This window comes from Cupriavidus sp. GW823-FHT07A04 (assembly GCF_058794615.1).
In genome coordinates, this window is record NZ_JBXAHA010000010.1 from 1 (window position 1) to 113,068 (window position 113,068).

Annotated in this window: 99 protein-coding genes (1 of these 99 cut by a window edge); 55 read left to right on the plus strand and 44 right to left on the minus strand. The window is 66.3% G+C overall.

Annotation, left to right across the window (positions count from 1 at the left end):
• Positions 1-256 precede the first annotated feature (256 nt).
• On the minus strand, positions 257-1,066 hold the full coding sequence (locus AC1Q7Q_RS18175; protein WP_492374035.1) for a glutamate racemase: 810 nt from the start codon (positions 1,064-1,066) through the stop codon (positions 257-259).
• Positions 1,067-1,155: 89 nt separating this feature from the next.
• Here AC1Q7Q_RS18175 and pdxR point away from each other — a divergent pair, with 89 nt between their 5' ends.
• Positions 1,156-2,661 carry a MocR-like pyridoxine biosynthesis transcription factor PdxR gene (gene pdxR, locus AC1Q7Q_RS18180; protein WP_492374034.1) on the plus strand — a complete coding sequence of 502 codons (1,506 nt, stop codon included), beginning with the start codon at positions 1,156-1,158 and terminating at the stop codon, positions 2,659-2,661.
• Here pdxR and AC1Q7Q_RS18185 read toward each other — a convergent pair.
• The 3 genes from AC1Q7Q_RS18185 to AC1Q7Q_RS18195 are packed head-to-tail and all read right to left on the minus strand — an operon-like array spanning position 2,604 to position 5,526.
• On the minus strand, positions 2,604-3,716 hold the full coding sequence (locus AC1Q7Q_RS18185; protein ID WP_492374033.1) for a 3,4-dihydroxy-2-butanone-4-phosphate synthase: 1,113 nt from the start codon (positions 3,714-3,716) through the stop codon (positions 2,604-2,606). The two genes, pdxR and AC1Q7Q_RS18185, sit on opposite strands and share 58 nt — an antisense overlap.
• On the minus strand, positions 3,713-4,660 hold the full coding sequence (locus tag AC1Q7Q_RS18190) for an alpha/beta hydrolase (protein WP_492374032.1): 948 nt from the start codon (positions 4,658-4,660) through the stop codon (positions 3,713-3,715). Before AC1Q7Q_RS18190 ends, AC1Q7Q_RS18185 begins: the two co-directional genes overlap by 4 nt.
• Before the next feature lie 56 nt (positions 4,661-4,716).
• Positions 4,717-5,526: an SDR family NAD(P)-dependent oxidoreductase gene (locus AC1Q7Q_RS18195; protein ID WP_492374031.1), complete on the minus strand. Its 810-nt coding sequence runs from the start codon at positions 5,524-5,526 to the stop codon at positions 4,717-4,719.
• A 373-nt stretch (positions 5,527-5,899) separates the two neighbouring features.
• On the opposite strand from AC1Q7Q_RS18195, the gene AC1Q7Q_RS18200 reads away from it, so the two are divergent.
• Complete coding sequence (locus tag AC1Q7Q_RS18200) at positions 5,900-7,087, plus strand: helix-turn-helix transcriptional regulator (RefSeq protein WP_492374030.1); 1,188 nt, start codon at positions 5,900-5,902, stop codon at positions 7,085-7,087.
• Positions 7,088-7,093: 6 nt separating this feature from the next.
• Here the strand turns inward: AC1Q7Q_RS18200 and AC1Q7Q_RS18205 are convergent, their stop codons facing one another.
• Positions 7,094-7,453, minus strand: coding sequence for a VOC family protein (locus AC1Q7Q_RS18205; protein WP_492387194.1), 360 nt, complete (start codon positions 7,451-7,453; stop codon positions 7,094-7,096).
• A 14-nt stretch (positions 7,454-7,467) separates the two neighbouring features.
• On the minus strand, positions 7,468-7,623 hold the full coding sequence (locus AC1Q7Q_RS18210; protein ID WP_492374028.1) for a hypothetical protein: 156 nt from the start codon (positions 7,621-7,623) through the stop codon (positions 7,468-7,470).
• Between the two features lie 223 nt (positions 7,624-7,846).
• On the opposite strand from AC1Q7Q_RS18210, the gene AC1Q7Q_RS18215 reads away from it, so the two are divergent.
• The 26 genes from AC1Q7Q_RS18215 (at position 7,847) to AC1Q7Q_RS18340 (ending at position 38,831) form a co-directional block, all read left to right on the plus strand.
• Entirely contained in the window at positions 7,847-8,998 is a 1,152-nt protein-coding gene (locus tag AC1Q7Q_RS18215; RefSeq protein ID WP_492374027.1) for an LLM class flavin-dependent oxidoreductase, read from the plus strand.
• 121 nt (positions 8,999-9,119) lie between these two features.
• Entirely contained in the window at positions 9,120-10,313 is a 1,194-nt protein-coding gene (locus tag AC1Q7Q_RS18220; RefSeq protein ID WP_492374037.1) for an acyl-CoA dehydrogenase family protein, read from the plus strand.
• A 19-nt stretch (positions 10,314-10,332) separates the two neighbouring features.
• Positions 10,333-12,075 (plus strand): FAD-dependent oxidoreductase, encoded by a 1,743-nt coding sequence (locus AC1Q7Q_RS18225; protein WP_492374026.1) that lies wholly within the window; start codon positions 10,333-10,335, stop codon positions 12,073-12,075.
• Between the two features lie 25 nt (positions 12,076-12,100).
• Positions 12,101-12,619 carry a flavin reductase family protein gene (locus tag AC1Q7Q_RS18230; RefSeq protein WP_045240863.1) on the plus strand — a complete coding sequence of 173 codons (519 nt, stop codon included), beginning with the start codon at positions 12,101-12,103 and terminating at the stop codon, positions 12,617-12,619.
• Between the two features lie 27 nt (positions 12,620-12,646).
• A complete protein-coding gene (locus tag AC1Q7Q_RS18235) occupies positions 12,647-14,428 on the plus strand; it encodes an FAD-binding protein (RefSeq protein ID WP_492374025.1) in 1,782 nt (593 codons plus the stop codon).
• Positions 14,412-15,179, plus strand: a complete 768-nt coding sequence (locus AC1Q7Q_RS18240; RefSeq protein WP_492374024.1) for an SDR family oxidoreductase — start codon at positions 14,412-14,414, stop codon at positions 15,177-15,179. The genes AC1Q7Q_RS18235 and AC1Q7Q_RS18240 overlap by 17 nt, the downstream gene beginning before the upstream one ends.
• Before the next feature lie 11 nt (positions 15,180-15,190).
• Positions 15,191-16,219: a 2Fe-2S iron-sulfur cluster-binding protein gene (locus AC1Q7Q_RS18245; protein WP_492374023.1), complete on the plus strand. Its 1,029-nt coding sequence runs from the start codon at positions 15,191-15,193 to the stop codon at positions 16,217-16,219.
• Between the two features lies 1 nt (position 16,220).
• A complete protein-coding gene (locus tag AC1Q7Q_RS18250) occupies positions 16,221-17,849 on the plus strand; it encodes a FadD3 family acyl-CoA ligase (protein WP_492374022.1) in 1,629 nt (542 codons plus the stop codon).
• A 1,001-nt stretch (positions 17,850-18,850) separates the two neighbouring features.
• Complete coding sequence (locus AC1Q7Q_RS18255; protein ID WP_492376420.1) at positions 18,851-19,747, plus strand: VOC family protein; 897 nt, start codon at positions 18,851-18,853, stop codon at positions 19,745-19,747.
• A 4-nt stretch (positions 19,748-19,751) separates the two neighbouring features.
• Complete coding sequence (locus tag AC1Q7Q_RS18260; protein WP_492376421.1) at positions 19,752-20,642, plus strand: CoA transferase subunit A; 891 nt, start codon at positions 19,752-19,754, stop codon at positions 20,640-20,642.
• A gap of 26 nt (positions 20,643-20,668) precedes the next feature.
• A complete protein-coding gene (locus AC1Q7Q_RS18265) occupies positions 20,669-21,472 on the plus strand; it encodes a CoA-transferase subunit beta (protein ID WP_492376422.1) in 804 nt (267 codons plus the stop codon).
• A gap of 8 nt (positions 21,473-21,480) precedes the next feature.
• Positions 21,481-22,371, plus strand: a complete 891-nt coding sequence (locus AC1Q7Q_RS18270; RefSeq protein WP_492376423.1) for an enoyl-CoA hydratase — start codon at positions 21,481-21,483, stop codon at positions 22,369-22,371.
• Positions 22,368-23,477 (plus strand): NAD(P)H-dependent flavin oxidoreductase, encoded by a 1,110-nt coding sequence (locus AC1Q7Q_RS18275; protein WP_492376424.1) that lies wholly within the window; start codon positions 22,368-22,370, stop codon positions 23,475-23,477. The genes AC1Q7Q_RS18270 and AC1Q7Q_RS18275 overlap by 4 nt, the downstream gene beginning before the upstream one ends.
• A gap of 19 nt (positions 23,478-23,496) precedes the next feature.
• Complete coding sequence (locus AC1Q7Q_RS18280; protein WP_492376425.1) at positions 23,497-24,315, plus strand: enoyl-CoA hydratase family protein; 819 nt, start codon at positions 23,497-23,499, stop codon at positions 24,313-24,315.
• A gap of 9 nt (positions 24,316-24,324) precedes the next feature.
• Positions 24,325-25,494: an acyl-CoA dehydrogenase family protein gene (locus AC1Q7Q_RS18285; protein WP_492376426.1), complete on the plus strand. Its 1,170-nt coding sequence runs from the start codon at positions 24,325-24,327 to the stop codon at positions 25,492-25,494.
• A gap of 52 nt (positions 25,495-25,546) precedes the next feature.
• Positions 25,547-26,647 (plus strand): acyl-CoA dehydrogenase family protein, encoded by a 1,101-nt coding sequence (locus AC1Q7Q_RS18290; protein ID WP_492376427.1) that lies wholly within the window; start codon positions 25,547-25,549, stop codon positions 26,645-26,647.
• Between the two features lie 14 nt (positions 26,648-26,661).
• Entirely contained in the window at positions 26,662-27,813 is a 1,152-nt protein-coding gene (locus AC1Q7Q_RS18295; protein ID WP_492376428.1) for an acetyl-CoA C-acetyltransferase, read from the plus strand.
• Positions 27,814-27,863: 50 nt separating this feature from the next.
• The gene (locus AC1Q7Q_RS18300) at positions 27,864-28,739 is read left to right on the plus strand and encodes an SDR family oxidoreductase (RefSeq protein WP_492376429.1); all 876 of its coding nucleotides are present in this window, start codon (positions 27,864-27,866) and stop codon (positions 28,737-28,739) included.
• Positions 28,740-28,783: 44 nt separating this feature from the next.
• Positions 28,784-29,962 carry an acyl-CoA dehydrogenase family protein gene (locus AC1Q7Q_RS18305; RefSeq protein ID WP_492376430.1) on the plus strand — a complete coding sequence of 393 codons (1,179 nt, stop codon included), beginning with the start codon at positions 28,784-28,786 and terminating at the stop codon, positions 29,960-29,962.
• 35 nt (positions 29,963-29,997) lie between these two features.
• Positions 29,998-31,212, plus strand: coding sequence for an acyl-CoA dehydrogenase family protein (locus AC1Q7Q_RS18310; RefSeq protein WP_492376431.1), 1,215 nt, complete (start codon positions 29,998-30,000; stop codon positions 31,210-31,212).
• A 5-nt stretch (positions 31,213-31,217) separates the two neighbouring features.
• Positions 31,218-32,036, plus strand: coding sequence for an SDR family oxidoreductase (locus AC1Q7Q_RS18315; protein WP_492376435.1), 819 nt, complete (start codon positions 31,218-31,220; stop codon positions 32,034-32,036).
• Between the two features lie 34 nt (positions 32,037-32,070).
• Complete coding sequence (locus AC1Q7Q_RS18320) at positions 32,071-32,526, plus strand: MaoC family dehydratase (protein WP_492376432.1); 456 nt, start codon at positions 32,071-32,073, stop codon at positions 32,524-32,526.
• A gap of 19 nt (positions 32,527-32,545) precedes the next feature.
• Positions 32,546-33,748: an acetyl-CoA C-acyltransferase gene (locus AC1Q7Q_RS18325; protein ID WP_492376433.1), complete on the plus strand. Its 1,203-nt coding sequence runs from the start codon at positions 32,546-32,548 to the stop codon at positions 33,746-33,748.
• Positions 33,749-33,819: 71 nt separating this feature from the next.
• The gene (locus AC1Q7Q_RS18330; RefSeq protein WP_492376434.1) at positions 33,820-34,800 is read left to right on the plus strand and encodes a WD40/YVTN/BNR-like repeat-containing protein; all 981 of its coding nucleotides are present in this window, start codon (positions 33,820-33,822) and stop codon (positions 34,798-34,800) included.
• Positions 34,801-34,863: 63 nt separating this feature from the next.
• A complete protein-coding gene (locus AC1Q7Q_RS18335) occupies positions 34,864-37,326 on the plus strand; it encodes an efflux RND transporter permease subunit (RefSeq protein ID WP_492387195.1) in 2,463 nt (820 codons plus the stop codon).
• Between the two features lie 254 nt (positions 37,327-37,580).
• Positions 37,581-38,831: an NADH:flavin oxidoreductase gene (locus AC1Q7Q_RS18340; RefSeq protein WP_492374309.1), complete on the plus strand. Its 1,251-nt coding sequence runs from the start codon at positions 37,581-37,583 to the stop codon at positions 38,829-38,831.
• 74 nt (positions 38,832-38,905) lie between these two features.
• On the opposite strand, the gene AC1Q7Q_RS18345 is transcribed toward AC1Q7Q_RS18340, so the two are convergent.
• Positions 38,906-40,036: a formylglycine-generating enzyme family protein gene (locus AC1Q7Q_RS18345; RefSeq protein ID WP_492374310.1), complete on the minus strand. Its 1,131-nt coding sequence runs from the start codon at positions 40,034-40,036 to the stop codon at positions 38,906-38,908.
• A 325-nt stretch (positions 40,037-40,361) separates the two neighbouring features.
• Here AC1Q7Q_RS18345 and AC1Q7Q_RS18350 point away from each other — a divergent pair, with 325 nt between their 5' ends.
• A complete protein-coding gene (locus tag AC1Q7Q_RS18350; protein ID WP_492374311.1) occupies positions 40,362-41,438 on the plus strand; it encodes a 3-ketosteroid-9-alpha-monooxygenase, oxygenase component in 1,077 nt (358 codons plus the stop codon).
• Between the two features lie 62 nt (positions 41,439-41,500).
• On the opposite strand, the gene AC1Q7Q_RS18355 is transcribed toward AC1Q7Q_RS18350, so the two are convergent.
• The 3 genes from AC1Q7Q_RS18355 to AC1Q7Q_RS18365 form a co-directional block, all read right to left on the minus strand.
• The gene (locus tag AC1Q7Q_RS18355) at positions 41,501-42,607 is read right to left on the minus strand and encodes a porin (RefSeq protein WP_492374312.1); all 1,107 of its coding nucleotides are present in this window, start codon (positions 42,605-42,607) and stop codon (positions 41,501-41,503) included.
• 166 nt (positions 42,608-42,773) lie between these two features.
• Positions 42,774-44,393, minus strand: coding sequence for a hypothetical protein (locus AC1Q7Q_RS18360; protein WP_492374313.1), 1,620 nt, complete (start codon positions 44,391-44,393; stop codon positions 42,774-42,776).
• A gap of 813 nt (positions 44,394-45,206) precedes the next feature.
• Positions 45,207-46,952 carry an FAD-binding protein gene (locus tag AC1Q7Q_RS18365; RefSeq protein ID WP_492374314.1) on the minus strand — a complete coding sequence of 582 codons (1,746 nt, stop codon included), beginning with the start codon at positions 46,950-46,952 and terminating at the stop codon, positions 45,207-45,209.
• A gap of 274 nt (positions 46,953-47,226) precedes the next feature.
• Between AC1Q7Q_RS18365 and AC1Q7Q_RS18370 the strand changes: the two genes are divergently transcribed.
• The 3 genes from AC1Q7Q_RS18370 (at position 47,227) to AC1Q7Q_RS18380 (ending at position 51,122) form a co-directional block, all read left to right on the plus strand.
• On the plus strand, positions 47,227-47,829 hold the full coding sequence (locus tag AC1Q7Q_RS18370) for a TetR/AcrR family transcriptional regulator (protein ID WP_492374315.1): 603 nt from the start codon (positions 47,227-47,229) through the stop codon (positions 47,827-47,829).
• 189 nt (positions 47,830-48,018) lie between these two features.
• Entirely contained in the window at positions 48,019-50,148 is a 2,130-nt protein-coding gene (locus AC1Q7Q_RS18375; protein ID WP_492374316.1) for an oxidoreductase, read from the plus strand.
• A gap of 179 nt (positions 50,149-50,327) precedes the next feature.
• The gene (locus AC1Q7Q_RS18380) at positions 50,328-51,122 is read left to right on the plus strand and encodes an SDR family oxidoreductase (protein ID WP_492374317.1); all 795 of its coding nucleotides are present in this window, start codon (positions 50,328-50,330) and stop codon (positions 51,120-51,122) included.
• 430 nt (positions 51,123-51,552) lie between these two features.
• Here the strand turns inward: AC1Q7Q_RS18380 and AC1Q7Q_RS18385 are convergent, their stop codons facing one another.
• Both AC1Q7Q_RS18385 and AC1Q7Q_RS18390 read right to left on the minus strand, forming a co-directional pair.
• Positions 51,553-52,371: a hypothetical protein gene (locus AC1Q7Q_RS18385; RefSeq protein WP_492374318.1), complete on the minus strand. Its 819-nt coding sequence runs from the start codon at positions 52,369-52,371 to the stop codon at positions 51,553-51,555.
• 493 nt (positions 52,372-52,864) lie between these two features.
• Positions 52,865-55,156, minus strand: coding sequence for an arylsulfatase (locus AC1Q7Q_RS18390; RefSeq protein ID WP_492374319.1), 2,292 nt, complete (start codon positions 55,154-55,156; stop codon positions 52,865-52,867).
• Positions 55,157-55,412: 256 nt separating this feature from the next.
• On the opposite strand from AC1Q7Q_RS18390, the gene AC1Q7Q_RS18395 reads away from it, so the two are divergent.
• Both AC1Q7Q_RS18395 and AC1Q7Q_RS18400 read left to right on the plus strand, forming a co-directional pair.
• Positions 55,413-56,183: an SDR family NAD(P)-dependent oxidoreductase gene (locus AC1Q7Q_RS18395; RefSeq protein WP_492374320.1), complete on the plus strand. Its 771-nt coding sequence runs from the start codon at positions 55,413-55,415 to the stop codon at positions 56,181-56,183.
• A gap of 139 nt (positions 56,184-56,322) precedes the next feature.
• Positions 56,323-56,979, plus strand: a complete 657-nt coding sequence (locus AC1Q7Q_RS18400) for a TetR/AcrR family transcriptional regulator (protein WP_492374321.1) — start codon at positions 56,323-56,325, stop codon at positions 56,977-56,979.
• Positions 56,980-57,214: 235 nt separating this feature from the next.
• Here AC1Q7Q_RS18400 and AC1Q7Q_RS18405 read toward each other — a convergent pair whose 3' ends face one another.
• From AC1Q7Q_RS18405 to AC1Q7Q_RS18435, 7 genes are all read right to left on the minus strand, one after another.
• Positions 57,215-57,610, minus strand: coding sequence for a type II toxin-antitoxin system VapC family toxin (locus AC1Q7Q_RS18405; RefSeq protein WP_150992284.1), 396 nt, complete (start codon positions 57,608-57,610; stop codon positions 57,215-57,217).
• Entirely contained in the window at positions 57,607-57,840 is a 234-nt protein-coding gene (locus tag AC1Q7Q_RS18410; RefSeq protein WP_150992282.1) for a type II toxin-antitoxin system Phd/YefM family antitoxin, read from the minus strand. The genes AC1Q7Q_RS18405 and AC1Q7Q_RS18410 overlap by 4 nt, the downstream gene beginning before the upstream one ends.
• Before the next feature lie 149 nt (positions 57,841-57,989).
• Positions 57,990-59,012, minus strand: coding sequence for a 4-hydroxy-2-oxovalerate aldolase (gene dmpG, locus AC1Q7Q_RS18415; RefSeq protein WP_416052985.1), 1,023 nt, complete (start codon positions 59,010-59,012; stop codon positions 57,990-57,992).
• A gap of 10 nt (positions 59,013-59,022) precedes the next feature.
• Positions 59,023-59,934, minus strand: coding sequence for an acetaldehyde dehydrogenase (acetylating) (locus tag AC1Q7Q_RS18420; protein WP_492374322.1), 912 nt, complete (start codon positions 59,932-59,934; stop codon positions 59,023-59,025).
• 35 nt (positions 59,935-59,969) lie between these two features.
• Positions 59,970-60,752: a 2-oxopent-4-enoate hydratase gene (gene dmpE / locus AC1Q7Q_RS18425; protein ID WP_492374323.1), complete on the minus strand. Its 783-nt coding sequence runs from the start codon at positions 60,750-60,752 to the stop codon at positions 59,970-59,972.
• 82 nt (positions 60,753-60,834) lie between these two features.
• Positions 60,835-62,205 (minus strand): DUF1329 domain-containing protein, encoded by a 1,371-nt coding sequence (locus AC1Q7Q_RS18430; protein ID WP_492374350.1) that lies wholly within the window; start codon positions 62,203-62,205, stop codon positions 60,835-60,837.
• Between the two features lie 55 nt (positions 62,206-62,260).
• Positions 62,261-63,823, minus strand: coding sequence for a DUF1302 domain-containing protein (locus AC1Q7Q_RS18435; protein WP_492374324.1), 1,563 nt, complete (start codon positions 63,821-63,823; stop codon positions 62,261-62,263).
• Positions 63,824-64,087: 264 nt separating this feature from the next.
• Here AC1Q7Q_RS18435 and AC1Q7Q_RS18440 point away from each other — a divergent pair, with 264 nt between their 5' ends.
• A complete protein-coding gene (locus AC1Q7Q_RS18440; RefSeq protein ID WP_492374325.1) occupies positions 64,088-64,954 on the plus strand; it encodes an SDR family NAD(P)-dependent oxidoreductase in 867 nt (288 codons plus the stop codon).
• 16 nt (positions 64,955-64,970) lie between these two features.
• Here the strand turns inward: AC1Q7Q_RS18440 and AC1Q7Q_RS18445 are convergent, their stop codons facing one another.
• Positions 64,971-65,747 carry an SDR family oxidoreductase gene (locus AC1Q7Q_RS18445; protein ID WP_492374326.1) on the minus strand — a complete coding sequence of 259 codons (777 nt, stop codon included), beginning with the start codon at positions 65,745-65,747 and terminating at the stop codon, positions 64,971-64,973.
• Between the two features lie 150 nt (positions 65,748-65,897).
• Here AC1Q7Q_RS18445 and AC1Q7Q_RS18450 point away from each other — a divergent pair, with 150 nt between their 5' ends.
• From AC1Q7Q_RS18450 to AC1Q7Q_RS18465, 4 genes are all read left to right on the plus strand, one after another.
• Complete coding sequence (locus tag AC1Q7Q_RS18450; protein WP_492374327.1) at positions 65,898-66,746, plus strand: alpha/beta fold hydrolase; 849 nt, start codon at positions 65,898-65,900, stop codon at positions 66,744-66,746.
• Between the two features lie 102 nt (positions 66,747-66,848).
• Positions 66,849-67,250, plus strand: a complete 402-nt coding sequence (locus tag AC1Q7Q_RS18455; protein ID WP_492374328.1) for a nuclear transport factor 2 family protein — start codon at positions 66,849-66,851, stop codon at positions 67,248-67,250.
• Between the two features lie 18 nt (positions 67,251-67,268).
• Positions 67,269-67,832, plus strand: a complete 564-nt coding sequence (locus AC1Q7Q_RS18460; RefSeq protein WP_492374329.1) for a TetR/AcrR family transcriptional regulator — start codon at positions 67,269-67,271, stop codon at positions 67,830-67,832.
• A gap of 184 nt (positions 67,833-68,016) precedes the next feature.
• Positions 68,017-68,262 (plus strand): hypothetical protein, encoded by a 246-nt coding sequence (locus tag AC1Q7Q_RS18465; RefSeq protein WP_492374330.1) that lies wholly within the window; start codon positions 68,017-68,019, stop codon positions 68,260-68,262.
• Between the two features lie 20 nt (positions 68,263-68,282).
• On the opposite strand, the gene AC1Q7Q_RS18470 is transcribed toward AC1Q7Q_RS18465, so the two are convergent.
• The 6 genes from AC1Q7Q_RS18470 to AC1Q7Q_RS18495 all read right to left on the minus strand — a co-directional run bounded on the left by AC1Q7Q_RS18470 (position 68,283) and on the right by AC1Q7Q_RS18495 (position 77,585).
• Complete coding sequence (locus tag AC1Q7Q_RS18470; RefSeq protein WP_492374331.1) at positions 68,283-71,075, minus strand: molybdopterin-dependent oxidoreductase; 2,793 nt, start codon at positions 71,073-71,075, stop codon at positions 68,283-68,285.
• A gap of 73 nt (positions 71,076-71,148) precedes the next feature.
• Positions 71,149-72,378 carry an NAD(P)/FAD-dependent oxidoreductase gene (locus tag AC1Q7Q_RS18475; RefSeq protein ID WP_492374332.1) on the minus strand — a complete coding sequence of 410 codons (1,230 nt, stop codon included), beginning with the start codon at positions 72,376-72,378 and terminating at the stop codon, positions 71,149-71,151.
• Positions 72,375-72,746 carry a nitrite reductase small subunit NirD gene (gene nirD, locus AC1Q7Q_RS18480; protein WP_492374333.1) on the minus strand — a complete coding sequence of 124 codons (372 nt, stop codon included), beginning with the start codon at positions 72,744-72,746 and terminating at the stop codon, positions 72,375-72,377. The genes AC1Q7Q_RS18475 and nirD overlap by 4 nt, the downstream gene beginning before the upstream one ends.
• Before the next feature lie 45 nt (positions 72,747-72,791).
• Entirely contained in the window at positions 72,792-75,341 is a 2,550-nt protein-coding gene (nirB, locus tag AC1Q7Q_RS18485; RefSeq protein ID WP_492374334.1) for a nitrite reductase large subunit NirB, read from the minus strand.
• Positions 75,342-75,408: 67 nt separating this feature from the next.
• On the minus strand, positions 75,409-76,725 hold the full coding sequence (locus AC1Q7Q_RS18490) for an MFS transporter (RefSeq protein ID WP_492374351.1): 1,317 nt from the start codon (positions 76,723-76,725) through the stop codon (positions 75,409-75,411).
• A gap of 461 nt (positions 76,726-77,186) precedes the next feature.
• Positions 77,187-77,585, minus strand: coding sequence for a VOC family protein (locus tag AC1Q7Q_RS18495; protein WP_492374335.1), 399 nt, complete (start codon positions 77,583-77,585; stop codon positions 77,187-77,189).
• A 465-nt stretch (positions 77,586-78,050) separates the two neighbouring features.
• Between AC1Q7Q_RS18495 and AC1Q7Q_RS18500 the strand changes: the two genes are divergently transcribed.
• Positions 78,051-78,539: a DUF4265 domain-containing protein gene (locus AC1Q7Q_RS18500; protein ID WP_492374336.1), complete on the plus strand. Its 489-nt coding sequence runs from the start codon at positions 78,051-78,053 to the stop codon at positions 78,537-78,539.
• 19 nt (positions 78,540-78,558) lie between these two features.
• Here the strand turns inward: AC1Q7Q_RS18500 and AC1Q7Q_RS18505 are convergent, their stop codons facing one another.
• Positions 78,559-79,062 (minus strand): winged helix-turn-helix transcriptional regulator, encoded by a 504-nt coding sequence (locus AC1Q7Q_RS18505; RefSeq protein ID WP_492374337.1) that lies wholly within the window; start codon positions 79,060-79,062, stop codon positions 78,559-78,561.
• An 88-nt stretch (positions 79,063-79,150) separates the two neighbouring features.
• On the opposite strand from AC1Q7Q_RS18505, the gene AC1Q7Q_RS18510 reads away from it, so the two are divergent.
• Positions 79,151-79,786 carry a GNAT family N-acetyltransferase gene (locus AC1Q7Q_RS18510; protein WP_492374338.1) on the plus strand — a complete coding sequence of 212 codons (636 nt, stop codon included), beginning with the start codon at positions 79,151-79,153 and terminating at the stop codon, positions 79,784-79,786.
• Here AC1Q7Q_RS18510 and AC1Q7Q_RS18515 read toward each other — a convergent pair.
• Positions 79,783-80,667, minus strand: coding sequence for an EamA family transporter (locus AC1Q7Q_RS18515; RefSeq protein WP_492374339.1), 885 nt, complete (start codon positions 80,665-80,667; stop codon positions 79,783-79,785). The two genes, AC1Q7Q_RS18510 and AC1Q7Q_RS18515, sit on opposite strands and share 4 nt — an antisense overlap.
• Before the next feature lie 57 nt (positions 80,668-80,724).
• A complete protein-coding gene (locus tag AC1Q7Q_RS18520; protein ID WP_492374340.1) occupies positions 80,725-81,261 on the minus strand; it encodes an NAD(P)H-dependent oxidoreductase in 537 nt (178 codons plus the stop codon).
• A gap of 110 nt (positions 81,262-81,371) precedes the next feature.
• Here AC1Q7Q_RS18520 and AC1Q7Q_RS18525 point away from each other — a divergent pair, with 110 nt between their 5' ends.
• Positions 81,372-82,268, plus strand: coding sequence for a LysR substrate-binding domain-containing protein (locus AC1Q7Q_RS18525; RefSeq protein ID WP_492374341.1), 897 nt, complete (start codon positions 81,372-81,374; stop codon positions 82,266-82,268).
• A 1-nt stretch (position 82,269) separates the two neighbouring features.
• On the opposite strand, the gene AC1Q7Q_RS18530 is transcribed toward AC1Q7Q_RS18525, so the two are convergent.
• A complete protein-coding gene (locus AC1Q7Q_RS18530) occupies positions 82,270-84,369 on the minus strand; it encodes a TonB-dependent siderophore receptor (protein WP_492374342.1) in 2,100 nt (699 codons plus the stop codon).
• 208 nt (positions 84,370-84,577) lie between these two features.
• Between AC1Q7Q_RS18530 and AC1Q7Q_RS18535 the strand changes: the two genes are divergently transcribed.
• Positions 84,578-85,294 carry an SDR family NAD(P)-dependent oxidoreductase gene (locus tag AC1Q7Q_RS18535; RefSeq protein WP_492374343.1) on the plus strand — a complete coding sequence of 239 codons (717 nt, stop codon included), beginning with the start codon at positions 84,578-84,580 and terminating at the stop codon, positions 85,292-85,294.
• 37 nt (positions 85,295-85,331) lie between these two features.
• Here AC1Q7Q_RS18535 and AC1Q7Q_RS18540 read toward each other — a convergent pair whose 3' ends face one another.
• The 4 genes from AC1Q7Q_RS18540 to AC1Q7Q_RS18555 form a co-directional block, all read right to left on the minus strand.
• Positions 85,332-86,636: a type II toxin-antitoxin system HipA family toxin gene (locus AC1Q7Q_RS18540; RefSeq protein ID WP_492374344.1), complete on the minus strand. Its 1,305-nt coding sequence runs from the start codon at positions 86,634-86,636 to the stop codon at positions 85,332-85,334.
• Complete coding sequence (locus AC1Q7Q_RS18545) at positions 86,633-86,926, minus strand: helix-turn-helix domain-containing protein (protein WP_150992224.1); 294 nt, start codon at positions 86,924-86,926, stop codon at positions 86,633-86,635. The genes AC1Q7Q_RS18540 and AC1Q7Q_RS18545 overlap by 4 nt, the downstream gene beginning before the upstream one ends.
• Positions 86,927-87,035: 109 nt before the next feature.
• A complete protein-coding gene (locus tag AC1Q7Q_RS18550) occupies positions 87,036-88,661 on the minus strand; it encodes a rhodanese-like domain-containing protein (protein ID WP_492374345.1) in 1,626 nt (541 codons plus the stop codon).
• Positions 88,662-88,710: 49 nt separating this feature from the next.
• Positions 88,711-89,352, minus strand: a complete 642-nt coding sequence (locus tag AC1Q7Q_RS18555) for a cysteine dioxygenase family protein (RefSeq protein WP_492374346.1) — start codon at positions 89,350-89,352, stop codon at positions 88,711-88,713.
• Between the two features lie 315 nt (positions 89,353-89,667).
• Between AC1Q7Q_RS18555 and dapC the strand changes: the two genes are divergently transcribed.
• Together dapC and AC1Q7Q_RS18565 are read left to right on the plus strand one after the other, a co-directional pair.
• Positions 89,668-90,894 (plus strand): succinyldiaminopimelate transaminase, encoded by a 1,227-nt coding sequence (gene dapC / locus AC1Q7Q_RS18560; protein ID WP_492374347.1) that lies wholly within the window; start codon positions 89,668-89,670, stop codon positions 90,892-90,894.
• A gap of 105 nt (positions 90,895-90,999) precedes the next feature.
• The gene (locus AC1Q7Q_RS18565) at positions 91,000-93,282 is read left to right on the plus strand and encodes a rhodanese-like domain-containing protein (protein WP_492374348.1); all 2,283 of its coding nucleotides are present in this window, start codon (positions 91,000-91,002) and stop codon (positions 93,280-93,282) included.
• A 490-nt stretch (positions 93,283-93,772) separates the two neighbouring features.
• On the opposite strand, the gene AC1Q7Q_RS18570 is transcribed toward AC1Q7Q_RS18565, so the two are convergent.
• Positions 93,773-94,777 (minus strand): tripartite tricarboxylate transporter substrate binding protein, encoded by a 1,005-nt coding sequence (locus tag AC1Q7Q_RS18570; protein ID WP_492373177.1) that lies wholly within the window; start codon positions 94,775-94,777, stop codon positions 93,773-93,775.
• A 226-nt stretch (positions 94,778-95,003) separates the two neighbouring features.
• Between AC1Q7Q_RS18570 and AC1Q7Q_RS18575 the strand changes: the two genes are divergently transcribed.
• Genes AC1Q7Q_RS18575 through metC form a run of 5 tightly spaced genes read left to right on the plus strand, consistent with a single transcriptional unit; the run spans position 95,004 to position 99,475 of the window.
• The gene (locus AC1Q7Q_RS18575; protein WP_492373176.1) at positions 95,004-95,852 is read left to right on the plus strand and encodes a transporter substrate-binding domain-containing protein; all 849 of its coding nucleotides are present in this window, start codon (positions 95,004-95,006) and stop codon (positions 95,850-95,852) included.
• Positions 95,852-96,598, plus strand: a complete 747-nt coding sequence (locus AC1Q7Q_RS18580; protein WP_492373175.1) for an amino acid ABC transporter permease — start codon at positions 95,852-95,854, stop codon at positions 96,596-96,598. Before AC1Q7Q_RS18575 ends, AC1Q7Q_RS18580 begins: the two co-directional genes overlap by 1 nt.
• Positions 96,585-97,388 carry an amino acid ABC transporter permease gene (locus tag AC1Q7Q_RS18585; RefSeq protein WP_492373174.1) on the plus strand — a complete coding sequence of 268 codons (804 nt, stop codon included), beginning with the start codon at positions 96,585-96,587 and terminating at the stop codon, positions 97,386-97,388. Before AC1Q7Q_RS18580 ends, AC1Q7Q_RS18585 begins: the two co-directional genes overlap by 14 nt.
• Positions 97,375-98,232, plus strand: coding sequence for an amino acid ABC transporter ATP-binding protein (locus tag AC1Q7Q_RS18590; protein WP_416052955.1), 858 nt, complete (start codon positions 97,375-97,377; stop codon positions 98,230-98,232). Before AC1Q7Q_RS18585 ends, AC1Q7Q_RS18590 begins: the two co-directional genes overlap by 14 nt.
• 34 nt (positions 98,233-98,266) lie before the next feature.
• Positions 98,267-99,475 carry a cystathionine beta-lyase gene (gene metC / locus AC1Q7Q_RS18595; RefSeq protein WP_492373173.1) on the plus strand — a complete coding sequence of 403 codons (1,209 nt, stop codon included), beginning with the start codon at positions 98,267-98,269 and terminating at the stop codon, positions 99,473-99,475.
• A gap of 205 nt (positions 99,476-99,680) precedes the next feature.
• On the opposite strand, the gene AC1Q7Q_RS18600 is transcribed toward metC, so the two are convergent.
• The gene (locus AC1Q7Q_RS18600; RefSeq protein WP_150991452.1) at positions 99,681-101,099 is read right to left on the minus strand and encodes an NCS2 family permease; all 1,419 of its coding nucleotides are present in this window, start codon (positions 101,097-101,099) and stop codon (positions 99,681-99,683) included.
• A gap of 524 nt (positions 101,100-101,623) precedes the next feature.
• Here AC1Q7Q_RS18600 and AC1Q7Q_RS18605 point away from each other — a divergent pair.
• Complete coding sequence (locus AC1Q7Q_RS18605; protein WP_458766229.1) at positions 101,624-102,337, plus strand: hypothetical protein; 714 nt, start codon at positions 101,624-101,626, stop codon at positions 102,335-102,337.
• On the opposite strand, the gene AC1Q7Q_RS18610 is transcribed toward AC1Q7Q_RS18605, so the two are convergent.
• The 4 genes from AC1Q7Q_RS18610 to AC1Q7Q_RS18625 form a co-directional block, all read right to left on the minus strand.
• Positions 102,328-103,434 carry a tetratricopeptide repeat protein gene (locus AC1Q7Q_RS18610; protein ID WP_492373172.1) on the minus strand — a complete coding sequence of 369 codons (1,107 nt, stop codon included), beginning with the start codon at positions 103,432-103,434 and terminating at the stop codon, positions 102,328-102,330. The two genes, AC1Q7Q_RS18605 and AC1Q7Q_RS18610, sit on opposite strands and share 10 nt — an antisense overlap.
• 120 nt (positions 103,435-103,554) lie before the next feature.
• Complete coding sequence (locus AC1Q7Q_RS18615) at positions 103,555-104,730, minus strand: CaiB/BaiF CoA transferase family protein (RefSeq protein ID WP_492373171.1); 1,176 nt, start codon at positions 104,728-104,730, stop codon at positions 103,555-103,557.
• Positions 104,731-104,792: 62 nt separating this feature from the next.
• On the minus strand, positions 104,793-105,770 hold the full coding sequence (locus AC1Q7Q_RS18620; protein ID WP_492373170.1) for a Bug family tripartite tricarboxylate transporter substrate binding protein: 978 nt from the start codon (positions 105,768-105,770) through the stop codon (positions 104,793-104,795).
• Between the two features lie 75 nt (positions 105,771-105,845).
• Complete coding sequence (locus tag AC1Q7Q_RS18625) at positions 105,846-106,610, minus strand: enoyl-CoA hydratase/isomerase family protein (protein WP_492373169.1); 765 nt, start codon at positions 106,608-106,610, stop codon at positions 105,846-105,848.
• 73 nt (positions 106,611-106,683) lie between these two features.
• Here AC1Q7Q_RS18625 and AC1Q7Q_RS18630 point away from each other — a divergent pair, with 73 nt between their 5' ends.
• The 4 genes from AC1Q7Q_RS18630 (at position 106,684) to AC1Q7Q_RS18645 (ending at position 109,562) form a co-directional block, all read left to right on the plus strand.
• Positions 106,684-107,367 (plus strand): GntR family transcriptional regulator, encoded by a 684-nt coding sequence (locus tag AC1Q7Q_RS18630; protein WP_492373168.1) that lies wholly within the window; start codon positions 106,684-106,686, stop codon positions 107,365-107,367.
• 151 nt (positions 107,368-107,518) lie between these two features.
• Entirely contained in the window at positions 107,519-108,139 is a 621-nt protein-coding gene (locus AC1Q7Q_RS18635; RefSeq protein ID WP_492373167.1) for a flavin reductase family protein, read from the plus strand.
• A gap of 188 nt (positions 108,140-108,327) precedes the next feature.
• Positions 108,328-108,807 carry a nuclear transport factor 2 family protein gene (locus tag AC1Q7Q_RS18640; protein ID WP_174425015.1) on the plus strand — a complete coding sequence of 160 codons (480 nt, stop codon included), beginning with the start codon at positions 108,328-108,330 and terminating at the stop codon, positions 108,805-108,807.
• A 194-nt stretch (positions 108,808-109,001) separates the two neighbouring features.
• Positions 109,002-109,562, plus strand: a complete 561-nt coding sequence (locus tag AC1Q7Q_RS18645; RefSeq protein ID WP_492373166.1) for a TetR/AcrR family transcriptional regulator — start codon at positions 109,002-109,004, stop codon at positions 109,560-109,562.
• Between the two features lie 33 nt (positions 109,563-109,595).
• On the opposite strand, the gene AC1Q7Q_RS18650 is transcribed toward AC1Q7Q_RS18645, so the two are convergent.
• The 4 genes from AC1Q7Q_RS18650 to AC1Q7Q_RS18665 all read right to left on the minus strand — a co-directional run.
• Positions 109,596-110,165 (minus strand): hypothetical protein, encoded by a 570-nt coding sequence (locus AC1Q7Q_RS18650; protein WP_492373183.1) that lies wholly within the window; start codon positions 110,163-110,165, stop codon positions 109,596-109,598.
• A 206-nt stretch (positions 110,166-110,371) separates the two neighbouring features.
• Positions 110,372-110,689, minus strand: a complete 318-nt coding sequence (locus AC1Q7Q_RS18655) for a DUF4148 domain-containing protein (RefSeq protein WP_492373165.1) — start codon at positions 110,687-110,689, stop codon at positions 110,372-110,374.
• A gap of 177 nt (positions 110,690-110,866) precedes the next feature.
• On the minus strand, positions 110,867-112,345 hold the full coding sequence (locus AC1Q7Q_RS18660; protein WP_492373164.1) for an efflux transporter outer membrane subunit: 1,479 nt from the start codon (positions 112,343-112,345) through the stop codon (positions 110,867-110,869).
• A gap of 7 nt (positions 112,346-112,352) precedes the next feature.
• A protein-coding gene (locus tag AC1Q7Q_RS18665) for an efflux RND transporter periplasmic adaptor subunit (RefSeq protein WP_492373163.1) crosses the window boundary here: on the minus strand, positions 112,353-113,068 show its 3' portion. Its footprint extends 547 nt past the window's final position; only the last 716 of its 1,263 coding nucleotides appear in the window; its start codon lies off the right edge, out of view; the stop codon is at positions 112,353-112,355.

A 113,068-nucleotide genomic window follows, 5' to 3' on the forward strand; every position in this document is an offset into this window, starting at 1 on the left:
GGCTTTCTTCTCGTTAGTCTTCTTTGCCGACGCAAAGAAGAGTGACCGGCAGCCCCCGCAGGGGGATGTCGTATGGCACTTGGGTGCAACAACCAACGCCGTACAAAGAAACAGCGACCAACCCAGCAGAGCAATGTCGTATGGCCCTTGGGTGCAAGAGCCAACGCCGCTCAAACAAACAGCGACCAACCCCGCAGGCAGATGTCGTACGGCCCTTGGGTCCAAAAACCAACGCCGTTCAAAGAAGCGACCACCCCTAAATCCCCTCCCCAACCACCACCACATCCAACTCAATCCCCATACCCGCCAACATCAAACGAAAATCCAACACCGTATGCACCCGGTTCTCCGTAACCGCACAAACAACCCGGCCAGTGCCGGTTGTCGATAGCGGCGCAAGCGCTTCCACCGAGGCGCGTACCGGATCGACGAAGGCCTTGCCGGGAAACAGCCGCTGGAAATAATCGCTGAGCCAGGGCAGGTGCGTGGACGACAAGGTAAAGACGTCGATCTCCGGGTGCGTGGCGAGGATAGCGCGCACAAATGCATCGACTTCGGCGCCGGTGCGCGCGGCATCGGTCAGGAACGCCCCCGACTCCACCAGCTCGACCAGCGCGGAGGCATTGAACGAGAACGCTTGCCCGCGCCCCCGGCTGGCCGCCGCGATATACGCGCCAAGCTCGGCGCTTTCCACCAACGATCGCACCCCCAGCACCCCGATTTGCCCGGACTTCGACAGCGCCAGGGCCTCGGCAACCGGCGGCACCACGCCAAATAGCGGCACGCTGGCGGTGCGGCGCAAATCCTCCAGCACGGTGACCGAGGGTGCGTTGGACGCCATCAGGATGGCGCTCGCCCCTAGCCCCTGCAGGCGTTGCACGGCTTGCGCGGTGGCGTCCAGCAAGGCCTGCCTGTCCTTGCCGCCATAGGGAAAGCTGGCGCGGTCGGCGAGATAGATCAGGTCCTGGTTCGGGAAGCGTTCCTGCAGGAGGCGGACGGCGGCATAGCTGCCGATGCCGGCATCGAAGACACCAATGGGTTGATGCAATGTGGCGAAGGGTTCCATGACGATTCAGTGAGTGGGTTCGCAAGGACTATCGCGCCAGATTGGTACAATTAAAAGTGCCGAATCAAGCAATTTTAATTGGGCCATTTATGCCGAAGATGCGGGACGCCGAAGTGCTGGACCTGGCTGTGCTGCCAAGGAGTGCGGGCGAAGCCAAGCAAGCGTGGGTGTATCGCAGCATCCGCCAGGCCATCCTTGGCGGCAGCCTGCCGCGCGGCGCGCGGCTTGCGTCGACCCGTACGCTGGCGGCGCGCTGGGCGGTGTCGCGGGGGATTGTCGAACTGGCGTTCGAGCAGTTGCGCCTGGAGGGCTATATATCGAGCCGGGTCGGCTCGGGCTCGCGCGTGAGCGCCAGGCTGCCTGAAGAGTTCTCGCTGCAGGAAATCAGCCACCCCGGGGCGCAGTCCATTGCTCCCCCGACAGCCGTGGCGCTGCCGACGCGCGTCGTGGCGGGCCTGCCGTTCGTGGCCCGCCTGGCCGATCCCGCCTTGTTTCCACTCGACGAATGGCGAAGCCATGTGAGCCGCGTACTGCGGTCGTTGTCCGCCCAACAACTAGGCGACGACGATCCCTGCGGCGACCTCGCACTGCGCGGGGAAATCGCCGCCTACCTGCGGGTGACCCGCGGCATTCGGTGCGACGCCGGGCAACTGATGATCGTGACCGGTATCCGGCAAGCCATCGACCTGGCTGCCCGCGTGGTGTTGCGCGAGCAGGGCCGCGTGCTGCTGGAGGATCCGGCCTATCTGTCGGCGGTACCGCTCTTCAGCTTGTCCTCGCCGCGCATTTCGCCGGTGCGGGTCGATGAGGAGGGCATCTCGATGGATGGCATCCGCCAGCATGCGGATGCTGCGCTGGTGTACGTCACGCCCGCTCACCAGGCGCCGCTGGGCCTGACGATGTCCGTGAGCCGGCGGCTGGCGTTGCTCGACTGGGCAAAGGCGCATGACGCCTGGGTCCTGGAGGACGACTACGACAGCGAGTTCAACTACAGCCGCGCGCCGCTGCCCGCGCTCAAGGCGCTGGATCATGCTGATCGCGTGATCCACTGCGGTAGTTTCAACAAGAGCCTCTATGCGTCGCTGCGCATTGGCTACGTGGTGATGCCGGACGCCTTGCGGCCCGCGCTGCGCCAGTTGCGTGCTACCACCGGGCGCTCCAACAGCCTGGTTGAGCAGCTGGCGCTGGCGTCCTTTATCCGCTCCGGTGCGCTGTCTCGCCACCTGCGCGTCTCCCGGAGCGTGTACCTGCGCCGCCGCGATATCGTGCTGGCGGAACTGCGCGCGGTGCTGGGCGAGCACCTGCGTGTCAGCGGCGAGCACGCCGGGTTTCACTTCGTGTTGTGGTTGCCGGAAGGCATCGGCGAGCACGATGTGGTGCAAGCCTGCGCCGGCGCGAAGCTGACGCTGCAGGGATTGGGCGAGTTCTGCCGGGAGCGGGCAATGCCGCCAGCGCTGGTGATCGGTTACGCCGCCGCGCAGGACGATGTGCTGCGCGACGCGGCGAGACGGCTGGCGCGGGAGATAGCCGCACTGGCTCAGGTCGGCGGCACGAACTCGGTGACCTCCAGCTCGAATCCCGCGATATTGCGATAGGGCACCGGCTGGCTCAGCAGCCGCAGCTTGCGCGCACCCTGGTCTCGCAGGATCTGCGCCCCCACGCCCAGCGCGCGCTGCGCGAACGATGGCGGCGCGGGCTGTCCCTTGTCTTGACCCAGGCGGGAGACCTGTTCGAGTAGCTGGTGAGGCGGCTCGCGTTCGGCCAGCAAGACCAGGATGCCGCAGCCCTCCGTGCCGATACGCGCCAGCGATCGTGCCAGGTTCCAGCCCGGCGCGAACCCTGCCTGGTTTTGCGCTGGCTCGAACGCGAGCACATCGCGTAAGGTCTCCACCGTCTGCACGCGCGTCAGCACCGGCTTGCCCAGCTCCGGCCGGCCCAGCACCAGCGCCAGGTGCACCGCGTCGAGGGGCGCGTCGTAGTACGCATGCACCGCGAACTCGCCGTAGGGCGTGGCCAGCCGGCCGCTCTGGCTGCGGCGCAGCGCGCCTTCCACCAGCAGGCGATGATGGATCAGGTCGCTGATCGCGCAGACCATCAGGCCGTGCTCGCGGGCGAAGGCCAGCAGCGCGGCGCCGCGCAACAACTCGCCGGCATCGTCCAGCAACACTGTGTAGGCGCCCGCGGCCTCGCGCCCGGCCAGCCTTGGCAGATCCGAACAGGCTTCGGCAAAGCCGGCGCGGCGCAGCACGCCGTCTGGTTGCGCCACGATGGGAAAGACGTGCCCTGGCTGGACCAGGTGGCCGGCACTCGCATGCGCGGCGCTGGCCACGCGCATCGTCAGCGCACGGTCGGCGGCGCAGATGCCGGTGGAGACGCCTTCCACCGCTTCGATCGACACGGTGAACGGCTCACGCTGTTTGCCTGCGCCCGCCATCATCGGCAAGCTCAACCGCCGCCGCCTGGATTCGGTGATGGCTAGGCAGACCAGGCCGCGCGCGTGCGCCGCCATGAAGTTGACGTCGGCCTCGCTGACCTGGTCCGCCGCAACCAGCACGCAGCCGCTGGCTTGCTCGGTGTCGTCCTCGATGACCACGACCCGCTGGCCGGTGGCGATGGCGCGCAGCACGTCGCCGATCGGTGTGGCGCTCATGCCGCCTCCCGCTCGTCGGCAAAGGCGGCGCGCAAGGCTGCCGCCGCCAGGTCGAGTGCCGCGTCGGCTGCCTCCAGCAAGCCCTGCATGCTCATGAAGCCGTGAATCTGCCCAGGCCAGCGATGGATGGCGGCAGCCACGCCGGCATGCTGCATGGCGGCGCCGTAGGCCTCGCCCTGGTCGCGCAGGGGGTCGAATTCGGCGGTGATGATGGTGGCCGGTGCCACGCCCGCCAGTTCGCGCTCGCGCAGCGGGCTGGCGCGTACATCGGCGGCATGGCGCGGGTCGGGTGGCTCGGGGAGATAGTGGCGGGCATACCAGCGCAACATGTCCTCGGTCAGGAAGCAGCCTTGCGCGAAGGTGCGCCAGCTGCCGGATTCATCCGCGCAATCCAGGTAGGGATAAAGCAGCAACTGGTGGCGCAGCGCCACGCTGCCACGCAATTGCTGGCACGCAACCGCGGCCAGATTGCCGCCCGCGCTGTCGCCGGCGGCAGCCAGCCTGTCCGGCAGCGCGCCCAGCTCAGCGGCGTGCGCCGCGCTCCAGCGCAGCGCCGCGCAGGCATCGTCGGCAGCCGCGGGAAAGCGTGCCTCCGGCGCCAGCCGGTAGCCGACCGACAGCACCAGGGTGCCCGCGCGGTTCGCCAGCGAGCGGCAGATATTGTGGTGTGTATCGATTCCGCAGGTGACGAAGCCGCCGCCGTGGAAGAACACCGTGAGCGGCCAGGGGCCATTGCCATGTGGGCGGTAGAGGCGGGCGGGCAAGGGGCCGGCGGCGCCGGCCACGCGCAGTTCGCGTTCTTCCGCGACCGCATCCCCCGGCGCGAACGCGGGGTGCGCGGCCAGCACGGCGCGGTAGGCGTCTGGCGTGATGGTGGTGAAGTCGAGTGGCGGGAACTGCGCCATGGCGTTGAGCAGGGCGCGTACTTGCGGGTCGAATTGCATTGGTTTTTCCTGATGCGGACGGGAGGAAGTGCAGGGGTGCGGGCCAGGCAGGCGCTTCAGAAGGCGAAGGCCGGCGCCCTGCCGCTGGCGATGCCGTTGGCGCGCGCTTGCGCGGCGGCGGCGGCTTCGGCGTGCGGCAGGATCCAGAAATCGCCAGCGGCCACGCCGTCGAGGATGTGCCGGGCCATGGTTGCCGCTGGCATGCCCTGCGCGATGCTCGCCTGCAGCGCCCGGTTCATGCCGCCGACGCCGCATTGCGCGCCGGCCGGCAGGTCGAGCGCAATGCCGGTGGCCACCGGGCCTGGGCATGCCACCGATACCTTGAGCGGCAGGCCCGCCGCCTGCAACTCCATCGCCAGCCCTTCGCTCAACGCCACCACGCCCTGCTTGGACACGGTATAGGGCGCAAGCCAGGGGCCCACGGCAAGACCCGCCATTGAGGCGATGTTAACGATATGCCCGCTGCCCTGCGCCGCCATGCGAGGCACGAAGACGCGCAAGCTGTGGATGACGCTCCACAGGTTGACGTTCAGCACGCGCTCGAACACGGCGGCATCCAGCTCCCAGCAGGCACCGGTCGCCAGCACGCCGGCATTGTTGAAGAGCAGGTCCACCCGGCCCAGCAGTGCGAAGCTGCGCGCGCAAAGCTGCTCGACCTGGGCAGCCTGCGCCACATCGGTTTGCAGCGTCCCTATCGTTTGCCGGTGGTGCGTCAGTTCGCCGTGCACGCGCCGCAACGCGTCGGCATCCTTGTCCGCCAGCACCAGTGCCACACCCTGCGCGGCGAGCGCGTGGGCCAGGGCCCGGCCTATGCCGCCGCCGGCGCCTGTGATCACTGCGGTCTTTCCGGTCTCGTTTGCCGCCATGGCAGGTCTCCTCGCGAAGTGGTTGGAAGGGATGGCGCGCTGGATTGCGTTTGCCCATTTCTACCGGCGCGGCCGGGCCTTCGCATCGTCTGTTTGAGTGAGGTGCCAGGCGCAAGGCAGGCTCAGGGATTGCCCTGAGGGGGGAGTCACCTAGTCCGTTTGCGGTATGTGAGCGCGCGGCAGGAGGGTAAGGTCTGGCCTATCCGCAAGCGGCGGCATCACATGGCGCGCGAATAGGTGCAAACCATGACGCACAATGCCGCCACCGGCGCAGTGGCGATCCATATAATCGGGAACCGCCGGGGCGCGCAGCGCCCCTGTCATGGCGAACGCCGGCCGCAGAGCCTGGCGTGGATAACGGGAGACAAGAGGTATGTTGATGGAGGCAAGCCACAGCCAGGAAGCGGCGCTTTGCTACGCGCCGGTGGCGCTCTCGCTGGCGGATCTCAGCACGCTGCTTGGCAAGATCTACCAGGGGGCCATGGAGCAGGTGCCATGGAGCAAGGCGCTGGAACTCATCCGCACCCACCTGCGTGCGAACTACGTCACGCTGATCCTGCGCTCGCCGGCAAGCGACCGCGCGGGCCTGATGGTGCATGCCAGCGAGGAGGGCGGCAACACCTTGCCCGGCGAGACCATGTACAACAACTACTACTACGCGATGGATCCCTTCGTCGACCTGCCCGCGGACCGGGTGGTGACGATCGACGAGCAGATTGGCACCAGCGCGTGGTGCAACAGCGACCTGTACCAGCAGTTCCTCAAGCCGCTAGGCGTGCGCTATATGATGGGCGCGGACATCCGCACCGACGATGGCGTGGAATGCCGACTCCGTGTCTGCCGCAACGTCGACGCGCCGGACTTCTCGGAAGCGGACAAAGCCATTTGCGCGGTGCTGCTGCCGCACCTGCGGCGCGCGGTCGATCTGCACTCGCGCATGGATGTGGTGGAGTCGGAGCGCACCCTGTACGCCAGCGCCATCGACCGCATGCTGGTCGGCATGGCGATACTCGACGAGACCGGCGCCATCATGCGGACCAATTCGGCCGCGGACGAAATCCTTGCCGACAAGGACGGCATCCGTATCGCCAGGGGCTCGCTGGATGTCGAGTACGCGCAGGAGAACCGCCAGTTCCAGCGCTTGCTGCGCCAAGCCATCATGGGCCATATCGGCACCGCGCCGGCGGTGATGGAGGCGATGTCGATCACGCGGCCTTCGGGCAACGCGAAGCTGGGCGTGCTGATCCGCACGATTCCGCTGAGCGAGTGGTCGGAAGACAATAAGCGCCGGCCTTCGTGCGTGATTTTCATTCGCGACCCGGAGCGCAAGTCGCAGGCTTCGCACGAGGTGGTGCGCAAGCTGTTCGATTTCACGCCGGCGGAAACCCAGCTTGCGCTGCAGCTGGCCAACGGCCTCGCGCTGGAAGAAGCAGCCGAGGAGCTCGGCATCAGCAAGAATACGGCGCGCGCGCACCTGCGCGCCATCTTCTCCAAGACCGGCGTGACCCGGCAGGCCACGCTGGTGCGCATGCTGCTCAGCAGCGTGGTGGCGCTCGGCTAAAGCGCGCTAGCCCGCCGGCCTGGCGGGCTTGGCGCTGACCACCAGCGGGAATCCCTGCGGCGTGGTCAGCACCGCGCGCAGCTCGTGCGGGCCGCTGGCGAGCGGCTGCGCGACGCGCGCGCCGCCCGCCAGCAGGCGCTCGATCGCCGCGGCGATATCCTCGCCCGCTTCCAGCCGGAATGCCAGTGCGGGCTGGGAGACCAGCCGCTCTTCGCCAGCCACCAGCGCTACCGTGATGGGGCCGGCGTCCAGCGCGCAATAGCGCCCGCCATCGCGGAACTTCACCGTCAGGCCCAGGCCCTGCTCGAAGAACGGCAGGGCGGCATCGATATCGTCCACCGGGTAAAGCAAGAGGTTCGATTGCATGCTTGCGCTCCTTGTCAGCCGGCGGACGCCGCCTGGCGGCACACGGCACGGATATTGAGCGATTGATCACCGTCGTCGCCGGACAGCAGGATGTCGGGCGCGTGAGCGTGCGCCGCGGTGCCTGTCGGCAGGGCGGCCAGCAACGTCTGGCGAAGCGGAGGAATCTTCATGAGGGCGTATCCGTGTGCATGTGGTGAGTGGTCCTGGACATGATAGGGACACGGCGCCGCTGCGCATAATCCAATCAGACGATGCCGCACTTTCCCCGGCCGCACACACTGCGGTTACGCAGGCCAGCAATGACGGTGCCGGCGATGGCGCCGCCCGCCACGACAACGCGGCGGCGCTTCCGGCCGATGGCCTGAAAACCAAATGCAAAGGAAGGGGACTGCAATGCGATTTTCGCTGATCTACGAAGCGCAGACTGTCGACGCGTCGCGCGCCGGCGACCACAAGGTGTTCGACGAAATCATGGAGCAGGTGGAGCTCGCCGAGGACATGGGCTTCGATGTCGTCTGGGCGGTGGAGCACACGGCGCTGACCAACTACGCGCACATGAGCGCGCCGGAGACCTTCCTGGCCTTTGTGGCCGGGCGCACGCGCCGCATCGGCATCGGTCACGGCGTGGTCTGCCTGCCGCCGGCGATGAACCATCCGGTCAAGGTAGCCGAGCGCGTGGCCACGCTCGACATTCTCTCCGGCGGGCGCGTGCATTTCGGCGTGGGTAAGGGCGGTACGCAGCAGGAGGCGGGCACCTTTGGCTACGACCTCGAAACCCTGCACCCGATGATCGACGAGGCGATGTACCTGATCCCGAAGATCCTGACCCAGGACGAGATCGAGCACGACGGTGAGTTCATCAAGATCCCGCGCCGCCCCATCCATCCCAAGCCACGCCAGGACCCGCACCCACTGATGTATCTGGCCTGTACCAACGCCGATACGCTCAAGCGCGCCGGCGCGCGCGGCATGGGCGCGCTGGTGCTCGGCTTTGGCGGCCCGGAAGACGTGGCGAAGAAGAATGCAATCTATCGCGAAGCCTACGAGACGCGCCAGGCGAAGGACCAGGTTGGTTTCCGTCCTCACCAGCATCTTGCCGCCCTGTGCCCGACCATCGTGCTGGAAGACGGTGTGGCGGCGCGCAAGATCGGCATCAAGGGGCAGCGCTACTTCATGGAGTCGCTGGCGTACTGGTATGCCGGCGGCGAGCGCCCCAATCCCGACGGCTGGGATGTGGACAACATCACCGACCAGGACGCGCAGGGCAAGGCCGTGATCAAGACCAGCTTCGCCTCGGAGAAGGTCACGGTGGATTTCAGCGATCCGTCGATGATGATGCTCAACCCCAACCATGCCTACGGCACGGTGGAGGACTGCATCGGCTATGTGCAGCGCCTGATCGACGCCGGGGCCGACGAGATCCTGTTCATCTGCCAGATGGGCACGGTGCCGCAATGGGCCCAGCTCGAAACCATCCGCAATATCGGCGAGCACGTGATCCCGCACTTCCGCGCCCAGGGCCGCAAGCTGCGCGCGCTCGCCTGAGCGAGCCATCGGACCATCGCTGCTGCGCGACTAGTCTCCCCGGACGATGGCGCGGGGCGGCGGCGATGCCAGCATGAAGGCACGACAAGACCGGCCCGGTGGCCGGCAAGAGGAGATGGCGGTGCATCGAGACAACTACCCCGAAGGACTGGCGGCCGAACTGATCGGCCGCGCGCACGAAATGATCCCGGTGCTGGCGCAGCGCGCTGGCCAGGCCGAGGCGCAATCGCGCATCCCGGCCGAAACCGTGGCCGACATGCAGGCCGCGGGCTTCTTCAAGGTCTTGCAGCCGCGCCGCTACGGCGGCTATGAACTGGACCCGCAGACCTTCTTCGACATCCAGATGGCCCTGGCCAAGGGCTGCATGTCCACCGCCTGGGTCTATGGCGTGGTGGGCGTGCACAACTGGCAGCTCGCCTTGTTCGACGGCAAGGCCCAGCAGGACGTCTGGGGCGCGGACAACGCCACCCTGATCGCCTCGACCTATATGCCGGTGGGCAAGGTGGTGCCGGTGGACGGCGGCTTCCGCTTCTCCGGGCACTGGAAGTTCTCCAGCGGCAGCGAACTGTGCGACTGGATCTTCCTCGGCGGCCTGGTGCCGCCGCAGCAGGCCGGCGCCGCGCCCGAGTACCGCACCTTCCTGCTGCCGCGCAGCGATTACACCATCGTGCGCAACTGGGATGTGCTGGGCCTGCGCGCCACCGGCAGCCACGATATCGTGGTGGACGACGTGTTCGTGCCGGCCTACCGCACCCATAGCGCCATCGACGGCGCCAAGGGCACCAGCCCGGGCTTGTCCCTCAACCAGGCACCGCTGTACCAGCTGCCGTTCGCCCAGATCTTCGTGCGTGCCGTCTGCACGGCCTGCATCGGCGCGCTGGAAGGCGGGCTCGACGATTTCATCGCCTATGCCGATGGCCGGGTCAGCGCCAACAGCGGCGGCAGGACGGCCGAGGACGGCGGCGCGCAACTCGCCTGCGCCAACGCGGCGGCCGGCATCGATGAGATGCGCACCATCCTGCACCGCAATTTCGACGAACTGATGGCAACGGCGCAGCGGGGCGAGCAGCTCGATACCGCGCGCCGCTTGCATTTCCGCTACCAGTCGTCACAGGTGGCCCAGCGGTGCGCGCAACTCGCCGACAGCCTGTTGCGCTACGCCGGCGGCAACGGTATCTACGTCACCAATCCGCTGGTACGCCGCTTCCTTGACCTGCATGCGGCGCGTGCCCACTACGCCAACAACCTGGATCGCTTCGGCCAGAACCTGGGCGGCGTGATGATGGGCCGCGCCAACACCGATTTCTTTATCTGAGGCCGGCGTGGAGCGGAACATGAACCAGGGCACAGGGCAGGCAGGCGGCACCGCGGTGTTTGATGTAGTGGTGGTCGGCTCAGGAGCGGGCGGCATGCTGGCCGCCTGCCGCGCGGCGGATCGCGGTCTGTCCGTGGTAGTGCTGGAGAAGAGCGGCCTGTATGGCGGTACCTCGGCGGTGTCCGGCGGCGGAATCTGGATCCCGCTCAACCACCATATCGAAGAAGCGGGCGGCAGCGACAGCTACAACGCCGCGCTCACCTATCTCGAGGCGTGCACCGAAGGCCGCTCCACGCCCGCCAAGCTGCGTGCTTACCTCGAGCACGGTCCGCGCATGCTTAGCTACCTGGAGCAGCGCACCGCGGTGCGTTACTACTCGTTGCCGCGCTACGCCGACTACTTCCAGCGCTTGCCGGGCGCGCTGCCCGGATATCGCGCGCTGGATCCGATGCCGTTCGACGGCGCGCAGCTGGGCGAGGAGTTCGCGCGGCTGCGGCCGCCTTCGCCGGGGACGCTGGTGGCGGGCCGGGTGGCGGTGACCTCCGCCGAGGCCCACGCCATGCTGAGCAAGAGCCGGGGCTGGCTGGGCGTGGCGGCCCGGCAGTTCGGGCGCTATTGGCTGGATCTCGGCTGGCGCCGCCGCACCGCGCGCGACCGCCGGCTCACGCTCGGCAACAGCCTGGTGGGCGGCTTGCGCCACGCCATGATGAAGCGCGGCATCCCGCTGTGGCTCGATACCGCGCTGGAAGACCTGCTGGTGGAGGAGCACGGCGGCGCGGCGCGCGCCACCGGCGTGCTGGCGCGGCGCAATGGCGCGCAGGTACGCATCGAAGCCCGGCGCGGCGTGATCCTGGCCGCGGGCGGCTTCGAGCGGAACCAGGCCATGCGCGAGCAATACCTGCCGCATCCCAGCCGGGCCGAGTGGAGCGCCACGCCGCCGCACAACACCGGCGACGGCATCCAGGCCGCGCAGCGCGCGGGCGCGGCGCTGGAGCTGATGTCGCATGTCTGGGGCGCGCCAACGGTGAAGGTCAGCGGCGAGGAAAAGCAGCGCGCGATCTTTGTCGAGCGCGCCTTGCCCGGCTGCATCGTGGTCAACGGGCAGGGCAGGCGCTTCGTCAACGAGGCCGCGCCGTACTCCGAGTTCGTGCCCGCGATGTACCGCGACCACGAGCGGACGGGCTGCAGCGTGCCGGCGTGGCTGGTGTTCGATGCCACCTTCCGCCGCAAGTATCCCTGCGGGCCGATCCTGCCCGGCTCGGTCATGCCGGACCGCCGCATCCCGGCCCCCTTCGCGGACGTCCTGCTGCGCGCCGATTCGCTCGACGCGCTGGCGCGGCTCGCCGGCATCGACCCGGGCGGCCTGGCGCACACCGTCGAGCGCATGAACGGCTTTGCGGCGAGAGGCGTGGATGAGGATTTCGGCAAGGGCGACAACGTCTTCGATACCTATTACGGCGACACCCAGGTCCGTCCCAACCCGTGCCTGGCGCCGATCGGCCGCGCGCCGTTCTACGCGGTGCGCATCGACGCTGGCGATATCGGCACCAAGGGCGGGCTGGCGACCGACGCCAGCGCCCGCGTGCTGCGCGAGGACGGCTCGCCCATCGACGGGCTGTTCGCCATCGGCAATACCAGCGCCTCGATGATGGGCGCCAGCTATCCGGGCGCGGGCTCCACCATCGGGCCGGCCATGACCTTCGGCCTGATCGCCGCCGATGTGCTGGCGGGCGGGGCGGCCGGGCAGGGCCAAGCGGACTAATACCATCACACAGGCAGGAGGCATGATGAACCAGACTATTTCCCCGTCGCTGCGCGACGATATGCTGATGGCAATGCGCCGCATGGCGCGCTCGGTTGCGGTGGTCAGTTGCCGCGAGGGCGAGCGCCGCTATTCGATGTCGGTCACCGCGGTCGATTCGCTGTCCGCGGACCCGCCTTCGCTGCTGATCTGCATCCATCGCAATGCCTCGATCTACCCGGCCCTCAATGCCGGGGTGGATTTCTGCGTCAACCTGCTGGCGGCCGATCATCGCGACATTGCTGTCGATTGCAGTGGCCGGCTCAAGGGCGAGGACCGCTTTACCACGGGCCAGTGGGAGGCCGACCCGCTGGGCGTGCCTTTCCTGCGGGATGCTCAGGCAAACCTGATCTGCGAGCAGGACGGCCGTTTCGACTATGGCACCCACGCCGTCTTTATCGGCCGCCTGCGCGAAGTCCGGCTGGCCGGGGAGGTGGCGCCGCTGGTCTATGTGGATGGCGCCTACTCCACCTCGGCGCCGCTGGCCAGCCTGCGGGCGGCGTAAGGTGAACCCAGTGCCGGAGCCTGCGCGATGACCGCCAACGCCTTCGTTCCCGATCCCGCTTCTGATCTCGCATCTGATCCCGCCTGCGGCGGCGTCAACGCGGTATTGCCGCCGCTGGTCGTCGCCGACCCGGACGCCTACCGTTGGGATGCGCGCTGCGACGTGGCCGTGATCGGCTTCGGCGCGGCCGGCGCCTGCGCGGCGCTGGAAGCTGCTCGGGGCGGGCTCGGCGTGATCGTGGCCGAGCGCTTCGAAGGCGGCGGCGCAAGCGCCAGGAGCGGCGGCGTCGTGTATGCCGGCGGTGGCACGCCTTACCAGCACGCCGCCGGCTACCGTGACACGCCCGAGGCCATGGCGGCTTACCTGCGCCAGGAGGTTGGCGATGCCGTGGGCAATGCCACGCTGCAGGCTTTCTGCGCGCACAGCGCGGGCATGATCGGCTGGCTGGAGCAGCTGGGTGCGCGCTTTGCCGCCACCGTGCCGCCACGCAAGACCTCGTATCCCGCGCAGGACTACTACCTCTACTACTCGGGCAACGAGGCCGTGGCGGAGTACGCGCGCCACGCGGAGCCTGCGCCGCGCGGCCATCGCTGCCAGGGCAGCGGCATGTCCGGTCACGTGCTGTACGGCGTGCTGCGGCGCGCGGTGCAGGCGCAGGCCGGGGTGGACGTGATGCGCCACGCGGCGGCGCGCCGCCTGATTGTCGATGGACGGGGCATCGTCATTGGCGTGGAACTCCGGCGCTTGCCGCCGGGCCGCCTGCAACGCCGGCATGCCCGCCTGGCGCGCTGGGCCGAGCGCCTGCACAACCTTTCCCCGGCGCTGGCCGATGCCTTGCGCCGGCGCGTGACGCAGCTGGAGGACGATTTCGCGCTGCCCTGTGCAGTGCGTGCCGGCGCCGTGGTGCTGGCCACCGGCGGCTTCATCTTCAACCCGGCCATGGTGGCCGCGCATGCGCCCAAGTACCGCCGCAACTGGCGCCTGGGCACGACCGGCTGCGATGGCAGCGGGATCCGCCTCGGCCTGTCGGTCGGGGCGGCGGCGCGCCACCTGGAGCGTGTTTCCGCGTGGCGCTTCATCAATCCGCCGTTCGACTGGGCGCGCGGCTGCGTGGTCGACGCGCAAGGCGCGCGCATCGGCAACGAGGAAGTCTACGGCGCGCGGCTGGGCCACGCCATCTGCGAGGAGCACGGGGGCCGCGCCTGGCTGATCCTGAACGCCGGGCTGGCGCGCGCGGCCCTGCGCGATTGCGTCACCGGACGCCTTTGGGCCTTCCAGCGCGTGCCCGCCATCATGCTGATGCTGTTCGGCGCCACGCGTGTGCCGGGTATCGCGTTGCTGGCCGACAAGCTGGGCATGCCGCGCGCGGCATTGCTGGCGACGCTGGCTGCGTATAACGCGGCGGCGCGCGGCGAGCTGCCCGACCCCACTGGGAAATCCGCGGCGATGTGCGCATCGCTGGAACGCGGGCCCTACCTGGCCATCGATATCTCCGCGCATAGCCGCGCTTTTCCCTGTCCCGCCATCACCCTCGGCGGCCTGCGCGTGGACGAGGCGTGCGGCCAGGTGCTGGCGGAAGGAGCCGGCGGCCAGGCGGCGCCGATCCCGGGCCTGTACGCGGTCGGCCGCACCGCGGTCGGCATCGCATCGAATCACTACGTGAGCGGCCTTTCGCTCGCCGACTGTATCTGGTCGGGGCGCAATGCCGGGCGCCATCTCGTTGCCCTGGCAGCCCTGGCGGACCAGCCGGGCCGCAATGAACACATCGACGAACACACCAAGGAGACAAGCCATGAGCAACCGAGTTGAAGGAAAGATCGCCATCGTCACCGGCGCCGCCAGCGGCGTCGGCAAGGAAGACGCCTTGCTGCTGGCGCGGGAGGGCGCGCGCGTGGTGCTGACCGACCTGAACGAGGCGGCCGGCCACGCCGTGGCGCGCGAAATCGGCGACGCCGCCATCTTCGTGCCCCACGATATCGCCAGCGAAGCCGGCTGGCAGCAGGTCATGCAGCGCACCCAGGAGCATTTCGGCGCGCCGGACGTGCTGATCAATAACGCCGCGGTGCTGGCACTGGGCTCGGTGGAGGACACCACGCTGGAGCAATGGCAGGGCATCATGCGCATCAATGCCGACGGCTATTTCCTGGGCTGCAAGTATGGCGTGGGCGCGATGAAGCAAAACGGCGGGGTCATCGTGAACATGTCTTCGGTGGCGGCGCTGGGCGGCATGAGCATGTTCTGCGCCTACAGCGCCAGCAAGGGTGCGGTCACCGCGCTCACCCGCAGCGTGGCGGCTTACTGCAAGCAGCGCGGCTACAAGATCCGCTGCAACTCCGTGCATCCGGACGGCATCCTGACGCCGATGACGGCTGCCCTGATGCAGGGCGCGGCCGACGCCCCGGCCACCCATGAGCAAGCGGGCGGCGATCCGATGCAACGCATGTGCCTGCCCGGCGACGTGGCAAACCTGGTGCTGTTCCTGGCCTCCGATGAGTCGCGCTACGTCAACGGCGCCGAGCTGCGCATCGACAATGCGCAGACCATCATGGGCATCGCCTGATCGCGGACATCATGGTGCAAGCGCAATTCCACCCGCTGCGCATCGCCCAGGTGGTGGCCGAGACCGACGAGGCAAGCTCGCTGGTGTTCGAACTGCCCGAAGGACTGCGCGATACCTTCGCCTATCGGCCAGGCCAGTTCCTGACGCTCAAGGTGCCGCTGGAGGGCGCCGCGCAGCAGCGCTGCTACTCGCTGTCCAGCAGCCCCCAGGTCGACAACGCGCTGCGGGTGACCATCAAGCGCGTGCGCGGCGGGCGCGTATCCAACTGGATCTGCGACCAGCTCGGCGCCGGCGACACGGTTGACGTGATGCCGCCCGCGGGCGTCTTCACGCCACGCAGCCTGGATGGCGACCTGCTGCTGTTCGCCGGTGGCAGCGGCATCACGCCGGTGCTGTCGATCGCCAAGGCTGCGCTGCGCCATGGCGGCGGCAACGTCACGCTGATCTACGCCAACCGCGATGAACGCAGCGTGATCTTCCGCGACGCGCTGCGCGACCTGGCCGCGCGCCACGCGCACAGGCTGCGCGTGATCCACTGGCTGGACAGCGTGCAAGGGCCGCCCTCGCAGGCCCAGCTCGAAGCGCTGGCCTCGCCGTGGGGCCATGCCGACTGCTTTATCTGCGGGCCGGGGCCGTTCATGGACGGTGCCCAGGCCGCCTTGCAGGCCCTTGGCGTGGCACGCGAGCGGATTCACGTGGAGCGCTTCGGCGCGCCGCCGCCCGCCGCAGGGCAGGCCGAAGAAGCGGCCCCGCCGGTTTCCGCTGCGGCTGCGCTGGAGGTGGAGCTGGATGGCGTACGCCACCGGCTCCACGCACAGGCCGGCGAGACCGTGCTCGACGCCATGCTGCGCGCTGGCATTGCGGCCCCGAACTCCTGCCGCACCGGCCTGTGCGGCGCCTGCATGTGCCAGGTGACGCACGGCGAGGCGACGCTGGGCGAAAACCATGTGCTCGACACCGCCGACCGCGAGGCCGGCTGGACCCTGGCCTGCCAGGCCCGCGCGGCCGGCAGCGAACTGCACCTGAAATTTCCCGACTGACATGATGACAACCGACACCATCGACACCGCCCAGGGGTTGGCCGACGCCGCCAGCGCGGGGCAGACCGTTCCCGCCACCATCCCGCAGCTGGTACGCACAGCTGCCGCGCGCCACGGCGCGCGCATCGCCATCCAGGAGGACGGGCTGCGGCTCAGCTTCACGGCGCTGGACGCGCTGCGCGCGCAGGCGGGGCGTGCCCTGCTCGCGCTCGGCGTGGTGCCTGGCGACCGGGTCGCCGTGTGGGCGCCCAACCTGTCGGAATGGATCGTCGCCGCCCTGGCCACGCACAGCGTCGGGGCGGCGCTGGTGCCCATCAATACCCGCATGAAGGGCATGGAGGCCGGCGCGATCCTGGCCGATAGCGGCGCGCGGGTGCTGTTCTGCATCGACGACTTCCTCGGCGAGAGCTATCCGGAAATGCTGGCGCCGCACCGGCCCGCCACACTGGAGCGCGTGGTGGTGCTGCGCGCGCGCGCGGGGCGGCAGATGGCGCCGGATGAGCTTGCATGGGCAGATTTCCTGGCCCTGGCACCGCGGACCAGCGAGGCGGAGTTCCGTGCGCGCGAGCGTGCCGTAACCGGCGACACCCTGATGGACATCATGTTCACCTCGGGCACCACCGGCCGCCCGAAAGGCGTGATGACCGCGCATGCGCAGAACCTGCAGGCCATCCACGGCTGGGCCTCGATCACCGGCGTGGAAGCTGGCGACCGCTACCTGATCGTCAATCCCTTTTTCCACACCTTTGGCTACAAGGCCGGGTGGCTGGCGGCGCTGGTCAGCGGCGCCACCATCCTGCCGCACCTGGTGTTCGATGCCGAGGCGGTGATGACCCGCGTCGAGAACGAGCGCATCACGGTGCTGCCCGGCCCGCCGACGCTCTACCAGACTCTGCTGAACAATCCGCGCTTGCGGGAATTCGACCTGTCCTCGCTGCGCGTCGCGGTGACTGGCGCGTCGGCGATCCCGCCCGTGCTGATCCAGCGCATGCAGCGCGAACTGGGCTTTCGCGAAATCTTCACCGGCTATGGCCTGACGGAATCGTGTGGGTTCGCCACGCTGACCCGCGCCGGAGACGATGCCGATCTCGTGGCGCTGACCTCGGGCCGCGCCATGCCCGGTATCGAGCTGCGCTGCCTGGATAGCGACGGCCTGCCGGTGCCGGCAGGCGAGCCCGGGGAGGTGGCGGTGCGCGGCTACAACGTGATGCGGGGCTACTTCCAGCTGCCGGAAGCCACTGCCGAAGCGATCGATGCGGGTGGCTGGCTGCGCACGGGCGATGTCGGTACGCTGGACGTGCGTGGCAACCTGCGGATCACCGACCGTATCAAGGACATGTTTATCGTCGGGGGCTTCAATTGCTATCCGGCTGAGATCGAGAAGCTGCTGGTGTCGCATCCGGCGATTGCGCAGGTGGCGGTGGTGGGCGTTGCGCACGAGCGCCTCGGCGAGGCAGGCAAGGCTTTTGTGGTGTTGCGGCATGGCAGCAAGGTTGGTGCCGATGAGTTGATTGACTGGGCGCGCCGGCATATGGCTAATTACAAGGTGCCGCGGGAGGTGGTGTTTGTGCAGACGTTGCCGACTAGCGCGGCGGGCAAGATTCTCAAGTACAGGTTGCGGGAGGGGTGATGGGACATGGGGCTGGGTTGAGGCTTCTAGCTGCTGGCGCAGACGAGCGTGGGTGGGCGGGGTTTTATTGCTTCTAGCTGCTGTCGCGGCTGTACGGGGTTGGCTGTTTTAGAACGTGTGAGATGTCACTTCTCTTTACTCGTAAAGAGAAGTAACCAAGAGAAAGCGATCCTTGCAGGAGGCTGGCTTATTGGGGTTGCGCAGCCCAATGGTTTCGTCGTCAGGCCCTGGGTTCTAATGAACTCGTGTCGTTACCGCTTTAGAGCACCACGACCCAGCCAATGCCCAGGGTTTCGTGGTGGTCCCCCCGGTAGCGGCCACTACGAATTTCAAGCCGTCTGTCGCTCGCGGGGTGACGGGCCACGAAGTTGCAAGCGTTCCGTTTCCGTCGTGGGCGCGGTGGCACCGCCGGAACAGTTCTGAGGGATTCACCACCGCGCCCACCCCACCACGAAACCATCATGGCATGATATATCGTGGGACGTTGCGCCGGTATCGGCAGATGCATGAATGAGCAGAGATGCCGCTACCGAGCAGCCTCACCACGAAACCAGCGTCATTTGCTGGAGCGTGGTGCTCTAAACCGGTAACGACACGAGTTCATTAGAACCCAGGGCCTGACGACGAAACCACCGGGCTACGTAATCCCAATAAGCCAGCCTCCTGCAAGGATCGCTTTCTTTTGGTTACTTCTCTTTACGAGTAAAGAAAAGTGACATCTCACACGTTCTAAAACGGCCAACCCCGTACAGCCGCGACAGCAGCTAGAAGCCCCAAAACACCGCCCACTCACGCTAATCTGCATCAGCAGCTAGAAGCAGGAAAACCCCACCCCAAAAACGCCAAAACCCGCGCCAGTGGAGCTAGAAACAGCAAACCAATCCCACAAGGCTAGTCCCAACAGACGATGTACACATCCCGCATCCGCTGAACAATGGCTTCACCAACCTGCCGCACCCAACCCGGCAGCAAATGAATTCCAAGAACAGCGAGGAGGCAGCATGATGGACATCCGAGCACTCGGCTATATCGTCGTCGAGTCCACCGACACCGAACGCTGGCGCCACTACGGCGAGCAAGTGCTCGGCATGGCGTGCACCAACGCCCCCCATGGCGCGCTCTACCTCAAGATGGACGAGCGCGACTACCGCTACCTGATCGTACCCGGCAAGCAGGACCGCTACCTGGCATCGGGCTGGGAGCTGGCCGGCGAGGCGGCTTTCGACCACGCGCTTGCAACGTTGCGCGCGGCCAACGTGGAAGTCACCCATGCCAGCGAGACCGAGCGCATCCAGCGGCGCACCCAGGCCATGGCGTGGTTCACCGATCCTTCCGGCAACCGGCACGAGATTTTCTGGGGCATGCGTTCGGACTTCCTGCGCTTTGTCTCGCCCATCGGCGTGTCGTGCTTCGTCACCGATCCGCTGGGCGCGGGGCACTCCGTGCTGCCGGCCCCCGTCTTCGACGAAACCTATGCCTTCCTGCGCGATGTGATGGGCTTCGGCCTGTCGGATATCTTCCGCGCGCGCTTCACCACGGATCCGGCCGAGCCGGAGAAGCGCATCCACTTCCTGCATTGCGGCAACGGGCGGCACCACAGCCTGGCCATCTTCGAGGCGAGCGCGCCCAGCGGCTGCATCCATGTGATGGCCGAGGTGCAGGACATGACGGAGGTGGGCCGCGCGCTCGACCGCGCGCAGCAGCATGGCGTGGCGCTCTCGGCCACGCTGGGCCAGCACTGCAACGATCGCGTTGTTTCCTTCTACATGAAGACGCCCGGCGGCTTCGACCTCGAGTACGGCTACGGCGGGCTGGTGGTCGACTGGAGCCAGCACGCCGCCTACGAGGCCACCCGGGTCAGCCTGTGGGGCCACGATTTCAGCATCGGATATCGCTAGAACTATGCTCAAGACACTGGACAAGACCATGACCGCGGCCGAAGTGGCCGCCCGCCTCGCCGATGGCATGACCATCGGCATCGGTGGATGGGGGCCCCGCCGCAAGCCGATGGCGCTGGTGCGGGAAATCCTGCGCTCGCCGCTGAAGGATCTCACCGTGGTGGCCTACGGCGGCCCGGAAGTCGGCATGCTGTGCGCTGCCGGCAAGGTGCGCAAGGTGGTGTTCGGCTTCGTCTCGCTCGACGTGATCCCGCTGGAGCCGCATTTTCGAGGGGCGCGCGAGCGGGGGGAAATCGACGTCTGGGAACTCGACGAGGGCATGTTGCAGCTCGGCCTGCGCGCCGCCGCCGCGCGCCTGCCGTTCCTGCCGACGCGCGCCGGGCTCGGGACCGACGTGCTGGCCCACAACCCCCAGCTCAAGACCGTCCGCTCGCCCTACGCCGATGGCGAAGTCCTGCTGGCGATGCCGGCCATCGCGCTGGACGCCGCGCTGCTGCACGTCAACGAAAGCGATGTGCTGGGCAATACCCGCATCGACGGCCCGGATCCCTTCTTCGACGAATGGTTCGCGCGGGCGGCCGGCCAGTGCTATGTGAGCTGCGAGGTCCTGCACGGCCGCCTGGAGGACGAAGACCTGGCGCGGGCGCGCAACAACCCGTTCGAGCGCGCGCTCGTCAGCGGCGTGGTGCACGCACCGGGCGGTGCGCATCCCACTTCCTGCGGGCCTGCCTATGGTTTTGACCTGCCGCAGTTGAAGGCTTACTGCGCCAGCGCCGAGCAAGCGGCGGGCTTCGCCACCTACCGCAAGGACGTGATCGGCGACACCGAAGCCGGCTACCTGGACAAGATCGGTGGCATGGGCCACGTGCTGGACCTGCCGTTGCCGGTCCTTTGAACCCGTCACAAGGAGAAGGAGCCATCGTGAGCGCCACTCAACAATTCACTCTCGCCGAACTGATGATCGCCGCCGCGGCCCGCGCCTGGCGCGACGACGGCGAGGTCATGGCCACCGGCATCGGCACCGGCCCGCGCATCGCGGCCGGGCTGGCGCGGTTGCTGCACAACCCCGGCCTGATGCTGACCGACGGCGAAGCCTACCTGGTGGAAGAGCCGGTGCCGCTGGGGCGCCGCGAGGCGGGCTTCAAGGTGCGCGCCAGCGGCTGGATGGGCTATGCGCGCGTGTTCGACTGCCTGTGGGGCGGGCGCCGGCATGCGCTGGTGATGCCCACCCAGATCGACCGCTTCGGCCAGGCCAATATCTCCATGCTCGGCGGCACGCATGCGCGGCCAAAGAAGCAGCTGCTCGGCGCACGCGGCTTTCCCGGCAACAGCATCCACCACGCCAACTCCTTCTTTGTGCCGGCGCATAGCCCGCGCGCCTTTGTCGCCGGCGAGGTCGATATGGTGTGCAGCGTGGGCTATAACCCGGCGCGCCGGATCGAAGGCATGCGCAGCTTTGTCGACCTGCGGGTCATCGTGACCGACCTGTGCGTGATGGATTTCACCGGTCCCGATCACGCCATCCGCGTGTGTTCGCTGCATCCCGGCGTCAGCCTGGAGCAGGTGCGGGCAGCCACAGGCTTCGCACTGGCCAACGCATCCGGAGAAATACTGCCGGAAACGGCCGCGCCCACTGCGGAGGAGCTGGCCGTCATCGTCCGGCTCGATCCGCACAACCTGCGTGCCACCATCGTGCGCGACAACCCGGCCGTTCGCGGCGCGTGAGGAACACCATGTCATCGCAAGCCACCGAATCCCTCGGGCTGGGCCCCAACGCCGAGGTGCTCTATGCAGCGGCCGACGGCGTGGCCACCGTCACCATGAACCGGCCGCAGTACCACAACGCGCAGAACTCCAAGATGACCTACGCGCTGGACGAGGCCTTCCGGCGCGCGGCTGCGGACGACGCGGTCAAGGTCGTGATCCTGCGCGGCGCCGGCAAGCACTTCTCGGCCGGTCACGATATCGGCACGCCGGGGCGCGACATTGGCGAGTCGTTCGAGCGCGTCTCGCTCTGGCCCGACCATGTGGGCAAGCCCGGCGGCGAGATGCTTTACACCCGCGAGCAGGAGGTCTACCTCGGCATGTGCCGGCGCTGGCGCGACCTGCCCAAGCCGACCATCGCGATGGTGCACGGTGCCTGCATTGCCGGGGGCCTGATGCTGGCCTGGGTGTGCGACCTGATCGTCGCGTCGGACGATGCCTTCTTCGCCGATCCGGTGGTGCGCATGGGCATTCCGGGCGTCGAGTATTTCGCGCACGCCTACGAGCTCAACCCGCGCATCGCCAAGGAATTCCTCTTCATGGGCGAGCGCATGGATGCCCAGCGCGCCTACCAGATGGGCATGGTCAACCGCGTGGTGCCGCGCGAGGCGCTGGATGCCGCTGCGCAGGGCATGGCGGCCAAGATCGCGCAGATGCCACGGCTGGGCTTGAGCCTCACCAAGCAGGCCATCAATCACGTGGAAGAACTGCAGGGCAAGCGCGCCGCCATGGATGCCGCCTTTGCCTGGCACCACTTCGCCCACGCCCACAACGAGCTGGTCAGCGGCGACAAGCTGGGCGGCTTTGATGCACGCGCCATGGCGGCATCGCAACGCACCGGCGAGGAGAAGGCGGCATGAGCGGCGCGCCCCTGCATACCGTGCTGTGCGACTTGCTGGGTTGCCGCTACCCGATCGTGCAGACCGCGATGGGCTGGGTGGCCGATGCCCGCCTGGTGGCCGCCACCAGCAATGCCGGGGCCTTCGGCTTCCTGGCCGGCGCCACCATCGAGCCGGGCGAAGTCGAGCAAGAGATCCTGCGGGTGAAGGCGCTCACGGGCCAGCCCTTCGGCATCAACTTCCATATGTTCCAGCCCAACGCGGATGAGGTAGTCGAGATGGCCATCCGCCACCGGCTGCGCGCGGTCAGCTACGGGCGCGGGCCGGACGCCGCCATGATCGGCCGGCTCAAGGCCGCGGGCGTGGTGTGCATGCCCACCGTGGGCGCAGCCAAGCACGCCGCCAAGGCCGTGGAACTGGGCGCTGACGTGGTGACCGTGCAGGGCGGCGAGGGCGGCGGGCATACGGGTGGCACGCCCACCACGCTGCTGCTGCCGCAAGTGCTGGACAAGGTGGCGGTGCCGGTGGTGGCCGCGGGCGGCTTCTTCGACGGCCGCGGGCTGGCGGCGGCGCTGGCCTACGGCGCGGCGGGGATCGCCATGGGCACGCGCTTCCTGATGTCGAGTGAGTCGCCGGTGCCGGCGCAAACGCTGGCGCGCTACGTGGCGGTCCGGGACGCGGCGCAGATCCGCGTCTCGCTTGCCATCGACGGCTTGCCGCAGCGGATGATCGACAACCGCCTGCTGCTGGCGCTGGAGCAGGCCGGACCGCTGCGCCGCACGCTGATGGCGCTGGCCACCGCCCGCCAGTGGCGCCGGCACAGCGGCATGGGGCTTGTGCAGATGCTGGCGGTTGGCTGGCGCGCGCTGCGCCAGCACGACTACACCGCGGCGCAAACGCTGATGGCGGCTAACGCGCCTGTGCTGATCCAGCGCGCCATGGTCGAAGGCCATCCCGACGAAGGCGTGCTGCCAAGCGGACAGGCCGCGGCGGTCATCGGCGCCATTGAATCCTGCGAGCAGATTGTTGCCCGCATCGCCGCGCAGGCCCAGGCGCGCCTGGCTGCCCTGGCGGGACCAGCCAGCGCCAGGCCGGAACGCAGCAACCCCATCCAAGCCATCTATTGAATATTGAAGGCAGACGTTCATGACAACGACGAGATCAAGCGAGCCTGTAGCACAGGACGGTACCGAGCCCTTCCACATCGAGGTGCGGGACGGCGTGGCGGAACTGGCGATCGCCCATCCCCCGGTCAACGCGCTGGGCAGCGCGGGCTGGCATGCGCTGGCGGCGGCCATCGAGCGGCTCGGCGGGGATGACGCCGTGCGCGTGATCGTGCTGCGCGGCGAGGGGCGCGGCTTCTGCGCCGGGGTCGACATCAAGGAGCTTGCGGCCTACCCGCAGCGCATCGTGGCGGTCAACGCCGGCAACTACGCCACTTTCCGCGCGGTCCACCGCAATCCAAAGCCTGTTATCGCGGCGGTGCACGGCTTCGTGCTCGGCGGCGGCATCGGCATCTGCGGCGCGGCTGACATCCTGATCGCCGCCGAGTGCGCGCGCTTCGGCGTGCCGGAGATCGACCGTGGCGCCATGGGTGGCGGTGCCCACCTGCAGCGCATGTTTGGCGTGCAGAAGGTGCGGGCGATGTATTTCACCGGCGACATGATCGACGCCGCCGAGGCCTACCGCCTGGGGGCGGTGGAACGGGTGGTGCCGCGCACGGCACTACGCGATACCGCGCTGGAGATGGCGCGGCGGATCGCCCGGAAGAGCCCGGCCATGGTGCGCCTGGCCAAGGAGGCGCTCAACGGCGTGGAGGACGGCAATCTCGAGGACAAGTACCGCTGGGAGCAGGGCTTCACGCTGCAAGCCTATATGAGCGCGGATTCCGACGAGGCGCGCGCCGCCTTCGTGGAAGGGCGCGAGGCGCGCTTCGCGGCGCAGGCTCCTACCGTCAACGCCTGAGGTGGCCAGATGCATCTTGAATACACCGAACGCCAGCAGGCCTTCCGGGCCGAGATCCGCGCCTGGCTGGCCGAACGCGTGCCGCGCGCGCCGCTGGCCAGCTTCGACACCGCCGAAGGCTTCGCGCAGCATCGTGCCTGGGAGCGCACCCTGTACGAGGGGCGCTGGAGCATGGTCACCTGGCCCAAAGAGCTGGGCGGACGCGGCTGCGACCTGATCGAATGGCTGATCTTCGAGGAGGAGTACTGGCGGGCCGGCGCGCCGATGCGCGTCAACCAGAACGGCATCTTCCTGCTCGGGCCGACCTTGATGGAGTTCGGCACGCCGGAGCAGAAGGCGCGTTTCCTGCCGCGCATGGCCGCCGGCGAGCACGTGTGGGCGCAGGGCTGGTCGGAGCCGAACGCGGGCTCCGACATGGCCGCGATCCGCTGCACCGCCATCCGGCAGGGCGACGAGTACGTGCTCAACGGGCAGAAGATCTGGTCGACCCGCGCGGTCTGGGCCGACTGGCTGTTCGGCCTGTTCCGCACCGATCCCGGCTCGTCGCGCCACCACGGCCTGACCTTCCTGCTGATGCCGCTGGATACGCCGGGCATCACGGTGCGGCCCATCCGCCAGCTCAACGGCCTGACCGGCTTTGCCGAGATCTTTTTCGACGATGTGCGGGTGCCGGCGGAGAACCGCCTGGCGGCGGAGGGCGCGGGCTGGCAAGTGGCGATGGCCACCGCCGGTTTCGAGCGCGGGCTGATGCTGCGCTCGCCGGCGCGCTTCCAGGAGACCGCGCGGGCGCTGGTGCAACTCTATCTCGAGCATCGGGAGCAGGCCGACCGCGATCCCTCGCTGCGTGAAGCGGTCACGCGCGCCTGGATGGATGCCGAGGCCTATGCGCTATCCACCTACGCCACCGCCAGCAGGCTGGTCAAGGGCGGACAGATCGGCGCGGAGTCCAGCACCAACAAGGTGTTCTGGTCCGAGCTGGATATCCGCATGCACGAAACCGCGCTGGCGATCCTTGGCCAGCGGGGCGAGCTGGTGCCCGCGCAAGACGCGACGCAAGGCACGCTCGGTGCCTGGCTCGACGGCTTCCTGTTCGCGCAGGCCGGGCCGATCTACGCGGGCACCAATGAGATCCAGCGCAACATCGTCGCCGAACGCATGCTGGGAATGCCGCGCGCCTGAGCGCGCGGCGGCTGACAGTCCGGCTTCGTCCTCGACTCAACCGTGAACCACCATGGAATTCGCATTTAACGAAGAGCAGCAACAGTTCGTCGATTCGATCAGGCGCTTTCTGATGATCGAAATGACGCCGGAACTGGCGCGGGAACAATGGAGCAGCGCAAGCGGCCGCTCCGACGCGCTTTGGCAGCGGCTGGCCGGGCAGGGCCTGACGGCCGTGCTGGTGCCGGAGGCTTGCGGCGGCCTGGGCCTGTCCGAAACCGAGTGGGCGCCGCTGGCGCAGGAGTGTGGCTACTTTGCCCTTGCCGAACCGCTGCTGGACACCGCGCTGGTGGCGGCCGGCATGCTGTCGGACTGCCACGCCGCCACGCGGGACACAAGCACCCGCGAACGCTGCGAAAGCTGGCTGGGCCGCATCGCGGACGGCAGCGTGCGCGTGGCGGTGGCGCATCCGGGACAAGCCATGGTGGCCGATGCCCATGTCGCCGACGCCATCCTCTGCGAGCACGGTGGCGCGCTGCACCTGGTGCCGCCGGCGCAGGCCACGCTCGCCGCGCACGCGAGCCTTGATCCCTCACGCCGGCTCTTCGCGCTCAGTTGGGCGCCGGACGACGGCAGCCTGCTGCTGCCCGCGACGGCCGCGAAGCCCGTGTGGGAAGCCGCGTTCAACCGCGGGGCGCTCGGCGTCGCCGCGCAGATGCTCGGCCTGACGCAGCGCATGCTGGATATCGCTATCGACTACAGCATCCAGCGCAAGCAGTTCGGCAAGGCCATCGGCGCCAACCAGGCGCTCAAGCACCTGCTGGCGGATGTCGCCATCCAGCACGAATTCGCCAAGCCGGTGGTGTACCGCGCGGCCTGCACGCTGGCGCAAGGCCATGGCACCGCCGGGCTGCATGTGTCGCACGCGCTGCTGGCCGCCACGCGCGCCGCGCTGCTCGCGGCGCGCAACACCATGCAGGTGCACGGCGCCATGGGCTACACGTGGGAGCTGGACCTGCAGATCTTCATGAAGCGCGCGTGGGCCCTGGCCGACAGCTGGGGCGACCGGGCCTTGCACAAGGCGCGCGTGGACGCGCACATCCTCGGCGGGGCCGTGCCGATCGGCGCCGGCGCCACCTTTGCCACCACAGCCAACTCGGCATCAACACTTTGACAGGCGGAATGACCATGAGAGATGCATATATCGTCGACGCGCTGCGCACCCCGACCGGACGCCGCAAGGGCGGCCTGGCACACATGCACGGGGCCGACCTTGGCGGCTTCGTGCTGGCCGAGCTGGTGGGGCGCAACGCCATCCCGGCCGCGGAGTACGACGACGTGGTGTTCGGCTGCGTCGACACCATCGGGCCGCTGGCCGGCAATATCGCCCGCAGCGCCTGGCTGGCTGCCGGGCTGCCGCTTGCCGTGCCCGGCGTGACAGTGGACCGCCAGTGCGGTTCGTCGCAGCAGGCTGTGCACTTCGCCGCGCAGGCGGTGATGAGCGGCAACCAGGACGTGGTCGTCGCCGGCGGCGTGCAGACCATGACGCAGATCCCGATCTCGTCGGCCATGCTGGCCGGGCAGGCGCTTGGCTTCTCCGATCCGTTCTCCGGCAGCAAGGGCTGGCAGGCGCGCTTCGGCGACCAGCCGGTGTCGCAGTTCGACGCCGCGCAGCGCATCGCTGGGCACTGGAATCTGTCGCGCGGGGCAATGGAAGCCTACGCGCTGCAAAGCCACCAGCGCGCGGCCATGGCCATCGAGGGCGGCCGCTTCCAGCGCGAGATCGTGCCTTGCGCAGGCGTAGTCCATGACGAAACGCCGCGGCCCGATACCACGCTCGCCAAGATGGCATCGCTCGAACCACTGATGCCCGGCAGTGCACTGACCGCCGCCGTTTCCAGCCAGACCGCGGACGCGGCGGCGGCATTGCTGGTGGTCTCCGAAGACGCGCTCAAGCGCTACGGGCTGACGCCGCGCGCGCGTATCGCCCATATGAGCGTGATGGGTGACGACCCGCTGTGGATGCTGACCGCGCCCATTCCCGCCACGAAACGCGCGCTGGTGCGCAGCGGCCTGCGCTGGGAGGACATCGACGTGGTGGAGATCAACGAGGCGTTCGCTTCGGTGGCGATGGCCTGGCTGGCCGAGACCGGCTACCCGGCCGAGCGCACCAACCCGAACGGCGGCGCCATCGCGCTGGGGCATCCGCTCGGCGCCACCGGCGCGCGGCTGATGACCACGCTGTTGCACGAGCTGGAGCGCACGGGCGGCCGCTACGGCCTGCAGACCATGTGCGAGGGCGGCGGCCTGGCCAACGTCACCATCATCGAGCGCCTGTGAGCCGGGTTCCCGGGGCACTGGCGCAAGCAACGGACAAGGGGAGTAGCGACATGGGAATCTGCGACGGACGGACCGTCATCATCACCGGCGCCGGCGGCGGCCTGGGGCGCGCCTATGCGCTGGCCTTCGCAGCGGAAGGCGCCAGCGTGGTGGTCAACGATATTCGCCGCGAGGCGGCCGAGGCGGTATGCGCGCAGATCCGCGCGCAAGGCGGGCGGGCGCTCGCCAGCGATGACGACATCACGCAACTGGCCACGGCCCAGCGCATCGTCGATGCCGCGCTGGCGGCGTTCGGCGAGGTGCACGTGCTGGTCAACAACGCCGGCATCTGCCGCGACCGCATGTTCGTCAGCCTGAGCGAAGCCGACTGGGACGATGTGATGCGCGTGCACCTGCGCGGCCACTTCTGCCTGGCCAACCTGCTGGCCCGGCGCTGGCGCGACGCAGCCAAGGCCGGGCGGCCGGTCGATGCGCGCATCATCAACACCAGCTCCGGCGCGGGGCTGCAAGGCTCGGTGGGCCAGTCCAACTATGCCGCCGCCAAGGCCGGTATTGCCGCGCTGACGCTCGTGCAGGCGGCGGAACTGGCGCGCTACGGCATCACCGCCAATGCGCTCGCGCCGGCGGCCCGCACCGGCATGACCGAAGGCGTGTTTGCGGAGATGATGAAGGCGCCGGCCGAAGGCTTCGACTACTACGACCCGGCCAATATCGCGCCGCTGGTGGTCTGGCTTGGCAGCGCGGCTTCGCGCCATGTCACCGGCCGCGTGTTCGAGGCGGCGGGCGGCATGGTGGCGGTGGCGCACGGCTGGCGCACCGGCGCGAGCACCGACAAGGGCACGCGCTGGCAAGCGGCCGAGCTGGGCGGCGCGATCGACGCGCTGCTCGCCCGCGCCGAGCCGGCGCAACGCGTCTACGGCACCTGAGGCGGGGACGGACGATGCGCTTCACGCTCTCCCTGGAACAACAAATGATCCGCGACACCGCGCGCGATTTCCTGGCCGTGCGCAGCGATTCGGCGGCGGTCCGGCGGGTGGTGGATGCGGTTGCGGGCACGGCGCAGGACGGCCATGACACCGCCCTGTGGCGGGAAATGGCCGGCGAGCTGGGCTGGTGCGGCATTGCCTTGCCGGAGGCGGCCGGCGGCGCCGGGCTGGGCGCCGTCGAGCTGGCGCTGCTAATGGAGCAGATGGGCCAGCGGCTGGCCTGCGTGCCGTACTGGTCGGCCATCTGCCTGGCGGCGCCGGCGCTGGCGGGCAGCCTCGCGCCCGAGGCCGCCGCGCCGTGGCTGGCGCGGCTGGCGCAGGGCGAGGCGCGTGCCGCGCTGGTCTTGCCCGGCTGGATGGCGCCCGGCGCGGATGGCTCGCTCGATGCCGATGCGCTGACCGTCACTGCCGCCGCGGCCGGGCATGGCTTCGTGCTGGACGGGCAGGTGGCGCAGGTGTTCGACGCCGCCGGCGCGGACTGGCTGCTGGTGCCCGCGCGCCTGTCCGGCGACGCGGCAGGGCAGCCGGCGCTGTTCCTGTTGCAAGCGGCGGCGCTGGCAGGCCAGCCAGGCTTCGGGCTGCGCCGGCTGGCGGTGCTGGACCGTACCCGAGCGCTGGCGGACCTCGTCTTCGACGGGCTGCGCGTGGAGGCTAACGCTTGCCTGGCGCAAGGCGCCGGAGTGGCGGCGGGCGTAGGCGCCGCCGTGTGGCACGGCAGCCTGATGCTCGCCGCCGAGCAGCTTGGCGGCGCCCAGCAATGCCTTGACCTCACCGTGGCTTATGCCGCCGAGCGCATCCAGTTTGGCCGGCCGATCGCCGCCTTCCAGGCGGTCAAGCACCGCTGCGCGCAGATGATGGTGGCGGTGGAAGCCGCGCGCTCCGCGGTGCACGGCGCCGCGCGGGCCTGGCAGGCGGGCGCGGCAGGCGGCGCGGCAAGTGACAGGATCGACGCAGCCAGGCTCGATGTTGCCGCCGCGCGCCTTGCCGCCGGCGACGCCTTCGGCTTCTGCGCCCAGGAAGCCATCCAGTTGCACGGCGGCGTGGGCTTTACCTGGGAGTACGACCCGCAGCTCTATTTCAAGCGCGCGCAGGCCGCCGGCGGCTGGCTGGGAGGTGCCGCCGCCGCGCTCGCCCGGATCGCCGACGGCCTGTTGGCCGCATGAGCCATATCAGCAGCGCAAGGACAAGCATGGATTCGATGGAAAACCAAAATGCCTCCGCTGGCCAAGCGCAACTGCGCGCGGAGGTGGCGGACTGGATGTCCGCCAACCTGAGCGGCGAATTCGACTGCCTGAAGCATCGCGGCGGCCCCGGCGACGAAGAGGCGCATCCGGGGCTGCGCAAGGCCTGGGAGCGCCGCCTGGCCGAAGGTGGCTGGACCTGCGTGGGCTGGCCGCAGGCGCACGGCGGGCGCGGCCTGCCGGTGATGTCGCAGGTGATCTTCCAGGAGGAGTACGCGCGTGCCGGCGGCCCCGGCCGCATGGGCCATATCGGCGAAGGGCTGATCGGCCCGACCCTGATCGCCTTTGGCAGCGAGGCGCAGCAGGCCCGCTTCCTGCCGGGCATCCGCAACGGCACGGAGTTCTGGTGCCAGGGCTACTCGGAGCCGGGCGCCGGCTCGGATCTCGCCAATGTGCGCACCCGCGCCGAGCGCGATCCCGTCACCGGGGACTGGCACGTGAGCGGGCAGAAGGTGTGGACCTCGCTGGCCCACGAGTCGGACTGGATCTTCGTGCTGGCGCGCTGCGATGCGGCGTCGCGCGGCAACAAGGGCCTGGTTTTCCTGCTGATGCCGCTGGCGCAGCCGGGCGTGGAGATCCGCCCGATCCGCCAGATGGGTGGCGGTGTGGAGTTCAACGAGGTGTTCTTCGATGGCGCGCGCGCCGCCGCCGGCGATGTGCTGGGCGCGCCGGGCGACGGCTGGCGCATCGCCATGGCGCTGCTGGGCTTCGAGCGCGGCATCTCCACCCTGGGCCAGCAGATGCAGTTCACCCACGAGCTTGGCTGGATCGCCGAGGCCGCGCGCGCCAACGGCGCCTGGCAGGACGCTGCGCTGCGCCAGCGCATGGCGCGCGCCTGGGCCGGCTTGCGGGTGATGCGCTACAACGCGCTGCGCATGCTGGAAGGCGCCGAGGGCAGTGCCGGCGATGCCAGCGCGGCGCTGCAGCGCGAAACCCTGATCTACAAGTACTACTGGTCGAACTGGCACCGCGACCTGGGCCAGCTCGCGCTCGACGTGCTTGGCCCCAACGCCAACCGGATCGACGAAGCGGACGTGCGCCGCACGCGCCTGCAGCAGATGGCGCTGTTCTCGCGCGCCGACACCATTTACGCCGGTACCAACGAAATCCAGCTCAACATCATCGCCGAGCGCGGGCTGGGCATGCCCCGCGAGGCCAGAGGACAGTCATGACTGAAATGGCAGACAAGCAACCGGCCATGGCCGGCACCCCGATCCCTCCACCGGCCTATGTGGCCGGCCACCAGTTGCTGGCCGGCAAGAGCGTGCTGATCACCGCCGCCGCCGGCGCGGGCATCGGTTTTGCCGCCGCCCGCCGCTGCGCGGAGGAGGGCTGCCGCGCGCTGATGATCTCCGATATCCACGAAAGGCGGCTCGACGAGGCTGTGGCGACCCTGCGCGCCGAGACCGGCCTGCAGGCGATCCATGGCCAGCTTTGTGACGTCTCCGACCAGGCCCAGGTGCGGTCCCTGGTGGCGGCAGCCGAGGAGGCCCTGGGCGGCACCGATGTGCTGATCAACAACGCCGGGCTGGGCGGCTCGCGCCGCATAGTCGAGATGGACGATGCCGAATGGTCGCGGGTGCTCGACATTACGCTTACCGGCACCTTCCGGATGACGCGGGCCATGCTGCCGCATATGCAGGCGCGCCGCCGCGGGGCCATCGTCAACAACGCCTCGGTGCTGGGCTGGCGGGCGCAGAAGGAGCAGGCCCACTACGCCGCCGCCAAGGCCGGCGTGATGGCGCTGACACGCTGCAGCGCGGTGGAGGCTGCGGAGTTCGGCGTGCGCATCAATGCGGTGGCGCCGAGTATCGCCTTGCACGATTTCCTGAGGAAGTCGGCGCCAGCGGAACTGCTGCGGGAACTGGCCTCGCGCGAGGCGTTCGGGCGGGCGGCCGAGGTGTGGGAGGTGGCGAATGTGATGGTGTTTCTGGCTAGCGATTATGCGTCGTATATGACGGGCGAAGTGTTGCCAGTCAGCAGTCAGCGGGCTTAGCGGTTGTAGGGCAAGAAGCGAAGGAAGGAGAGCCATGACACGAGTATTCAATTCCGCCGAGGCGCTGATGCGCGCCGTGGGCGAGCCACTGGGCCACAGCGCCTGGACCCTCATCACGCAGGCGCGTATCGACGGCTTTGCCGAGGCCACGGGCGACCACCAATGGCTGCACGTGGATCCCGAGCGCGCGGCGCAAGGCCCCTTTGGCGCTTGCATTGCGCACGGCTATCTCACCCTGTCGCTGGTCAACCAGTTCCTGCCGGAGATCCTGACGGTCGAAAACCTGCGCTGGGGCGTCAACTACGGCTGCGACAAGGTGCGCTTCCCGGCGCCGGTGCGGGTCGGGAAGCGCCTGCGTGGCGTGGGCGAACTGGTGCGCGCCGAGGCGCTGCCCGGCGGCGTGCAGTCGGTGGTGCGCGTCAGCGTGGAAATCGAGGGCGAGGATAAGCCGGCCTGCGTGGCCGACACCATTAGCCGCTATTACTTTTGATCCTTCCAAGGAAAGCAGCATGAGAGAAGCAGTCATTGTCGCCGTGGCGCGTACGCCCATCGGCAAGGCATTCCGCGGCGCCTTCAACGATACCGAGGCGCCGGCGCTGGGCGGGCACGTGGTGCGCGCCGTGGTCGAGCGGGCGGGGATCGACCCGGCCGAGGTCGACGATGTACTGATCGGCGCCGCCGCGCAGCAGGGCACGCAGGGCTACAACCTGGGCCGGTTGTGCGCGGTGGCGGCGGGCCTGCCCGATAGCGTGCCGGGCATGACCATGGACCGGATGTGTTCGTCGGGGCTGATGACCATCGCCACGGCCGCGAAAAGCATCATCTGCGGCGAGGCCGACATCGTGGTGGCCGGCGGCGCCGAGTCGATCTCGCTGACGCAGAACAAGCACAAGAACGCCTACCGCGCGCAATCCGAGGCGGTGCTGGCCCGGCAACCGGACGCCTATATGGCAATGATCGAGACCGCCGAAGTGGTGGCGCAACGCTATGGCATAGCCCGGGAGGCGCAGGACGAGTACGCGCTGCGCAGCCAGCAGCGCACCGCCGAGGCGCAGCGCCAGGGCCTGTTCGACGACGAGATCGTGCCGCTGGAGACGCGCCGCGCGCTGTTCGACAAGGCGGGCGCACTTACCGGACATGAGACCGTGCGCCTCGCGCAGGACGAATGCAACCGGCCCGATACCAGCGCCGACAGCCTGGCCGCGCTCAAGCCGGTATGGAGTGGCGGGCGCGCGGTGCCGCAAGGGCTCCACATCACCGCGGGCAATGCCTCGCAACTGTCGGACGGTGCCGCCGCTGTGCTGCTGATGAGCCGCGAGCAGGCCGAGCGCCGCGGCTTGCGCCCGCTGGGCCGCTATCGCGGCATGGCCGTGGCCGGTTGCGCGGCGGACGAGATGGGCATCGGCCCGGTGTTCGCCGTGCCCAGGCTGCTGGCGCGCCACGGCCTGACGGTCAAGGATGTTGGGCTTTGGGAGCTGAATGAAGCCTTTGCGTGCCAGGTGCTGTACTGCCGGGACACGCTCGGCATTCCCGACGCGCGGCTGAACGTCAATGGCGGCGCCATCGCGATCGGCCATCCCTTCGGCATGTCGGGCGCGCGCATGACCGCGCACGCCTTGCTCGAAGCGCGCCGGCGCGGGGCTGCGCACGCGGTGGTGACAATGTGCGTCGGCGGCGGCATGGGCGCTGCCGCGCTGTTCGACGTGCTGTAGCGGCCATTGCCGGTGGCAGTGCGAGCGGCCAGCACAAGGCCGGCCATGCCCCCGGCACGGAGGAGACGACAATGAAACAAGTGATTGGCATCGCCATGTCGCTGACGGTATTGGCTGCCGCGGCATGGTCCTTCTCGCCGCGGCCCCTGCCTGCCTTCGCCGCCACCGCGCTGCGGGCGGATCGGCTGCAGCTCAATGGCATCGGCCGGTCCGGCGACCGCCTGGTGGCGGTCGGCGAGCGCGGCACGATCTTGCTCAGCGATGACGAAGGCGCGCACTGGCGGCTCGCCAGCGTGACGCCGGAGCACGGCGCCGCGCTCACGCAGCTTGTCTTTGCCGGCGGCAAGGACGATAAGGTCGGTGTGGCGGTCGGCCACAGCGGCTGGATCCTGCGCACCACCGACGGCGGCGAGCATTGGCAGCAGGTGGCCTTCGATGCGGCACAGTCGGACCCCCTGTTGGGGGTCTGGGGCCAGGCGACTAGCCCGTGGTTCGCCATCGGCAGCTTCGGGCGCTTCCTGGTGTCGCACGACCAGGGCGGGCACTGGCAGTCCGCAGCCACGCCGCTGATGCAGGACAAGCACCTGAACGGCATTGCCGGGGATCATCAGGGCCGCCTGATGCTGGTAGGCGAGAGCGGCCTGGTGCTGCGCTCCGCCGATGGCGGCGGCACCTGGGAAGCGGTCAAGATGCCCTACGCGGGCTCGCTCTACGGCGTGCTGCCGCTGCGCGACGGCGCCTGGCTGGTCTATGGCATGCGCGGCAACGTGCTGCGCAGCGCCGACTTCGGCGCGAGCTGGGAGGCCGCCGAGGTGGGGCTCAAGACCTCGTTCTTCGGTGGCGTGCAACTGGCCGACGGCCGCATCGCGGTGGCCGGCCAGGGCGGCATGCTGGCCGTCTCGGCGGACGGCGGGCGCCATTTCAAGCCGGTGGCGGGCGGCAGCGCGCAGACGCTGGCTGCGCTCATTCCGGCCGCAAGGGGGAATGCCCTGACGCTGGCCGGCAACGCGGGGATTGCCCGCTTCACCCTGGCCCCGGATGCCGCGCCCTGATCCTCTCCCCGCCACAGCAGCAGCGCTTAGCACCTCACCGCATTGCATAGAAGCGAGAACGCCATGACCCGCCCCGAAATCCCCGGCCCCCGGGCCCCCACCACCCGCCTGAGCCGCTTCGTCGCGCATTGCGCGGACCTGTTGATCCGGCGCCGCCGCCTGTTGCTGGTGCTGTGCCTGGCGATGACCATGGCGATGGGCTTGTCCGCCACGCGCCTGCGGCTCGATCCGGGCTTCAACAAGATGATCCCGCTGCAGCATCCCTATATGCAGGTGTTCACCAAGTACGCCGGCACGTTCTCCGGGGCCAATACCGTGCTGATCAGCCTGCGCTGGAAGGGCGAAGGCGATATCTACAACCCGGCCTTCATGGACAAGCTGCGTCGTGCTACCGACGATGTGTTCTTTATTCCAGGCGTGCGCCGCTCACATGTGTTCTCGCTATTTACGCCGAATGTGCGCTACACCGAGGTGACCGAGGTGGGATTCCGGGGGGATGTGGTGGTACCGGGCCGATACTCGGGTACCCCGGAGCAGCTCGACCAGGTACGCCGCAACGCGGCGCGCTCAGGCCAGATCGGCCGGCTGGTAAGCAATGACCTGAAGTCCGCGCTGATCCGCGCCGATCTGAGCGATGTGGATCCCGCTACGGGCAAGGCGCTCGACTACGGCAAGGTGGCACGCCAGTTGGAGCAAATCCGCACCGGCCTGGGCGGCACGGATGTGGAGGTGAGCATTATCGGCTTTGCCAAGCTTGTCGGCGATGTGGAAGACGGCATTGCCGGGGTGATGGTGTTCTTCGCGCTGGCCTTTGCGGTGACGGCGCTGATGCTGTTCTTCTACACGCGTTCGCTGCGCATTACCCTGCTGGCGCTGGTGGTGGCGCTGCTGCCGGTGGGGTGGCTGCTAGGCTTGCTGCCGCTGCTGGGCTACGGCATCGACCCAATGTCCATCCTGGTGCCGTTCCTGATCTTTTCCATCGGCGTCTCGCACGCGGTGCAGATGACCAATGCCTGGAAACAGGAAGTGGTGCAGGGCAATGACCCGGTCGAGAGCGCGCGCGCGGCCTTCTGCAAGCTGTTTCTCCCCGGCACGGTGGCCTTGCTGACCAACGCACTGGGTTTCATGGTCATCATGCGTATCGAGATCGAGATCGTGCGTGAGCTGGGCATTACCGCATGCCTCGGCGTATTGCTGATGATTGTCACCAACAAGGTGTTCCTGCCGCTGCTGCTGTCGTACACGCGACTGGAGCCCCGCGTGGTGGCGGCCGCCAGGGCGCGTGCCGGGCGGCATGGCACCTTCTGGAACCGGTTCGGCCACTTTGCCCGCCCGGGGCCGGCACTGGTGGTGTTCGGCGTGTCGCTGGCGCTGTTGGCGTTCGGTGCGGTGCAGTCACGGGGACTAAGGGTCGGCGATATCGGCAACGGTGCCCCGGAACTGCGCGCCGACTCGCGCTATAACCGCGATAACGCGCAGATCGTCGGCCAGTACAACATCGGCGTGGACGTACTCACGGTGGTGGTGGAACCCAAAGGCTTTGACGACGCCTGCCTGCACTATCCGGTGATGAGCGCGGTGGAGCGCTTCGAGATGAACCTGCGCGGTGTGGCGGGTGTGCAATCGGTGGTGAGCGTGCCGTCGCTCGCCAAGGTGATGATCGGCGCCTTCAACGAAGGCAATCCACGCTGGGAGGCGCTGCCGCGCAATAGCGATGGCCTGACCCAGGGCGCCAAGGCCTTCGATCCGGAGAACGGCATGAACACCGCGAACTGCCAGGCCATCCAGGTGTTGATCTACACAGCCAATCACGAAGGCGCCACCATTGCCCATATCGTCAAGGAGATCCAGCACCTGATTGCCGCGGACAAGACGCCGAACGTGGCGTTCCGCCTCGCCGGCGGCAATATCGGCGTGATGGCAGCCACCAACGAAGCGGTGGACGAAGCCGAGGTAACCATGCTGCTGGCGATCTTCGGCGCCATCACGCTGCTGTGCCTGCTGACCTTCCGTTCCTGGCGGGCCGTGCTGTGCATCATCGTGCCGCTGACGCTGGTGTCCGTCCTTTGCAGTGCGCTGATGGCGTGGCTGGGGATCGGCCTGAAGGTCTCGACGCTGCCGGTGATCACGCTGGGCGTAGGGGTTGGCGTGGACTATGGCATCTATCTTTATGAGCGCATGCAGCACCAGTTGCGCCATGAAGGGCAGAGCCTGCCGCAGGCGTTTGCCGAGGCCATGCGCCAGCGTGGCAATGCCGCCTTGTTCACCGCCATGACAATGTGCATCGGGGTGGGTACGTGGGCCTTCGCGGCGCTCAAGTTCCAGGCAGACATGGGCATCCTGCTGGCCTTCATGTTCATGGTCAACCTGTTCGGCGCCGTCTTCCTGTTGCCGGCGCTGGCGAGCTGGCTGGGCGTGGAAGAGGAGGAACGCCGGCCGGCCGGCAACAAAGCCCGCGGCGCGCAGGCACGCGTGGGCAAGATGGCCGGTAGCGAAGGGCGCCCGTTCAAGTCCGACGCGGCCTGAACCGCCGGGCCTTCGCGCGGCCGGCCCGTCATCATTTGAAGAATCTGCTGCAATTCGGCGGGGGCGGACGCTTACAATTCACATCTCGATCTGGACATCGCGAGTGCACTCCTCGCGATTCGACATAGCGTCCCGCGGATGGCCGGGCCGGGCCGTGGGGCAGTCATCAAACGATAGTAGCCGGCGGCCCTGCCGCATGAGGCAGGGCGTGGCGTGCCAGGCGCGACATAGCATCGCGCAGGAAGGAGAATAAGATGTCGCAGCAGGCCCCCACTGATGGATCGCCGTTCTCAACGATCCGGATCGGCCCCCTTGCGTTGCGCAACCGCCTGATCAAGGCAGGTGCGAACGAGGGCATGACACCGCAAGGATTGCCGACACAGGCGCTGGTCAAGCATCACCGGGATATCGCTGCCGGTGGCATCGGCATGACGGTGGTCGCGTATGCTGCCGTCGCGCAGGAGGGGCTGACCTTCTCGCATCAGCTCGTCCTGACCCGCGAGGCCATACCGCATCTGCGGGTGCTGACCGACGCGGTGCATCGTGAGGGCGCTGCGGCTTGCCTGCAGATTACGCATGCCGGCTCGTTTACGATGATGCGGCATGGCGGGAGCCGCGCGCCGCTGACCGCATCGGCCGGCTTGAATGCCTTCGGCATGATGTATGGCGTGTATTTCCAGCGCGCCATGGGCGAGAGCGATATGTCCCGGGTCGCCATGCAGTTCGCCGATGCTGCGCGCCTCGCGCGGGAGGCGGGCTTTGACGCGGTCGAGATCCATATGGGGCACGGCTACCTGCTCAATCAGTTCCTGTCTCCGCTCAGCAACCGGCGGCGCGACCGTTTTGGCGGTGAAGTGGAAAACCGCACGCGCTTCCCGGCGATGGTGCTGCGCCACGTCAAGGACGCCGTCGGGGCGGAACTGGCGGTGTGCTGCAAACTGAGTGTGGTTGACGGTGTGCCCGGCGGCAACGAGGCAGCGGATTCCGCCATCACGGCGCGCATCCTGGAAAGGGAGGGGGCTGACCTGCTGACGCTGAGTGGCGGACGTAATGTCGAAAGCCCGTGGGTGTTGTTTGGCAGTGCGATGCCGACGGCCCAGATGAAAGCCACGGCGCCGCACGCGCTGGCCAGGCTCGGCATCTCGATTCTGGAGAAGCGTACCCCGCGCGAGCTGAAGTTCCGTGAACTGTATTTCCTTGAGGCTTCCCGGGTGATCCGCCAGGCGGTGCGGATGCCGCTGGCCTATATTGGCGGCGTGAAGTCGCTGGACAATGTGCGGCAGCTGTTGGGCGAGGGCTTCGACTGCGTTGCCCTGGCGCGGGCGCTGATCCATGATCCCGCCCTGGCCGATCACTGGCGAACCGGCGCGGTGACACGTTCGGCATGCGACAGCTGTAATGCTTGCGTGGCAAAAATCTATGATCCCGCCGGCGTTTCCTGCATTTACGGGCCACCGGCGGATCCCAGGCTGACCACGATACTGGCTGCCGCGCAGGCTGATTGATGCGTGACTTCCGACCACCGATGCCGGGCCGATTTCGCCCGGCTTCCCGACGCCACGCCCGGACCGACGCGCTGTCAGCCGGTACTTGATTTCCTGGCAAGCCAGTCCTGTTGCGTCATGATCGTGCGAAAGCCCAGGTGCGACATGGCGCTGAACGGGTCCGACCCTCTCCTTGCGCTGACCCGGTAGCTGGTGCAATAAGTCTCGCTGCACAAAAAAGAGCCGCCCCGTATGACTCGCTTGGGGGCGTCGACGGGTGCCCCTGCATCGTCGGGGTCATATGAGTCGACGGGGCCTTGGGGGTCCAAGGCTTGTCCTTTGCGGGCCGCGATGGCGAACGCGTCGGAGCGATACCAGTCAGCCGTCCATTGCCAGACATTGCCGGCCATATCGTAGATGCCATAGCCGTTCGGCGCGAAATTGCCAACGGGCAATGTGCCGACCTGGACCTTTTCATTGCGGCTGACAACCGGAAACTGACGCCCCCGGTCGTCCCACGTATTGGCCATCTTCTTGCCATCGGGAGTGAGCTCGTCTCCCCAGGCGTAGTCCGCTTGTTCGAGGCCGCCACGCGCGGCGAATTCCCACTGCACTTCGGTCGGCAGGCGCCTTCCAGCCCAACGGGCGTAGTTCAGCGCGTCAACGTACGACACCTGCACCACAGGATGATTCTCCCTATCGGCCAGATTGCTATGGGGGCCGAGCGGATGCTGCCAATTTGCCCCAGGCACATACCTCCACCAGCGCGACCAATCGCCCAGGTCGACGGGTTCGTTCGTGCCGACAAACACCATGCTGCCGGGGACAAGCGTCCCGGGATCGGGCTCTGGCGTGCCGGGCGGCAGTTGCGGGCGTATGTCTTCCCACTTTGGTTTCTGCTCAGCTGTCGTGACGTACCGAGTGGCTTCGGTGAAGCGTCTGAAATCGGCGTTTGTCACATCGAAACTGTCCATCCAGAACCCGCTGACTTGCACGCGGTGGGCCGGTCCTTCGCTGGGAAGGGCCCGCTTGGATGAACTGCCCATCAAGAATGTCCCCCCAGGGACCCAGACCATGCCTTTGGGGCCTGTCACCCCATCGCCGATCGCGGGCCCCTTGAACTGGCCTGTCTTGGAAGAACCCCTGAAGTATTTCGCGCTCAGCAGTCCAGCCGCGCCGGCAACTCCGGTTGCCAGTAATCCCGAGATAAGCGCTCGGCGTTTCATGGTATTTCCTAATCCTTTTTTGTCGCAGCGTCCCGCGGTCTGTCTGGGCGTGCGATGAATTTAGTGGGTTGATTCCTGGCCTGGCTCATCGATGTCGTCCACGTTGGGCGATAGAGGAGGAGCCGCCGACTATCCGATGATCGCGATGATACAACTGCCTGGCATCGTCTTCCCGGACTACCGAAGCATTTATGTGTGCCATCTCCGGGCTCGCTTTGATCGGCTACGCCCACCGCGTGCATCTTTCGCTGTCTAGTCTGAAGAGACGATGAGGCATGGCCCTGGGCTATGTACTGTGGAACGTGCTAAATCAAAAGGAGGAGACATGCCTGCACCTGGCTACAAAATTGAATCCCGGCCGCTGGAATCGCGGTATGCGCGCGGCTGGCATTGCCTTGGGCCGGTCGCGGACTACCGCGACGGGAAGCCGCACACACTGAACATCTTCGGCCGCCGCCTTGCCGCCTTTGCCGATTCCGCCGGCACCATTCGCATCATTGATAGCTATTGCCCGCATATGGGCGCGGACCTTAGTACCGGTACCGTGCAAGGCGACCAGCTGGTGTGCCCCTTCCATGGTTGGCAGTGGGGCGGCGATGGCGCTTGCAAGTCGATCCCTTACTGCAAGCGAGTGCCGCCGAAGGCGCGCATCGGCAGCTGGGATACATGCGAGCAGAACAATCTGCTCTTCATCTGGCACGATCCCCAGGGCAACGCACCTCCACCCGAGGTGGCGATCCCGCGCATCGAGGCATGCTACTCGGAGCAATGGTCCGCGTGGGCAATCGACAAGATGGTGATTCAAACGAACTGCCGGGAATTGGTCGACAATATCTCCGATATGGCTCACTTCGACACCGTGCACGGTGCGCCGATCGACTACTTCGCCAATCTGTTCGAGGGCCACAAGGCCACGCAAGTGCTGGTCGGCCGCAGCGCCCGACTCTCCGCCGGAGATTGCCTGACCGCGTTATCCACCTATTTCGGCCCGGCGTACCACATTACGGAAATGCGTGGCCAGATGGACGGTCAGCCGATCCATTCGATTCTGCTCAACTGCCATGTGCCCATCGACATGAACAGCTTCGAGCTGCGCTATGGTGTCCTGGTAAAGAAGGTCCCCGGCCTTTCCGACGAGCAGAATGAGGCGATTGCGCAAGCCTACGTGGAGCAGGCGCGCAATGCCTTCTACGAGGATGTGGCCATCTGGGATTCCAAGATCCGCACCGACAATCCGCTTTTGTGCGAGGGAGATGGGCCCATCTACCAGATGCGGGACTGGTATAGCCAGTTCTATATAGACGCCGAGGAGGTACGGCCAGCCAGTGTCGGGCGCAAGGTGATCGAGATGAATATAGCGGGAATTGATGCGCCAAAACTGCATCATGTATTTGAAGCGTAGGAGGAAGAGGGCGCTGCCGTCTCCGATCCGGAGGTGGCAGCGGATTTCTAGGGGACAGCCTGCTAGAACTTGTGACGGATGCCAAGCACCGCACCGAACTGGTTTTCCGAGCCGGCAACCGTGCCGAAGCCGCTGCCCTGGACGGAGCCGGTGCCACCTGCGGTCAGACCCAGATTCGAACCATCCTTGTTCTTGGTGTAACCGAGGTTCAAGTAAGCATCGGTACGCTTGGACAGAGCGTAGTCAGCCGATGCCACGAAGCTCCACGGATCCGCATTGGTGCCCCGGAAGTCCTGGAAGTAGGCAACGCCTGTCAGGGACAATGCCGGGGTCAGCAGATAGCGCAGACCCAGCCAGTACAAATTCGAGACGTTGTTAGGGCCGAGGTTGCCCGGCAGCGTGGCGCCACCGAGCGCCTTGGCCCAACGATAGCCAGCGTAGGCCTTGACGGGGCCGATGGCGTACGAACCGGCCAGGCCGGCGCGGCGGATTTCGGCATCCGTCAGGGCACCGGTCGCAGCCGCGCCGGGATTGGTCGAGTCGTAGATGGCGCCGACAGCGAACGGACCCGCAGCGTAGGTCAGGCTGGCACTGTACTCGCGCCCGATCTTCGGGCTGCCAGGGACCTCACCAGAGGCGCCGGCGCCGGTGTTCGCGCCAAAGCTGTACAGGGCCCTGGCGGACAGGCCACTGAAGGTGCCGACGTACTTGACCGAGTTATCGGCACGGCTGCCGAAAGCGGCGTCCTGCCCCAGGATCGAGTAGTTGGTGCTGACGGCCATCGGGTCGAAGTCAACGTTGAAATCATGGAACGGGGTCTGATGCCGGCCCAGGGTCAGGGCGTTCCATTTGTTCTGCAGGCCGACATAGGCCTGGCGACCAAACAGACGGCCTGAGAAGGATGACTTGCCGTCGTCCACCGTGAAGCCGTTTTCCAGCACGAAGACTCCCTTCAGGCCACCTCCCAGGTCTTCCACGCCGCGCAGGCCCCAACGGCTGCCGGCCAGGTTGCCGGAGGTCAGGCGCGTCACGTCATGGTTGCCGCCGGGCTGGTGGTTTTGGTATTCGATGCCCACGTCAATCAGGCCATACAGTGTCACGCTTGACTGGGCATAGGCACTACCCGCGGCCAGGACGGCGACGGTGGCTGCAAAGTGTCTCATTTCCATGTCGCCGCTCTCCTTGTCAGCTTATCGGGGAACCTCTCTACAGTACTTGCCTCGGCAAAAACAGTGCGTGCATTGCCGTTGGAATAATAGCCCTTTCCCGGCCGAAGGTGTCGCCAGGCGACGCTCCCGCAATGTCTGCGCCCTGCGTGCCATCAGGCGTGCGCCGCTACTTCCCGTCGCCAACGTTCACCCGCTTCGTGGAGAAGATGCCGCCGATCAGCAGATCCCCATCCTCGAGCAATGCGGTAATGCCGCCCCAGGCGTTCCATTTGCGGCTGTCGTCCGGGAACGGCCAGCGGGCCTTGATGGCGCCGGTATCCCAGTCAAGGCCTACGTACTCGTAGTTGCCGTTTTCCTTGTTGGCGAGGTAGATCATGTTGCTCTTGGCGGAAATGACAGGGACCATCACATCCGTGTTGTCGATCTCCTTGTTCACCCAGGCCTTCTCGAATGACTTCGTCCGAGTGTTCCAGTTGAACTTGACCACCCCACGCGGGGCGGGCCGGGTCAGGCCGGGCGTTATCGCGTTGCCCCATATATCGGGCGCGGGCTTCGGGTAGGAGTTATTCAGCAGGGCGACGCCATAGCCCAGCACCTCCGGTGACGGCTCGACCGTGGCCTTGGATATCTCCAGCGGAATCTGATCAGCGATGCGTGCGGACTTGGTGCCCGGCTTCTGCTTGAATCCGGGCGGAATCCGGTCGCGCCAGAAGGCCACGAGGTTGGCTCCCTTTTCATCACCGTCGGCAATCACAACCAGCTTGTCTGGGTCGTTGCCGAAGCCCATCAGCGTCGGCGTGGTGCCGGATCCGCCAGAAGTCGTCAGAGCGCCGGCAGCGATGGCCTGCGCCCTGCTCATGGTGTTGTAGTCGGACTGCCAGCCACCATCGGCTTCATCATAGGACAACTTGTTGCCGGTCCAGACGATCTTGAGCATGCGCTTGGAGGTGACCACATAGATGCCGCTATTCTCGTCAATGCAGATGCTGTTTTCGATCGCCTCGCCCGGCAGCAGCAGCGTGCTCTTGAGATTGAGGTCGCGGTCCAGCAGGAGCACTGCGCCATGCGCCGCGGCAACGACATCGCCGGCGTAGGTCATGCCCATGCCGATGATGGCTGATTTGCGCATGTCCTCAGGCAATGCCTCCGAGAAGTCCCGGAATTTGACGACGCGCAGTGGCTTCTTCGGATCATTGTCGTCGGTGGACTTGAGGATCTTCAGGCCACCAAAGGCCGCATAGTGAACGCCATCCTTGTCAATCATGTTGTAGGCGCCGTTGGCCAGCGACTGGCGCTTGAAGCCCAGTTCCTCCATCTTCCCCGACAGTGCCAGCAGCTTGGCGTCATCATTCGCGCGCCGAGCGGCATCGACTTCCTCCAGTGCCGCCCGGATCTTCTCGCGATTGGCATTCGTGGCCAGTTTCTCCATTCCAGGGTAGGGCAGGAGTGAGACCAGGTCATAGGCCTCACCAGTCGCGTCGATCTTGCTGATGCCCTCGACGCCGGCAGCGAAGATGATCGTCTTGTCGCCGATCTTCTTCACTGTGGGATTCGAGGTAAAGACGGTTGGAACGGACTTCACATCGTCTGTCGACAGCCTGCGGCCCTTGGTTGGGCCGGCATGCGGGACGGAATCGGTCGCGGCCGGATTGTCGTGCGAAATGGGATAGACGCTGTCGGTCAGCCACGGGTTGCGGCCCGGGAAGGTGGCGTTCTCTTGCTGGGCGGCTTGCGCGCACGTAAGGCTTGCTGTGGCAAGCGCAACCGCGGTCGACGCGAAGAGCAATGCTCTCATTGGGTAACTCCGTGGATAAGTATGGCTGTGATTGTGAGGTGAGGCTGACGAATTGAGGTTGTTCGGCGGAGCCATTCAATCGGCGGAATGCACGATGCGCTCACGCGGGCGTGCCGCCCGGCGGCTTGCTGTGGCCAACAACGCCAATGTGAAGGTGGCGGGGACATCTGGGCGCAGCATCTTGCCGGCATTGCGGCACGGATCTGACCAGGCCCGTCGGCATGGAACGTACACTATGGGACGCTGCGGTGATTCAGGAGGGCAACCGCGGCAACCCCAATGCTCTGCCGGCAGGTGTCGTCGCAAGACGCCTGCATGATAGCCGCGCCATTGGTTTCTTCGCCGGCCAGGTGTGCGTCGCGTCTGATCGCGCTCTCCGGATCAAAACCAGGCCGGGCAGACGGCAGGCCCTCAGCAAACGCAAGACCCAGGGCCACGGCCGCACCGGCCCCAAACAGACTACCCGCCCGCAACCATGCTCTCATTGCTGTCTCCTCTTGCTACCGCCCACCATGGGCAGGTGCCGACTCCTGTTGTACCGTTAGGGCCGGTCTCTTGATCGAAGCATATTTGCGGGATCTGGAGTCAACATCGTCCAATCGGACTATGCACATATGTGCGTCATGGGTAGCTTTAAGGGGGCTCTGCAAAGCCGTTCAGCCAACCGCGGCTCGGAAGTGTTTTTGTGGCAGCAAGAGGAGGGTTAGCCCGGATTGCGTATAGATCCCGCGGGGGTAAACGTTCCAGCTTCCCTCTGGTCGTTAAGCTCTGGGCAACGTCGGACTTCACGGTTTCCAGCCCGTCTCAATCTACTGATGGGCGGGGATTGCCTCCGCCGATTTTCTCTGCCGCGATCTGATTCGCGGCGATGTAGCCAAAGGTCATCGCCGGCCCGATAGTCGAACCTGGTCCGGGATAGGTTTTTCCCATGACCGCGGCCGAGGTATTGCCGATCGCATAGCATCCCTCGATGACGCTGCCATCGGGACGGAGGACGCGGGCGCAGGCGTCAGTGCTCAATCCGCCCTTGGTGCCGATCTCGCCGGGATCGATCCGCAGCGCGTAGAAAGGGGCGCGGTCGATCGGGCCCAGGCACGGGTTCGGCTTGGAGGAGATGTCGCCATAGTAGCGGTCGAAGATATTGCTTCCCTTGCCGAATTCGAGGTCGGTACCATCCGACGCATAGGCGTTCATTTGCGCGACAGTCGTGGCAAGGCCGCGTGGATCGACGCCGATTTTTGTGGCCAGTTCGGCCAGCGTTCCGGCGCGATAGATGACATGGTCCAGCCAGCCATGCGGAATCCGGGAGTCAGGCTGTATGCTGCCGGGAAGCAGCACGCCGCAGGGATAGCGTTTTCTATACTCCGCGTCGAACACGAGCCATGCCGGCACATTCGCATTTGTTTGCGCATGGTCGGCATACATGGCGTGGATGATGTCCGGGTACGGCGCTGCTTCGTTGACGAAGCGTCGACCGAGCCGATTGACCAGCACGCATCGCGGCAATGAGCGCTCCACGAAAAGCCCGCGTTGTTTTTCCTCCCCGGGAACCCGTACCGTCGGCACACCCCATGTGTATCCCATCAGCGAAACGTTCGCGCCGAGCTTGAGACCGGCCCGAATTCCATCTCCGGTATTGATGGGCGGGGCGGCTGTCCATTCGGCTTGCGTGGGCTTCGGCAGGTATTGGTCGCGCATTTCCTGGCTGGATTCGAAACCTCCACAGGCGAGCACCACCGCGCATCGCGCGCGTACGTTGTACTCGCGTCCCTGCCGCTCCACCGCCACGCCGATCACGCGGGCATCGTGCGCGTGGAGCGTGCGCATCGGGGTGTTGAGCCACAGTGGTATGGACCGATGTGCGAGTGCCGCACGCAGGCTTGCGACCAAGGCGTTGCCAAGCGTCAGCCGGCGGTCCCTGGGCGTTCGGCAGCGCCAGCGCAAATCCGTTGCGTACCGGAACGCGAGGCGTGCCAACAGGCCGAGCCAGCCGGACTCCTTCGCTACGATGGTGTGGGCTTCGATCTGCGTCAGCGCTATGCGCCCGCCGACCAGGGTGGCGGGCGATGGGGCGCGGAGTTCGTCAAATGCATCGCCGAGCCGGCGCGCGTCGAATGCCGCTGGCTCCATGGTGCGGTAGCCCGGCTTTCCTCCCGTGCGGTCCGGATAGTAGTCGGGATAACGGGGCACCGCGTGGAAATGCGTCTGCGCCTGCGTGGCGAGATAGTGGACCATCTCCGGCCCGTTTTTGAGATAGGCATTGATTCTGCTCAGATCGAAATCTTCCCCTATGACATCCCGGAGATACGCCACCGCTTCCTCATAGGAGTCGTTGCCGCCGAGAGATTGGATCTGATCATTGCAAGGGATCCAGATTCCGCCGCCGGAAATAGCCGTCGTGCCCCCATAGTGCGGGCTTTTCTCGATGAGGAGCACGGTCAGACCGAGATCGTGTGCGCGCAGCGCGGCCGTCATCGCGCCTGCCCCGGAACCGGCGACCACCACGTCGTACGTTGTATCCCAATTCACGGCCGGATTGCTGTTGTTCATTGGCTTGCCTTCAACGTTAAGTGTTTTCCAGGTGACCTGTACCAGTCAGTGGTTAGGCGGGCCGAAGTACGCCGGTTCAGAGGTCAACAAGTTGCCCGTTTCCGAGCGCGGCAAAGCGCATCGGGTGCGGCCACTATGGCACATAAATACAGAAATGAGTCAAAACAATGGCACAAAAAATATTCTTTGTGCAATACTGGGTGAAGGCGCTACGGCAATGCCGGGATCACACTGCGATCAAGAGCGCATCACTCCGCAAGAGGCAAGGTTCCGAATGAATAGACAACTTCGCTGGGGAGACGCCAGCCGAATAGACAGTCCCGAGCAAGGGCGCGTCCTGATTCTGAGGTCCACGCTCGACTGCATGGCCGAGATGGGTATCGAGGGTTTCACCGTGGATGATGTGGCCAAGCGCGCCAACATTTCACGCAGAACCCTTTACCGCTACTACAGCACCCGGAATGATCTGATCCAAGCCGCGATTGACGCGGAAAACGGCGTCTTTTTCGAGGAGATGCAGCGTAGCTTGTCGGGCTACGAGGGGGATTTCGAGGGGTATCTCGAAGAGTGCGTGTGTTTTGCCGTGAAGTACCGGCAACGCCTCGCCGGGCTTCGTCAGGACTACCTGGCCAGAAGCGTTACGGCGGAGGTGTTTCCCTACATCCTCGAGAACATCAAGCCCATGTGGCACAAGGTGCTGGCTGACCGCTACCGCGATTACGTAGAGAAGTCAGGCGCGACGCCAGCCTCGCTGGACGACATCATTGCGCTGGCTAGCCGCATCGGGCTTGCCTATAGCCTGGTTCCTGCGGACGAGGGTGCGATTCGCCGGCAGATGCGGATTCTCCGCGGCGTCCGGCCTGGTAGGACTGCGTGACTTTGTGCGGCATTCCGCCCGCATGACAGATTCACATGTGAACGAAAGACGCTTCCCCCCTCTGCCCGCTTGTCGGTGCGCAACTGGCGCCGATCGGATGACCGATGCGGAGCGATAAACGGCACGCCTTGCGCTCCCGTGGCGCTGGTGCTGGTATGTCTATCAAGACGCAATTACAGGAGCCAGTCAATGAGTCGCACATCGTATCGCCACCTGTTGGCGCCTGGCCGAATCGGCACGATGACACTACGCAACCGCATCGTCGTCACCGCGATGGGTGCGAGCCTTGCGGAGCCAGATGGCCAATGCGGTGAGCGCATCGTGCGCTATCACGAATCGCAGGCCAAAGGGGGGGCGGGGCTGATCATCACCGGCGTCGCCGGCGTGGCTTGGCCGACCGGTGCCAATCAGGTGAACCAGATCGCCATTTCGGACGATCGCTTTCTTCCCGGCCTGACCGCTCTGACCGAAGCCGTCCACGCGCACGGCGCAAAGATCGCCGCGCAGTTGCACCATGGCGGGTTGATCGGCGTGGAGGATATGCTTGCGGGGCGGCCGGTGTGGGCGCCCTCCCTGCCTGAACCTCCCACTGGCGATTTCACCGAGGCGTTCTTGCTCGAAGAGTTGGCCGAGGCGCCGTTCGGCCGCATCACCAGTGTGACGATTCAGGTCATGACGAAGGCCGACATCGACACGCTGATCGCGCAATTTGCCGCGGCCGCGAGCCGGGCGCGGCGGGCCGGCTTTGACGGCGTCGAGATCCATGGCGGGCATGGCTATCTCCTGTCGTCGTTCATCTCGCCCACGACGAACCGGCGTACCGATGAATATGGAGGCCCGCTGGAAAATCGCGTCCGTCTCCTGGTCGAGGTGATTCGGGCCGTGCGTACGGCGGTTGGTCCCGATTTTCCTGTGTGGTGCAAACTCGACTCGCGCGAGGAAGGCATTCCAGGCGGCATCACGATTGACGAGGCGGTGCGCACCGCGCGGATCGTCGAGGAGGAGGGGGCCAACGCGATCACCGTGAGCGCCTATCACGACGCGGGCAAGCCGAAGTTGCATTCGGCATCGCATACCCCGCATGAGCCCGGGATCAATCTTCCGTTTGCGGCGCGGATCAAGGCAGCGGTCAGCATTCCGGTCATCGCGTCGGGCCGGATCGAGCCCGCGCTGGGCGACGAAAGGATCGCCGATGGCTCGATCGATTTCGTCTCAATGGGGAGAAAGTTGCTAGCCGACCCGCATCTGCCGCGAAAGCTCACCGAAGGGCGGCCCGATGACGTACTGCCCTGCATCTACTGCTACACGTGCATTAGTGCGATCTACGTTGGCAAACCGCTGCGCTGCGCGGTCAACCCCGAAATCGGTTTCGAGTATTTGCATCGTCAATCGCCGAAGGGAGGCAAGCGGGTCGTGGTTATCGGCGCAGGCCCTGCTGGCATGGAGTCGGCGCGGCGGCTACGGTTGGACGGGCATCAAGTGACGCTGCTGGAGCAGGCCAACCAGCTGGGCGGCACGTTGCGTATTGCCGCGCTCGCCTATGAGGCCAACGAGCCACTGCTCGACTGGCTCCGGCGCCAGGTTGAATCGTCACGAATCGACGTGCGCCTGCGCACACAAGCGACGCCTGAGCTGCTGCGCACGCTATCCCCGGACGTCGTTGTCGTTGCAACCGGTGCGGTGCGCGGATTGCCGCCGATACCAGGAAACGACCTGCCGCACGTCATGAGCGGGGACGACATGCGCCGCCTGATGCTTGGTGAAGGCTCACAGGAACTGGCGCGCAAGGTCGGGTGGGCGACACGCATGGCATCAAGGATCGGTGCGGCGAGCGGCCTGACCTCGAATCTCGATTTCGTTCGCCAGGCGACCCGGCAATGGATGCCGTTGGGCAAGCACGTCGTGATCATCGGTGGCGAACTGGTCGGTCTCGAACTGGCCGAGTTCCTGTCCGAGCGCGGACGATTGGTGACAGTCGTCGATGAGGCGCCGCGGTTCGGCGCGGGACTGACGATAGTCCGCCGGATGCGGCTGCTTGCGGAGCTTAAAGAGCACGGCCTTGGTCTCTTTCCGGGTGCCTCGGACATCCGGATCGAACCTGACAGGGTTTGCTTCACCGACCAGGCAGGCAATGCGCAGGCGGTCAATGCGAATACTGTCATCGTGGCTAAAGGTGCGGCAGGTGACTTGACGCTTGCCAGGCAGTTGGAGAGCGAAGGCTTCAAGGTCCATGAAGTCGGCGATTGCACCGGCATCGGCTATATCGAAGGTGCTATGCGCGGTGCGGCGAGAGCGGCGAAGGAAATCTCGCAAATATGACTCCCGGCTTTAGAGCGGTGCCCCGGCTGGGTGTTGCGGGATTCCCCTTAGTCTGCCCAGACGAAGCGGCTCGCCGGGCCGGTGACTAGTATCAAGCAAGAGGCCAAAAAGCGCTCGGGAGACAGCGTTGATTTCGCCTTTTTCTTTTTTCCTCTTTTTCACTCACGAAACCGAATACCATGACAACTACCATCATCACTGGCTCGGCCTCCGGCATGGGCGCGGCCGTACGCCGGCGCCTGCTGGCGGACGGAGACAGGGTCATCGGCATCGACCTGCGCGATGCCGAGATCCAAGCCGACCTCTCCACCCGGCACGGACGCGAGGCCGCTATCGATGGCGCGCTGTCGCAGTCCGGCGGCAGGATCGACAGGCTGATCTGTTGCGCTGGTCTGGGCCCGCATGTCGATCCTGCGACGCTGGTCGCCTCGGTCAACTACTTCGGCGTGGTAGCCATGCTGGACGGCTTGTTCGCGGCATTGCGGCAGGGCAAGGCGCCGTGCGCCGTGGTGGTGTCGTCCAATTCGGCCACGCTGCAGTCCTGGGCGGGCAGCCCGCTGCGCGACGCCTACCTGGCGGGCGATGAGGACGGCGTGCACGCCCTGGTGCGCGCGGCGCAGGAGGCGGGTGGTGAGCAGGCCGCCCAGGCGGGCTATCTGGCGTATGCGAGCGCGAAGAACGCCGTCGCGGCAGCGGCACGGCAACGCGCCGCCAGCTGGGGGCGGGCCGGGGTGCGCCTGAATGTGATTGCGCCTGGCGCGGTGGAAACGCCTATGCTGCAGGCTGGCCTGCGGGATCCGCGCTATGGCGATGCCATCCGCGACTTTCTGCCTCCCCTTGGGCGGCGCGCGCAGCCCGATGAGGTGGCCGCGCTGATCGCGTTCCTGTGCCGACCCGAGGCGGCATATCTACACGGCAATGTCGTGTTCATCGACGGTGGCGTCGACGCTGTGCAAAGGCCGCTGGAGTTCTGATCCGCACGGTCGCCGGGCCGGCATCCAAATTGGGGGGGGGCGGCCCGGCCGGTTGTCGGAAAAGTCAGTCGAGGTCGAGTTAGCGGGTGGCACAGCTTATCCCCGCCTTGCTTTTCGCTGTAGCGCTGGATGGTAGCGTGCAAGTAGGGCCCGCTGCGCCCGCATTCGCAAGGGGCATCCCAGCCGCTCAAGGTAACTTCGTCGCCGGTGATCAAGTCACCCCAGTAAGAATCCGGCGACAGATCAATGTGGCTATCTCTAGCGCTCCATCTCGACAAAAAGCGGAGCGCCTTCCTTTGGTGCCGGGCGTATTTAGGCAAACCGGCCTCCGTCCGTGATCACATCGACAGCATTAGCCGTGCCTCGTCGTTCAGGTCCGCGACGCGACGAACGCCTGGTCACTATGGCGATGCCAATCTGCCTACGAACACTATCCGTTGGGATAGTTCGCGGCAATCAGACTCGTGCGAAGAATCGTAAATTGCGCATACATGTCGTGCACCAGGTAGAGATCGCGGCGCCGAGTCCAGGCCTGCCCTGACTGTGGGTCATAATTCAACGGCAGGGCGACTTCCTGCGCCGCGTAAGCGTCCATGCCGCGCGCTTTGGACGTCTGTATGCATCGCTTCGCATGATCCCGGTGACCAACGACGGCCACTTTACCCATTGCTGTCGCTGTACCCTCAAGCGCGACAATCGCGGCTGCCACGCCATCGGTACTCAGGTAGGTAATAGAGCCATCCGCCGCGATAACGGGCTCGACCGAATGGAGGTCAGGCAGTTGGTATTTTGATGTCAGAAACCGTGCAATTTCCCATTGCGCGTATACCTTAACCGGCTTCATCTGGTAGATCTTGTACACCGCATCTGCGAGTGACTCATTGATAGGGCCAGGATCAGGCAGTGCGGCTTGGTTGGCGCCATTACTGGAGGTGTTTCCACTGGCAGCGTTGGGCCTGTTTCCAAAGCTGTAGGCAACAATTCGATCGACCTGTGCCGCCGGAATTGTTGGTAGATCCCAGGTGAAGCCGATGTCCATCAGGTAAGGCTGAATGACATTGGCGATCGACGCATCGGTCAGTTCCGTCGTCAGCTTTCCAATCATCTGCCTCTTGAGTTCAGCGTCGGACATTGTCGGAACATCTGTGACAGCGGCGTCACTGCCACCACAAGCACTCAGAGCTGTTGTCAGCAGCGGGAGCGTTACTGCGGTCGAAGTGGAAAGAAGAAATTTGCGGCGTGTAGACAAGAGAACCTCTAATTGGGGAGCGGGAGACTAGTTTTTTACCGCACCACCATTACAGGTTGATGTACCAATAGGTTGTGTGGGGAGAGAGCAGGTGTACCACATCATTCAACCGTTCGATCTTCTCTATGCCTTGCTCGTCCGCCAGCCACAATCCACTTACACATCCGACGTACCGGCTCGATGCCGTCCTGTGGCATTGCCGTATCCTCGAAGAGTGCCGCAGCGCCGAGCGAGGGCTGCTCGACCGGGTGAGAACATCTGCGGTATTGCCTCACGGAAATACCGCCGAATGGATTCGGAAATCCCCGATGTTTGGCAGGAGAAATGATAATCGGCCTGTAGGTGAGGTTTTTCCGAAAGGATCAATTACTTTCCCAATAGTGCCAGGAAGCCCACGATATCGTCGAAGGTCAAGGCATAGAGGTCTGCCATCTATTGCTGGCGGGCCTCGCCTTACCCATGACGGGGTCGGCGAGACCCGGGTGGAGGGGGCTCAGCGCAGGCGGATATCCACTCGTTCGATGGCGCCGTTAAACGGATAACCGACGGTGTAACGTCCGGCTGGCGAGCCGGTATCCATGCCAACGTCAAAGGTCTCGTCAGGAGAGAAGAAGCCTGGCGTGGTGACCGGCAGATGGCCACTGCCTACCGCCGTGCCGTTCACCAGAAGCGTGCCGGTGCCGCCCTTGGCATAACCTGTTCCCTCGTAAGCGAAGTCGAACTGCACCACGTTCCTCCCCGGTTGCAGCGGCTTGCTACCCATAATCTCCATGCGCGCCACATCGAACACTTTTTGCACGTAGACCGGCTTGCCCTCATCGTTAAGGTAAAGGGACCAGCCCGCGGTAGTGCCACCCATGGTGGCAATGACACCATGGGCGCCGCCATTGGGAATATCCACCGTGGCCACAATGCTGTACGAGCGGTTCTTGATCGCTGGCGCTTCAGCTTCAGGGATGCCCACCGCTCCCGCGAAGTAGCTGAACTCCGTGCGCTTACCAGTCAAGTTGGGCAGAGGCGTGCGGGAGCAGGCCGTATCCTGCAACGGTAGTACTTGATTCTTTGCTGCCTCTGCCAGAAACAACGCCTGCATCTCCTTGAGTTTCTCCGGCAATCTGGCCGCCAGATCGGTGGACTGGCTGAAGTCCTCGTTCAGGTTGAAGAGACTCCAGGTGTCGTCGGCGAGCCGTTTGCCCTGGCATGTGCTCGCCCACGGGTCTCGGTCCTTGTGCCGGGCCGAAGCCAACCAGCCATCGTGATAGATCGAGCGGTTGCCGAATACTTCGAAGTACTGCGTAGTGTGCTTCTCCGGCGCATTTTTATCGGCGAAGCTATAGAGCAGGCTCGTGCCGTCCATTGGACGTTGCTTGACGCCATTGACATCTGCCGGGGCCTTCAGTCCCGCCGCCTCAAGAATGGTTGGCGCCAGATCGTTCACATGAGAGAACTGGCTGCGCAGACCACCATGATCCCGGATTCGTGCAGGCCAGGAAACCACCATACCGTTACGAATTCCGCCCAGGTGCGAAGCAACCGTCTTGGCCCATGGCAGGGGAGAACTCATGGCCCAAGCCCAACCGGCTGGATACTGCACATAGCTGTCCGGGCCGCCCAGGCTGTCGAGGCGCTTCACCAGATCGGCAGCCGGTGTCTCAGGCATGCCTTGCAATCTTCCCATGTAGCTATCCCCGCCGTGGATGCCGCCTTCAAGGCTTCCCCCGTTGTCCCCCATCACGTAGATAAACAGCGTGTTGTCAAACTGGCCGCTCTCCTTCAATGCTTGCACCAGGCGGCCAATCTGTGCATCGGTATGTGCGAGGTACCCTGCGTAGACTTCCATTAACCGTGCGGCGACCCGCTTCTGGTCTGTGCTGAGGCTTTCCCAGGCGGGGAGTTCATCCGGCCGCGGAGTCAGCTTTGTATCCTGCGGTACGACGCCAAGGGACTTTTGCCGGGCCAGAATCTCCAGCCGCATATCGTCCCAGCCCTTGTCAAACTTGCCACGGTATTTCTCGATCCATGCCCTGGGTGCCTGGAGCGGAGCATGGGTGCCACCTGGGGCGAAGTAGACGAAGAACGGCTTGTCGGGTGCGATCGAGTGTTGCGCATGCATCCAGTTGATGGCGCGTGTCGACAGGTCTTCGTTCAGGGTGTAGTCCTTCGAGGCTGTCCTTAGGACTGGCGTGGTGCCATCGTATAGCGAAGGATTGAACTGATCGGTTTCGGCGCCGATAAATCCATAGAATTTTTCGAATCCCTGGCCGGTCGGCCAGCGGTCAAAGGGACCGACCTGTGATGCTTCCCAATCGGGTGTCAAATGCCATTTGCCAAAGGCCGCAGTGCTGTAGCCCTGTTGACGCAACAGTTCGGCGATGGTTGCGGAGTCCTTTTGCAGAACCCCACGATAACCCGGATAACTGCTTGGCGAGTTCAGCACTGCGCCGACACCGGCTGCGTGGGGATTGCGGCCTGTGAGTAGCGAGGCGCGTGTCGGCGAGCACACCGCAGTGGTATGAAATCGGTTATAGCTCAAGCCCTCACGGGCCAGGCCATCCATCGCCGGCGTCTTGGCCGGTCCGCCAAAGGTGGAGGCCGCACCGAAGCCTACGTCGTCAAGCAAGACCACTACCACATTTGGCGCACCGGCCGGCGCGTGCAGCAACGGCACGACTGGCGGGGTATCGCCAGGCTGCACCTCGTTGCTGGCAGCCCAGCCAAAACCGGTCGCGGCACAACTTAGGGCCAGGCACAACGCCGTGGCCAAACGCTTGCGTAGTCTGTTCATGATGATTTCCCGCGTCTCCTGTTTTTTTCGTTCTCGTCGATGCCTATTGCGCTTTCGCGTGGGCGTGTGCCAAAATTTCTGAGCATTCGATTGAATCAAATGTTCGAATGGAATTTAGCAAGCGCCGTGGACCGTCGTCAAGACAAAATTTCGCCGGCTACGGTCGCCGATTGCACGCTGCTTGGCGCCTTTGACTCAAAAGTCTCTGTTGCCAGACTCATTCGATCACTCAAACCATCTTGACAGGAGACCCCCAATGGAATCGTTACTCGCGTCACCCAACACAGCCGTGATCGTCACCGGTGGAGCGTCAGGGCTTGGGCTTGCCTCGGCCCGCGCATTAGCCGCCGTAGGCCGCGACGTCGCGCTGTGGGACATTCAGGCAGAAAAGGCACAGAACCGAGCGTCGGAGATTGCCAAGGAATTTGGCGTTGCGGCGGTTGGTGTTGGCGTCGACCTGTGCGATCCCAGCGCGCTGCGGGTTGCGCTGAACGCAACCCGCGCGGTATTGCCCCGGATCGGTGGCTTGCTGCACGCGGCGGGCACGGTCGATACCGGGTCGCTCGAAGGCATCACTCCGGAAAAATGGGATGCTGGCATCCATGTTCACCTCCGCGCATTTGCACTGCTGGTGCAGGCGTTGTTGCCGGATCTGCGTGCCAATCCGGGGTCTGCGGTGGTCGGCATCGCGTCAATCAACGCCACCTTGGGCAATCACATCAACCCCATCTACAGTGCGGCGAAAGGCGGCATGTTGTCACTGATCCGGTCGCTGGCGGACGGCCTTGGGCGCGATAACATCCGCATCAACGCGATTTCCCCGGGCCAGATCTTGACGCCAATGCTCCAACCCGCCGTGGACAGTTTGCCGGCAGGAACCTTCGAGCGCCGCATTCTCCTCAGCCGACTGGGACAGCCGGAGGAGATCGGCCGCGTTGCGCGCTTCCTGTTGTCGGACGAGGCGAGCTACATCACTGCGGCGGAGATCGTGGTGGATGGCGGCAACATCTCATCGCAGCGTATGTGAGTCGGCAGTAGTGCTGAACGTATAATCGGGCGCCACATTCATTGAGTCGTGCCCTGCCGCGCTGTTTCGCTGGGGGTATTGGCGTCATTGGCCAATCGCCCCCAGCGGGGCAGGCGGCATCCCGTACTACTTGTAATCGATGACATCTCCTACTGTAAAAGGCGAGGCCCGGGAACGCATTCTGCTGGCGGCCGAAGAGCTGATGGCCAGGTATGGCGTGGACGGCGTGTCGGCCCGCAGCATCAACGCAGCGGCTGGCGTTAGCGCCGGTATTCTCCACTATCACTTCGGCGGACTGGATAAGGTGGTGGACGCGCTGCTGGAACGCCATATGATGCCGTTGATGGCACAACGCCGTGAAATGTACGCTTCACTTCAGGCGCAGCCGCAGGTCACGCTGCGCGGCGTTGTGGAAATACTTGTTATCCCGCTTGCCAGGAAAATCATTGAAGAGGGCAGTGCGGGTGCACGCTATGTTCAGTTTTTGGCGCGCCTCCATACGGACCGCAACCCGAAGATCGCCGAGATATTCGAGCAGTCGTTTGGGGGCAACGCCGCCGCCTTGGTTGCAATGCTCCAGCGCATCCTGCCCGAAATCCCTATGGAAGTGCTCAGGTCGCGCCTGATTGTCTGTTCCCATGCGATGCTCCATAGTCTCGCCGAAATATCCGCTCGTCCCCAAGCGCCGATATCTCCAGGCAAGCCGCCGCGGGATCAGCTTCTGTGGAACCACGTGGAGATTCTGATCGAGTTTCTTTGTGGCGGGCTTGCGGCGCCAACCAGCTTGCACAGTTAAGGCGGCACATCGGGTTTTGTCCGACATGGCAGGCAACGGTGGCGGCGATCGAATACGGTAGTACCGTACGCGCGTGTGCCGCCACCAGGGGTGAGCGCTTCAGGCTAGTCAGCCTAATCGCAGGCCACGTGTTTGAGGGCCAGGATTGACGGTTGCGGCGGGCTGGCCAGTCGCAGCCTGCTGCATTTGGCCGGCGCTGTTCTACGGCACAGCGTCCGGCCGGTTACGGGAGCCGTTACCAGATTGTCTTGACGTGCGGGTAGGCGCGGATCTTCTCGTCCTTCGTCACCAGCGGCACGGAGAACTTGCGCGCGGTGGCCACGATCATGCGGTCGGCGGGATCCTTGTGGAATACGCCCGGAAGTTCTACCGATTTGATGGCGATCTCGGTATCCACAGGTACTACGCGTACGGCTTCAATTTGCCCCACGGTGGCGAACCAGCTGGTCGCATCCATTGATAGAACAAGGCGCTCGCGTGCCACCAGTGCTGCGATTTCCCATGCGGAAATCGATGAGACGAGTATCTGGCCGCCGTCCAGTTCCTTCTCGATGCTCGCCTTCGCCTTCCTGCTCAGCAGCGGATCGCGACTCACCCACCAGACTAGCGTGTGCGTGTCCAGGACGATCACTGCGCCGCCTCCCAATCATCGGCGTCCACCGGCTCGGTCGGTGCGTTGTAGCGCACCACGGAATCGCGCAGGATTGCCAACGGGCTACGCGAAGTACTCCGATATGGCCTGACCTCGAGAACCGGCTTGCCGTGGTTGGTCACCACCAGCGGTTCGCCCGAGTCCTCAACCTGGCGGAAGTACTCCAGCGCATGTGCCTTGAAGTCCGATTTCGAGACTTGCTTCTCCATCTCTGCTCCTGGTCATATGTCTATAGTCATATATTCTAAGCCAAGATGACCGGCAGACTTGAGCCTTCTTTTGACGGCGGGTGATGAAACAGGCATCTGCCCTGGCCACGGTAGGTGGCGAGGGCAAGTGCGGGTGCCGCCGCGTCCCGTCAAGCCAGCAACCCACGCTCCCGCGCCAGCGTCATGGCGGTGTCCTCGATCATGTCTTCCTGCCCGCCCACCAGGCGCTGGCGCCCCAGTTCGACCAGGATTTCGCGCGCCGGAATGCCGTACTTGGCCTGGGCGCGCTTGGCGAACAGCAGGAAGGACGAGTACACGCCGGCGTAGCCCAGCGTGAGCGCATCGCGGTCGATGCGGATCGGCTGGTCCATGATGGGCACCACCAGGTCTTCGGCCACGTCGGCGATGCGGAACACGTCCACGCCGGTCTCGATGCCCATGCGCTCGCAGACCGCCACGAAGACTTCCATCGGCGTATTGCCGGCGCCCGCGCCCAGCCCGGCGGCTGCCGCGTCGATGCGAGTGGCGCCACAGGCCACGGCTGCCAGCGAGTTGGCAATTCCCATGGCCAGGTTGTGGTGGCCGTGGAAGCCCAGCTCGGTTTCCGGCTTGAGCGCCTGGCGCACGGCAGTCAGCTTGGCGGTGACGTCGTGCGGCAGCATATGCCCCGCCGAATCGGTGATGTAGAGGCAGTTCGCGCCATAGGACTCCATCAGCAGCGCCTGTTCCACCAGCGTCGCTGCCGGCGCCATGTGCGCCATCATCAGGAAGCCCACGGTGTCCATGCCAAGCTTGCGCGCCATGCCGATATGCTGCTCGGAGACATCGGCCTCGGTGCAGTGGGTGGCTACGCGGATGGTGTGCACGCCCAGTTCATGCGCCATGCGCAGGTGGTCGATGGTGCCGATGCCGGGCAGCAGCAGGGCGGAGACCTTGGCTTGCTTCAGTTCGCCCAGCACGGCTTGCAGGTATTCCTCGTCGCTATGCGCGGGAAAGCCGTAGTTGACCGAGGCACCGCCCAGGCCGTCGCCATGGGTCACCTCGATCAGCGGCACGCCCGCGTCGTCCAGCCCGCGGGCGATCGTTTTCATCTGATCGAGCGAGATCTGGTGGCGCTTCGGGTGCATGCCGTCGCGCAGGGTCATGTCATGCACGGTAATGCGTTGGTTCATATCGGGCTCCTTATGCGGTAGTGGCCATGGCGGGCAACGCGCCGCGCAGCATGGCGGCGCCGATGCGCTCGGCGGTGCGCGCGGCGGCGGCGGTCATGATGTCGAGATTGCCGGCGTACTTGGGCAGGTAGTCGCCCAGGCCCTCGACTTCCATGAAGATGGAGACGCGCTTGCCGTCGAAGACAGGGCCGTTCTTGAGCGTGTAGCCGGGCACGTATTGCCGCACCTCGGCAATCATGTCGTGGACCGACGCCGTGATGGCCTCCACGTCCGGCTCGTCCTCGGTCAGGCAGTGGATGGTGTCGCGCATGATGAGCGGAGGCTCGGCCGGGTTGATGACGATGATGGCCTTGCCCTGCCGCGCGCCGCCCACCTGTTCGATGGCGCCTGCGGTGGTGCGGGTGAACTCGTCGATGTTCCGGCGCGTGCCGGGCCCGACCGAGCGTGAGGAAACGGTGGCGACGATCTCGCCATAGGCCACCGCCTGCACGCGCGACACCGCATACACCATGGGAATGGTCGCCTGGCCGCCGCAGGTGACCATATTGACGTTCATCGCATTGCTGCCAAGATGTTCGTCGAGGTTGACCGGCGGCACGCAGAATGGGCCGATGGCCGCCGGGGTCAGGTCGATCACGCGCACGCCGCGCGCGGTGAGCTGGTCAGAGTGCTCGCGGTGCACGTAGGCCGAGGTCGCATCGAAAGCGATGCGGATGTCGTCGGCGGCCAGGTGCGGCAGCAGGCCATCGAGGCCCTGGTCGGTCGTCTTCAGGCCCAGTTCGCGGGCCCGGGCGAGGCCATCCGAATTCGGGTCGACGCCAACCATCCAGACGGGTTCCAGGATGGTGCTGCGGCGCAGCTTGTAAAGCAGATCAGTGCCAATATTGCCGGGGCCGATCAGGGCGCACTTGATTTTTGCCATGGGGCTCTTTGCTTGGATTGAGGGTGTGAGGGAGTTCAGGCGAATTCGGTGCTGCACGTGCCGATCCCGTCGATGCGCAGTCGCAGACGGTCGCCGGCAGCGACCGGAATCAGCGCCGCAAGGGAGCCGGAAAGAATGGTCTCGCCGGCAAGCAGTGGAATGCCGAGTTCGCCGAGCGTGTTGGCCAGCCAGGCCACCGCTTCGGCGGGATGGCCGAGGGCGGCGCTGCCCTGGCCTGTAGCGACAACAACGCCGTTCTTTTCAAGCGCCATGGTGCAGGCGGCAAGGTCGAGGCCGGCCGGGCTCACGCGCTCCTCGCCAAGCACGTAGACGCCACAAGAGGCGTTGTCCGCCACGGTGTCCTGAATACGGATGCGCCAGTCGGTGATGCGTGAATCTACGATCTCGAAGCAGGCTGAGACCGCCTCGGTGGCGGCCAGCACATCTGCGCGGGTCACACCGGGGCCGCGCAGGTCTCGTTTGAGGAAGAAGGCAATCTCGCCTTCGGCGCGTGGCTGGATCAGCGTGCTTGCGGGAATGGCCTTGCCGTCTGGATATTCCATGCTGGCCAGCAGCATGCCGAAGTCGGGCTGGTGCACGTCCAGCATCTGCTGCACGGGCAAACTGGTAACGCCGATTTTCTTGCCGCTGACGCGGTCGCCTTGTGCCAGCCGCTGCGCAACGAAATGCTGCTGGATGTGATAGGCATCGCGCACCGTGAGCGGGTGGCCACGTCCGCTCAAGGGGACGACTGGCACGCGGGCTGTCAGGGCTCGATGAAGTTCATCGCCGAATTCGGCGATCAGTTCGGGATCCATGGTCAGGCTCGATGTTAAGGGGGCAATGCGATGAAATTCGCCCCCTGGCCATGGCGGGAAGGGGGCGAATGAAGGCGTGCGGTCAGTGTCCAGCACCTCGCGCCGCGTCGGGCGAAAAGTAGGTCTCGTTGAACTCGGGGCTGTTGTTGAGCACCGGCATAGGCCCCTCGTTGGTCAGGCGATCGGCGAGATACGCACCCGAGATCAAGTCATGATATGTGGTTGTGGTCGGGTAGAGGTTTCGTGCGTCATAGGCATAGACGGTTGCCGCCAGGTTGGTTCGCCACAACTGGCCGCGCGCATCATAATTGTCTGCAGCGAGGGCGGTCCAGCTGTCCTCGTCCAGGTAAAGCACCCGCTTGGCGTACTGATGCCGGAAGCCCTCCTTGAGGGTGGCTTCCAGGACCCATACGCGATGCATTTCATAGCGCATATAGTCCGGGTTGAGGTGGCCTTTGCCTAAGATGTCCTGGTACTTGGCCGGGCTCATCAGCTTGTAGTTGTTGTACGGCACGTAGATTTCCTTCTTGCCGACAATCTTCCAGTTGTAGCGTTCACCCGAGCCGTTAAACAGGCGGTCGTCGTCGAGCGTGCGGATTCCGCCTGCGCCGGAGGGCTGATCGAAGCCAAATTCCGGGGCCTGCCGTACGCGCCGCGTACCGGGGTTGTATTGCCACGCGCGGCGGGTATCGGAGCCTTCCTTGTCATAGAATTCGTGTCCGACAGACAGCATGCCTCGGTCGCGCAGGGGCAGGTCGGTCGCCGTACGGAAAAAGCCCCTGGTGTCGCTCTTGAGGTCGAAGTTGGCGCCATTTCGCGGCGAAAGGATCGAATAACGGACACGGCCCCAGGCGATGTTGCCGTCGCCGTATACGGCTGCCTGGTCGTAGGTGGCGGATTCGGTATTCATCGACGGGGAGTAGCGCAGGTTCCACATCAGTTCGAGGCCGCTCTTCGGGATCGGGAAGGGGACGATAGGGGGTGCATCCTTCAGTCCGTTACCGTCGGCCGTCATGCGGGTGCCGGGCGCGTAGGTGCGGATGTTCTTGTAGATCGTATCGTCGTAGCGGAAGTCGCGATGGGTCGGATATACCGGCATCCTGAAGGTATCCGGATACTTCTTGAACAGAGCCTTTTCGCCGTCGCTCAAGTGATCGGCGTACTTTGCCATGTTCTGCGCGGTGATCACCACGACCGGCTTTTCGCTGGCGTAAGGATCAGGGTAGCGCTCTCCCCGCTTCCACTGCACTCCGGGCGGTGCGCCCAGCCATTTCCCGCCCCAGGCGGGGATCTGCCCGTCCTTGCTGGCGGCGCGCTCGGCGCCCATCGGGGTCAGGTTTCCATCGAGTTGCTTGAGTTCGTCCGGCGTTACCGCGGCGTACGAGGCTGCCGCCAGCAGCACGCTGCTGGCCAGCAGTGTGCTACGGATCAAAAGATTTCTATGCTGTCGCATCACGGTCTCACTCCTTTAGAGAAATCTGGCGCTTGCGCGTGGTATCGCTGCCAGGTCAAAACGAATATTTCGCATTGAATGCCGCATAGCTGCGGTCGGCCAACGGTCGATTAACAATGTTCGCCGTGCCCAGGAACATCGCGTATGTCAGATTCAGTTCGAGGTTGTTCAAATACTTGAAGGTCACGCCGACGCTCGCGCGGCGGTCACCATACCCGGTCAGCGAACCGAAGGCGCCGGCCACGGCCGCCTTTCCGCTGAATTCATGCGCATACGTAAGCGGCACCGTCATGTCCCAGCCGTTAAAGATATTGAGATAGGCGAGCGACCAGCCAAGCTGCAGGGCCGCCGAGTTCCTGGTGTTGGTGAGCGTGCTGAAGCCATTGACCGGCGTGACGCTAAGCACATGCAGGTAGGCGATTTCGCCCACCAGGCTCTGGGAGCTGGCGAGGAATGTCGGTCCGATGGAGTAAATGGCCGACATCTGGCCCTGGACTGCCTGGCCGCGCGTTGCGGTGGCAGCGCCGTTGACATTCACCAGGATTGGCACGCCGTCTTTGTAGCTGACTTCACCCGCCACGTTGGCGCCGAGAAATTGCGTCGAGAAGCTTGCGCCAGTCAGATTGATGCCGCTGAAAAACTTCTGCTGATACTGCAGCGTCGGGAACAGGGTTGTCACGACATTCGGATTCTTGTCGTGGTAGCGCAATTGGTACAAACCAAACTCGGCGTCGAACGCGCGAAAGCGAGTACCTATGCCCCATTGGCCGGAGTCTGGAGGGTTGATATCCGAACCGCGCGGGATCTGTCTGCCGCCCGGGCCGATGATGAATTGGGCACCCGGTCCAACCACGTCAGTGGTGCTGAAGTACGCGCCAGCGGGGTTGAGTTGGTTGGACTTGTAGGTGAACTGGTAATAACCAAGCAGGCTGAAGTTCGGATTCACCTCCCACTGTAATGAAGCTTGCGGCACCGGCAGCAGGATATCCTTGACCTCTGCCCCCGGTACAAACGACTTGGTGGCGTCTGCTGGCCCCTGCGCGCCAGCGATGTTGGGGAAGAACAGGCTCTCGCCCCATGCCACGACTTGGTTGCCCAGCTTGACGTTCAAACGAGTGGTGTCGATGTTGAAGGCGCCATAGGCGTAGGCATCCAGCAACTGAGCCCGCTGGCCGTTGTAGTAGCGCGCGGAATCCGTAAACTCGTTGAAAGGGCCGGAGTGGTTGACGGTGGCGGGTGCATTGTTGGAATTGGAGGTGCGATAGGCCTGGTCGTAGAACACACTGCCGCGAAAGAACGCACCAAAATCGCCGCGCTGGAGATTGGCCTCGCCAAGCACGGTGGCGCGGTTGGCGATCATGTCGCCGCGCTTGAAGTTGCGGTCGCCATCGTCGCCGTTGATGTTGGACGGCGACAGCAGCGCGCCGCTCTGCCCGCCAGTGCGGACCGCTGCGCCGTAGGTGGCGGTAAAAGAGTAATTCAGCGACGTATCGTTGCCGAGATCGATGGTGTTGCCGGCCCAGGCCGACGGCGTGATCGCCGCGGCGATGGCCGAAACGATGGCGGCTGGCCGTAGCCTGCGTGTGCGATGCGGTGAACTGGTTCTTGAAGTCTGCACTTGTCTCCTCCTATGGTTTTGGTGATGCGCGGTGATGCATTGACTGGCATGTCCCATGGCTTCTTCTTTGATGGGAAGCGTAATGAGCGAGGGAGGGCGCGGAATCGTCAGAACGGACTAGACGGTTTCCCCTAGGACCGCGCGTTCCTGCGCGTGCACGCCGCTAGTCCGAACGGAGGATGAGGCGCGGCGGCACGCGCGATAGCGTCGGGCATCGCCCCGCGCGGTGAGATCGCGGCGCGGGAATCACTGAGGAGGAATGCGATGCACAGTGCAAAGGAATCCATCGTTGCGGTAGTCACGGGCGGCTCGCGTGGCGCGGGAAAGGGCATCGCGCTGGCGCTGGCGCAAGCCGGCGCGACGGTGTATGTCACCGGGCGCACCGAGCGCAACGGCGAGGCGCCGTTGCCCGGCACCATCCACGAGACCGCGCGCGGGATCGATGCGCGCGGCGGCAAGGGCATCGCGGTGGCCTGCGACCATCGCGACGATGCTCAGGTGCGCAGGCTGTTCGAGCAGGTGGGCGACGAATCAGGGCGGCTGGACATCCTGGTGAACAACGCTACCTTCCTGCACGACGAACTGATCGAGCCGGGCGGCTTCTGGGAAAAGCCGCTGGCCCTGGTGGACATCCTCGACGTGGGCCTGCGCTCGGCCTATGTGGCGAGCTGGCATGCAGCGCCCCTGATGGTCGCTGGCGGGCGCGGATTGATGGCGTTCACGTCGTCCTTCGGCGCGAGCTGCTATATGCACGGCCCGGCCTATGGCGCGCAGAAGACCGGCGTGGACAAGTTCGCCAAGGACATGGCGGTCGACCTGCGCCCGTACGGCGTGGCCGCGGTATCAGTCTGGATGGGCCCGCTACGTACCGAGCGCACCATGCGGGTCTGGGAGCGCGAGCCCGGCAAATATGCCACTTTTGCGCCGAGCGCGGAGAGCCCCGAGTTCACCGGCAAGGTCATACTCGCCTTGCATGGCGACGCCGCCGTCATGGAGAAATCCGGCCAGGTGCTGATCAGCGCCGAGGTCGCGCAGGAGTACGGCATATGCGATATCGACGGCAAGCAGCCCGTTTCCTATCGCTCGGTGCTGGGCGGGCCGGTGCAGGCGCATCCGGCCAAGGTCGAGTAGGCGCGCGCCGGGCGGCTCAGCCTGCCTGGTGGACTGCCGCGTCGAGGAAGGCCGGGCGCTCGCCGCCACCGTCGATGACCAGGTTGGCGCCCGAGACGTACGCTGCATGCGGCGAGGCCAGGAACAGGCAGGCGTCGGCGATGTCGCGCGGGGCGGCAAGGCGGCCAAGCGGCACGGTATCGGCCACCCGCTGGAGCGTGGCCGCATCGCCGTAGTGTTGCTGCTGCGCGGTTTCGGTCAGCACCAGGCCCGGACTCACGGCCGTGACCCGCACGCGCGGGGCCCATTCCACCGCTAGCGAGCGGACTGCGTTCAGGATGCCCGCCTTGGCCGCGCCGTAGGCGGCGGTGCCGGGGGAGGGCCGCAGCGCGCTGACGCTGCCGATGAAGATCTGCGTGCCACCGCTGGCCTGGGTTTGCATGCGTGCGTTGGCGCGCTGCGCCAGTTGCAGCGGCGCCACCAGGTTCAGGCGGATGATCGATTCCAGCAGGCGCACAGAGGCGTCCGCCGCGAGCGCGAAGGGCGCGCCGCCGGCATTGTGGATCACGATATCGAGCGAGCCGGTGCTGTCCACGATCCGGCTCAGCAGGGCCTCCACCTGCTCGGCGTCGCGGATGTCGGCTGTGATGAACTCCGCCTGACGGGACTGCCCCTCGGCAGTCTCGGGTGGAGTGCGCCCGCAGGTGAACACGCGGGCACCTGCTGCCAGGAAACCCTCGGCGATGCCACGGCCAATGCCGCGCGCGCCACCTGTCACCAACACCGTCTTCCCGCTGAAGTCGATTCCCGTCATCTCTGTTTTCCCTTGATCTCGTTGCCTTGCTGGTCAGTGCGATCTTAGGGAAATCCACGGTCCGCTTCGTAGTCTGAAAGGACGATGCCTGCCCCGTTGCGCATGCGCATGATGGGCCGGGTTCGTCATGACAACAGCGGAGACACCGATATGTCCAGTACGTCGCCTGCGGCATTACCAGCCGGCCAAACCATCACTACCCCAGACGGCCTGCGCCTGCACTACCTCGATGCCGGCGCCGGCGAACCCGTGGTGTTCATCCACGGCAGTGGCCCAGGCGCCAGCGGTCACAGCAACTTCAAGCACAACGCACCGGCTTTTGCCGCGGCGGGTTTTCGTACCGTGGTGGTCGACCTGCCGGGATACGGCCAGTCATCGAAGCCGGCGGATGTGGAGTACACGCTGGACTTCTTCGTCGCCGCGCTGCGCGCGCAGTTGCTGGCACTGGAGCTGCCGCGCTGCGTGCTGGTGGGCAACTCGCTGGGCGGCGCCATTGCGCTGAAATACGCGCTGGACTACCCGGAGCATGTCAGCCGCCTGGTGATGATGGCGCCCGGCGGCGTCGAGGACCGCGAGACCTATTTCCGCATGGAAGGCATCGAAAAGATGGTGTCACTGTTTACCGGCGGGCAAATGAACCATGACACCATGCGCGAGCTGCTGAAGTTGCTGGTGCATGACGCCACGCTGGTTACCGATGCGCTGGTGGACGAGCGCATGGCCGTGTGCAAGGAGCAGCCGCGCGAAGTGCTGGCCACCATGAAGGTGCCCAACCTGACCGAACGCCTGGGCGAGATCGCGTGCCCGGTGCTCGGTTTCTGGGGCACGGAAGACCGCTTCAACCCGGCCGGCGGTGCCCTCAAGTTCCTGCAGGGTTGCCGCGATGCACGCTTCGTGCTGATCAATCGCTGTGGCCACTGGGTGATGGTCGAGCACAGCGACTACTTCAACCGGGAATGCCTGGCCTTCCTCGCGGATACGGCCGAGGCCGCCGTTTAGCCTGGCTGTCCGGCCGGCGTAGCGGCAGCGCAAGGTAAAAGACGCAGGAGACAACATGGAAGATCCGTTCAACCTGTTCAGCCTGTTCCAGCGAGGAATGGAATGACCATCGACATGACCATGGCCGCGAACAAGAGCGCCGACATGAAGGCCACTTTGCTCGATTACGTGGCCGCTTTCAATGCCGCGGACGCCGAGCGCGTGGCGGCGCTGTTTGCCGACGACGCGACCATCGAGGACCCCGTTGGCGGCCCGGTGATAACCGGGCGGGAGAGCATCCTCGCCTTCTATCGTCACGCGACGTCGCTCGGCGCGCGCCTGGAAGTGGTGGCGGCGCCCCGGGGTTCGCACGGCAACGCCGCAGCCTTGTGTTTCGCCGTGTATGTGCGGATGCAGGGGCAGCCGGTTCGCATCGACGTGACCGATGTGATGACCTTCGGTGCCGACGGGCGCATTACCGGCATGCGCGCCTTCTGGGGGCCGGATGACGTGCATCCGCAGTAAGGCACGTGCCACGCGGCCATGGTGAGACGTCGCGCGTGTGATGCGGCGGTCACGCGAGAGCGCATCCTGGCCAGCGCTGAGTTGCTGTTCGAGCGCCAGGGCGTGCAATGCGTCACGCTGGAGCAGGTAGCCGGTGCCATCGCCATGACACGCGGCGCGGTCTACGGACACTTCCGTAGCCGCGCCGAGCTGCTGGCCGCCGTTATGGCGCGGGCGGAGGCGCATCTGGCCGCATGGCTTGCCGCCTTCGCCGGCAACGGCGGGGGGCTGGCCCGCCCGGATCTGGAGCGCGTGCTTGCGACGATGCTGCAGGACGAGGCGGTGCCGCGCTATGCAGGCATCGTCCTCGGCTTGCTGCACCACGCTTGCACGCCTGCGTGCGAGCTATGCCACCTGAGCGTCCGCATCCGTGCTCGTGCCAAGGTGCTGTGCGACGAGCTTGGCAGGTTGCTGGGCGAGCAAGACAAGGCCGTGCTGCTGGCGGCGCATCTCTGGGGCCTGCTTTGCGCCCGTTCGCTGCGACTGGCGCCGGTAGATCTGGCGGGGTGCGTTGGGCCGCTGCTGCGACTCTATGGGGACTAGCTGGCGCCTGCCTTGGCGCTTTGCCGGCTTGCCGGCGCGTGCACGGGCATACGGGATCGCCCCTAGTCTGCTTGGACGAGGACGTTTTTCGCTCCATTGCCTACCTTTGAAGCATGAGACCGTGCCGACGCAGCGATGCAAGAGCATGGCAGTGGGAAAAAATACAAGCCGGGAGGAGACCGTCGTGAAATCTGGAAATCGCATCGCATGTTTGTTGGGCGCCGGCGCAGTGCTGGCGGTAGGTTTCGCCGCTGGCCTGATCACGGCGTCGCCACCAGCCTGGGAGGACAGCGCGAACGAACGCGCATCGGCCGCCACGACGGATATCCGGGTGGCGGTGGATGCCGCGCCGACTGACTGCGATGATGCCTGCTGGCAGCGCCGGGGCGCCGAGGCCGTGATGCTGCTGAGTAATCGCCCACCGCAGTAGCCACCCGGTCCTGCCAGGGATCAAGCCACTTCCGCCACCCGTATCTCCGCCAGCAGCTTCTTCAACTCCGGCACGCAGGACCCGCAGTTGCCGCCCGCCTTCACGCAGGCGGTGACTTCGGCCGCTGTCTTCAGATCATGCTTGCGAACCGCATCGCAGATGGTGTTGCGCCCCACGCCAAAGCAGGAGCACACGGTGGGGCCGGCGTCCGCTCCCTTTTCCATCGGCTGGCCCAGCAGCAGGCCGATGCGATCGGCGTCTTCCAGGCGGTCCTTGGCGAACAGCGTGGACAGCCACGCGCGCGAGGGTAGCTCGGGGCGCGTGCACACGTAGATGCAGGCCTGGAGGCGGTCATTGATCACATGGCCGGCGTGATAGATGCCGGCGGTGCGGTCTTCATACTCGATCCAGTCCGCATTGGGGTCGTCGATGCCGAGCAACTGGCGGGCCCACGCGGCGCGGTCGGCGATATTCTCGCGGCCGGCGAACTCGTAGCGCTGGAACTGGCGGCCCTGGACGCGCGTCCAGTAGGTCAGCTCGTCCGCCTTGAGGTCCTCGCGGCTCAACACGAAGCCATGCCACGACACGCGGAACTCTTCCACGCGCACCGGCGTGTGCTTGAACTCGGGCTCGCCGGAGACCGGGTCCACCACCGGGTTGACCAGCGCGCCCACGCGCGCGTCGGAGCTGAACTGGCTGTTCCAGTGGATCGGCACGAATACGCTGCCGCGCGGGATGCCGCCGCTGTGCTGCACCCGCGCCACCATGGCGCCCCAGCGCGTGGTCACGCGGGCCAGCTTGCCTTCGCTGACGCCGGATAGCAGGGCGTCCTGCGGATGCATGTCGACGAAGGGCTCGGCGATGTGGTCGGCCAGCTTGGGCGATTTGCCGGTGCGGGTCATCGTGTGCCATTGGTCGCGCACGCGGCCGGTGTTGAGCACAAGAGGGAATTCGTCGTCGGTGGCGTGGAACGGCGCGCGCGGCGCGGTGGCGATAAAGCGGGCGCGGCCATCGGGGTGGGCGAAACGGCCATCGGCGAACAGCCGGGCCGTGCCGCCGGACGCGTTGGTGAGGCGCCCCGGGGGCGTGGCCATCACCGGCCATTGCACCGGTGAGAGCGCGTCGAATTGCTTCTGGCTCATGCCAGCCAGCCCGGCGAGGTCGAACATGCGCGGCGCGTGGGCCCGATCGCTGCTGCCCGCGTTCCGGTACGTGCTCAGCCGCGCGTGCTCGTCGAAGATCTCGTGCGGTCCAGCAAAGCGGAATCCATCAAAGCCCATGCGCGTGGCCACGTCGCACAGGATCCGCCAGTCAGCGCGGGCCTCGCCGGGCGTGGGCAGGAAGGCGCGCTGGCGCGAGATGCGGCGCTCGGAACTGGTGACGGTGCCGTCCTTCTCGCCCCAGCCCAGCGCGGGCAGCAGGACGTGCGCGGCGTCGTTGGTGTCGGTGCGCAGCATGATGTCGGAGCTGACCACCAGTTGGCACTTGGCCAGCGCGCGGCGGGCCTGGTCGGCATCCGGCAGGCTGACCACCGGGTTGGTGGCGATCACCCACACGGCCTTGACCCGGCCTTGCTCGATGGCCTCGAACAGCTCCACCGCCTTCAGGCCTGGCTTGTCCGCGATGGCGGGCGAGCCCCAGAACGATTGCACGATTTCCCGGTGCAGCGGATCGGCCAGCTCCATATGGGCCGCCAGCATATTGGCCAGGCCGCCGACCTCGCGCCCGCCCATGGCATTGGGCTGGCCGGTCAGCGAGAAGGGGCCCATGCCGGGCTGGCCCACGCGGCCGGTGGCCAGGTGGCAGTTGATGATGCTGTTGACCTTGTCGGTGCCTGCCGACGACTGGTTCACGCCTTGCGAGAAGCCGGTCACCACCTTGGGCGTGGCGGCGAACAATGCGTAGAAGCCGCGCAGGGCTTCAGGGTCCAGCTTGCAGGCCTTGGCTACCTTGGCGATGTCGGCGCAGTCCGGGCCGGCAGCCGCCAGCGCGGCGTCCAGGCCGCTGGTGTGGGCGTCGACGAATGACTGGTCCACCGCGCCGTGCTGCGCCAGGTAGTGCAGCAGGCCGTTGAACAGCCAGACGTCGGCGCCGGGCTTGACCGGCAGGTGCAGGTCGGCCAGCTCGCAGGTGGCGGTGCGGCGCGGGTCGATCACCACCAGCTTCATTTCCGGCCGGGCTTCCTTGGCTTTCAACAGCCGCTGGAACAGGATCGGGTGGCACCACGCGGTGTTGGAGCCGACCAGCACCACCAGGTCGGCCAGCTCCAGGTCTTCGTAGCTGCCCGGCACCAGGTCCTCGCCAAAGGCGCGCTTGTGCCCGGCCACCGCCGACGACATGCACAGCCGCGAGTTGGTGTCGATATTGGCGCTGCCGATAAAGCCCTTCATCAGCTTGTTGGCAACGTAGTAATCCTCGGTCAGCAACTGGCCGGAGACGTAGAGCGCCACGGCATCGGGGCCGTGCTCGGCGATGATGTCCTTGAAGCCCTGGGCGACCTTGTCCAGTGCGTGATCCCAGGACACTGGCTGCAAGGCGCCGTCGGCACCGCGTACTTGCGGGTGCAGCAGGCGGCCTTCCAGGCCGACGGTTTCCGCCAGCGCCGAGCCCTTCACGCACAGGCGGCCCTGGTTGGAGCCGTGGCTGGCGTCGCCGGCCACCTCGACGCTGCCGTCGGCATGGCGGGTGGCGCGCACGCCGCAGCCCACGCCGCAATACGGGCAGGTGGTATCGGTGACGGTGACTGCGGCGTCGGCGGACAGCAGGGTGGGCGAACCGGTGGAGAGGATGACGGGGATATCGGACAGGTTCACGTTAGCGCTCGCTGCTGGCGGTCAATCGGGGACTAGGTCGTTCAAGCGTTCAAGCGTTCAGGCGATCGGGTGGTCAGGCTGCCATGGCCTCGCACTGTGCCTTGCCGAACAGCAATCTCTGGCGCATGGCGCCTACCGGGGCGCCGCTCTGGATCAGGTCGAAGTACCAGGGGCCGTCCTGCACGTCGCCGTACAGCACCGCCCCGACCAGTCGCCCGCCTTGCAGCACCAGCCGCTTGTACATGCCGCGGCGCGGATCGCGCATGACGAGATCCTCGCTGCCTTCGCCGCCGATGAAGTCGCCGGCGGAGTAAAGATCCACGCCAGTCACCTTGAGCTTGGTGGCCGTGGCCTGCTGCACATAGCGGCGATGCCCGGCGCCGGCCAGGTGCGCGGCGGCCACGCGCGCCTGTTCCCAGATCGGCGCGACCAGCCCGAAGGTGGCCTGCCGGTGCTGCACGCATTCGCCCACGGCATACACGCGCGGATCGTAGCTCTGCAAGGTGTCGTCCACCACGATGGCGCGCTCGCAGCGCAGCCCGGCCTGCTGGGCCAGTGCGATATTGGGGCGCACGCCGGCGGTCATTACCACCAGGTCGGCGGGGATCTGGGTACCGTCTTTAAAGCATACGCCGGTCACGCGGTCTTCCCCAAGGATGCCGCTGGTATGGGCATTGAGCAGGAAGCGCAGGCCCTTGCGCTCCAGCGCCTGCTTGAGCAACGCGGCGGCGGGCTTGTCGAGCTGGCGCTCCATCAGGCTGTCTGCCACGTGCACTACGCTGACCTCCATGCCCTGGCGCATCAGGCCGTTGGCGGCTTCCAGGCCGAGCAGGCCGCCGCCGATCACCACCGCGTGGCGATGGTTGCGGGCCGCCGCCAGCATGGATTCCACGTCCTGGATGTCGCGAAAGGCGATGACGCCGTCGAGCTGGTGGCCCGGCACGGGGATGATGAACGGCTTGGAGCCGGTCGCCAGCAGCAGGCGGTCATAGCCCACCTCGCGCCCGGATTGCGAGCGCACCAGCCGGCGGCGGCGGTCGATTGCCACCACCGGATCGCCGGCCAGCAGTTCGATGCCGTTCTGCTCGTACCAATCGCGGGTGTTGAGCATGATGTCCGCGACCGTCTTCTCGCCCGCCAGCACCGGCGAGAGCAGGATGCGGTTGTAGTTGCCGTGCGGCTCGGCGCCGAACACGGTGATGTCGTAGAGGTCGGGCGCGAGCTTCAGCAGTTCCTCGACCGTGCGCATGCCGGCCATGCCGTTGCCGACCACCACCAGGCGGGGTTTGGGGGGCGTGGTCATGCGGCCACCCAGACTTTGCCATCATAGACGCGGGCCGGATATGCCGCGATGGAGTGCTCGGGCGCTTCCAGGCATTCGCCGGTCTGCAGGTCGAAATGATGCTTGTAGATCGGCGACGCCACCACGATGCGTTCGCCCAGGCTCCCCACCAGGCCGCGCGACAGCACGGCGGCGTTGGAGTTGGGATCGTAGTTGGAGATGGCGAACACCTGGTCGCCATTGCCGCCCTGATCGTCACTGTAGCCGGCGCCGACCCGGAACACGGCGATCTGTGCCTTGTCCACCAGTGCGCACACACCGGTATTGGGCACGATGTCGCGCAGGCTGCAAACGGCGGTCCAGGCTTCGGTATGGTGGGTGGGGCTCATGATGTTCTCCTTGGGCGTTGGCGCGAGATGATGGGGCGGGACGGTTCAGGCTGCCTTGACGATCACGGGGATCTGCTCAAGCCGGGATTTACGCAAGTTCCGTTCCTCCGGCGTGGCCGGGCGGATCTGGCCGCGCTCCTCCATGAAGACCAGGTTGTCGTCGCGCAGGTCGCTGTTGACGAAGTGGCGGAAGCGCTTGCGGGTTTCCGGGTTGGTCACGGCAGCCTTCCATTCGTCTTCGTAGGTGTCCACCACGTGCTGCATCTGCGCCTCCAGTTCGGCGCCAATGCCCAGGCTGTCTTCCAGCACCACAGCCTTGAGGTAGTCCAGCCCGCCTTCCATGTTGTCGCGCCACACGCTGGTGCGTTGCAGGCGGTCCGCGGTGCGCACGTAGAACATCAGGAAGCGGTCCACGTAGCGCAGCAGCGTTTCGCGGTCCAGGTCGCTTGCCAGCAGTTCGGCGTGGCGGGGCTTCATGCCGCCGTTGCCGCACACGTACAGGTTCCAGCCGCGTTCGGTGGCGATGATGCCCACGTCCTTGCCCTGGGCTTCGGCGCATTCGCGGGTGCAGCCGGAAACACCAAACTTGATCTTGTGCGGCGCGCGCAGGCCCTTGTAGCGGTTTTCGATCTCGATGGCCAGGCCGACCGAGTCGTCCACGCCGTAGCGGCACCACGTGGAACCCACGCAGGACTTCACGGTGCGCAGGGACTTGCCATAGGCATGGCCCGATTCGAAGCCGGCCGCGATCAGTTCTTCCCAGATCATCGGCAGCTCTTCCACGCGCGCGCCGAACATGTCGACCCGCGCCCCGCCGGTGATCTTGGTGTACAGGCCATACTTCTTGGCCACCTGGCCGACCGCGATCAGGCCGTCGGGGGTGACTTCGCCGCCCGGCATGCGGGGCACGACCGAGTAGGTGCCGTCCTTCTGGATATTGCCCAGGAAGTAGTCGTTCGAATCCTGCAGGCTGGCGTGCTCTTCCTTGAGCACGAACTCATTCCAGCAGGAGGCGAGGATGCTCGCCACGGTCGGCTTGCACACGTCGCAGCCCAGGCCCTTGCCGTGTGCCGCCAGCAGTGCGTCGAAGGTCTTGAAGCCGCCCACGCGCACCAGGTGGTAAAGCTCCTGGCGGGAGTAGGCAAAGTGCTCGCACAGGTGGTTGTTCACCGCCAGGCCTTGCTTCTTCATCTCAGCCTTCATCACCTGCGTGACCAGCGGCACGCAGCCGCCGCAGGTGCTGCCGGCCTTGGTGCAATTCTTCAGGGCGCCGATGGTGGTGGCGCCATCGCAGACGGCGGCGCAGATATCGCCCTTGGTCACGTTGTTGCAGGAGCAGATCTGCGCGGCATCGGGCAAGGCATCGGCACCCAATCCCGGCTTGGCCTGGCCGTCGGAGGACGGCAGGATCAGGAATTCCGGCGACTCGGGCAGCTCGATCTTGTTGAGCATCATCTGCAGCAGGGTACCGTATTCCTCGGCATCGCCCACCAGCACGCCGCCCAGCAGGTACTTGCCGCATTCGGATACCACCAGCTTCTTGTAGACCTGCTTGCGCTCGTCGGTGAACTGGTAGGAACGGCTGCCGGGTGCGTTGCCGTGCGGGTCGCCCAGGCTGGCCACGTCCACGCCCATCAGCTTGAGCTTGGTGCTCATGTCGGCGCCGGCGAACTCGGCCTGGTGGCCGAGGAGGTGCTTGGCGGCCACGCGGGCCATTTCATAGCCGGGCGCGACCAGGCCGTAGATCTTGCCGTCCCACAGCGCGCATTCGCCGATGGCGTACACGTCGGGGTCGGAGGTCAGGCACTGGTTGTCCACCGTGATGCCGCCACGCTCGCCAATGGCCAGGCCGCTGGCGCGGGCCAGCTCGTCGCGCGGGCGGATGCCGGCGGAGAACACGATCATGTCGGTGTCCAGATGGCTGCCATCGGCAAAGTTCATGCGATGGGTGCCGTCTTCGCCGTCGACGATCTCCACGGTGTTCTTGCGGGTGTGTGCGGTGACGCCGAGTTCTTCGATCTTCCGGCGCAGCATGGCGCCGCCGCCGTCGTCCACTTGTACCGCCATCAGGCGCGGGGCGAATTCCACCACATGGGTTTGCAGGCCCATGTCGCGCAGCGCCTTGGCGCATTCCAGGCCCAGCAGGCCGCCGCCGATCACCACGCCGGTCTTGGCGCGGGTGCCACATTCCTGCATGGCTTCCAGGTCTTCGATGGTGCGGTAGACAAAGCAATCCTTGCGGTCCTTGCCGGGCAGCGGCGGCACGAAGGGGTAGGAGCCGGTGGCCATGATCAGCTTGTCGTAGGACAGCGTCTCGCCGGTGGAAACCGTCACCGTCCTGGCCGCGCGGTCGATGCCGGTGGCGCGCGCGTTCAGGCGCAGCAGCATGTTGTTGCGCTCGAAGAAGCCAGCTTCCACCAGCGAGAGATCCTCGGCGGACTTGCCCGCGAAGAACTCGGACAGGTGCACGCGGTCGTAGGCGGGACGCGCTTCCTCGCACAGCACGGTGACTTCGATATCTTGCGAGCCTGCCTCGGCCAGGCATTCCAGGAATTTGTGGCCGACCATGCCGTGGCCGATGATGATCAGTTTCATGATGGTTTCCTTGTTCTGTGGGGCCGCTGGTGCGTGTGCTTGCGTGGCGTTTTTGCGTCGGGCGGGCTCAGGAGCCGGCCAGCGCGTTGTCGAACAGCGCCTGCTCGCTGGCCTTGTGCTCCGCCGAAAAGCGCACGGCAATGGCGCACAGGGCGGAGACGATGGCCGCCGCGCCCAGCACGGTCAGCGTTTGCTGCAGGTTGCCGCCCAGGCCCTTCATCAGGAAGCCCGCCGCCACGGCGCCCACATTGCCGCCGGCACCAATGATCCCGGCCACGCCGCCCAGCGCCTTGCGGTCGATAAAGGGCACCAGCGCATAGGTGGCGCCGCAGGCCATATGGGTGAACAGGCCGAAGCCCAGCATGGCGGCCACGGCAGCCACGACGTGATGCGCCTGGGCAAACCACAGCAGGCCCAGGCCTTCACCCAGGATCAGCACGAACAGCAGCATGGATCGCGCATCCAGGCCACGGCGCAGCGCAGCCTTGTCCGACAGCCAGCCGCCCAGGGCACGGGCGAACAGGGCGAGCAGGCCAAAGCTGGCCGCGGCCAGGCCGGCGCTGCCGAGCGACAGGCCAAAGTGATCCACGTAATAGGTAGCGGCCACGTTGTGGATGAAGATCTCCACGCCGAAGCAGGCACCGTAGGTGATGAACAGCATCCACACGCGGTAGTTGCCAGCAGCGGCGACAAAGCTGGCCCAGCCGCCTTTCTTGCCGCTGTCGATGGCGATGCCGCGCGCGCGCAGATCCTTGAAGTCGCCTTGCGGGCAGTCCTGCGTATAGCGCCAGTACAGCACCGCCATGATCAGCATCAGCACGCCCGGCACCAGCAGCGCCAGGCGCCAGCCCATGGTGTGGCTCACGCCCAGCATCAGCACGCCACCCAGCAGCAGCGGCATCAGCGCTTGCGCCGCGCCACCGCCGGCATTGCCCCAGCCGGCGGCTGCCGCGTTGGCGGTGCCCACCACGTTGGGCGCGAACATCACCGAGGTGTGGTACTGCGTGATCACGAAGCTCGCGCCAACCGCGCCAATCAACAGGCGGAAAAACAGGAAGGCTTCGTAGCTCTGTGCCATCGCCACGCCCAGCACGGGGATCGCACCGAGAGCGAGCAGGCCGGTGTAGGCGCGGCGGGGACCAAAACGGTCGCACAGCGGGCCAATGGCCAGCCGCACGAGAATGGTCACGGCCACGGCCGCGATATTGATATTGGCGATCTGGTCGGGAGTCAGGCCGAATTCGCCCTTGAGCACCGGCATCAGCGGCGCGCAGGCGAACCACGCGAAGAAGCACACGAAGAAGGCCATCCACGTCAGGTGGAAGGCGCGCATCTGCGGGGTGCGCAGGCTTAGCAGTTCGATGCGGGTGGCTTTGCCGGTCATCATGGCTCCATAAAAACAAATGGCGTCCCGCAATCCGGTCGTGAAGACCAGATCAGGGGACGCCGTTGTCCTGGTGGCAGCGGTGAAGACCGCTGCCACCCTGTGTGGGGTGAGCGGGCCGCCGTTGGTCCGCTCGCGTCTTGTTACGCAAGCGGTGTGCCAGGGCGGTTTGTGATGGATGAAGGGGTTTTTGCGCTGCGCGGGAGCATCAGGCCGGGAGGCGATGCGCCGAGGTGGGGCGGGGCGGCACGGTCATGGTGCAGTGCAATGGACCGGGGCGGTGCGCGCGGTGGTGCAGGTAGTAGCTGGTATTTTGGCTGTCCCGGCTCAGGCCGTGGATGCCGCGTGGTGATAGTTATGCCACTTCCGCCTGCGATGCCAAGTCCTTGGCTCCGAGCCACCAGAACCCGCACTGGACGCCACCGTGCCCAGGCGCCATCGTCAATTCGAGCATGTTCGAGTCAGATCGAGGCCGAATGACACACCGCCTCCACGCGATTGCCCGCCGGATCGACGAGAAACGCTGCGTAGTATCCGGCATGGTAGCCAGGCCGCAGGCCCGGATCCCCATCCGACGATCCCCCGGCGGCGAGGCCCGCGGCAAAGAACGCGTCGACCTGTTTGCGGGACGACGCCTTGAAGCACCAATGCCGCTTGTTTGCTTCGATCCTGCTCGGGTCGAGATAGACCGCCAGGCACGTCGACGCCACATCGCTGGACGTGCAGCGCTCGCCATAGCCAAGCGCATCGGAGCGGTCATAGACCTTCGTTGCGCCCAACGTCTGCATGATCGCGTCATAGAAGGGGCGCGCTGCGTCGAGGTTGGGCACGCCGATTGAAACATGATCGAGAAGTTGCATTGGGTTTGGCTCTGGCTGGTTCCTGGGCTGTTGTTCTTGCGCGGGGCATAGGGATCGTCGCCGGCAAATCTGCCTTGCGAGAGCCTGAGGGACATTTCCCGGCGCCGCCGGGGCATGGGCTGAAGCGTCGAACGTCGAAGAATGGGCTCCCACTTTACAACCTGCCTGGGAATCCGTGTTCAGCCCGTTCACTGAGCTTTGGGCAGTGATAATCGACGTTCTGCGTGAGGTAGCGGCCAGGTGGGATCTTCCGTCCGGGATTCTTGGCAGGATGCGGGGAGGGGGACCGGGAAGCCGCACGTGGCCCCGCACTCGAACGGATGCCTGGATAGCGGAGAATGTGCCAGGAGCGCCAAAGGCAAACTGGCTTCTCAATTCGGGGCTTCATGTCTTACACACGGTTGCTGTGTAAAACTAGGCGGTCCCGCATCAAACGCATCAAACGCAAGAGCGACGAACCACCACATGGAAAACATCCCCCCAAGCGTCCTGATCCACGTCTACGCCGGAGAAGATGACGCGGAGCCAATGTTCGAAGAACTGCCCGCCAGCCAAATCGATGAAGACATCTACGAGCTTCTCGCCTCGCCCGGTCTCGCCTTGAATCTGGCAAGAGGCGACATCGTCTCCATCAAGAATAGAAACGCGCATGCCGAAGTCCTGTCGAGGGGCGGGAATTTCTGCGTTCAAATCTATGAGGATGAAGATATCCCGCAGGCAATCCTGTCACGCCTGGAGAAGGAGGTGGCAGCTGAGCTGGGCGGAACGCTGGATGGGATCAACGGCGGGAATCTGTCATTGACCATCCCATCCAAAAACGGGATGGACCGAATCCGCGACGTCTTTGACAGGTTTCGCGACCAGACCGGGATTCAGTGGTACTACGCGAACATCTACCGGAATCTGGACGATCCCGATGATGAAACACTGCTGGACTGGTGGCTGAAGGATTGACGGCCGATCGCGCCCAGGCTCACGCTTGCGGGGCAGGCGCTTGCGGGGATTCGCCTTCAGCCGCCGGCGCTGGCCGCCGGCTGGCGTGGTAAATCTCGATATCGTTGGGCCGCACCAACTGATCCGCATCATCCACCAGCGCCGCGCGCACGCGGCGCCCCTCCGGTGCGGTAAGCAACGTCACCGGCCCTTGGCCGCTGGCGGCCAGGTGGCGATCCCCCCATTGCATCAGCCCGATGATCACCGGCAGCAACTCCACCGCGGCGCGCGTCGGCCGGTACTCGAACCGTTCCCGCTCGCCCGGCTCCCGATAGCTCACCTTGCGCAGGATGCCTGCCTCGGTCAGCGTTTTGAGCCTGGCCGACAGCACGGCGGGGGAGCACTGCAGGCGCTCCAGGAAATCGTCGAAGCGCCTGATGCCGTGGAAAACGTCGCGCAAGATAAGAATTGTCCACTTCTCTCCAATCAGCGAGAGGGTCGCGGCAATCGAGCAGTTGCGGAGTTCTTGGGCGGTGAGATCCATCCGTTGAGCATAGCAGGCTAACTTCATTTGCAAAAGTCAGGGTATTGCCTATACTCCTGACTATGAAATATGAAGTCAGGAGCCGGACATGCAGCCTTCGAATCCTCCCAGCCTTGCCGGCCAATCCCGCCTGACCGGCGGCGGCCGGCATGCTGGCTGCCCGGAATGCGCCGAGACCTGGAAGTTGAGCGGTGGCGAGCGCGTGGTCGTGCGCGCTGTTCGTGCCGCTGATGCCGAGAGAGAGCGGGCCTTCGTCCAGGCCCTGTCGCGCGAGAGCCGTTATTACCGCTTCCTGACCGGCGGACGCGTGTCCGACGAGGTAATCGACCTGTTCATCGAGAGCAACGCCGGCCTGGCGCTGGTGGTCACGGCGGAAGTGGAGGGGCTGCCGATGATCGTCGCCAACGGCAACTACGTGGTGACGCGTGGCGAGGATGGCGACGTTGGCGAGTTCGCTGTGGCGGTGGCCGACGACTGGCAAGGCAAGGGTATCGGCCGCCGGCTGATCCAGCGTCTGCGCGACGCGGCGCTGGGCGCCGGCCTGCACCTGCTGCGCGGGGATGTGCTGAGCGAGAACCGCCGCATGCTGGCGCTGATGCGGGAGTTCGGCTTCTCCACCCGGCGCAACCCGGAAGACAGCCTGCTGTATGAGGTCAGCCTGGTGCTGGGCGAGCTGGCCGGCTACGGCGCGCAGCAAGCCGTGGCGCGGCTATCGGCGGCCTAGGCCTCGGCGCTTGCGCGCTTGCGCGATCCGGCTGTCATCGTGCACCCCACCGACGCCGTGATGATGCTGCCAATCGCCAGCCATTGCTGCGTGTTCAGCGTTTCGTGCAAAAACGCAAGGCCTGCCAGCGCGCCCATGGCAGGTTCCATGCTGAGCAGGATGCCGAAGGTGCGGCGCGGCAGCCGCTTGAGCGCCACCATTTCCAGCGAATAGGGAATGGCGCTGGAGAGCAGGCCAACCGCCAGCCCTGCTGCCAGCAGCGACGGGCTGAACATGGCCGCGCCGGCATGCGCCAGCCCGAAGGGCAGCACGACCAGCGATGCCATGGTCAGCCCGAGCGAGGTGGCTTGCCCGCCGTGCGCGTTGCCTGCCATCTGCCCGAAGATGATGTATAGCGCCCAGCCCACGCCGGCCGTCAGCGCGTAGCCGATGCCCACGGGATCGAGCGTGGCAACGTTCTCCCCAAGCGGCAACAGCAACAGCAAGCCTGCCACCGCAAAGGCAATCCAGAGAAAGTCGATGGCCCGCCGTGACGACGACACGGCGACCGCCAGCGGCCCGGTGAACTCGATGGCAATCGCCAGCCCGAGCGGGACGGTGCGCAGCGACATATAGAACAGCAGGTTGGTGGCGCCCAGCGCCGCGCCGTATAGCGCGATCACACGGGCGTTGGCCAAGCTTAGCGGCATCCGCCAGGGCCGCCACACGCATAGCAGGATCAACGCCGAAAAGCTCACCCGCAGCGCCGTGGTGCCCTGGGCGCCAACCTCGGCAAACAGGCTCTTGGCAAACGACGTACCGACGCAGAGCGAAGCCATCGATCCGATCAATGCCAGCACGGCGATCAGGGTGGCACTTTGTTTCAGGCGATTCAGCGGCAATTGCGACTCTCAGGCGATTCTGCGAGCCCGAATCTTGAACGATCCTGGCCCGGCTGGCTAGGCTGCGATGTGCTGCAAGCGCACCGCGTAACGTTCGCCCGCGGCAGCCAGCGCTTGGTCATCCAGCTTGCCCGCCTCATAGAGCAGGAAGGGCTCGGACCACGGCAGGCCGCAGCGGTTGGCGGTGGCCTGCAAGGGGCGCAGCAACTCGGCAAGCGCAAACAGATTGACGCCGCCTGGCCCGTAGGCTTGCGGCACGTTGCCAGCGGTGGCGGCTACCAGCATGGGCTTGCCTTCCAGCGCGCGGCCCTCGGTCTCATAGGCGATGTAGAACATGCGGGTCAGCACGGCGTCCTGCCAGGTTTTGAGCAGCGCGGGCGTGGCATACCACTGGAGCGGGAACTGAAACACGATGCGGTCCGCGCCAAGCAGCCGGCGGACTTCGGCGTCCACATCAATGGCGCCGTCCGGGTAGAGGGCGTAGAGGTCCGCGATTTCTACGCCGGGCAGTGTGCTGGCCGCATTGCACAGGGCGCGATTGGCCTTGGATTGGCCGAACTGGGGATGGAACAGCAGGATCAGGGTCTTGGACATGGGGGGCTCCGGTTGGTAGTGCCGTGGTGCGTGCCGTGGTGATGTCTCAAGGATGCCGCTTCACACCAAATCATTCCAATGGATAGTTTGTATGCTCTATTATCCGTTTCATGAATTTACGTGCGATCGACCTCAATCTGCTGACCGTGCTGGACGCCTTGCTCGACGAAGCCCATGTGTCGCGTGCCGCGCAGCGTGTCGGGCTGTCCCAGCCAGCCGCCTCCAGCGCGCTGGAGCGCTGCCGCCATCTGTTCAAGGATCGCCTGCTGGAGCGTGCGCCTGGCGGCATGCAGCTCACGCCGAGGGCGCAGGCTCTGCGCGCGCCGCTGAAGCAGGCGCTGGCCTCGGTGGCGACGGTGATTGGTGAGCCTGAGGTGGATCTGGCGAGCTTGTCGCAAACGGTGCGCGTGCGGATGGCGGACCATCCCGCCGTGCTGGTGGCGCGGCAACTGCATCGGCAACTGGCGCGCAGCGCGCCGGGCGTCAATCTCGTGCTGCAGCCGTGGCAGGGTGCCGATGCTGCGCTCGGGTCCCTGGCGCGAGGGGACAGCGATCTCGCTGTATCCGTGTTTCCCGCCGTGGGCGCGGATTTTCGCCGCCGGCCGTTATTGCGCGAGCACTACGTGGTTGCCATGCGGCGGGGCCATCCCGCGGCCACCGGCTTTGGCCTGGAGCGCTGGCTGGAGTACCCGCATGTGTTGGTATCCGGCCGTGGCGATATCCACGGGCCGCTGGACGATGCACTGGCCGGGCTGGGCCTGGCGCGGCGCGTCGGCATGGTGGTGCCGAGCTTCATGATGGTGCCGCCGCTGCTGGCCGATTCCGACCTGATCGCCATGCTGCCCAGCCGCTGCCTGCCCGAGGACCCGGCACAGGCCCTGGCGACGTTCGCGCCGCCGGTGGCGGTGGAGGGTTTTTCCCTCCACCTGGCCTGGCATGCGCGCCGCGACGATGACGTGGCCGTGCGGCATGTGGCGGGCCTCATCGAAGGCCTGCTGGCGGCGTAGCTTAGTAGTTGAGCGCCACGTTGAGCATGACCGTACGGGGATTGCCCACCGGCACGATGTTGTTGCTCAGGCCGCCGGCGTAGTACGCCTTGTCGAACACGTTCTTGACGTTGAGCGCGGCCTTCCAGTGCGATGCCACATAGCCCACGCCAAGGTCCGCCACCGCGTAGCCGGGCACGGTGTAGTTGAAGGTGTAGCCGCGCTTGGCGCTCTCCGCGCGCATGCCGGCGCCGGCGTACCAGCCTGCGAGCGGCCCGCGGAAATGCTTGGTGCCCCAAAGCGAGACGCTGTGCCGGGGCACGTTGTTGAGCGGCTTGCCCACATTGGCGGCAACCGTGTCTTGCGTGACCTCGCTGGCGACGTAGGCATAGGCGCCCGCCAGGCTCCAGCCGCCGCCAAGATCCGCCGTCAGCTCTGCCTCCAGCCCGCGCGTGCGCTGCTCGCCCGTGGCAATGCTGAAGCCGGTATTGACCGGGTCCGAGCTCAGCACGTTGCGCCGGGTCAGGTCGAAGGCAGACAGGGTCAGCAGGCCGCTCTTGTTGGGCAAATCGAACTTGATGCCCACCTCGGCCTGGCGCCCCGTCTCGGGCTTGAAGGTGCCGCCGTTGACGTCAGTGCCGCTATTGGGCAGGAACGAGGTCGCGTAGCTGACATAGGGACGTGCCCAGCTGGTCAGGTCGAACATCAGCCCGGCGCTGCCGGTGATGGCCCGCGCGGTGTCGTCCAGGCGCGTGGCGGCCAGGCGGTCCGTGGTGCTGGTGCGGGCGGTGTCGTGGCGCAGGCCGGCGGTGAGCAGCCAGCGCTGGGCAAACCGCACCTGGTCGCGCGCGTAGAAGCCCAGCGTGCTGACGTTGTCTTCCTGGTTCAGGCTGTAGGCGCTGGGGCAGTTCACGGCCGCGCCATAGACCGGGTTGTAGACGTTCAGCGCCGCGACGCGGCAGGTGCGCTGCAGGCGGCTCTCGTTGCTGCGGTTGTAGTCCACGCCGAGCGTGATCTCATGCTGCTGCCCGGCAAGCTCGAAGCGCCGCTGCAGGTTGGTGTCCACGCCGATGGTGGTGCCGGAGAAGTCCTGCTGCGTGCCGCTGCGGTTGAGCAACTGGCTGTTGACTGCCATGGTGCCGCCCGCGATCAGCGTGCCGGCCAGCGACAGCGTTTGCCAGCGGAAATTCTGGTTCAGCGTCCAGCCGGAATCGAAGCGGTGGGTCAGCGCATAGCCCAGCCGGTTCTGCTCGCCGTCGTATGGCGCCAGGCCCGGCTCGCCGGTAAAGCGGCTGTTGGGCAGGGTGCCGTTGCGGTTGGCAGTGATCGTGCCATTCACGGGCAGGCCTTGCTGGCGCACATATTGCCGCTCGTTGTGGCTCGCCAGCAGGGTCAGGTCGGTGCGCGCGCCCAGGTCCAGCGACAGCGACGGCGCGATATAGCGGTTGCGGTAATAGACGTAGTCGGTCGCGTCGTCGCTGTTCATCGCCAGGGCGTTCACGCGCAGCGCGGCCTTGCCGTTTTCCGACAACGGCGTGCCCACATCCGCCGTGGCCTGCCGCAAGCCGTAGTTGCCTACCGTCAGCCCCAGTTCGCCAAACAGTTCGGGCCTGGGGCGCTTGCTGACGATATTGACCATGCCGCCCGGCTGCACCTTGCCGAACAACACCGAGGCCGGGCCTTTGAGCACTTCCACGCCCTGCGCGCCGAACAGCTCCTGCGCCACGCGGTTGTTGGACTCGACCAGCAGGCCATCGACAAAGACGGATTCCGATGCGCGCTGGCCGCGGATGATGAAGTCGTCCCAGCCGCGCCGGCCGTAGACATTGGTGACCACGCCCGCGGAATTGGCCAGTGCGTCACCCAGGGTTTGCGCTTGCTGGCTGTCCATCAGGTCGCGCGTGATCACGGTGATGGACTGCGCGCTGTCCGCCGCGGACGTGCCGGACTTGGTCACGCCCGCCGCCCGGCGCGTGGCAAAGCCGGTGTCGGCACGGGGGTCTTCGGCGGCGCTGACCGTGACGGACGGCAAGGTGGTCTCGGCGTCCGGGGCGGCCTGGGCCATGGCAGGGGAGAACAGGCAGCCCAGGGCGGCCGGGGCAATCAGTTGGCGAGTGAGCATGGTGCTGCGAGAGTGCGGAAAGCGCCGGATTGTAAATGATAATGATTATCGTTTGTTGGGTTTTGCAATGAAATCGGGCCGTGCTTAGCCGGGGACGGCGGTGCCGAACGCATGCGCCGGTTTTGCGCCTCGCCTTCCAACGCGCTTTCCACCTCAAGCGCGGCAGACTATGGTGACTAGGAGGCAAGAGCCCGAACAGGAGAACACCATGGCATCGTCAGCATCCCCCCGCCGCATCGTGATTACCGGCGCCGGTGGCGCGCTTGGCCGCGCCGTTACCCAGGCGTTCGCGGACGAGGGGGCGCGGCTGGCCCTGATCGACCGCGACGCGGCAGTGCTGCGCGCGCACGCGCCGGTGCCCGAGGCCGCGGACTGGCACCTGTTGCTGGCGGCGGACGTGACCTCGACGGACAGCATGGCCGTGGCGGCGCGCAGCATCCTCGACGCGTTCGGTGGCGTGGATGTGCTGGTGCACGTGGCCGGCGGCTTCGAGATGGGCGAGCCCGTGCATGCGCTCAGCCGCGAATCCTGGATGCGGATGATGGATCTGAACGCCTGGTCGCTGGTGGCCGTGACGCAGCATCTGCTGCCCGCCATGCTTGCGCAGGGCGCCGGCAAGGTCGTGGCGGTGACCGCGCGCGGCGCCGCCAACGGGGCCGCCGCGATGGGCGCCTACTGCGCGTCAAAGAGCGCGTTGCAGCGTCTGGTGGAGAGCTTGTCGCATGAGGTGCGCCGGGCTGGCATTAACGTCAACAGTGTCGCGCCGGGCACGCTCGACACCCATGCCAACCGCCAGGCCATGCCCGCCGCCGATCCCACCGACTGGGTCTCGACCGCGTCGGCGGCGCGCGCCATTGCCTTCCTGGCCTCGGACGCGGCGCAGGCGATCCATGGGCAGCATGTGGTGCTGGATGGGCTGAGCTGAGCGGCGCAACGACGCCAGCATCTTTTGGAAACGGCCTCTAAGCCTTGCGCTGTGCCAGCGGCAATGTCGCCAGCCGCTCCAGCACGATGGCACGCATGCCCGCCGGCGCCGGCAACTGCTCCAGCAATGCCGGCCAGCGCTCGTGCGCCATCGCCACAGCGTCTTTCACGGCGGCGGTGGCGATGCGCTCGGCGATCCGTGCCTTGCGCGCGAACTCGCGGTAGGTCTGCAGGGTTTGCTCGCGCTGCTGGCGGTCGATGGCCACATTCTGGCCGAAGCCGGCAAAGCCCGGCAGGGCGGCCACGCTGACGATGTCGTAAGCGGGCGAGAGCTCGGGCGCGACGCCGTTGCGGTACAGGAAGGAGAAGTTCTTCAGGTGGGCATCGCTGTTGCCCAGCAGGGTATTGATGGCTTGGCGGATAAAGAACTGCCGCACGTCTTCGATGCCGCGCACGCTCAGGCGCTCCAGCAGTTGCACCAGGGCGGCGTAGGCGTCATGGCCGCCATACTTGCGGTTGGGCATGCGGGTCAGCAACTGGCAGCCGTCTTCGGCATGCACGCGCCCGCCGGGCTCGCGGTCGAAGCGGTCCACGGCGAGGAAGTGCAGGCCGGTGCCAAGGGCCTCGGCCAGCCCCTCGACCTCGATGGCGGCAAGCGGCACGGGCCGGCACGGCGCCACCGCCACGCCAGCGGCCTGCGCCAGCTGCATCGACACGTATTCGTTGAAGACCTGGCTATCGTCATTGCGCGCGGGCAGCTTGGCGATCAGGTCGGAGAGATGCCCGTGGGTGGGCATGGTGTAGCGCTTGCCGGCATGCGCGGTGGACAGCGCCAGCTTGTTCTGCACGCCCGAGACCGAGGCCGCGCCTTCGGTGGCGCCTTCGATCACGGCAATTTCCAGGTTGTCCGCTCCGCCCGTCACGCCGACGGTGCGCACGTGCTCGGGCAGGGCGTCGATGGGCGCGGGGCGCACCACCACCGCGCCCGGCAGGTCGTCGCCGGCGGCGGCCAGGATGCCGAAATCGTCGCGGTCTTCGGGATGGTGGCGCGTGGCCTCCAGGCGCTTGCGCAGCTCGCTCTCGGGCAACAGCCCGGCGAAGTAGGGCGGCAGCGCCGCGTTGGTGTTGTACAGCGCGGGATGGAAGGGGTTGGACAGCACCGAGGCGGTCAGCGTGTCGTTGCCGGGGAAGGTCAGCGAAAGGCTGAGCGTGGGCCGCAGCGTGTCGCCGCGGAAGGCTTCCGCCGGCACGAAGCGGCAGGTGCGCCCGACCTCGCACAGATGGCCGCACAGCACGCCGTGCAGGTGCACTTCCAGATAGCGGGGGCGCAGCCCGGGGCTCATGATTCCTGCTCCAGGAACATTTCCACCGAGGTCTTGGCCTCGCGGTCCGGCCCGCTGTCCTTGCCCTCGACCAGGCGCTTCACGGCGAGCAGGTGCTCGCGTGGCACCAGGACCCATTCCGCATCGAGCGCGGCACCCACGGCTTCGAGTGTGGAGGCGCGCACATCGCTGCGGCCGCTCAACGCCGTGGTCAGGTTGGACGGCGCCATGCCGATCAGCCGGGCCACTTCCCCCAGCGAGGATTTGCGCGTGGCTCGGCGTGCCTGGAGCTGATCAAAGAATGATGCCATGACATGTTTTCACATCGAAGGATATGAAATAGCATAGCACACGACGGCATTTATTATGTTATCGCATAATTTATGTCAAATTTATATGTCATAGCATGAGTCTGCGCGATCAGGCCGCCTTACTCTGGTCTGCCGCTTGCCCTGCGGACGCCAGAATGCGGAAGCGGCCCAGTTCATCCGGCGCGCACTGTGCAATCAACCCGGTTTCCCAGGCCAGGTAGGCACGCGCGGCGTCCTTGTTGCCCTCGTGCCGGTCGTGCACGAAAAACAGGTAGTCGATACGCGCTTCCGGCGGCAGCCCCACCGGCTCGGCCGCCTCGGGCAGCCCCGCGGCCTGCCAGGTGCGGTAGCCCTCGGCCAGCCGGTACACGTGGCGATAGCCGGCGGCCAGCAGATCCTGCCCGGCTAGGCTGGCGATGTGCGGCTCGCTCGCGATCAGGATGACCGGCTGGTCGTGGGTGGCGCCAAGGCGCTCGAGCGTGGCGGGCAGGCGCGGGCGGATCGACCAGGTGGCGCCTTCGGCATGGCCGCGGGCGTACTCGGCGCTTTCGCGCAGGTCGATGCGCAGCGCGTCAGGCGCCTGCGCGTGCAGCGCGCGCAGCAGGTTGGCGTCGAGCACCGGCAGGGCGTGGGTGGGCAGGGTGCGCGGCGGCGCGCTCGCCTTGATGGCGGCGTTGACGCCGTGCGCGAGCACGGCGCTCTCATAGCCCAGCTGGTAAAGCCAGCTGGCCACCACCGGTGCGCGCACGCCATCGTCGTCGAACACGATCACGCGGCTGCCGCGCACGCCGATGTACTGGTCGGTGGCCTGCACCAGCTGGCCGCCGGGCGCGTGCCGCGCGCCGTCGATCGAGCCTTGCGCGAATTCCTCGGCAGTGCGGATATCCAGCAGGTAGGTGGTGCGGCTGTCGTCGTCCAGCCACTGCTGCGCCTGCGTGGCCGACAGCGCGGGCAAGCCAGCGCGCTGCAGCAGCCGGGCCGAGCGAGCGCGCGCCTCGGCCAGCTCGCTGGCCGGCGGGGCCGCCGGGTAGCGGCGCTGGCTGCCGTGCTCGAGCGCGTGGTCGGCCAGGTACCAGCCCTGCGTGCCGTTCTCCAGCGCCAGCACGGGATTGGGCAGGCCAAGGTTGCGCAGCGTCTGCGCGCCGATGATGCTGCGCGTGCGCCCGGCGCAGTGCACCACCACGGTGGTCTGTGCATCCGGCAGCAGTGTCGCCAGGCGCAGGGCCAGCTCGCCGTTGGGCAGGCTGTGTGCGCCGGGGATGGTCATCTTCTGGTGCTCGGCAAAGGTGCGGCCATCCACCAGCACCAGCGGCTCGCCGCTGTCGCGGCGCGCCACCAGTTCAGCAGCGCTCAGGCGCGGCGTGTGCTGCTGGTGCTCGACCAGTTCGCCAAACGTCTTCGATGGCACGTTGACGCCCTTGAACAAGGTGTAGCCGGCCGCGGCCCACGCCGCTGCGCCCCCCGCCAGCAGCGTGAGATTGCTGTAGCCCAGGCCAGCCAGGCGCTGTGCCGCCAGCTCGGCCACGCCGTCGCCGTCGTCGAACAGCACGATGCGCTCGGCCAGGCGCGGCGCCAGGCGGGCAACATCCAGCTCCAGCCGGCTGTAGGGCAGGGGCACGGCGAAGAAGGGATGGCCCTCGCCATATTGGCCGTGCTCGCGCACGTCGAACAGCGCCAGGGGCTGGCCGTCGTTAAGCCAGCCGCGCAAGGTGACGGCGTCGATGGATTGGGTCATGGCGTGCTCCGCGTGAACAAGGGATGGGGCTGTTGTCTTGGCCGCAATGTCAGGCCGCTGCTTTCTCGCTGCGGTTCATCTGGGTGGCGTTGTAGTTGACGATGCGCCCGGTCTCCAGCTCCACGCCGATGCGCCCCGTCAGCGTTTCGAGTGGACGGCCGTAGAGGTGGAAGTGCAGCGTGGGGGCCTCGCCCACCACGTGGATGCTATGGATGTCCTGCGGCAGGAAGCTGATCGGCGTGCCCGGGCGCACCACCAGCTCGCGCTCCAGTTCGATGCTGGCCCGCTCGGGGTTGCTGCCGTCGTCGGTGCGGCGGTAGACGCGGTTGAGCTCATCGCCTTGCACGGCCACGATGACGGCCCACGTGTCATGGTTGTGCGGAATGGTCTTCTTGCCCGGCACGATCGAATTGAGGTAGAGCGCTGGCAACTGGCCTTCTCCGCTCAGCCGATAGCGGGTAGAGGTGGTGGTGCCGTCGCTGGGCGGCGGGAAATCGGCAAAGCCGAACAGGTCCTTCTGGTCGGCCAGCTTCTGCAGGGCGGCGGTGACCTGCCCGAGCGTGGCGCGATCCACCTCGCGCTGTGCCGTCAGTGCGCTGACTTCGGCGAGGGTGGCGGCAATGGCCGCATTGCGCTGGTTTTGCTGATCGGTCTGGTTGGTCTGATTGGTCTGGTTGGTCTGGGTCGTCATGGGGGGAGATCCTGTTATGAATACGATGCAGTGGCAGGTGGCGGCCGTGCTCCACTCTACGGAGTGCGGGACCCGGGAAGAACTAACAATATCGCCGATGCATATTCGGTTTTGATCTGGTGCAAGGCGACATGAGGCCTGCGGCGTCGCATTGCGCATTGCATCGACTATCGCATCACGCATTGCATGACCAACGGCGGAAAGATTCGTTGCCGCGGCGCGGGGCCGGGTCCTAGAGTAGGCCGCTAGAGGTGAGGGTGTTCACGGCCAAGCCGGGCAACCACCAAGCCGCCACCCTCCAATGAGAGAACCAGCATGAGCCAACCACTGCACGAACGCCTGCAACCCTATCCCACGGAAAAGCTGCAGGCGCTGGCGGCGCAAACGCCCCTGCGCACCAGCCTGCCGCCGATCAGCTTCAGCTGGGGCGAGCCGCAACATGCCACGCCGCACCTGGTTGTGCAGGCGCTGGCGGAACACGCCGGCAGCATCGGCCGCTATCCCAAGGTGGCTGGCAGCGACGCGCTGCGTGAGGCCATCGCCGCCTGGGTCGCGCGCCGCCACGGCGTGGCCGGCCTCGACCCGGCGCGCGAGATCGTGCCCGTCAACGGCGCCAAGGATGGTTTGTTCAGCCTGGCGCAAGTGGTGCTGCGCGCCAACCGGCCGCAGCATGGCGCGCCGGTGGTGCTGGTCAGCAATCCGGGCTACCAGGTCTACGAAGGCGCGGCGCTGCTGGCCGGCGCCGAGCCGTATTACCTCGACATCGACCCCGCGCAAGGGCTGGCCGCCGCGTTCGACGCGGTGCCCGCGCACATCTGGCCGCGCGTGCGGCTGGCCTACCTTTGCTCGCCGGACAACCCTTCTGGCCGCGTCTACGCGCTGCCCGACTGGGAGCACGTGCTGGCGCTGGCCGAGCGGCACGGCTTTCATATCGTGTCGGACGAGTGCTACTCCGAGCTGTACTTCGACGAGGGCGCGCCGCCGCTGGGGGTGCTGGCCGCGGCCCAGGCGCTCGGCCGGGACCGCCAGCGCATCCTGGCCGTGGCCAGCTTGTCCAAGCGCTCCAACGCGCCCGGCCTGCGCTCCGGCTTTGTGGCAGGCGACGCCGATGTGCTGGAGCGCCTGCGCTTGTACCGCAGCTATTGCGGCGGCGTGCTGAGCCCGGCGGTGCAAGGTGCCAGCATCGCAGCCTGGCAGGACGAGGCGCACGTGGTGGAAAACCGCCGTCTGTACCGCGAGAAATTCGCCTTCACCATTCCGCGGCTGCAGCAGGTGGCCCGCCTGGCGCAGCCGCAGGCGGGTTTCTTCGCCTGGCTCGACATCCGCGCCAGCGGGCTCGACGATGTGGCCTTCACGCGCGAACTGCTGGCCGAGCAGAACCTTGCCGTGGTCCCGGGGACCTTCCTGGCACGCACGGTGAATGGCCGCAACCCGGGCGCGGGCCATGTCCGCATCGCCCTGGTGGCCGCCGCCGAGGAATGCGCGCAGGGCGTGGAGCGGCTGGTGGCCTTTGCCCGCGCGCGGCAACCCGCGGCGGCATGATGTCCGCGCCAGGCACGGCATAACGATCTGCGATCTGATTCGTTAGCGCCCGGTGCAACTTCTTTTAGGCTTCAACCTGCCCAGCATTTTCAAGAGCTTCTCGCCATGACCATTACCGACTTGTCCCAGACCTTGGCCGATACTGACGCAAACGCCGACGCCACGGCCGTTGCCGACCACGTAAGCGGCGCTCGCGCCGCGGCGGTCGCCGCCTTCATCGCCCGTGCCCGAGAGATCGTCGGCGGCCACGCCGCCGACAAGACGCCGCTGGCCGCGATCGCCGACGAACTGGTGGCGCTGGCTGGCCAGGCGCATCTGTTCCCGCCGGCGCATTTCCCCGTGGATGCGGCCAGGCCCGCCGCGATCTACCGGCTGGCGGAAGACCCGGACGGTCGCTTCGCCTTGTTCGCCTCGGCTGGCCTGCCGGGCAAGGCACAGCCGCCGCACGACCACACCACCTGGGCGGTGATTGCCGGTGTGCGCGGCGTGGAGCGCAACGTGATCTTTCATCGCAGCCAGGGCAGCAAGCCCGGGCTCGACACGCTGGAGCCGCTGCGCCAGCTCGATGTACAGGCAGGCAATGCCATTACGCTATCGCCCACCGATGTGCATACCATCGAACTGATCGGCGACACGCCTGGCCTGCACCTGCACTTCTACGGCCTCACGCTGCCCCGCCTGAGCGAGCGCGTGAAGTTCGACCCCGCGCCCGAGGGGGGCACGCAATACAGCTACCGCACCTTTGCCGCGCCTGCGCTGATCCGCCATCCGCTGGTGAGCCCGGCCGCGCTCAAGCGCGCCATCGCCCAGGGGGAGGAACTCGCCGTGCTGGACGCGCGGGAAGAGGGTGCTTTCTCGCGTGAGCACCTGTTGTTCGCCGTGCCCGCGCCGCTGGGCCGGCTCGAGACCACGATCGACCGGCTGGTGCCGCGCCGCACCACGCGCATCGTGGTGACGGATCTGGTCGAGGATATCGCCCACGCGGCCGCGGCCAAGCTGCTGCGCTTTGGCTATACCAACGTATCCGTGCTGGAGGGCGGCACGCGTGCCTGGCAGGCCGCTGGCTATGAAATCTTCAGCGGCACCAACGTGCCCAGCAAAGCCTTCGGCGAAGTGATCGAGCACGAGCTGCACACGCCGTGGATCACCGCCGAGGCGCTCAAGCTGCACCAGACGCGTGGCGACAACGTGGTGGTGGTGGACAGCCGCCCCTTCACGGAATTCCAGAACATGAGCATCCCCGGCGCGGTGGACTGCCCGGGGGCTGAGCTGGTCTACCGCATCGGCGAGATCGTACCCGATCCCGAGACGCTGGTGGTGGTCAATTGCGCCGGCCGCACGCGCAGCATCGTGGGCGCGCAGACGTTGATCAACGCCGGCATTCCCAATCGCGTGGTGTCGCTCAAGGACGGCACCATGGCATGGCTGCTGGCCGGCTACCAGCTCGACCACGGCCAGACCCGTTTCGCGCCACAGCCTGGCGAAGCCGCCCAGGCCGCGGCGCGTGAACGGGCCGCCCGCGTGGCGCAGCGCGCTGGCGTGCAACATATCGATGCGGCGCAGCTAGCCGCTTTCGCGCAGCAGGCGGATGACCGCACGCTGTACCGCTTCGACGTCCGCTCGCCCGAGGAATACACCGCAGGCCACCTGCCGGGCTGGCGCAGCGCCCCCGGCGGCCAGCTGGTGCAGGCCACCGATGCCTACGCCGGTACCCGCCGCGCCCGCATCGTGCTGGCCGACTGGGATGGCGTGCGCGCACAGATCACGGCAGCCTGGCTGGCCCAGTTCAGCGGCCACGAGGTCTACCTGTTCCGCCCGGCACCGCTGGCACCGCGCGAATCCGGCCCCGAGCCCGTGCGCGTGCTGCGCGCCTCCGAGGCCGAAGCGCCGTGGATCGAAGCCGCATCGCTGTCCGCGCTGCAAGCGCAGGGCGGGGCAACGGTGGTGGACGTGGATAGCAGCCTGGCATTCCGACGCGGCCACCTGCCCGGCGCATGGTTCGCCACGCCGGAGAAGGTCGCGCTGGCGCTGGAGCATGCCAGAGCCGACCACATCATCGTGGTGACCTCCTCCGACGGCGTGCTGGCGCAAGCGGTAGCGGCCGAGTTGCGCCGCACCAGCCAGCGCGACGTACGCGCACTGCTCGGCGGCAACGCACGCTGGCAAGCGCTTGGCCTGCCAACGGAATCCGGCGAGGCCGGCACGGCCGCCGCAGCGCGAATCCTGACCGGCGACGAAGACGCGTGGTACAGCGCCTACGCCTACGAGGATGAAAGCCGCCGGAAGTCCGAGATGCACGCCTACCTGAACTGGGAAATCGGCCTGGTCGATCAACTCGAACGCGACGGTGATTTGCCGGTGCGGCTGGTGGATTACAGCCAGCAGTAGGCGCGAAAGGCATCGCTTCGGCCAGCGCCCGCCCTCTCCCCCGGCCCCTCACACAAGTGGGAGAGGGGAGCCAACCAACGGCAACAGAAACGACATCGTCAGCGCACCGATTCGGTGTAGCCGTGTTTCCCGCCCGAAGGGGCGGGAAACACCCCAGCGCGATGCGAAGCGAGCCGTCAAGGTGTGCCAAGGCCGTATGGGGCGCCTCGGGATTCGGCGAAAAGAGCGGAAAAGAGGGACCCATGTCTGAGTATCGCCTTAAGGCGATGCGAGTTTGGGTCCCGGCCGCTCTTTTCGCCGGATATCGAGGGGTAGTCGCCCCATCCGGCGCGCCTTCTTTGCCTACTTTCTTGGCAAGACAAGAAAGTAGGTCGCCGCCCCGCAGGGGTGGTGAAACTGCAGTTGCCTTTGCCGTTGACTTACCTCAACGACACAACGACACAACGACACAACGACACAACGACACAACGACACAACGACACAACGACACTTACCGCAACGACATCCCCGAAGCCAAAATCACCGAAGCATACCTAGGCAAATCCCGAGCCAACGTAGCATCCAGCTCCTGCGCCGAAGACCCCACCACAACATACCCCGCATCCTCCAGCTGTCCCCGCGTAGCCGGCACATCAAGCACAGCCGCAACATCGCGGCTAATGCGATCCACCACATCAGCAGGCGTAGCCGCAGGCGCAAGCAGCCCCTGCCAGCTTTCCACCGCGAAACCCGCAGCACCTGCCTCCGCCATGGTCGGCACCTGTGGCAGCGCCTTCGAGCGATAGGGCGTGGTCACCGCCAGCGCAGTCAGCCGGCCGGAGCGCACGTAATCGGTCACCGCCGCGAGCGTGATCAGTGTTGCGTCGATATGCCCGCCAAGCAGGTCCACCGTGGCGGGCGCGCCCCCGGCGTAGGGAATGTAGTTGACCTTGATGCCGGTCTGGCGCGATAGCATTTCATGGGCCACGTGGGCAATGCCGCCATTGCCCGGCAGGCCAAGCGTGACCTCGCCGGGCTTCTTGCGTGCCAGCGCGATGTAGTCCTGCAGGTTGCGCACGCCAAGATCTGGCCTGGCGACCAGGATCTGCGGATTCACCACCGCCTTGCTGACACCGCGAAACGCGCGGCTCGCATCGTACGGCAGCGTCTTGAACAGCGAGGCGTTCAGCGTCACGCCTTCGCCACCCAGCAGCAAGGTGTAGCCGTCTGGCTTGGCCCGCGCCACCTGCGCGGCACCCAGGGTGCCGCTGGCGCCCACCACGTTTTCCACCACCACGGGCTGGTCCCATTTCTCGCTGAGCTTGAGCGCCAGCGTACGCGCGAGCTTGTCGGCGCTGCCGCCGGGCGCCACCGGCACCACGATGCGCACGGGACGCGCGGGGAAGGCCTGCGGGGCCTGCGTGGCATAGCTGTGAAAGGGTACGCCAGCGATGGCCGCCGCCGCAGCGGCGACGGGCAGGCAGAGAAGGGAGCGGAACAGGGTGCGACGTTGCATGACGGTAATGCCTGAGGCGAATCGAGCGCAAAGCTTAGAAAGCGTGGCCCCTGCGGCCAACGAATCTTTCCGCGCATGGATATGCGGCCGCGCTGTGCTGCCACGGGAAACGGAATGCGCATAACGATTGGCTCTTTTATTCGTTCCGTGCCCGGCGGCGCTTGCGTACAGTTTGTCGGCTGCATTGCACTAACCACGACTTAGCCAACAAGAACTCGAACACACCATGACCCGCACTCTTTCGCTGCGCTCCCCGCGTCCTCTCGCCTTCGCTGCCGCCTTGCTGGCCGGCACTTTCTTTGCCGGCGCCGCGCAGGCCGACGCCACGCTCGACAAGATCCGCCAGCGCGGCAAGATCGTGGTCGGCATCATGCTGTCCGGCAGCGCTTTCGGCTCGATCGATCCCGCCACGCAAAAGCCCGTCGGCTTCAATGCGGACCTCGCGCAGGACCTGGCCAGGCAGCTCAATGTGGAGCTGGAAACGGTGCAGGTGCAGCCGTCCAATCGCGTGCAGTTCCTGCAGCAGGGCAAAGTCGACGTGCTGATCGCGGCGATGGAATACAACGCCGAGCGCGGTGAGCAGCTGGGCCACGTGCCTACGCCTTACTACCGTGTGGGCGGTGCGGTGATCGTGCCCAAGCAAAGCGATATCCGCCGCTGGGAAGACTTGAAGGGCAAGACGGTGTGCATCTCGCAGGGCAGCAGCTATACGCGCCCGGTGCAGGTGGAATACGGCGCCATCCCGAAGGGCTTCAAGGGCTCGGCGGAATCGCTGCTGGCGCTGCGCGGTGACAACTGCGCCGGCGCCGTGCACGACAACACGCTGCTGCAGCCTCTGGTGCGGGGCAACCCGGAATGGCAGAACTACCGCATCGTGCTGCCTGAACTTAATCCCGCGCCGACCGTGATCTGGACCCGCAAGGGCGAGCAGGACACCATTTCTGCGGTGGACCGCATCGTGCAGAACTGGCATCGCAGCGGCTGGCTGGTTGCCACCGAAAAGAAGGCCGGCATTCTGCCGCCGTCGCCGGCGCTGACCGAGCTGCATGACAAGTTCAAGGGCGGCCGTTCCTGATGGAAGCAGCGATTGCCTGGTGGATCGATGCGGCGCACCGCATCGGCCTGAACTACGCGTTCCTCGCCGATGCCTATGACCGCGCCTCCTTCGTGCATGGCGCCTGGGTAACCATCCAGCTGGTACTTTGCACCCTTGCCGGCAGCCTGGTCGCCGGAGTGGGAATGGCGGCGGCGCTGACCTCGCGCAACGCGCTGCTGGCCGGTGCCACGCGCGCGTTTGTGGAAATCACCCGCAACACGCCAACCCTGGTACAGCTCTACTGCGCCTTCCTGGTTCTCAACATGCTGATCACCCATGCCTTGCAGGACGCGCAGCGGACCAATCCGCTTACGCCGTTCCTGTGGGTGGTGGTGGTGCTGTCGCTGCACAAGGGCGTGTTTCATGCCGAAGCCTTGCGCGCTGGCATCGAGGCGGTGCCCAAGGTCACGCTGGAGGCGGCGGCGTCGCTCGGCTTTGATCGCCGTACTTTGCTCTGGCGCGTGCAGTTGCCGCTGGCGGTGCGCTTTGCCCTGCCTGCCCTGGTCAACAATTCCGTGGAGCTGGTCAAGGCCACGGCGGTGGCGTCCGCGATTGCGGTGGGCGATATCACCTACGCCTCCATCATGATCTGGACCCAGCGCGACAACGTGCTGGAACTGATGGTGCTGTTGCTGTTGTTCTTCGGCCTGCTGACCTGGGTGGTCAGCCAGGCGGGCAACTGGCTGGAACTTCGACTAAGGATGCCCGGCTATGGCGAGCGTTGATTCCACTTTTCTCTCCGCGCCCGCAACGTCGCGCGCCGGTCGTTATGCGGGGCTGCTGTGGCTCCTGCCGCTGGTGGCGGTGGCGCTCGCGGCGACCCGCCATCCGGACCTGGCCCGCGCGCTGGCCAGCGCCTGGCAATGGTCGCCGGCGCTGGTGCGCGGCTTCCTGGTCAATATCGGCGTGAGCCTGCTGGCGATCTTGCTGGGCACAGCCGGCGGGCTGCTGGTCGGCGCCTTGCGCTTGTCGCCGGTGGCGCTGCTGTCGCGCCCGGCGCATCTATACGTGCAGGTGTTCCGCAATGCGCCCTGGCTGGTGCTGATCTACTTCTCCACCTACGTCTTCCCGTTCGAGGTGAATATCGGCAGCCATATCGTGCCGTTCCCCGACTGGTTCAAGGTGGTGGTGGGGCTGGCGCTGCCGGCCAGCGCCAATGTGGCCGAGGTGCTGCGCGGCGCGGTGCAGTCGATCCCGCTCACGCAGTGGGAGGCGGCCAGCTCAATGGCGTTCTCGCGCTGGCAGATCCTGCGGCTGATCATCGTTGCGCAATGCGTGCGCCGCATGCTGCCGCCGTGGATGAACCTGTACGCCACGCTCACCATGGGCACCGCGCTGGCCTCGCTGGTGGGCGTGCACGATCTGCTCGATACCGCGCAGATCGCCAGCAATACCGTCAACCAGACCGCCTTTACCGTGCTGATCTATTTCACCGTGCTGGCGATGTTCTTTGCCTGGTGCTACCCGATTTCGCGCTTCACCCGTTTCCTGGAACAAAAATATGCTGTTGCCTGAACATAACGGCGGACCCGTGTTGTCCGTGGTCCCCGAGGCTGCCGCGCCGCTGGTTGCGCTCAAGGACGTGCACCTTGCCTTTGGCGGCAACCCGGTGCTCAAGGGCATCGACCTGGAAGTGCGGCGCGGGCAGGCGGTGTCCATCATCGGCCCGTCCGGCTCGGGCAAGTCCACCATCCTGCGTTGCCTTACCGGCCTGCTGGAGCCGCAGCAGGGCACGGTGACGGTCGGCGGCGTTGCAGTGCGCGAGCTGCGCAGCGAGGCCGAGCGCATTGCGCTGCGCAAGCGTGTGGGCTTTGTCTTCCAGCAGTACAACCTGTTTCCGCACCTGACCGTGCTGCAGAACCTCACCATCGCGCCGTTGCGCGTGCTGGGGCGCGGCCGCGCCCAGGCGGAGGCCACGGCCATCGCGTTGCTGCGCAAGGTGCGCCTGGCCGACAAGGCCGGCGCGTATCCGGGCGAACTCTCCGGCGGCCAGCAGCAGCGCGTCGCGATTGCCCGCGCGCTGGCCATGGAGCCCGAGCTGATCCTGTTCGACGAGGTGACCTCCGCGCTGGACCCGGAGACGGTGGGCGAGGTGCTGACCGTGATCGGCGACCTGGTCGAGGAGGGGCTGACCTGCCTGCTGGTGACACATGAGATGCGCTTTGCCGAAGAAATCAGCGACGAGGTCTACTTCACCGAAGGCGGGCGCATTGTCGAGCATGGCCCGGCCAGCCGCATTTTCAGCGCGCCGCGCAGCGAGCGCACGCGCGCCTTTCTCAACCGCTCGCTCGGCGCGGCCCCGCGTGCGCAGGCCGATCCCTTCGTCTTCTCCTTCGACAAGCTGCGCTTCGCTGTCTGAGCGCGGCGCAAGCCACCATCCCAATCCAGGAACCATGAGCCATCATCGCGATACCCAACTGATCCACGCCGGCACGCCGCCCTTTGTCCAGGGCCACGGCCCGGTCAATGTGCCGGTGGTGCGCACCAGCACCGTGCGCTTCGAGAACTCGGACGCCTATGACGATATCCGGGCCCGCCATGCGCGCGGCGAGCGTGTCAGCTCCTATGGCCGGCAGGGCATGGATACGCACCGCGCGCTGGAAGACGCGATTGCCGCGCTCGAAGGCGGCAACCGCACCTTCCTGGCGCCCTCGGGGCTGGCTGCGATCTCGCTGACGTTCCTCGCGCTGCTGTCGCCGGGTGACCATGCGCTGGTGGTGGACAGCGTCTACGCGCCGGTACGCAGGCTGGAGCAAACGCTGCTGCGCCGCCTGGGCATCGAGGTCAGCTACTTCTCTCCCAGCCAGGACGATCTGGACGCGCTGATCCGCCCCAACACGCGGCTGCTCTACCTGGAGTCGCCCAGCTCTCTGCTCTACGAGGTGCTGGACCTGCCGCGCCTTGCGCAGATCGCGCACCGCCATGGCGTGGTGGTGGCCACCGACAATACGTGGGCTTCCGGCCATGTGCTGCAGCCGCTGGCGCTCGGCGTGGATGTATCGATACTGGCATCGACCAAGTACATCAGCGGCCATTCCGACCTGATGCAGGGCGCGGTGGTGGTCAAGGACGAGGGGCTGGCGCGCCGCATTGCCGATGCCTACGATGGCTTCGGCCTGGCCATCAGCGCGGACGATGCCTACCTGGCGCTGCGCGGCATCCGCACGCTGGCCGTGCGGCTGGCCCAGCACCAGCGCAATGCCTTGGCGGTGGCACAGTTCCTGCAAGCGCATGAGGCGGTAGGGCGGGTGTTCTATCCGGCCTTGCCCTCGGACCCCGGACACGCGCTGTGGCTGCGGGATTTCTCGGGCGCCAACGGGCTGGTCTCGTTCGCGCTGCCCACCGCCGATGTGGCGGCGGCGCGCAAGCTGGTGGATTCGCTGAGCCTGTTCGGGCTGGGGGCTTCGTGGGGCGGCTATGAAAGCCTGGTGCAGGTGGCAGCGCCGGAGCGCCTGGCGGAACACTCGTACTGGCGTGGCGCCGAGCCGGTGATCCGCCTGCATATCGGCCTGGAAGCACCGGAGGATCTGATCGCCGACCTGGCGCAGGGGCTGGCAGCGACGGTGCAGGCATCCGTGCCGCAACGGCGCGCGGCGGCCTGAGTCTGCGCGATTTGCGGCCATTCGCGAGAGGGCGAGGCCGCTAAAAAAAGAAGCGGGACGGGAATTTGCCCGCTTCGCAAAAAAGCCAGTGTCATCGTTGCGCTGGCTTTCAGTACCCGCTTGCGTGGCAACACCGCATGGCCTGTCGGACCGCGCGGTGTCGCCTCTCGATACCGGCCGCTGGCAGTGCCACGGCCGTCAAGGCTCAGATTGCCCAGCCGCCGCCGTAGAAAACGGCCAGCGCCAGCGCGATGCCCACGGTGCCCACATTCAGCTTGCGGTATTCACCGGCCACGATGCGGCCGATCACCAGGGTGCAGAAGCCCAGCATGATGCCCGTGACGATATTGCAGGTCAGCACGATAAAGACCGCGCAGACCAGGCCGGCCATGGCGTCGACCATATCGTCCATATGCAGCTTGCTGACGCTGCTGAGCATCAGCAGGCCCACATACATCAGGGCAGGTGCCGTCGCGTACGAAGGCACCAGCCCGGCCAGCGGCGAGAAGAAGATCACTGCCAGGAAGAGCAGGCCGACTACCACCGCGGCCAGGCCGGTCTTTGCGCCGGCGGCCACGCCAACGCTCGATTCGATGTAGGCCGCAGCGGGCGCGCCACCGAAGAAGGCCGAGAAGATCGAGCTGAGCGAGTCCGTGGTCAGGGCACGGCCGCCGTTGGGGATCTGGCCCTTCGCATCGAGCTGGCCGGCCTGGCCCGCGACGGCGCGGATGGTGCCGGTGGCGTCGAACACGGCCGTCATCACCAGTGCCAGCACGCTAGGCAGCACCGTCAGCGACAGCGCGCCCTTGATGTCCATCGCACCGATCAAGGAGGCATGGCCCGGCGCGCTCAGCGCGGGTAGCGCGAACACGCCAGTGAACTTGACGGCGGGATCAAAGGCCAGGCCCAGCGCGGAGATGGCGACGATCACCAGCAAGATGCCGCCCGGCACGCGGCGCCGTTCCAGCCCGAAGATGGCGGCCAGGCCGAGGATCGACATGACGACCGGGAAGGCGGTGATCTTGCCCAGTGTGACCGGCAGGCCGGCGCCAGGGTTCTTGATCACCAGCCCCACGTCGTTGGATGCGATCAGCAGCAGGAACAAGCCAATGCCGATGCCCGTGCCGTGCGCCACGCCGGCCGGCAGGTTGCGCAGGATCCAGGAGCGCACGCCGGTCACGGAAATGGCGGTGAAGACCACGCCCATCAGGAAGATCGCGCCAAGCGCAACGGCTGGGGAGAGCCCCTGCCCGAGCACCAGCCCGAACGCGGTGAAAGCGGTCAGCGAGATCGCGCAGCCGATGGCGATGGGCAGCTTGGCCCACACGCCCATCAACAAGGAGCCGAACGCCGCGGTCAGGCAGGTGGCGACGAACACGGCGCTGCCATCGAAGCCGGCCTTGCCGAGCATGCCCGGCACGACGAACACGGAATAGACCATGGCCATGAAGGTGGTGGCGCCGGCCAATGCCTCGCGGCGCCCGGTGCTGCCGCGCTCGCTGATCTGGAAGTAGCGGTCGAGGAAGCCCTTGGCTTCCACGGATGCGATGGCGTCGATGGCCTTGGCCTCGATCGCGTCGGTGCCGGGGGCGGTGGCACGGCCGGGGAACGGCTGTTCAAGCATGGCGGAGTGTCTCCTTTGTGGTGCGCTGGGGCGGCGGCTACGTCGCCCATACCCAGGCTGTCTCGCTTTTTCGTTGTCGTTGCCGAGGCCGTCATGCGGGCCGCTGCGCACAAGGTCTGTGTCGCATTCGGCACTGCATGCAGCCCGGTACGCCGCTGTCGGCCGCTGGCTCGCCACTCCGTGCTGGCGCTGCCGGTCCGACATGGCGCAAGACTAAGGGAGGGGCAGCATTCGTTCATAACGGCCGGAACATGGCTGACATTGGGAATTGAATATGAGTGGCCGGTTGCGCTCGCGGCTGGCGGGGCGTTCGGAAAAGCGCGGATTGTGGCTGGACGCGGGCAGGAAGGCAACTACCAAAGCGGCGATTGTGCGAATGCCGCCCAAATTGTCATGACTGCCGGGACATTGGGTAAGGGGTGCGGTGGCGGGCGCGGCAGCTAGACGGTTTCGCCACTTCGCCCCTACACTGAATGGCCACTCCGGCCCATCGACCGCCTCTACCTAGCCAAGCCATGCACGCCATGCAAGTGACCTTCCGTTGCGATCCGCTGCTGCAGGACAACCTCCCGCGCCCGCAGCCTGCCCAGCAGGCACTGCCGGACTGGGTGCGGGCGATGCGTCCCAAGGCGTTCTCGCCCCTGCACGGCCGCGACATCCGCACCATCAAGCAATGCCCGCCGTTCATCGATGCCATGACCCATGGCTTTGTGATTCTGCTGCCATGCGACGTGCGCGTGGAGCGGGGCGTGTTCTCGTGGGATTGGGACTTGCCTGAGCCGGGCATCGACGGCCATCCGCGCGCGCCGCTGAGCTTTCATGTGCCGGAGCAACTGGGCGGCACGCCACTGCATTCCGATGCCGTCGCCCTGAAATTCAACAGCTTCTGGACCATCGAGCTGCCGCCAGGGTGGTCGCTGCTGGCGATGCATCCAGCCAACCGCTGGGATCTGCCGTTCCGCACGCTGAGTGGCCTGGTCGATGCGGACCGCTTCCATGACGTGGGCATCAATTTCCCGGCGCTATGGACCGACGCGGAGTTCGACGGCGTCCTGCCCAAAGGCACGCCTGTCGCGCAGTGCTGCCCGGTGCCGCGCGCGGAGCTCGAACTGTCTTTCGGCACGATCGATGCGGAGGGCGCCGGGCGCTACGAGAAGCTGGCGGCGGAGGTACTGACCACGCCCGGCGTCTACCGCAAGCGCTTTCGCGCGCCGCGCGAGCGGGGCGGTCAGTCCTGACTGCTGCCCGGGTTGCCCGGGCCGCCGAGGCTGGCCAGCAAGGCACGCAAGGCGCCCAGGTCGGCCCATAGCCGGCCGCGCGGTCCCGAGCACAGCGCCTGCGCGATCCGGCCGAAGGTCTCCGGCGCAACGCGGTAGGCGTGGGCATAGGCGGCCAGGGCCGCATCCGGCTGGCCGTCTTCCTGCAGCACGATGCCAAGGTTGACCGCCGCCGGCGCAGCGTCCGGCTGGCAGGCCAGGGCGCTGCGCAAGGCGGCCTGCGCACCGCGCAGGTCACGCTGGTCCTGCCGCACCAGCCCAAGCTGGATCCAGCCGTCGTAGTCCTGCGGATGCGCGCCGACGAGGGCTTCCAGCGTGGCTTGCGCGGCGGCCAGCTCGCCGAGCTCCTGCTGCGCGATGGCCAGGTTCAGGCGCGCCTCCCGGCTGCGCGGCTCCAGCGCCACGGCACTGGCAAAGGCGCCGGCGGCCTCGGCCTTGCGCCCGAGCGCATGCAGCACTTTGCCCCGCTGGAACTGCGCGCGCGCGATATTGCCGTCCAGCGCCAGGGCGCGGTCTAGCGCCGCCAGCGCGGCTTGCAGCTCGCCGCCTTTGCGCATTGCCTCCGCCAGTTCAATCCACGCCGGCGCAAAACCCGGCGCCCGCTGGATCAGCAGGCCCAGTTCCGCCACGGCGTCCGCGGCTCCGCTCTGCAACCGGGCGACGCAGGCGAGATAGCTCGGCTCCAGGGCATTGCCGCTGAGCGCGCAGGCGCGCAGCAGGGGCGGCAGCGCCTCTGCCGGCGCGCCATCGGCCAGCGCCGCCCGGCCGGCGATCAGCAGCGAGGGCAGGTGATCCGGCCGCAGCGAGAGTCCCTGCGCGATGTGCCGCCGCGCCAGCGTGGCCTCGCCACGCTGCAAGGCAATCTGCGCGCTTAGCTGGCACACGGCAGGATGCGCCGGGTAGCGGCCGATGAGCGCGGCCGCATAGCTGGCAGCGGCATCGATGTTGCCCTGGTTCAGATACGTGATGGCCGCCGTCAGCCCGGCCTCCAGCTCAATGGTCAACTCAACTGCCAGCGCGGCTTCGGGCGCGCTCGGGTCCGTACTCGGCTTGGTCATGGCAAGCGGCGTGGTTGCGGTGGCGCCAGCTTAACCGGTCTGGCCGGCACGCGGCGTGCTTATGCCTGCTTCATTCGCCGCTATCCAGCGCTATCCAACGCCATCCAACGCCATTCAACGTCAGTCAATGTTGGCATGCTGGCCAAACTCCTCCAGCAGGCTTGCGCGATGCTCGTCCAGCCTGGGCGAGCGCCGGAAGCGGCTCGCGCCTGCCTGGCTGCCGATCTTGATCGGGTTGCCGGCCAGGGTGATCGGGCGGTCCTCGCCGATGCTGGCTTGCAGCAGCATGCCGCGCGCTTGCACATGTGGGTCCTGCACGATGTCGGCCACGCTTTGCAGCGGGCCGTGCGGCACGCCGGCGCCTTCCAGCGTGGCCGACCAGGTGGCGCTGTCCGCATCAGCCAGGCGCGCTTCCATGCAAGTCTTGAGTTCGGCGTGGTGCTGGTTGCGCGCCACCACGGTGGCAAAGCGCGGGTCGGCAGCTAGCTCCGGCAGGCCGAGCGCGGCGCACAGTTTCTGGAACAGGGTGTCGTTGCCCGCTGCAATCACGATGAAGCCGTCAGCGGTCTTGAACATGTCGAACGGGGTGATGGAGGGATGGCGCGTGCCCAGCGGCGCGGGCACGGCGCCGGTGGCGGAGTGGCGCGCGATGGCGTTTTCCAGCAGCGCGACCTGGCAATCGAGCATGCCGATATCGACGCGTTCGCCAAGCCCTGTGCGGCTGCGCTTGAGCAGCGCGGACTGAATGCCAATGGCGGCATACAGTCCCGCGCCAAGGTCGCCGATGGACACGCCGACCCGCACCGGGTCGCCGCCGGTCTGGCCGGTCACACTCATCAGGCCGCCCATTGCCTGCACCACCATGTCGTAGGCGGGCCGGTCGCGGTAGGGGCCGGTCTGGCCGAAGCCCGAGATCGAGGCATAGACCAGGCGAGGGTTGGCGGCGTGCAAGGCTTCCCATGTAAAGCCGAGCTTTTCCATGACGCCGGCGCGGAAGTTCTCCACCAGCACATCGGCGCCGGCGATCATCGCCGCCAGGACTTCACGGTCGCGCGGGGATTTCAGGTCGAGCGCGATGGATTCCTTATTGCGGTTGACCGAGGCGAAGTACGCCGACTCGCCATCCACGAACGGGCCTACATGCCGGGAGTCGTCACCGCCTGCGGGGTTCTCAATCTTGATCACGCGCGCGCCGAGGTCGGCCAGCATCATGGTGCAGTAGGGACCAGCCAGCACACGGGTCAGGTCCACCACGGTAAAGCCCGCGAGCGGGAGGTTTGCGGCATTGCGAATCATGGAAATCCTTTTGGGCCGGGAGGCCCGGGGTACATCGAACGAGTGCGGGAATGGCGTGCGGCTCAGTCGATCCTGGCGCCGCTGCTCAAAGTCAGGTCTGCCACGGTCTTGCCTTCGCGCTGCGCGAACTGCCGGAACTCCGCGGGCGATGCGGACGGCGAGACTTCCTCGCCGCGGCTGGCCAGCCTGGCCCGCAATTCCGGTTTGGCCAGTGCCTTGGCGGAAGCGGCGAAGAGTTTCTCGATCACGGCGGGCGGTGTTTGCGCCGGGGCAAACAGGCCGTACCAGTTGGTCACGTCGTAGCCTTTGACGCCGGCTTCGGCGATGGTCGGATAGTTCGGCAGCACGGATGAGCGCTTGGCGGAGGTGACGGCTATGCCGACCACCTTGCCGGTATCGATCATGGCCTGCACGGAAGCCGGCGTGGCAAAGGTGAACTGCGCATCGCCGGCGGCCACCGCCTGCGCGGACGGCGCGCCGCCCTTGTAGGGCACGTGGGTAAGCTGGACGTCGGCCAGCTTGGTGAACTGCACGCCGGCCAGGTGCGTGATCACGCCGTTGCCGGAGGACGAGTAATTGAGCGCGCCGGGGTGCTGGCGGGCTTTCGCCAGCAGGTTGGCCACGCTGGTGATGCCGGATTCCTTGTTGGCCGCCAGCAGCAGCGGCGAGACGGTCAGCCGCGTGATGGGCGCAAAGTCCGTGGGCTCGTAGCGGATGTTCTTGTAGAGCACCTTGTCGCCGCCCATCAGGCTGGCCGAGGCGATATACAGGGTGTAGCCATCGGCCGGCGCCTTGGCCACGGTCTCGGCGGCAATGGTGGTGCCCGCGCCAGGCTTGTTGTCGACGATAACCGGCTGCCCGAGTTCCTTGGAGAGCGCGTCGCCGTACAGCCGCGCCACGTTGTCGGCGCCGCCGCCAGCGGGAAAGCCGATCACCATGCGGATCGGCTTGATTGGGAAAGCGTCCGCCGCCAGCGCGGGGCCGGCCAGAGCGGATGTGGACGCTAGCAGGAACAGCAGGGTTGGGTGCCGCTTGATCATCGTTGTCTCCGGGTTTTGTTTTTTGCTTTCTGTGTTCTGTGTTCTGTGTTCTGTGTTCTGCTTTCCGCGGCGCGCCTACCTGCCGGTGAATACCGCGGCGCGTTTCTCGCGCCAGGCGGCTGCGCCCTCGCACAAATCCGCCGACGCCCCGGCCCGCGCGATCTCGCGTTCCAGCGCGGCCGTGTCCAGCGCGCCGCGCGCGATCTGGTTCAGTGCCTGCTTCATGCCCAGCAGGGCGATGGGCGCCATGCCGGCGAGCGTGGCGCTGAGCGCGTCAACGCGATGCGCCAGGGTGTCGGCCGCGACGATCTCGGTCAGGAAGCCCACCTTGAGCATTTCATCCGCATCGAGCCGGTCAGCCGTCAGGAAGAGGCGCTTGGCGGTGTCCACGCCCAGCCGGCTGACATAGCGCTCCAGCCCGCCCCGGTAGAAATGCAGGCCGAGCCTGGCCGCTGGCATGAACATGTCGCAGTGGGGCACGCCCACGCGGAAGTCGCAGGCCAGGCACAGATCCGTGGCGCCGCCATAGACGCCGCCGTTGACCGCCGCGATGGTGACCGGGCGAGCGGCTTCGATCAGGTCGATCATCTCGCCGAAGGCCGGCGCCCCCGCCTCGTCGGCGTTGGCCAGCGCGCCGATGTCGTAGCCGCTGCAGAAATACTTGCCGGTACCGGTGAAGCGCAGAACCAAAACACTCTCCATCGCATTGATGGAGTTGATATGCTCGCGAAGTACCAGCAAATCACGCGGACTAAGCCGATTCGCCACTTCGGGACGTTCAAAGGTGATGGTTGCAACGCTTCCGTCGATGCTGAGCCGGGGTTCGCCGTGTATTTGCATATAAGATTGATGTTTAGATATATTGAGGTCGATTCTAGATATGCCAAAGGAAGCATCAAATCGAGGTTTACCCGTGCAGTCACTCCAGGACCGGATCCGGGAGGCGATTGAGGAAGAGATTCACGCCGGCAAGCTCAAGCCCGGATCGCAGCTGGACGAGCGCGCGCTGGCCGAGCAATTCGACAGTTCGCGCACGCCGGTGCGGGAGGCATTGCTGATGCTGGCGGCGCAAGGCCTGGTGACGATCGTGCCGCGCGCGGGGATCTTCGTGCACAAGCCAACCGTGGCCGAACTGGTGGCAATGTTCGAGACGCTGGCTGAGATGGAGGGCGTGGTGGCCCGGCTGGCAACGCAGCGCATCAGCGAGGCGGGCAGGGCGGCGCTGTCGTCGGCGTTCGAGCATGGCCGGGCCTTTGTGGAGGCGGCCGATACGCCGGGCTATGTGGATGCCAACCGTGATTTCCACGACGTGCTGTATCAGGCTACAGCCAACCCTTATCTGGCTGAGCAGATTCGCATGCTGCGGCGGCGGCTGGCGATCTACTGGCGCCATCGCGGACTCATCAACCCCGCTCGCGTGCCGAGTTCCTTCCAGGAGCATGGCGTGATCGTGGCGGCGGTACTGGCGGGCGATGCGGACGCAGCGGCTGACGCGATGCGCGCGCATCTTTCGGCGGGTGGCAAGGCCGTCGCCGATCTGGTGTTGCTGGCGCAGGACGCTTATGACGAGCCGGCCGCCACCGCGGGAGGGCGCTGAGCCAACCGCGCCGCGCCGAACGCGCTGGCGCGGCAACTGGTAGCATCGCAGACGGCTTGTCTGGCACCTGCGGGCGCCCGGCAACATCTGGTCAAGGAGGCGGCGGCGCTGCCTCCGCTTCTCAACGCTGTTTTCCCGAGTCTCCCGCTTCGTGTCCGCCGAACCCTATTTCTACGAGCCCGCCAACGGGCATGGCCTGCCGCATGATCCCTTCAACGCCATCGTCGGGCCGCGCCCGATCGGCTGGATTTCGTCGCGCGGTGGCGATGGGATCATCAACCTCGCGCCCTATAGCTTCTTCAACGCCTTCAACTACACGCCGCCCATCGTGGGTTTTTCCAGCATTGGCTACAAGGACAGCGTGCGCAATATCGAGCAGACCCGCGAGTTCTGCTGGAACCTGGCCACGCGGCCGCTGGCCGACGCCATGAACGCGAGCTGCGCGGCCGTGCCGCCGGAGGTCGACGAGTTCGAGCTGGCAGGGCTCACGCCGGTAGCGTCGCGCCTGGTCGCGGTGCCGCGGGTGGCGCAAAGCCCGGTCTCGTTCGAATGCAAGCTCACCCAGCTGATCCAGCTCGAAGGTTTCGACGGCAATAAGGTGCCGACCTGGCTGGTGTTGGGCGAGGTGGTTGGCGTGCACGTGGACAAGGCGCTGTTGAAGGACGGCATCTATGACACTGCCGCAGCCCGGCCGATCCTGCGCGGCGGCGGCCCGGCCGACTACTTCGAGATCGGGCCCGAGGCGCTGTTCCGCATGCGGCGCCCGCGCTGAGCACTTCCTCGGCGCTGATGGCGGATTCCAGGCCGGCTGATCGCCGGCTTTTTCACGCCTGCAGATTCGCCTTGACAGACAGACCTGTCTACCAAAATAATGTAGACAGGTCTGTATCATTTTGGGTTCGCCGAATAGGCTACAGGCCGCCTTTTTCAATTCACTGCTGTCGCAGCCAGGAGAAGTCGATGTCGTCCAACCCCGAAATCCGTCCGCCCGTGCCCCCGTTCACCCGTGAAACCGCCATCCAGAAAGTTCGCGGCGCCGAAGACGGCTGGAATAGCCGCGACCCCGAGCGTGTGGCGCTCGCCTATACCGTCGACAGCGCGTGGCGCAACCGCGCGGAGTTCGTAAACGGGCGCGAGGCCATCGTCGGCTTTCTGGCGCGAAAGTGGCAGAAGGAGCTGGACTACCGCCTGATCAAGGAACTGTGGGCTTTCGACGGCAACCGCATCGCGGTACGTTTCGCGTACGAGTGGCATGACGATTCGGGCAACTGGTATCGCTCCTACGGCAACGAGAACTGGGAGTTCAACGAAGCTGGCCTGATGCAGCGGCGCTTTGCGTGCATCAACGATGCACCGATCAAGGCGTCCGAGCGCAAATTCTTCTGGCCCCTGGGGCGCCGGCCGGACGACCATGCCAGCCTGAGCGATCTCGGCCTTTAAAGGCCATTTCAAAAAGACAAAAAGACGCTGGCGCCGTTGCGCGGCCTTGGCGGATCCACTTGTATGGTCTGCGGCCGCGCGCCTGGCCAGAGCCGCTTCGCTTCATGTTGAAACAACCCCTTAGTCCGCATAGGCCGATCAGGGATAATCGCCTCACTTTCGTGCCACTTTTCGCAGCAAGGAACACTTCAGCCATGGCCACGCCTTCCGCCCGCGAGCGCATCCTGGATGCCGCCGCCCGCCTGTTCTACCAGGACGGGCTGCGCGCGACCGGCATCGACAAGATCATTGCCGAGTCCGGCGTGGCCAAGATGTCCCTGTACCGGCATTTCGCCTCAAAGAACGAGTTGATCGCGGCCTTCCTCGACCGGCGCCACGAGAGCTGGATGCGCTGGTTCGAGCAGGACGTGGAAGCGCGCTTTGCCGCCAGCCCCGGCCTGGAGGTCATCGCGCACGCGCTGGCCGACTGGTTTTCCGACGAGGATTTTCGCGGTTGCGCGTTTATCAATGCGGTGGCGGAGGCGGGCGCCTCCGGCGAGGGCACTCAGGTGGCGCAATCCGTGGCGCACAAGGCGGAACTGGCGGCCTTTATCGGTTCGCTGGCCAGGCGCCTTGGCCTGCCGGAGCCCGATGCCATTGCCGAAGAGGCGATGCTCTGCGTGGAGGGCATGATCGTGCGGTACCAGATGACGGCCGATCCGGGCGTGGTCGACGCAGGACGGCGGTTGCTGCGCCGGTTGCAGCAAGTGCGTTGAAGGCGGGGCGTAAAGCCCATTTCGGGGCGGCAGTTACAGCGGCGCGGGCTGTGTCTGGGGTGCCTGCGCTGGCTGCGTTGACTGCGCTGGCGCGGCGGGCTTCTTGTCGTTCGTGCCGCTGTAGGCGAAATACTTGGCCTTGGCGCCCTTGGCCCAATACGCCAGGGTGAACTGCTTGCTGTCGCGCGCGTAGAGCATCTCGAGGCTGCCGTTGGCTGCTTCCCACTCGGCGTAGCCGTTCTCGGCACTGGGCTCGGTCTTGCGTTTGGACTCGTAGCGGGCGTCGAGCTTCTTGCTGACGTCATCCAGCGCGGACCGATCGAACGTCAGTGTGACGAGCGCCACCGTGTCGCCCGCGTCGCAGTTCACGATCGCGCGGGTCAGGCCCGGCAGATTGAAACGGTCAAGGTGCTTGAGCTCCACCGTGTCCCCGCCGGCCCACGGCGTGGTGCCTGTCTTGACGCGATTCGGGCCGGGTGTCATCCGCGCGCACTTGGTTTTGCCAAGTTCAAGGCCGAGGGGGGCCGCATCCTTGCCGGGCGGTTGTGCGTGGGCGGCGATCGACGCCAACAGGAGGGCGGCGAGGAGGGGGCGCTTCTTCATCATGGTTTTGGCGAGATTCGAGATCTCGAAACGAACATGAGCGCGATTTTAAGGCCTGCCGCCGCGAGGATAGGTACTTCCGTAGTTTGGCCCAGTGTGTTGAGCAAGCTTTGACGCCGCCGCCGTTTGTGTTTCGCATGGCGCATAGCGCGTTCCGGGCGCGCGATTCGCGGCCGGAACGCGTAGCGTGCAGCGGCGTTGACGCGTCATGCGCCGTAGTAGAAGGCGCTGCGCACGGCGTCGATCTGCGGTTGCAGGCTGGCCTGAGCCTGCGGTGGCATGCTTGCCGCGTCCCCCTTGGCTGCCGCGGCAGCTTGCGCGGCTACCTTGGCTTCGGCCGCTTGGATGTCCTGGGGATAGGTCGCGTCGTCGCCGTGGCCCGGCTGGTAGCCGGCTTGCTCCAGCCGGATCAGGTCGGCGCGGACTTCGGCACGGGTGAGTGGCACCTGCTCGCCTTGGGCGAAGGACAGAGCCGGCGCTGCCAGGGCGCAGGACAGCAAGACTGTGCGAACGATTGCTTTCATGGTGCGTTACCTCTTTCAGTTGGAAGGGCCCGGTGTGGCTGGGGCCGCTGCGCTTTCATCGAGATGATGAAAGGCTGTGACCAGTATTGGTTTGGCACGGTGACCTCGGCCTTACCATCTCATTACAATCCCGTCATGCACCGCTGATGCTGCCAATGCCGCTATGCCGCTATGCCGCTATGGCGCCACGGCAGTCCGTTGCCAGCCGCCGCCCAGTGCCTTGACCAGCATCACACTCGCGATCAACTGGCGTCGGTGCACCAGCTCGGCAGCCCGTTCGCTGGCAAGCGCGGTGCTCTCCAGCACGCTGACATCCAGGTAGGCCACCGCGCCCTTGCGGTAGCGGTCCAGCCCCAGCGCCAGAGCGCGCTCGGACGCTTCGGTGGCGGCTTGCTGGCTGGTGGCCTCTTCCTGCAGCGCATGCAGCGCGGCAAAGTTGTCTTCTACCTCCTGGAAGCCGCGCAGCACGCTTGCGCGATAGTCGGCGGCACTGGCGTCGAACTGGGCGCGCGCGCTGTCGGCCACCGCCTGGCGGCGGCCACCGTCGAACAGCGTGGCGGCCAGTGCGGGGCCGATCGCCCAGAAGCGGCTCGGCGCGGTCAGCCAGCTGGCCAGGCTGGTGCTCTCCAGCCCGCCACCGACGGCGAGCAGCAGGCTCGGGAAAAACGCGGCGCGGGCTACGCCGATCTGCGCATTGGCGGCTGCCACGCGGCGTTCGGCGGCGGCAATGTCGGGGCGGCGCTCCAGGAGCTGCGAGGGCAAGGCGGCCGGCATGGCCGGCAGGGTGGGCAGCACGGCAGTATCGGCCAGTGGCGGCAGCGAGAAGCGCGCTACGGGCTCGCCCAGGAGCGTGGCGATGGCATGCTCCAGCTGCGTGCGGTTCAGGCGCAGGTCGGCTAGCTGCGCCTTGGTGCTTTCGAGCTGCGCCTTGGCTTGCGCCACATCGCCTTCGGTGGCGATGCCGCCACGGTAGCGGTTGTCGGCCAGTTGCAGGACCGTGCCGTAGGCGTCGACGGTGCGCCTGAGCAGGTCGATCTCCCGGTCGGCCGAACGCAGGCCGAAGTAGTCGGCGGCCAGTTCGGCCTGCAGGCCGAGGCGCACCGCCGCCACGTCGTCCGCACTGGCCTGGGCGCGCGCCTCGGCGGCATCCACGCCATTGCCGATGCGTCCCCACAGGTCGGGTTCCCAGGAGGCGGTGAGCCCTAGCAGGTGGTCGGGCTCGGTCTTGCCGGCCAGCGAGCGGCCAACCACATTGGCCGAGGTATGGCTGCTGCTGGTGCTCAGCCCGGCGTTGATGGTGGGAAAGTAAGCCGCATGCGCGGCCCGGGCCTGGGCACGGGCGTCTTCCAGCAGGGCCACGGCCTTGCGCAGCGTCTGGCTGGAAACGTCGATGCGGGTTTCTAGCGCGTTGAGCGGCGCGTCGGCATACACGTGCCACCAGTCCGGCGCGATGCCCGCCGGGCCGCCCGGATGCGCCGCGCTGGCGCCGGCTTCCTTGTACGCGGCGGGCGTGTCGACAGTGGGTGGCTGGTAGGCCGGCGCGGTGGCGCAGCCTGTGAGCAGCGCTGCCAGCGCCAACGAGGCGAGCGACGCCGCCAGGCGGCGTGGCCGGGCTGCAGGCACGCGGGTTTGATGAGAACGCTTGGGAGTTTGCATGGCAGGCCTACTTAGCCTGGCTGGCCGTGGTTGCCGGCTGGATGGCCGGCGTGGCCGGCGTATTGGGCGCATCCGCCGCCACCCGGACCCGATCGCCCGCCAGCAGGCCGTCTCCGGGGTTGACCACCACCTGTTCGCCGCCCTGCAAGCCCTCCGTGATCTCCACATGCGAGCCAAAGTCTCGGCCCAGCGTCACCAGCCGGATCGCCAGCATGCCGTTCGCGCCCACCACGGCCACGCAGGTGCCTTGCGGGCGGAACATCAACGTGTTGGCCGGCAGGGTCAGGCCGGCCCTTGCTTGCGGCGCGCTCAGGTGGACCTCGGCATAGGCGCCGGGCAGGATCCGTCCACCCGCGTTGTCCACGTCCAGCTCCACGCGCAGGCTGCGCGTGACGTTGTCGATGGCGCCGGCATTGCGCGCCACGGCAGCGGCAAAGTGCTGGCCGGGGAACTGCGGCAGTGTGAGCCACGCCTGCATCTGCGGGCCGACCATGCCGCTTGCATCCTGCGGCACCTGCACATACACACGCAGCCGCGTGCCGGCGGAGAGATGGAACAATTCCCGGCCGGGTCCGCCGGCGCTGCCGGCATCGATCAGCGCGCCGGTGTCCACGTTGCGCGCGGTCACCACGCCGTCAAAGGGCGCGCGGATCTGCGTGTATGAGGCGAGTTGCGCCAGCCGTGCCGTGTTGGAGCGGGCGGAGGCCAGCGTGGCGGCCTTGG

Bases quoted from the DNA above. Each gene is read 5' to 3' on its own strand.
- AC1Q7Q_RS18175 (WP_492374035.1), bottom strand. From the start codon at position 1,066: ATGGAACCCTTCGCCACATTGCATCAACCCATTGGTGTCTTCGATGCC.
- pdxR (WP_492374034.1), top strand. From the start codon at position 1,156: ATGCCGAAGATGCGGGACGCCGAAGTGCTGGACCTGGCTGTGCTGCCA.
- AC1Q7Q_RS18185 (WP_492374033.1), bottom strand. From the start codon at position 3,716: ATGAGCGCCACACCGATCGGCGACGTGCTGCGCGCCATCGCCACCGGC.
- AC1Q7Q_RS18190 (WP_492374032.1), bottom strand. From the start codon at position 4,660: ATGCAATTCGACCCGCAAGTACGCGCCCTGCTCAACGCCATGGCGCAG.
- AC1Q7Q_RS18195 (WP_492374031.1), bottom strand. From the start codon at position 5,526: ATGGCGGCAAACGAGACCGGAAAGACCGCAGTGATCACAGGCGCCGGC.
- AC1Q7Q_RS18200 (WP_492374030.1), top strand. From the start codon at position 5,900: ATGTTGATGGAGGCAAGCCACAGCCAGGAAGCGGCGCTTTGCTACGCG.
- AC1Q7Q_RS18205 (WP_492387194.1), bottom strand. From the start codon at position 7,453: ATGCAATCGAACCTCTTGCTTTACCCGGTGGACGATATCGATGCCGCC.
- AC1Q7Q_RS18210 (WP_492374028.1), bottom strand. From the start codon at position 7,623: ATGAAGATTCCTCCGCTTCGCCAGACGTTGCTGGCCGCCCTGCCGACA.
- AC1Q7Q_RS18215 (WP_492374027.1), top strand. From the start codon at position 7,847: ATGCGATTTTCGCTGATCTACGAAGCGCAGACTGTCGACGCGTCGCGC.
- AC1Q7Q_RS18225 (WP_492374026.1), top strand. From the start codon at position 10,333: ATGAACCAGGGCACAGGGCAGGCAGGCGGCACCGCGGTGTTTGATGTA.
- AC1Q7Q_RS18230 (WP_045240863.1), top strand. From the start codon at position 12,101: ATGAACCAGACTATTTCCCCGTCGCTGCGCGACGATATGCTGATGGCA.
- AC1Q7Q_RS18235 (WP_492374025.1), top strand. From the start codon at position 12,647: ATGACCGCCAACGCCTTCGTTCCCGATCCCGCTTCTGATCTCGCATCT.
- AC1Q7Q_RS18240 (WP_492374024.1), top strand. From the start codon at position 14,412: ATGAGCAACCGAGTTGAAGGAAAGATCGCCATCGTCACCGGCGCCGCC.
- AC1Q7Q_RS18245 (WP_492374023.1), top strand. From the start codon at position 15,191: ATGGTGCAAGCGCAATTCCACCCGCTGCGCATCGCCCAGGTGGTGGCC.
- AC1Q7Q_RS18250 (WP_492374022.1), top strand. From the start codon at position 16,221: ATGATGACAACCGACACCATCGACACCGCCCAGGGGTTGGCCGACGCC.
- AC1Q7Q_RS18255 (WP_492376420.1), top strand. From the start codon at position 18,851: ATGATGGACATCCGAGCACTCGGCTATATCGTCGTCGAGTCCACCGAC.
- AC1Q7Q_RS18260 (WP_492376421.1), top strand. From the start codon at position 19,752: ATGCTCAAGACACTGGACAAGACCATGACCGCGGCCGAAGTGGCCGCC.
- AC1Q7Q_RS18270 (WP_492376423.1), top strand. From the start codon at position 21,481: ATGTCATCGCAAGCCACCGAATCCCTCGGGCTGGGCCCCAACGCCGAG.
- AC1Q7Q_RS18275 (WP_492376424.1), top strand. From the start codon at position 22,368: ATGAGCGGCGCGCCCCTGCATACCGTGCTGTGCGACTTGCTGGGTTGC.
- AC1Q7Q_RS18280 (WP_492376425.1), top strand. From the start codon at position 23,497: ATGACAACGACGAGATCAAGCGAGCCTGTAGCACAGGACGGTACCGAG.
- AC1Q7Q_RS18285 (WP_492376426.1), top strand. From the start codon at position 24,325: ATGCATCTTGAATACACCGAACGCCAGCAGGCCTTCCGGGCCGAGATC.
- AC1Q7Q_RS18290 (WP_492376427.1), top strand. From the start codon at position 25,547: ATGGAATTCGCATTTAACGAAGAGCAGCAACAGTTCGTCGATTCGATC.
- AC1Q7Q_RS18295 (WP_492376428.1), top strand. From the start codon at position 26,662: ATGAGAGATGCATATATCGTCGACGCGCTGCGCACCCCGACCGGACGC.
- AC1Q7Q_RS18300 (WP_492376429.1), top strand. From the start codon at position 27,864: ATGGGAATCTGCGACGGACGGACCGTCATCATCACCGGCGCCGGCGGC.
- AC1Q7Q_RS18305 (WP_492376430.1), top strand. From the start codon at position 28,784: ATGATCCGCGACACCGCGCGCGATTTCCTGGCCGTGCGCAGCGATTCG.
- AC1Q7Q_RS18310 (WP_492376431.1), top strand. From the start codon at position 29,998: ATGGAAAACCAAAATGCCTCCGCTGGCCAAGCGCAACTGCGCGCGGAG.
- AC1Q7Q_RS18315 (WP_492376435.1), top strand. From the start codon at position 31,218: ATGGCAGACAAGCAACCGGCCATGGCCGGCACCCCGATCCCTCCACCG.
- AC1Q7Q_RS18320 (WP_492376432.1), top strand. From the start codon at position 32,071: ATGACACGAGTATTCAATTCCGCCGAGGCGCTGATGCGCGCCGTGGGC.
- AC1Q7Q_RS18325 (WP_492376433.1), top strand. From the start codon at position 32,546: ATGAGAGAAGCAGTCATTGTCGCCGTGGCGCGTACGCCCATCGGCAAG.
- AC1Q7Q_RS18330 (WP_492376434.1), top strand. From the start codon at position 33,820: ATGAAACAAGTGATTGGCATCGCCATGTCGCTGACGGTATTGGCTGCC.
- AC1Q7Q_RS18335 (WP_492387195.1), top strand. From the start codon at position 34,864: ATGACCCGCCCCGAAATCCCCGGCCCCCGGGCCCCCACCACCCGCCTG.
- AC1Q7Q_RS18340 (WP_492374309.1), top strand. From the start codon at position 37,581: ATGTCGCAGCAGGCCCCCACTGATGGATCGCCGTTCTCAACGATCCGG.
- AC1Q7Q_RS18345 (WP_492374310.1), bottom strand. From the start codon at position 40,036: ATGAAACGCCGAGCGCTTATCTCGGGATTACTGGCAACCGGAGTTGCC.
- AC1Q7Q_RS18350 (WP_492374311.1), top strand. From the start codon at position 40,362: ATGCCTGCACCTGGCTACAAAATTGAATCCCGGCCGCTGGAATCGCGG.
- AC1Q7Q_RS18355 (WP_492374312.1), bottom strand. From the start codon at position 42,607: ATGGAAATGAGACACTTTGCAGCCACCGTCGCCGTCCTGGCCGCGGGT.
- AC1Q7Q_RS18365 (WP_492374314.1), bottom strand. From the start codon at position 46,952: ATGAACAACAGCAATCCGGCCGTGAATTGGGATACAACGTACGACGTG.
- AC1Q7Q_RS18370 (WP_492374315.1), top strand. From the start codon at position 47,227: ATGAATAGACAACTTCGCTGGGGAGACGCCAGCCGAATAGACAGTCCC.
- AC1Q7Q_RS18375 (WP_492374316.1), top strand. From the start codon at position 48,019: ATGAGTCGCACATCGTATCGCCACCTGTTGGCGCCTGGCCGAATCGGC.
- AC1Q7Q_RS18380 (WP_492374317.1), top strand. From the start codon at position 50,328: ATGACAACTACCATCATCACTGGCTCGGCCTCCGGCATGGGCGCGGCC.
- AC1Q7Q_RS18390 (WP_492374319.1), bottom strand. From the start codon at position 55,156: ATGAACAGACTACGCAAGCGTTTGGCCACGGCGTTGTGCCTGGCCCTA.
- AC1Q7Q_RS18395 (WP_492374320.1), top strand. From the start codon at position 55,413: ATGGAATCGTTACTCGCGTCACCCAACACAGCCGTGATCGTCACCGGT.
- AC1Q7Q_RS18400 (WP_492374321.1), top strand. From the start codon at position 56,323: ATGACATCTCCTACTGTAAAAGGCGAGGCCCGGGAACGCATTCTGCTG.
- AC1Q7Q_RS18410 (WP_150992282.1), bottom strand. From the start codon at position 57,840: ATGGAGAAGCAAGTCTCGAAATCGGACTTCAAGGCACATGCGCTGGAG.
- dmpG (WP_416052985.1), bottom strand. From the start codon at position 59,012: ATGAACCAACGCATTACCGTGCATGACATGACCCTGCGCGACGGCATG.
- AC1Q7Q_RS18420 (WP_492374322.1), bottom strand. From the start codon at position 59,934: ATGGCAAAAATCAAGTGCGCCCTGATCGGCCCCGGCAATATTGGCACT.
- dmpE (WP_492374323.1), bottom strand. From the start codon at position 60,752: ATGGATCCCGAACTGATCGCCGAATTCGGCGATGAACTTCATCGAGCC.
- AC1Q7Q_RS18430 (WP_492374350.1), bottom strand. From the start codon at position 62,205: ATGCGACAGCATAGAAATCTTTTGATCCGTAGCACACTGCTGGCCAGC.
- AC1Q7Q_RS18440 (WP_492374325.1), top strand. From the start codon at position 64,088: ATGCACAGTGCAAAGGAATCCATCGTTGCGGTAGTCACGGGCGGCTCG.
- AC1Q7Q_RS18445 (WP_492374326.1), bottom strand. From the start codon at position 65,747: ATGACGGGAATCGACTTCAGCGGGAAGACGGTGTTGGTGACAGGTGGC.
- AC1Q7Q_RS18450 (WP_492374327.1), top strand. From the start codon at position 65,898: ATGTCCAGTACGTCGCCTGCGGCATTACCAGCCGGCCAAACCATCACT.
- AC1Q7Q_RS18455 (WP_492374328.1), top strand. From the start codon at position 66,849: ATGACCATCGACATGACCATGGCCGCGAACAAGAGCGCCGACATGAAG.
- AC1Q7Q_RS18460 (WP_492374329.1), top strand. From the start codon at position 67,269: ATGGTGAGACGTCGCGCGTGTGATGCGGCGGTCACGCGAGAGCGCATC.
- AC1Q7Q_RS18475 (WP_492374332.1), bottom strand. From the start codon at position 72,378: ATGACCACGCCCCCCAAACCCCGCCTGGTGGTGGTCGGCAACGGCATG.
- nirD (WP_492374333.1), bottom strand. From the start codon at position 72,746: ATGAGCCCCACCCACCATACCGAAGCCTGGACCGCCGTTTGCAGCCTG.
- nirB (WP_492374334.1), bottom strand. From the start codon at position 75,341: ATGAAACTGATCATCATCGGCCACGGCATGGTCGGCCACAAATTCCTG.
- AC1Q7Q_RS18490 (WP_492374351.1), bottom strand. From the start codon at position 76,725: ATGACCGGCAAAGCCACCCGCATCGAACTGCTAAGCCTGCGCACCCCG.
- AC1Q7Q_RS18495 (WP_492374335.1), bottom strand. From the start codon at position 77,585: ATGCAACTTCTCGATCATGTTTCAATCGGCGTGCCCAACCTCGACGCA.
- AC1Q7Q_RS18500 (WP_492374336.1), top strand. From the start codon at position 78,051: ATGGAAAACATCCCCCCAAGCGTCCTGATCCACGTCTACGCCGGAGAA.
- AC1Q7Q_RS18505 (WP_492374337.1), bottom strand. From the start codon at position 79,062: ATGGATCTCACCGCCCAAGAACTCCGCAACTGCTCGATTGCCGCGACC.
- AC1Q7Q_RS18510 (WP_492374338.1), top strand. From the start codon at position 79,151: ATGCAGCCTTCGAATCCTCCCAGCCTTGCCGGCCAATCCCGCCTGACC.
- AC1Q7Q_RS18520 (WP_492374340.1), bottom strand. From the start codon at position 81,261: ATGTCCAAGACCCTGATCCTGCTGTTCCATCCCCAGTTCGGCCAATCC.
- AC1Q7Q_RS18525 (WP_492374341.1), top strand. From the start codon at position 81,372: ATGAATTTACGTGCGATCGACCTCAATCTGCTGACCGTGCTGGACGCC.
- AC1Q7Q_RS18530 (WP_492374342.1), bottom strand. From the start codon at position 84,369: ATGCTCACTCGCCAACTGATTGCCCCGGCCGCCCTGGGCTGCCTGTTC.
- AC1Q7Q_RS18535 (WP_492374343.1), top strand. From the start codon at position 84,578: ATGGCATCGTCAGCATCCCCCCGCCGCATCGTGATTACCGGCGCCGGT.
- AC1Q7Q_RS18540 (WP_492374344.1), bottom strand. From the start codon at position 86,636: ATGAGCCCCGGGCTGCGCCCCCGCTATCTGGAAGTGCACCTGCACGGC.
- AC1Q7Q_RS18545 (WP_150992224.1), bottom strand. From the start codon at position 86,926: ATGGCATCATTCTTTGATCAGCTCCAGGCACGCCGAGCCACGCGCAAA.
- AC1Q7Q_RS18550 (WP_492374345.1), bottom strand. From the start codon at position 88,661: ATGACCCAATCCATCGACGCCGTCACCTTGCGCGGCTGGCTTAACGAC.
- AC1Q7Q_RS18555 (WP_492374346.1), bottom strand. From the start codon at position 89,352: ATGACGACCCAGACCAACCAGACCAATCAGACCAACCAGACCGATCAG.
- dapC (WP_492374347.1), top strand. From the start codon at position 89,668: ATGAGCCAACCACTGCACGAACGCCTGCAACCCTATCCCACGGAAAAG.
- AC1Q7Q_RS18565 (WP_492374348.1), top strand. From the start codon at position 91,000: ATGACCATTACCGACTTGTCCCAGACCTTGGCCGATACTGACGCAAAC.
- AC1Q7Q_RS18570 (WP_492373177.1), bottom strand. From the start codon at position 94,777: ATGCAACGTCGCACCCTGTTCCGCTCCCTTCTCTGCCTGCCCGTCGCC.
- AC1Q7Q_RS18575 (WP_492373176.1), top strand. From the start codon at position 95,004: ATGACCCGCACTCTTTCGCTGCGCTCCCCGCGTCCTCTCGCCTTCGCT.
- AC1Q7Q_RS18580 (WP_492373175.1), top strand. From the start codon at position 95,852: ATGGAAGCAGCGATTGCCTGGTGGATCGATGCGGCGCACCGCATCGGC.
- AC1Q7Q_RS18585 (WP_492373174.1), top strand. From the start codon at position 96,585: ATGGCGAGCGTTGATTCCACTTTTCTCTCCGCGCCCGCAACGTCGCGC.
- AC1Q7Q_RS18590 (WP_416052955.1), top strand. From the start codon at position 97,375: ATGCTGTTGCCTGAACATAACGGCGGACCCGTGTTGTCCGTGGTCCCC.
- metC (WP_492373173.1), top strand. From the start codon at position 98,267: ATGAGCCATCATCGCGATACCCAACTGATCCACGCCGGCACGCCGCCC.
- AC1Q7Q_RS18600 (WP_150991452.1), bottom strand. From the start codon at position 101,099: ATGCTTGAACAGCCGTTCCCCGGCCGTGCCACCGCCCCCGGCACCGAC.
- AC1Q7Q_RS18605 (WP_458766229.1), top strand. From the start codon at position 101,624: ATGCAAGTGACCTTCCGTTGCGATCCGCTGCTGCAGGACAACCTCCCG.
- AC1Q7Q_RS18610 (WP_492373172.1), bottom strand. From the start codon at position 103,434: ATGACCAAGCCGAGTACGGACCCGAGCGCGCCCGAAGCCGCGCTGGCA.
- AC1Q7Q_RS18615 (WP_492373171.1), bottom strand. From the start codon at position 104,730: ATGATTCGCAATGCCGCAAACCTCCCGCTCGCGGGCTTTACCGTGGTG.
- AC1Q7Q_RS18620 (WP_492373170.1), bottom strand. From the start codon at position 105,770: ATGATCAAGCGGCACCCAACCCTGCTGTTCCTGCTAGCGTCCACATCC.
- AC1Q7Q_RS18625 (WP_492373169.1), bottom strand. From the start codon at position 106,610: ATGCAAATACACGGCGAACCCCGGCTCAGCATCGACGGAAGCGTTGCA.
- AC1Q7Q_RS18640 (WP_174425015.1), top strand. From the start codon at position 108,328: ATGTCGTCCAACCCCGAAATCCGTCCGCCCGTGCCCCCGTTCACCCGT.
- AC1Q7Q_RS18645 (WP_492373166.1), top strand. From the start codon at position 109,002: ATGGCCACGCCTTCCGCCCGCGAGCGCATCCTGGATGCCGCCGCCCGC.
- AC1Q7Q_RS18650 (WP_492373183.1), bottom strand. From the start codon at position 110,165: ATGAAGAAGCGCCCCCTCCTCGCCGCCCTCCTGTTGGCGTCGATCGCC.
- AC1Q7Q_RS18655 (WP_492373165.1), bottom strand. From the start codon at position 110,689: ATGAAAGCAATCGTTCGCACAGTCTTGCTGTCCTGCGCCCTGGCAGCG.
- AC1Q7Q_RS18660 (WP_492373164.1), bottom strand. From the start codon at position 112,345: ATGCAAACTCCCAAGCGTTCTCATCAAACCCGCGTGCCTGCAGCCCGG.